Origin of the sequence: Streptomyces roseoviridis, assembly GCF_039535235.1 — a bacterium.
In the GTDB taxonomy this organism is placed as follows: domain Bacteria; phylum Actinomycetota; class Actinomycetes; order Streptomycetales; family Streptomycetaceae; genus Streptomyces; species Streptomyces roseoviridis.
This window is the reverse complement of record NZ_BAAAWU010000001.1, coordinates 5,859,922-5,950,000: the sequence shown is the minus strand read 5'-3', so window position 1 is coordinate 5,950,000 and position 90,079 is coordinate 5,859,922. Positions and strand designations below refer to the sequence as shown.

At 73.2% G+C, this 90,079-nt stretch carries 83 protein-coding genes and 1 riboswitch (2 of these 84 running past the window's edge); of the genes, 37 read left to right on the top strand and 46 right to left on the bottom strand.

Annotated features, from left to right (window positions below; translation table 11 throughout):
* A protein-coding gene (locus ABD954_RS26885; RefSeq protein WP_345489759.1) for a YbhB/YbcL family Raf kinase inhibitor-like protein crosses the window boundary here: on the top strand, positions 1–521 show its 3' portion. The gene continues 13 nt to the left of window position 1, outside the view; 521 of the gene's 534 nt are visible here — the last part of the coding sequence; its start codon lies beyond the left edge, outside the window; its stop codon occupies positions 519–521.
* A gap of 160 nt (positions 522–681) precedes the next feature.
* Positions 682–1,188 (top strand): HNH endonuclease, encoded by a 507-nt coding sequence (locus ABD954_RS26880; protein ID WP_345489757.1) that lies wholly within the window; start codon positions 682–684, stop codon positions 1,186–1,188.
* Positions 1,189–1,240: 52 nt separating this feature from the next.
* Here the strand turns inward: ABD954_RS26880 and ABD954_RS26875 are convergent, their stop codons facing one another.
* Positions 1,241–2,014 (bottom strand): sulfite exporter TauE/SafE family protein, encoded by a 774-nt coding sequence (locus ABD954_RS26875; RefSeq protein ID WP_345489755.1) that lies wholly within the window; start codon positions 2,012–2,014, stop codon positions 1,241–1,243.
* Between the two features lie 276 nt (positions 2,015–2,290).
* Between ABD954_RS26875 and ABD954_RS26870 the strand changes: the two genes are divergently transcribed.
* Positions 2,291–3,289: an IS481 family transposase gene (locus tag ABD954_RS26870; RefSeq protein ID WP_345489753.1), complete on the top strand. Its 999-nt coding sequence runs from the start codon at positions 2,291–2,293 to the stop codon at positions 3,287–3,289.
* Here ABD954_RS26870 and ABD954_RS26865 read toward each other — a convergent pair.
* From ABD954_RS26865 to ABD954_RS26855, 3 genes are all read right to left on the bottom strand, one after another.
* Complete coding sequence (locus ABD954_RS26865; RefSeq protein WP_345489751.1) at positions 3,286–4,236, bottom strand: SPFH domain-containing protein; 951 nt, start codon at positions 4,234–4,236, stop codon at positions 3,286–3,288. The genes ABD954_RS26870 and ABD954_RS26865 overlap by 4 nt on opposite strands.
* A gap of 183 nt (positions 4,237–4,419) precedes the next feature.
* Entirely contained in the window at positions 4,420–4,848 is a 429-nt protein-coding gene (locus tag ABD954_RS26860; RefSeq protein WP_345489749.1) for an NfeD family protein, read from the bottom strand.
* Positions 4,849–4,958: 110 nt separating this feature from the next.
* Entirely contained in the window at positions 4,959–5,756 is a 798-nt protein-coding gene (locus ABD954_RS26855) for an ABC transporter ATP-binding protein (RefSeq protein ID WP_345489748.1), read from the bottom strand.
* 154 nt (positions 5,757–5,910) lie between these two features.
* Here ABD954_RS26855 and ABD954_RS26850 point away from each other — a divergent pair, with 154 nt between their 5' ends.
* A complete protein-coding gene (locus ABD954_RS26850) occupies positions 5,911–6,702 on the top strand; it encodes a hypothetical protein (protein WP_345489746.1) in 792 nt (263 codons plus the stop codon).
* A 120-nt stretch (positions 6,703–6,822) separates the two neighbouring features.
* Here the strand turns inward: ABD954_RS26850 and ABD954_RS26845 are convergent, their stop codons facing one another.
* The 3 genes from ABD954_RS26845 to ABD954_RS26835 form a co-directional block, all read right to left on the bottom strand.
* Positions 6,823–7,068 (bottom strand): chaplin, encoded by a 246-nt coding sequence (locus ABD954_RS26845; RefSeq protein ID WP_345489744.1) that lies wholly within the window; start codon positions 7,066–7,068, stop codon positions 6,823–6,825.
* A gap of 129 nt (positions 7,069–7,197) precedes the next feature.
* Positions 7,198–7,848: a response regulator gene (locus tag ABD954_RS26840; protein ID WP_345489743.1), complete on the bottom strand. Its 651-nt coding sequence runs from the start codon at positions 7,846–7,848 to the stop codon at positions 7,198–7,200.
* On the bottom strand, positions 7,841–8,986 hold the full coding sequence (locus tag ABD954_RS26835) for a GAF domain-containing sensor histidine kinase (RefSeq protein WP_345489741.1): 1,146 nt from the start codon (positions 8,984–8,986) through the stop codon (positions 7,841–7,843). Before ABD954_RS26835 ends, ABD954_RS26840 begins: the two co-directional genes overlap by 8 nt.
* 520 nt (positions 8,987–9,506) lie before the next feature.
* Here ABD954_RS26835 and ABD954_RS26830 point away from each other — a divergent pair.
* On the top strand, positions 9,507–10,244 hold the full coding sequence (locus ABD954_RS26830) for a transglycosylase SLT domain-containing protein (protein WP_345489739.1): 738 nt from the start codon (positions 9,507–9,509) through the stop codon (positions 10,242–10,244).
* Positions 10,245–10,352: 108 nt separating this feature from the next.
* Here ABD954_RS26830 and ABD954_RS26825 read toward each other — a convergent pair whose 3' ends face one another.
* Positions 10,353–12,935 carry an ABC transporter ATP-binding protein/permease gene (locus ABD954_RS26825; RefSeq protein ID WP_425584070.1) on the bottom strand — a complete coding sequence of 861 codons (2,583 nt, stop codon included), beginning with the start codon at positions 12,933–12,935 and terminating at the stop codon, positions 10,353–10,355.
* 232 nt (positions 12,936–13,167) lie between these two features.
* Here ABD954_RS26825 and serB point away from each other — a divergent pair, with 232 nt between their 5' ends.
* On the top strand, positions 13,168–14,400 hold the full coding sequence (serB, locus tag ABD954_RS26820) for a phosphoserine phosphatase SerB (protein WP_345489735.1): 1,233 nt from the start codon (positions 13,168–13,170) through the stop codon (positions 14,398–14,400).
* 75 nt (positions 14,401–14,475) lie between these two features.
* Here the strand turns inward: serB and ABD954_RS26815 are convergent, their stop codons facing one another.
* The 4 genes from ABD954_RS26815 to ABD954_RS26800 form a co-directional block, all read right to left on the bottom strand.
* A complete protein-coding gene (locus ABD954_RS26815; RefSeq protein WP_345489733.1) occupies positions 14,476–14,997 on the bottom strand; it encodes a SixA phosphatase family protein in 522 nt (173 codons plus the stop codon).
* A 35-nt stretch (positions 14,998–15,032) separates the two neighbouring features.
* Positions 15,033–15,278, bottom strand: a complete 246-nt coding sequence (locus tag ABD954_RS26810; protein WP_345489731.1) for a hypothetical protein — start codon at positions 15,276–15,278, stop codon at positions 15,033–15,035.
* Positions 15,279–15,456: 178 nt separating this feature from the next.
* A complete protein-coding gene (locus ABD954_RS26805) occupies positions 15,457–15,573 on the bottom strand; it encodes an SGM_5486 family transporter-associated protein (protein WP_345489730.1) in 117 nt (38 codons plus the stop codon).
* Positions 15,574–15,590: 17 nt separating this feature from the next.
* Entirely contained in the window at positions 15,591–17,051 is a 1,461-nt protein-coding gene (locus ABD954_RS26800) for a CynX/NimT family MFS transporter (protein WP_345489728.1), read from the bottom strand.
* Positions 17,052–17,136: 85 nt separating this feature from the next.
* On the opposite strand from ABD954_RS26800, the gene ABD954_RS26795 reads away from it, so the two are divergent.
* Positions 17,137–17,835 (top strand): FadR/GntR family transcriptional regulator, encoded by a 699-nt coding sequence (locus ABD954_RS26795; protein ID WP_345489726.1) that lies wholly within the window; start codon positions 17,137–17,139, stop codon positions 17,833–17,835.
* 27 nt (positions 17,836–17,862) lie between these two features.
* Here the strand turns inward: ABD954_RS26795 and ABD954_RS26790 are convergent, their stop codons facing one another.
* The 3 genes from ABD954_RS26790 to fabG all read right to left on the bottom strand — a co-directional run bounded on the left by ABD954_RS26790 (position 17,863) and on the right by fabG (position 19,955).
* Complete coding sequence (locus tag ABD954_RS26790) at positions 17,863–18,255, bottom strand: hypothetical protein (RefSeq protein WP_345489725.1); 393 nt, start codon at positions 18,253–18,255, stop codon at positions 17,863–17,865.
* A 199-nt stretch (positions 18,256–18,454) separates the two neighbouring features.
* The gene (gene fabI, locus ABD954_RS26785) at positions 18,455–19,231 is read right to left on the bottom strand and encodes an enoyl-ACP reductase FabI (RefSeq protein WP_345489723.1); all 777 of its coding nucleotides are present in this window, start codon (positions 19,229–19,231) and stop codon (positions 18,455–18,457) included.
* A gap of 4 nt (positions 19,232–19,235) precedes the next feature.
* On the bottom strand, positions 19,236–19,955 hold the full coding sequence (gene fabG / locus ABD954_RS26780; RefSeq protein WP_345489721.1) for a 3-oxoacyl-[acyl-carrier-protein] reductase: 720 nt from the start codon (positions 19,953–19,955) through the stop codon (positions 19,236–19,238).
* A 185-nt stretch (positions 19,956–20,140) separates the two neighbouring features.
* On the opposite strand from fabG, the gene ABD954_RS26775 reads away from it, so the two are divergent.
* From ABD954_RS26775 to tyrS, 3 genes are all read left to right on the top strand, one after another.
* Positions 20,141–21,676, top strand: coding sequence for a TldD/PmbA family protein (locus ABD954_RS26775; RefSeq protein ID WP_345489719.1), 1,536 nt, complete (start codon positions 20,141–20,143; stop codon positions 21,674–21,676).
* An 82-nt stretch (positions 21,677–21,758) separates the two neighbouring features.
* Entirely contained in the window at positions 21,759–23,150 is a 1,392-nt protein-coding gene (locus ABD954_RS26770) for a metallopeptidase TldD-related protein (RefSeq protein ID WP_345489718.1), read from the top strand.
* Positions 23,151–23,213: 63 nt separating this feature from the next.
* Entirely contained in the window at positions 23,214–24,479 is a 1,266-nt protein-coding gene (gene tyrS, locus ABD954_RS26765; protein WP_345489716.1) for a tyrosine--tRNA ligase, read from the top strand.
* A gap of 85 nt (positions 24,480–24,564) precedes the next feature.
* Here the strand turns inward: tyrS and ABD954_RS26760 are convergent, their stop codons facing one another.
* On the bottom strand, positions 24,565–24,840 hold the full coding sequence (locus ABD954_RS26760; protein WP_345489714.1) for a GlsB/YeaQ/YmgE family stress response membrane protein: 276 nt from the start codon (positions 24,838–24,840) through the stop codon (positions 24,565–24,567).
* Positions 24,841–25,016: 176 nt separating this feature from the next.
* Between ABD954_RS26760 and ABD954_RS26755 the strand changes: the two genes are divergently transcribed.
* Together ABD954_RS26755 and ABD954_RS26750 are read left to right on the top strand one after the other, a co-directional pair.
* Complete coding sequence (locus ABD954_RS26755; RefSeq protein WP_345489712.1) at positions 25,017–25,373, top strand: DUF3099 domain-containing protein; 357 nt, start codon at positions 25,017–25,019, stop codon at positions 25,371–25,373.
* A gap of 169 nt (positions 25,374–25,542) precedes the next feature.
* Positions 25,543–25,800, top strand: a complete 258-nt coding sequence (locus ABD954_RS26750; protein ID WP_345489710.1) for a hypothetical protein — start codon at positions 25,543–25,545, stop codon at positions 25,798–25,800.
* Here the strand turns inward: ABD954_RS26750 and moaA are convergent.
* From moaA to ABD954_RS26735, 3 genes are all read right to left on the bottom strand, one after another.
* On the bottom strand, positions 25,783–26,772 hold the full coding sequence (gene moaA, locus ABD954_RS26745) for a GTP 3',8-cyclase MoaA (protein WP_345489708.1): 990 nt from the start codon (positions 26,770–26,772) through the stop codon (positions 25,783–25,785). The genes ABD954_RS26750 and moaA overlap by 18 nt on opposite strands.
* 150 nt (positions 26,773–26,922) lie before the next feature.
* Positions 26,923–28,548 (bottom strand): solute symporter family protein, encoded by a 1,626-nt coding sequence (locus tag ABD954_RS26740; RefSeq protein ID WP_345489706.1) that lies wholly within the window; start codon positions 28,546–28,548, stop codon positions 26,923–26,925.
* A complete protein-coding gene (locus ABD954_RS26735; RefSeq protein ID WP_345489705.1) occupies positions 28,545–28,928 on the bottom strand; it encodes a DUF485 domain-containing protein in 384 nt (127 codons plus the stop codon). Before ABD954_RS26735 ends, ABD954_RS26740 begins: the two co-directional genes overlap by 4 nt.
* A 271-nt stretch (positions 28,929–29,199) precedes the next feature.
* Here ABD954_RS26735 and ABD954_RS26730 point away from each other — a divergent pair, with 271 nt between their 5' ends.
* Entirely contained in the window at positions 29,200–30,738 is a 1,539-nt protein-coding gene (locus ABD954_RS26730) for a S8 family peptidase (RefSeq protein ID WP_345489703.1), read from the top strand.
* Positions 30,739–30,802: 64 nt separating this feature from the next.
* Positions 30,803–32,119 carry a CoA transferase gene (locus tag ABD954_RS26725; protein ID WP_345489701.1) on the top strand — a complete coding sequence of 439 codons (1,317 nt, stop codon included), beginning with the start codon at positions 30,803–30,805 and terminating at the stop codon, positions 32,117–32,119.
* On the opposite strand, the gene ABD954_RS26720 is transcribed toward ABD954_RS26725, so the two are convergent.
* From ABD954_RS26720 to ABD954_RS26710, 3 genes are read right to left on the bottom strand one after another with little or no spacing between them, the layout of a single operon-like run.
* Positions 32,109–33,152, bottom strand: coding sequence for a zinc-dependent alcohol dehydrogenase family protein (locus tag ABD954_RS26720; protein WP_345489699.1), 1,044 nt, complete (start codon positions 33,150–33,152; stop codon positions 32,109–32,111). The genes ABD954_RS26725 and ABD954_RS26720 overlap by 11 nt on opposite strands.
* A 12-nt stretch (positions 33,153–33,164) precedes the next feature.
* Positions 33,165–33,866 carry a lysoplasmalogenase gene (locus tag ABD954_RS26715; protein ID WP_345489697.1) on the bottom strand — a complete coding sequence of 234 codons (702 nt, stop codon included), beginning with the start codon at positions 33,864–33,866 and terminating at the stop codon, positions 33,165–33,167.
* Positions 33,863–34,750 (bottom strand): sterol desaturase family protein, encoded by an 888-nt coding sequence (locus ABD954_RS26710; RefSeq protein ID WP_345489695.1) that lies wholly within the window; start codon positions 34,748–34,750, stop codon positions 33,863–33,865. Before ABD954_RS26710 ends, ABD954_RS26715 begins: the two co-directional genes overlap by 4 nt.
* A 173-nt stretch (positions 34,751–34,923) precedes the next feature.
* Here ABD954_RS26710 and ABD954_RS26705 point away from each other — a divergent pair, with 173 nt between their 5' ends.
* Positions 34,924–37,938 carry an NACHT domain-containing protein gene (locus ABD954_RS26705; RefSeq protein ID WP_382745664.1) on the top strand — a complete coding sequence of 1,005 codons (3,015 nt, stop codon included), beginning with the start codon at positions 34,924–34,926 and terminating at the stop codon, positions 37,936–37,938.
* A 19-nt stretch (positions 37,939–37,957) separates the two neighbouring features.
* Here the strand turns inward: ABD954_RS26705 and ABD954_RS26700 are convergent, their stop codons facing one another.
* Entirely contained in the window at positions 37,958–38,671 is a 714-nt protein-coding gene (locus ABD954_RS26700; protein ID WP_345489691.1) for a VIT1/CCC1 transporter family protein, read from the bottom strand.
* A 349-nt stretch (positions 38,672–39,020) separates the two neighbouring features.
* On the opposite strand from ABD954_RS26700, the gene ABD954_RS26695 reads away from it, so the two are divergent.
* The 4 genes from ABD954_RS26695 to ABD954_RS26680 all read left to right on the top strand — a co-directional run bounded on the left by ABD954_RS26695 (position 39,021) and on the right by ABD954_RS26680 (position 43,043).
* On the top strand, positions 39,021–39,995 hold the full coding sequence (locus ABD954_RS26695; protein WP_345489689.1) for a DEDDh family exonuclease: 975 nt from the start codon (positions 39,021–39,023) through the stop codon (positions 39,993–39,995).
* Between the two features lie 53 nt (positions 39,996–40,048).
* Positions 40,049–40,282 carry a hypothetical protein gene (locus tag ABD954_RS26690; protein ID WP_078489738.1) on the top strand — a complete coding sequence of 78 codons (234 nt, stop codon included), beginning with the start codon at positions 40,049–40,051 and terminating at the stop codon, positions 40,280–40,282.
* A gap of 81 nt (positions 40,283–40,363) precedes the next feature.
* Positions 40,364–41,176, top strand: a complete 813-nt coding sequence (locus ABD954_RS26685) for an SURF1 family cytochrome oxidase biogenesis protein (protein ID WP_345489687.1) — start codon at positions 40,364–40,366, stop codon at positions 41,174–41,176.
* 64 nt (positions 41,177–41,240) lie between these two features.
* The gene (locus ABD954_RS26680) at positions 41,241–43,043 is read left to right on the top strand and encodes a glycoside hydrolase family 15 protein (RefSeq protein WP_345489686.1); all 1,803 of its coding nucleotides are present in this window, start codon (positions 41,241–41,243) and stop codon (positions 43,041–43,043) included.
* A 61-nt stretch (positions 43,044–43,104) separates the two neighbouring features.
* Here ABD954_RS26680 and ABD954_RS26675 read toward each other — a convergent pair whose 3' ends face one another.
* Together ABD954_RS26675 and ABD954_RS26670 are read right to left on the bottom strand one after the other, a co-directional pair.
* The gene (locus tag ABD954_RS26675; RefSeq protein WP_345489684.1) at positions 43,105–45,534 is read right to left on the bottom strand and encodes an LAETG motif-containing sortase-dependent surface protein; all 2,430 of its coding nucleotides are present in this window, start codon (positions 45,532–45,534) and stop codon (positions 43,105–43,107) included.
* A 170-nt stretch (positions 45,535–45,704) separates the two neighbouring features.
* Positions 45,705–46,433: a DUF6333 family protein gene (locus tag ABD954_RS26670; RefSeq protein WP_345489682.1), complete on the bottom strand. Its 729-nt coding sequence runs from the start codon at positions 46,431–46,433 to the stop codon at positions 45,705–45,707.
* A 59-nt stretch (positions 46,434–46,492) separates the two neighbouring features.
* Here ABD954_RS26670 and ABD954_RS26665 point away from each other — a divergent pair, with 59 nt between their 5' ends.
* Complete coding sequence (locus ABD954_RS26665; RefSeq protein WP_345489680.1) at positions 46,493–47,248, top strand: SDR family oxidoreductase; 756 nt, start codon at positions 46,493–46,495, stop codon at positions 47,246–47,248.
* A 3-nt stretch (positions 47,249–47,251) separates the two neighbouring features.
* Here ABD954_RS26665 and amaP read toward each other — a convergent pair whose 3' ends face one another.
* From amaP to ABD954_RS26640, 5 genes are read right to left on the bottom strand one after another with little or no spacing between them, the layout of a single operon-like run.
* Positions 47,252–47,839, bottom strand: coding sequence for an alkaline shock response membrane anchor protein AmaP (gene amaP, locus ABD954_RS26660; protein ID WP_345489678.1), 588 nt, complete (start codon positions 47,837–47,839; stop codon positions 47,252–47,254).
* A gap of 4 nt (positions 47,840–47,843) precedes the next feature.
* The gene (locus ABD954_RS26655; protein ID WP_345489676.1) at positions 47,844–48,452 is read right to left on the bottom strand and encodes a DUF6286 domain-containing protein; all 609 of its coding nucleotides are present in this window, start codon (positions 48,450–48,452) and stop codon (positions 47,844–47,846) included.
* Positions 48,449–48,805 carry an Asp23/Gls24 family envelope stress response protein gene (locus ABD954_RS26650; protein ID WP_382745686.1) on the bottom strand — a complete coding sequence of 119 codons (357 nt, stop codon included), beginning with the start codon at positions 48,803–48,805 and terminating at the stop codon, positions 48,449–48,451. The genes ABD954_RS26655 and ABD954_RS26650 overlap by 4 nt, the downstream gene beginning before the upstream one ends.
* A 9-nt stretch (positions 48,806–48,814) precedes the next feature.
* A complete protein-coding gene (locus ABD954_RS26645; RefSeq protein WP_345489674.1) occupies positions 48,815–49,006 on the bottom strand; it encodes a hypothetical protein in 192 nt (63 codons plus the stop codon).
* Between the two features lie 31 nt (positions 49,007–49,037).
* Positions 49,038–49,493, bottom strand: coding sequence for an Asp23/Gls24 family envelope stress response protein (locus ABD954_RS26640; RefSeq protein WP_345489672.1), 456 nt, complete (start codon positions 49,491–49,493; stop codon positions 49,038–49,040).
* Positions 49,494–49,586: 93 nt separating this feature from the next.
* Here ABD954_RS26640 and ABD954_RS26635 point away from each other — a divergent pair, with 93 nt between their 5' ends.
* Complete coding sequence (locus ABD954_RS26635; RefSeq protein WP_345489670.1) at positions 49,587–50,237, top strand: hypothetical protein; 651 nt, start codon at positions 49,587–49,589, stop codon at positions 50,235–50,237.
* A 62-nt stretch (positions 50,238–50,299) separates the two neighbouring features.
* On the opposite strand, the gene ABD954_RS26630 is transcribed toward ABD954_RS26635, so the two are convergent.
* From ABD954_RS26630 to ABD954_RS26620, 3 genes are all read right to left on the bottom strand, one after another.
* Positions 50,300–51,238 carry an enoyl-CoA hydratase/isomerase family protein gene (locus ABD954_RS26630; protein WP_382745667.1) on the bottom strand — a complete coding sequence of 313 codons (939 nt, stop codon included), beginning with the start codon at positions 51,236–51,238 and terminating at the stop codon, positions 50,300–50,302.
* A gap of 36 nt (positions 51,239–51,274) precedes the next feature.
* A complete protein-coding gene (locus ABD954_RS26625) occupies positions 51,275–51,496 on the bottom strand; it encodes a helix-turn-helix domain-containing protein (RefSeq protein ID WP_043439149.1) in 222 nt (73 codons plus the stop codon).
* A 341-nt stretch (positions 51,497–51,837) separates the two neighbouring features.
* Positions 51,838–53,436, bottom strand: a complete 1,599-nt coding sequence (locus ABD954_RS26620; protein WP_345489663.1) for an ABC-F family ATP-binding cassette domain-containing protein — start codon at positions 53,434–53,436, stop codon at positions 51,838–51,840.
* 290 nt (positions 53,437–53,726) lie between these two features.
* On the opposite strand from ABD954_RS26620, the gene ypfJ reads away from it, so the two are divergent.
* Positions 53,727–54,617, top strand: coding sequence for a KPN_02809 family neutral zinc metallopeptidase (gene ypfJ / locus ABD954_RS26615; RefSeq protein ID WP_345489661.1), 891 nt, complete (start codon positions 53,727–53,729; stop codon positions 54,615–54,617).
* Positions 54,618–54,696: 79 nt separating this feature from the next.
* The gene (locus ABD954_RS26610) at positions 54,697–55,098 is read left to right on the top strand and encodes a VOC family protein (RefSeq protein ID WP_345489659.1); all 402 of its coding nucleotides are present in this window, start codon (positions 54,697–54,699) and stop codon (positions 55,096–55,098) included.
* A 42-nt stretch (positions 55,099–55,140) separates the two neighbouring features.
* On the opposite strand, the gene ABD954_RS26605 is transcribed toward ABD954_RS26610, so the two are convergent.
* From ABD954_RS26605 to ABD954_RS26595, 3 genes are all read right to left on the bottom strand, one after another.
* Positions 55,141–59,118, bottom strand: coding sequence for a hypothetical protein (locus ABD954_RS26605; protein WP_345489657.1), 3,978 nt, complete (start codon positions 59,116–59,118; stop codon positions 55,141–55,143).
* A gap of 287 nt (positions 59,119–59,405) precedes the next feature.
* Entirely contained in the window at positions 59,406–60,788 is a 1,383-nt protein-coding gene (locus tag ABD954_RS26600) for a hypothetical protein (RefSeq protein WP_382745669.1), read from the bottom strand.
* 244 nt (positions 60,789–61,032) lie between these two features.
* Positions 61,033–62,160 carry an alpha/beta hydrolase gene (locus ABD954_RS26595; protein ID WP_345489653.1) on the bottom strand — a complete coding sequence of 376 codons (1,128 nt, stop codon included), beginning with the start codon at positions 62,158–62,160 and terminating at the stop codon, positions 61,033–61,035.
* Positions 62,161–62,496: 336 nt separating this feature from the next.
* Between ABD954_RS26595 and ABD954_RS26590 the strand changes: the two genes are divergently transcribed.
* From ABD954_RS26590 to ABD954_RS26560, 7 genes are all read left to right on the top strand, one after another.
* Entirely contained in the window at positions 62,497–63,759 is a 1,263-nt protein-coding gene (locus ABD954_RS26590) for an inorganic phosphate transporter (RefSeq protein ID WP_345489652.1), read from the top strand.
* A gap of 25 nt (positions 63,760–63,784) precedes the next feature.
* Positions 63,785–64,006, top strand: a complete 222-nt coding sequence (locus tag ABD954_RS26585) for a hypothetical protein (RefSeq protein ID WP_345489651.1) — start codon at positions 63,785–63,787, stop codon at positions 64,004–64,006.
* A 134-nt stretch (positions 64,007–64,140) separates the two neighbouring features.
* Positions 64,141–64,262: riboswitch (cobalamin riboswitch) on the top strand.
* Between the two features lie 31 nt (positions 64,263–64,293).
* Positions 64,294–65,268 (top strand): cobalamin biosynthesis protein, encoded by a 975-nt coding sequence (locus ABD954_RS26580; protein ID WP_345489649.1) that lies wholly within the window; start codon positions 64,294–64,296, stop codon positions 65,266–65,268.
* Positions 65,265–66,773: a cobyric acid synthase gene (locus tag ABD954_RS26575; protein ID WP_345489647.1), complete on the top strand. Its 1,509-nt coding sequence runs from the start codon at positions 65,265–65,267 to the stop codon at positions 66,771–66,773. The genes ABD954_RS26580 and ABD954_RS26575 overlap by 4 nt, the downstream gene beginning before the upstream one ends.
* A gap of 175 nt (positions 66,774–66,948) precedes the next feature.
* On the top strand, positions 66,949–69,036 hold the full coding sequence (locus ABD954_RS26570) for a putative cobaltochelatase (protein ID WP_345489645.1): 2,088 nt from the start codon (positions 66,949–66,951) through the stop codon (positions 69,034–69,036).
* On the top strand, positions 69,036–69,644 hold the full coding sequence (gene cobO, locus ABD954_RS26565) for a cob(I)yrinic acid a,c-diamide adenosyltransferase (RefSeq protein ID WP_345489643.1): 609 nt from the start codon (positions 69,036–69,038) through the stop codon (positions 69,642–69,644). The genes ABD954_RS26570 and cobO overlap by 1 nt, the downstream gene beginning before the upstream one ends.
* Positions 69,638–71,044, top strand: coding sequence for a cobyrinic acid a,c-diamide synthase CobB (locus tag ABD954_RS26560; RefSeq protein WP_345489641.1), 1,407 nt, complete (start codon positions 69,638–69,640; stop codon positions 71,042–71,044). The genes cobO and ABD954_RS26560 overlap by 7 nt, the downstream gene beginning before the upstream one ends.
* 2 nt (positions 71,045–71,046) lie before the next feature.
* Here the strand turns inward: ABD954_RS26560 and ABD954_RS26555 are convergent, their stop codons facing one another.
* Entirely contained in the window at positions 71,047–71,775 is a 729-nt protein-coding gene (locus ABD954_RS26555; protein WP_345489639.1) for a ZIP family metal transporter, read from the bottom strand.
* Between the two features lie 6 nt (positions 71,776–71,781).
* On the opposite strand from ABD954_RS26555, the gene cobC reads away from it, so the two are divergent.
* Positions 71,782–73,377, top strand: coding sequence for an Rv2231c family histidinol phosphate aminotransferase CobC (gene cobC, locus ABD954_RS26550; protein WP_345489637.1), 1,596 nt, complete (start codon positions 71,782–71,784; stop codon positions 73,375–73,377).
* Between the two features lie 160 nt (positions 73,378–73,537).
* Here the strand turns inward: cobC and ABD954_RS26545 are convergent, their stop codons facing one another.
* Together ABD954_RS26545 and ABD954_RS26540 are read right to left on the bottom strand one after the other, a co-directional pair.
* Positions 73,538–74,527 carry an SCO1860 family LAETG-anchored protein gene (locus ABD954_RS26545; RefSeq protein ID WP_345489635.1) on the bottom strand — a complete coding sequence of 330 codons (990 nt, stop codon included), beginning with the start codon at positions 74,525–74,527 and terminating at the stop codon, positions 73,538–73,540.
* Positions 74,528–74,810: 283 nt separating this feature from the next.
* Positions 74,811–75,575 carry a siderophore-interacting protein gene (locus ABD954_RS26540; protein WP_345489633.1) on the bottom strand — a complete coding sequence of 255 codons (765 nt, stop codon included), beginning with the start codon at positions 75,573–75,575 and terminating at the stop codon, positions 74,811–74,813.
* Positions 75,576–75,658: 83 nt separating this feature from the next.
* Between ABD954_RS26540 and ABD954_RS26535 the strand changes: the two genes are divergently transcribed.
* Both ABD954_RS26535 and ABD954_RS26530 read left to right on the top strand, forming a co-directional pair.
* The gene (locus tag ABD954_RS26535; RefSeq protein WP_345489631.1) at positions 75,659–77,971 is read left to right on the top strand and encodes a penicillin acylase family protein; all 2,313 of its coding nucleotides are present in this window, start codon (positions 75,659–75,661) and stop codon (positions 77,969–77,971) included.
* Positions 77,968–78,531: a GNAT family N-acetyltransferase gene (locus ABD954_RS26530; protein WP_345489629.1), complete on the top strand. Its 564-nt coding sequence runs from the start codon at positions 77,968–77,970 to the stop codon at positions 78,529–78,531. The genes ABD954_RS26535 and ABD954_RS26530 overlap by 4 nt, the downstream gene beginning before the upstream one ends.
* Positions 78,532–78,546: 15 nt before the next feature.
* Here ABD954_RS26530 and ABD954_RS26525 read toward each other — a convergent pair whose 3' ends face one another.
* Positions 78,547–79,641: an amidohydrolase family protein gene (locus ABD954_RS26525; RefSeq protein ID WP_345489627.1), complete on the bottom strand. Its 1,095-nt coding sequence runs from the start codon at positions 79,639–79,641 to the stop codon at positions 78,547–78,549.
* Between the two features lie 108 nt (positions 79,642–79,749).
* On the opposite strand from ABD954_RS26525, the gene ABD954_RS26520 reads away from it, so the two are divergent.
* Complete coding sequence (locus ABD954_RS26520) at positions 79,750–80,850, top strand: pyridoxal-phosphate-dependent aminotransferase family protein (RefSeq protein WP_345492478.1); 1,101 nt, start codon at positions 79,750–79,752, stop codon at positions 80,848–80,850.
* Positions 80,851–80,981: 131 nt separating this feature from the next.
* Here the strand turns inward: ABD954_RS26520 and ABD954_RS26515 are convergent, their stop codons facing one another.
* Complete coding sequence (locus ABD954_RS26515) at positions 80,982–82,049, bottom strand: alkene reductase (protein WP_345489625.1); 1,068 nt, start codon at positions 82,047–82,049, stop codon at positions 80,982–80,984.
* Positions 82,050–82,164: 115 nt separating this feature from the next.
* Here ABD954_RS26515 and ABD954_RS26510 point away from each other — a divergent pair, with 115 nt between their 5' ends.
* Positions 82,165–82,686, top strand: a complete 522-nt coding sequence (locus ABD954_RS26510; protein WP_345489623.1) for a MarR family winged helix-turn-helix transcriptional regulator — start codon at positions 82,165–82,167, stop codon at positions 82,684–82,686.
* A gap of 24 nt (positions 82,687–82,710) precedes the next feature.
* Here ABD954_RS26510 and ABD954_RS26505 read toward each other — a convergent pair whose 3' ends face one another.
* From ABD954_RS26505 to ABD954_RS26495, 3 genes are all read right to left on the bottom strand, one after another.
* A complete protein-coding gene (locus ABD954_RS26505; protein WP_345489621.1) occupies positions 82,711–83,784 on the bottom strand; it encodes an aminotransferase class V-fold PLP-dependent enzyme in 1,074 nt (357 codons plus the stop codon).
* A gap of 82 nt (positions 83,785–83,866) precedes the next feature.
* Positions 83,867–84,562 carry a DsbA family oxidoreductase gene (locus tag ABD954_RS26500; protein ID WP_345489619.1) on the bottom strand — a complete coding sequence of 232 codons (696 nt, stop codon included), beginning with the start codon at positions 84,560–84,562 and terminating at the stop codon, positions 83,867–83,869.
* A gap of 73 nt (positions 84,563–84,635) precedes the next feature.
* Positions 84,636–85,655, bottom strand: a complete 1,020-nt coding sequence (locus ABD954_RS26495) for a GlxA family transcriptional regulator (protein WP_345489617.1) — start codon at positions 85,653–85,655, stop codon at positions 84,636–84,638.
* A gap of 70 nt (positions 85,656–85,725) precedes the next feature.
* On the opposite strand from ABD954_RS26495, the gene ABD954_RS26490 reads away from it, so the two are divergent.
* On the top strand, positions 85,726–87,090 hold the full coding sequence (locus tag ABD954_RS26490; RefSeq protein WP_345489615.1) for an MFS transporter: 1,365 nt from the start codon (positions 85,726–85,728) through the stop codon (positions 87,088–87,090).
* Between the two features lie 12 nt (positions 87,091–87,102).
* On the opposite strand, the gene ABD954_RS26485 is transcribed toward ABD954_RS26490, so the two are convergent.
* Positions 87,103–88,038, bottom strand: a complete 936-nt coding sequence (locus tag ABD954_RS26485; protein ID WP_345489613.1) for an AraC family transcriptional regulator — start codon at positions 88,036–88,038, stop codon at positions 87,103–87,105.
* Positions 88,039–88,140: 102 nt separating this feature from the next.
* On the opposite strand from ABD954_RS26485, the gene ABD954_RS26480 reads away from it, so the two are divergent.
* The gene (locus ABD954_RS26480; RefSeq protein WP_345489611.1) at positions 88,141–89,139 is read left to right on the top strand and encodes a zinc-dependent alcohol dehydrogenase family protein; all 999 of its coding nucleotides are present in this window, start codon (positions 88,141–88,143) and stop codon (positions 89,137–89,139) included.
* A gap of 52 nt (positions 89,140–89,191) precedes the next feature.
* Here ABD954_RS26480 and ABD954_RS26475 read toward each other — a convergent pair whose 3' ends face one another.
* Positions 89,192–90,079 carry the 3' portion of an aldehyde dehydrogenase (NADP(+)) gene (locus ABD954_RS26475; RefSeq protein ID WP_345489609.1) on the bottom strand. 606 nt of this gene lie beyond the right edge of the window, so 888 of the gene's 1,494 nt are visible here — the last part of the coding sequence; the start codon falls outside the window, past its right edge; it ends in the stop codon at positions 89,192–89,194.

The following is a 90,079-nucleotide window of genomic DNA, read 5'->3' as shown; positions in this document are numbered from 1 at the left end:
AGAGGGCGCCGCTCCCGCACGACTTCCACCCGGCGGTGCCGTCGTTCACGGTGGTGAGCGAGGACGTCGAGCAGGGTGGGTTCCTGAAGGACGCTCAGGTGTACGCGGAGGGGAACACCTCGCCGCAGCTGCGCTGGGAGGGGTTCCCGGCGGAGACGAAGAGCTTCGCGGTGACCTGTTTCGATCCGGACGCGCCGACGGGGAGCGGGTTCTGGCACTGGGTGCTGTTCGACATCCCGGCGTCGGTGACGGAGCTGCCCGCGGGTGCGGGCTCGGGTTCGTTCGAGGGGCTGCCGGCGGGTGCCGTGCACGCCCGCAACGACTACGGGTCGAAGGACTTCGGCGGGGCGGCGCCGCCGAAGGGGGACGGTCCGCACCGGTACGTCTTCACGGTGTACGCGGTGGATCAGGAGAAGCTCGGTCCTGACGCCGACGCGTCGCCCGCCGCGGTGGGCTTCAACCTGCGTTTCCACACGCTGGGGCGTGCGCAGTTGGTGGCGGAGTACGAGCACCCCGCGTAAAGCTCAGCGTTCGTCCGTTGTTTGCCCGCTTCTGGTCTTGGAGAGATCAGAAGCGGGCATCTTTCTTTGCGCGGATATTGCGTTGTCCTACCCGGCGCGCCCGGCCAGAGTTGATCCAAGCCCGCCGCGGGGGTGGGCCGGCACACGGGAGGTGGGCACTATGCGGGACACGCTGGTTCTGAACGCGAGCTTCGAGCCGCTTTCGACGGTCACACTCAACCGTGCGGTGGTGCTTGTCCTGCAGGACAAGGCCGTCGTGGAGCAGGAACACCCCGGTCTGCGCGTGCGGGCGGCTGCTGTGGACATGCCGGTGCCCCGGGTGATCAGGCTCTGCAGGTACGTGCGGGTGCCGTTCCGAAGACAGGCGCCGTGGTCGAGGCGGGGTGTGCTGGTCAGGGACCAGCACCGGTGCGCGTACTGCGGGAGGCGTGCGACGACCGTGGACCACGTGGTGCCGCGGGCTCAGGGGGGCGGGGACAACTGGCTGAACACGGTGGCCTCGTGTGCGGAGGACAATCACCGTAAGGCGGACCGGACGCCGGAGCAGGCGGGGATGCCGTTGCTGCACCAGCCGTTCGTGCCGTCGCCGGCGGACGCGATGCTGTTGGCGCTGCGGGCCGCGGAGCGGTCGGAGCTGCCGGACTGGCTGGCCGGGCAGGCCGCGTAGGCAGGTGGTGCAGTCGTGTGGGCCCGCCCCGGGTAGGGGGCGGGCCCCGCCGTCATTTCAGGGTGAGCTGGAGGATGGCGACGACGCCGACGGCGATGATGACTCCGCGCAGGACGGTGGGGGGCAGGCGTCTGCCGACCTTGGCGCCGATCTGGCCGCCGATGGTGGAGCCGACGGCGATGAGGAGGACGGCGGTCCAGTCGAAGTCGGCGACGAAGAGGAAGAAGACGGCGGCGACGCCGTTGACGACGGCGCCGAGGATGTTCTTGACGGCGTTGATGCGCTGCAGGGTGTCGTGGAGCAGCAGGCCCATGAGGGAGATGTAGAGGACGCCTTGGGCGGCGCCGAAGTAGCCGCCGTAGACGCTGGCGAGGAAGAGGCCGACGAGGAGGGCGGCGCCGCCGTGGGGGTGGGCGGTCGTGCCGGTGGCCTCGCGGCGGCGCCGGACGGCGGCGGAGATGCGGGGCTGGAGCAGGACGAGGACCAGGGCGATGCCGATGAGGACGGGGACGATGGCGTCGAACGCCTCGGAGGGCAGGGCGAGCAGCAGGACGGCGCCGACGAGTCCGCCGAGGAGGGCGGCGCCGCCGAGGCGGAGGACGCGGGTGGTCTGGCCCTTGAGTTCGCTGCGGTAGCCGATGGCGCCGCTGATGGAGCCGGGGACGAGGCCGAGGGCGTTGGACACGTTCGCGGTGATCGGCGGGAGTCCGGTGGCGAGCAGGACCGGGAAGGTGATGAGTGTTCCCGATCCGACGATGGTGTTGATGGTGCCGGCCGCGGTGCCGGCCGCGAAGACCGCGAGCATTTCCCAGATGGACAAAGCCATCTCCTTATGGGTTCGGTGAGTCGCCTCCCCGCCCCGCCTGTCGGTCGGGGTCGAGGGGCTCGTCAACGATCATGCCCGAGATTACGTGTACGTGTCAGTCATCTTCTGCGGTCGAACGTGGCCGGAACCGGGCGGGAGGCCGGGGTGGCGCCGTCTAGTTGTTCTGTCCGGGGAGGTTGTGAACGGTGAGCCAGGTCTCGGCTGGGGAATCTTGAACGGGTGAGGGCCTTCCGGTTCGGTGTGGATTGCGACGTCTACACCAACAGAAAGGCCCTCGTGCCCCACCGTAATGCACCCCTGACCGAGACCGGACGGCTGCGCCTGGCCCGTTGCGTGGTCGAGGACGGCTGGACTCTTCGCCGGGCCGCCGAACGCTTCCAGGTCTCGCCCACCACCGCCCAGCGGTGGGCCGACCGCTACCGGCAGCTGGGCGAAGCCGGCATGCCCGACCGCTCCAGCCGCCCACGCACGAGCCCGAACCGCACTCCCACCCGCACCGAGCGACGGATCATCAAGGTCCGCCTGCTGCGCCGATGGGGACCGGCCCGCATCGCGCACTTCCTGCACCTGGTGCCCTCGACCGTGCACCGCGTCCTGACCCGCTACCGCCTGGCCCGTCTGTCCCATCTCGACCGTGCCACCGGCCGCGCGGTGCGCCGTTACGAACGCGACCGGCCCGGCGAACTCGTCCACGTCGACATCAAGAAGCTGGGCAACATCCCCGACGGCGGCGGACACAAGATCCACGGCAGGAGCCAGGGCGGCCGCAACAGCTCCGCGCACCGTGACCCCTCTCGACCCCGCACCCGCCACGGCCGCCCCAACCTCGGCTACAGCTATCTGCACACCGCCGTCGACGACCACTCCCGCCTCGCCTACAGCGAGATCCTCACCGACGAGAAGAAGGAGACCGCCGCCGGCTTCTGGCAGCGCGCCCATGCCTTCTTTCGCCAGGCCGGAATCACCGTCGAGCGGGTCCTGACCGACAACGGCTCCTGCTACCGCTCACACGACTGGCGCGACACCCTGGCCGCGGCCGGAATCGTCCACAAGCGCACCCGGCCCTACCGGCCACAGACCAACGGCAAGGTCGAACGCTTCAACCGCACCCTGCTGGAGGAATGGGCCTACGCCCGCCCCTACCGGTCAGAAGCCGAACGGCAGGCAGCGTTCCCGCAATGGCTGCACACCTACAATCACCACCGCGGACACACCGCGCTGAAAGGGCAACCACCCGCCAGCCGCGTCCCCAACCTCACAGGTCAATACATCTAGTCGACGGGGGGCTCTTCGCGGCGCTCGGGACCGCTGCCCGAGCCGTTGCCCTTGGTGTTGAAGCCGGGGACCCCGGGGGCGACGTTGCCGAAGGCGCCGGAGAGGCCCTTGAGGGCGTCGCCGATCTCGCTGGGCACGATCCAGAGCTTGTTGGCGTCGCCCTCGGCGATCTTCGGGAGCATCTGGAGGTACTGGTAGGAGAGCAGCTTCTGGTCGGGGTCGCCGGCGTGGATGGCCTCGAAGACCGTACGGACGGCCTGGGCCTCGCCCTCGGCCTTGAGGGCGGCGGCCTTGGCCTCGCCCTCGGCGCGCAGGATCGCGGACTGCTTCTCGCCCTCGGCGGTGAGGATCTGGGACTGGCGGATGCCCTCGGCGGTGAGGATGGCGGCGCGCTTGTCGCGGTCGGCGCGCATCTGCTTCTCCATCGAGTCCTGGATGGAGGTGGGCGGTTCGATGGCCTTGAGCTCGACGCGGTTGACGCGGATGCCCCACTTGCCGGTGGCCTCGTCGAGGACTCCGCGGAGGGCGGCGTTGATCTCCTCGCGGGAGGTGAGGGTCCGCTCCAGGTCCATGCCGCCGATGATGTTGCGCAGGGTGGTGACGGTGAGCTGCTCGATCGCCTGGATGTAGCTGGCGACCTCGTAGGTGGCGGCGCGGGCGTCGGTCACCTGGTAGTAGATGACGGTGTCGATGTTGACGACCAGGTTGTCCTGCGTGATGACCGGCTGGGGCGGGAAGGGGACGACCTGTTCGCGCAGGTCGATCCGGTTGCGGATGCGGTCGATGAACGGGACGACGATGTTCAGTCCGGCGTTGAGCGTGCGGGTGTAGCGGCCGAAGCGTTCCACGATGGCGGCGCTGGCCTGCGGGATGACCTGGATCGTCTTGATCAGGGCGATGAAGACAAGCACCACCAGAATGATCAGGACGATGATGACTGCTGACATCGTGTTCCCTGTGCCCTTCGCTGCCGGTTGTTCACCAGATGATGATCGTGATGATCGAGTCTCCCAGACGCGGGAGGGTCATGGGCGAGGTTCGGTCAGACGGTGATCGGTCCGGTGCCGGTCGTCGGCCCGTCGGGTGACGGCCGGTCACCTGGCGGGGCTGCTGGACCGGTTGACGGGCGGTCACATGACGACGGCGGTCGCCCCGTCGATGTCGACGACGTCGACCTGTTCGCCCGGTTCGAAGCTCTGACCGGAGTCGAGGGTGCGGGCGGACCAGATCTCGCCGGCCAGCTTGATGCGGCCGCCGTTGCCGTCGACCCGTTCCAGGACGACGGCTTGGCGGCCTCTCAGGGCGTCCACACCGGTGGCGTGTCCGGGGCGGCCGTCGCGGTGCCGGGCCGCGAGCGGGCGTACCACCGCGATGAGGGCCACGGAGACGACCGAGAAGACGACCACCTGGGCGACGACGCCGAAGCCGAGGGCGGCGGTCACGGCTCCGGCGACCGCGCCGACGGAGAGCATGCCGAGCTCGGGCATCGCGGTGAGGACGAGGGGAATGCCGAGCCCCACCGCGGCGATCAGCCACCAGATCCACGCATCGATGTCCACGTGGTCATGGTAGGGCGGCGGGGCATTCCGGGACAGGGTGCCGGAGGGCGGAGGAAGGCGGAGGAGTGCGGACGGGGGCGCGGTGCTGTGCGGTCACGACGCCCCGGCCGTCACTTCAGCGGCAGGCCCTGCGCGGTGTAGCGGTCGCCGCGGTGCTCGACGACGAGCGGCAGGCCGAAGCAGTGGGAGAGGTTGCGGGAGGTGAGCTCGGTCTCCATGGGGCCGGCGGCGAGCACCTTGCCCTGACGGATCATCAGGACGTGGGTGAAGCCGGGGGCGATCTCCTCGACGTGGTGGGTGACCATGATCATGGAGGGCGCGTAGGGGTCGCGGGCGAGCCGGCCGAGGCGGCGGACCAGGTCCTCGCGGCCGCCGAGGTCGAGTCCGGCGGCGGGCTCGTCGAGGAGGAGCAGCTCGGGGTCGGTCATCATCGCGCGGGCGATGAGGGTGCGCTTGCGCTCGCCCTCGGAGAGGGTGCCGAACCTGCGGTCCAGGTAGTCGGTCATGCCGAGGCGGTCGAGGAAGGCCTTGGCGCGCTCCTCGTCGACCGGGTCGTAGTCCTCGTGCCAGGTGGCGGTCATGCCGTAGGCGGCGGTGAGGACGGTCTGGAGGACGGTCTGGCCCTTGGGGAGCTTCTCCGCCATGGCGATGCCGGCCATGCCGATGCGGGGGCGGAGGTCGAAGACGTCGGTGCCGACGCCGCCGAGGCGCTCGCCGAGGACGGTCGCCGTTCCCTTGGTGGGGAAGAGGTAGCTGGAGGCGATGTTGAGGAGGGTGGTCTTGCCCGCGCCGTTGGGGCCGAGGATGACCCAGCGCTCGCCCTCCTTGACCGACCACGAGACCTCGTCCACCAGAGCCCGTCCGTCGCGGACCACGGATACGTCCACCAGCTCCAGTACATCGCTCATGAGCGCGTTGTCTCCCCTTGCGGTCGAGTCGTGTCGTCGCCTTGCGCCTGTGGGCGCGGCGTCCAGGGAAAACCTACGCCACCGGCGGGGCGGGCCGGTCCTTAGGGCTTGCTTTGCGCCTTCGGGGCCCGTACGAGTCCCTACGCTGGGGGGCATGCTTTCGGAACCACGCTCAGGACGTCTGGCCGCCTGGGGCAATGCCCTGCTGGCCGGGGCGGTGTCGCCGGACGATGCGGCGCTCGCGATTGTCGGGGAGGACGCGGTGCACCGCGTGGAGGGGCTGCCGGGCGAGGCGGGGCCGGTGGGCCTGACGCTGGCGCTCGGGCGGCTGCGGCGGCTCGGGGTGACCGGGTGGCGGGTGGCGCTGCCCGCGCCGGGGCATCCGCTGGGGCTGAGCGGTCCGCCGGAGTTCAACGCGCGGGCGCTCGAGGCGGAGGAGGCGGTGGTGGGCTTCGGCGCGCCGTACGGGCTGGTGCCGGAGGTGACGGAGGCGGGGCCGGCGGGTGATGTGCACGTGGAGGTCGTCTGGCACGTCCTGACCGTGCGGGAGGCGCCGCCGGCGGACGTGCCGTCGCTCGGGGAGGCGGAGCGGGAGCTGGCGGAGGCGCTGCGGGAGGCGACCACGGTGCTGACCCGCCTCGACGTGGCGGCCTCCGGTCCGGCGGCGGAGGCGGCGCGCGACGCCTACCGCGCGCGTGCCGAGCCCGGCCGCGAGGTCCTGGCCCCCGGCTATCCCCCGCGCGCGGTCCGTGTCCTGGAGCTGGCCCAGCGCGTCGGCCTGCTCGTCGACCTGGCGTACGACCACGGTCACGGCGGCGCGGTGAGTGCCTCGGAGATGGCGGCGCGGGGCGCGGCGCTGCGGCCGGTGGAGCGGGTGGCGCGGCGGGCGCAGGTCGCGGCGTACAACGCGTACGTGGAGGAGAGGGAGCGGGAGGGCGGCCGCTAGGCGGGCGGTGCGGGCGGCCCGCCGGTGTCCCGTTCCGGGTGCGGACCGGGAGGCGTGCGTCGGGGGGATGGGGAACCGGCCCCTGGGGGATCGTCCAGGGGCCGGTGGTTCAGCGGGGCGTCAGTGGTTGACGGCGCCGTTGCCGAAGGCCGGGTTGAGCAGGCCGATCACGTTGACCGTGTTGCCGGAGACGTTCACGGGGACGTGGACCGGGACCTGCACCAGGTTGCCCGAGGCGACGCCCGGGGAGTGGAGGGCCTGGCCGTGGGCGTGCGCGCCGCCGTGGGCGGAGGCGACGCCCGCGCCGGCGGCGACGATGCCACCGGCGACCATGGTGAGGGCAGCGGCCTTCTTGAGGTTGTTCACTTCGGGATCCTCCTGGTCATCGCTGCGGCCGGTCCGCCGCAGCACGCCATGGAGAACTCCGGCACCCCCGGTTCGTTACGCCGAACGGGGGACGTCCACCCGACAGTATGAAAATGGGAACGGCCGTGCCTACGAGGTGAGGCCGTGCCGTACGGCCCAGAGCGCGGCCTGGGTCCGGTCCGCGAGGTCCAGCTTCATGAGGATGTTGGAGACGTGCGTCTTCACCGTCTTCTCGGACAGGACGAGCGCCCGGGCGATCTCCCGGTTCGAGCGGCCGTCGGCGATCAGGCCGAGGACCTCCCGCTCCCGCTCGGTCAGCGAGGAGCCGCGGCCCGTGCCGCCGCCCTGGCCCTGGTCCTCCTGGCTGAGGAGCGCGTCGGCCACCTCGGGCTGGAGCAGGACGTGGCCGGCGTGGACGGAGCGGATGGCGCCGGCGAGGGCGTCGGGGTCGATGTCCTTGTAGACGTAGCCGGACGCGCCGGCGCGCAGCGCGGGGACGACCGTGCGCTGCTCGGTGAAGCTGGTGACGATCAGGACGCGGGCGGGGTTGGCGAGCTCCCGCAGCCGGCGCAGCGCCTCGATGCCGTCGGTGCCGGGCATCTTCACGTCCATGAGGACGACGTCGGGCCGCAGCTCCTCGGCGGCGGCGACGCCCTCGGCGCCGTCGGAGGCCTCCCCCACGACCTCTATGTCGTCCTGGACCTCCAGGAAGGTGCGCAGGCCGCGGCGGACGACCTGGTGGTCGTCGACGAGCAGGACACGGATGGTCTTGTCAGCCACCGGGGACCTCCATCTCGATCGTGGTGCCCCGGCCTGGGGCCGATGTGACGGTGAGCGTGCCGCCGACTCCGGCGGCGCGGTCGCGCATGGAGACCAGGCCGAGGTGGCGGCCGGCGGTGCGGACCGTGGCGGGGTCGAAGCCCCGGCCGTCGTCGGTGACGGTGAGCCGTGCTCCCGGGCCGTTGCGGCGGAGGGAGACGGAGACGAGGGCCGCGTCGGAGTGGCGCAGCGCGTTGTGCAGGGCCTCCTGGGCGACGCGGAGCATGGCCTCCTCGTGGGCGGCGGGCAGTGCGCGGACGCCGGTGCTCTCGAAGGTGACCCGGGCGGTGTGGGCGCGGTCGAGGACCTGGACCTGGGTGCGCAGGGTATGGACCAGGCCGTCCTCGTCGAGGGCGGCGGGGCGCAGCTCGACGACGGCGGCGCGCAGCTCGTCGGCGGCCTCGGCGGCGAGCTCGGCGACCTGCTGGAGCTCGCCCTTGGCGCGGGCGGGGTCGCGGTCGACGAGGGCGGCGGCGGCCTGGGCGGTGAGCCGGAGGGAGAACAGTTTCTGGCTGACGGCGTCGTGCAGCTCGTGGGCGAGGCGGGAGCGCTCCTCGGCGATGGTGAGCTCGCGGCTGCGCTCGTAGAGCCGGGCGTTGGTGAGGGCGATGGCGGCGTGCTGGGCGAGGAGGGTCAGGAGCTCCTCGTCCTCGGCGGTGAAGCCGCAGCCGCCGGACGGGGTGGGGCAGCGCTTGTTGGCGAGGAAGAGGGCGGCGAGGATCTCGTCCCCGTCGCGGACCGGCAGGCCCAGGAAGTCGGACAGCTCGGGGTGGGCGTCGGGCCAGCCTCCGAAGCGGGGGTCCTTGCGGACGTCGTCGAGGCGCTCGGGCTCGGCCTTGTGGAGCATGGCGGCGAGGATGCCGTGCTGGCGGGGCAGGGGGCCGATGGCGTGCCACTGCTCGTCGCTGACGCCGTCGACGACGAACTGGGCGAAGCCGCCGTGGTCGTCGGGGACGCCGAGCGCCGCGTACTCGGCGTCGAGCAGGTCGCGGGCCGAGGCGACGATCGTCTGGAGGACGTCGCGCACCTCCATCTGGCGGTTCATCGCCAGCAGGGCGCTGCTCACGGCGGCCAGGCCGGAGCTCGGTCGGTGGCTCATGCGCTCACCGTACCGGCGGGGTGTGACGGTCCGTATCCGCCCGGGGACGGCCGTCGCCTAGGTCCAGCGGCGTAGGCCGCGTCCACGGGCGAGCCCCGCCGGACCGGTGCCGGCGGCGGCCGGGGTCGCTCGGCGGGACCTCGGGCGGGGCCGGGGACGACCTCGGCAGGAGGCCGGGCGGGGCCCTCTCCTCCCTGAGGAGGAGGCGCCTCACTGTGTGCATTGCAGGCGCAACAAGCGGTGAGGTTGTTACGTGACCGATGTGAGCCCGCGCATAGGACCCACATCACTTACGAATCCCCCTAGTGGACGGGTAAAGGCGAGATCAGCGCTGCCGCACCTGGTCCCGGAGCCCCCGGCGGCCGCCCCGGCGGGCCCCCTGATCCACTACCGGGGATCGTACGTCACACCTTTGCCACAGGTTTTTGCTGCCGCTAAGAATTGCGTCCGTCGCCGCCGAGCAAGGCGCAGCGCCGCCCGGCCTGAGCGACCCCCCAGCGATTCGAAGAGGTAGTCCTGCATGTCTGCGAACACCCCTGGCCACAGTCGTGGTCTGAAGAAGACCCACAAGGCCACGATCGCCGGCGTCGCCGCTCTGAGCGCCGCGGCGCTCGGCTTCTCTCTCATCCCTGGCAACGCTTCCGCCGAGGTCGAGCCCCAGGCCCTCGCGAACACCCAGCAGGTCGCGTGGTCCTACGACGCGAACAGCCCGCAGGCCAAGGCCATGGCCGCCAGCCTGAACGAGCAGACCTCCGCCTTCGCCCTCAAGGCGAAGCAGGAGGCCGCCGCCAAGGCCAAGGCCGCCGCCGAGGCGCAGAAGAAGGCCGCGGCGGCCGCCAAGGCCGCCGCCGCGAAGAAGCAGGCCGAGGCCGCGGCCAAGAAGCGCGCCGCCGAGAAGGCCGCCGCGAGCCGTGCCGCCGCCCGCACCCCCGTCTTCGCGAACAACCTCGACGGCTGGATCCGCGAGGCGCTGCACATCATGAAGAAGCACAACATCCCCGGCACCTACGAGGGCATCCACCGCAACATCATGCGGGAGTCCAGCGGCAACCCCCGTGCCATCAACAACTGGGACATCAACGCCATCAACGGCGTCCCCTCGAAGGGCCTGCTCCAGGTCATCTACCCGACCTTCAAGGCGTACCACGTCCCGGGCACCAAGTTCGACCAGTACGACCCGGTCGCCAACATCGTCGCCGCCTGCAACTACGCGGCCGACCGCTACGGCTCCATGGACAACGTCAACAGCGCGTACTGAGCCGACGGCCGGGACACGCTGGACATGCCGAAGGGCGGCACCCCGTGCGGGGTGCCGCCCTTGGCGTGCGTACGGACCGGCTGGCCGGGCGTACGGACCCGGTCCGCGCTACTTGCGCATGACCTCCGGCTCGTGGCGGCGCAGCAGCCGCGCCACGAGGACGCAGCAGACGGTGGCCATGAGCAGCTGGATGCCGAGGTCCATGCTCCACTGCGCGACCGAGTGCTCCCACAGCGGGTCGGTGTTGCCCGGGTTCTTGTGGTCCCACGGCGGCATCAGGCGACCGAGGTCGAGCGTGGTGCCGGCGCCGGCGATGCCCCAGCGCGACGGCATGAGCCAGGCGAACTGCTCCAGGCCGGGCGAGCCGTAGACCTGGAAGAGGATGCCGGTGAAGACGACCTGGATGATCGCGAACATGACCAGGAGCGGCATGGTCTTCTCGGCGGTCTTCACCAGCGAGGAGATGACCAGGCCGACCATCATCGAGGTCAGGCCGAGGCCGATGACCTGGATGCACAGCTCGACGGCCGGCGGCATGAACAGGCCCTCCGCCGGCAGCTCGCGGGTGGAGAAGCCGATGCCGCAGATGATCACGCCCTGGAAGGCGGTGATCAGGCCGAGGACGATGACCTTGGACATCAGGTACGCGGAACGGGACAGGCCGGTGGCGCGTTCCCGCTCGTAGATGACCCGTTCCTTGATCAGTTCTCGTACGGAGTTGGCCGCGCCCGAGAAGCACATGCCGACCGCGAGGATCAGCATGATCGTGCCGGCGTCGCCGTTGTAGCGGGACGGCGGCGTGGGCTTGCCGAGGCCGAAGTCGGCGGGGATGACCACCGAGACCGCACCGAGGACGGCGGGCAGGATCACCATGAGGGCGATGAAGCCGACGTCGGAGGCGATCACCGACACGTAGCGGCGGATCAGGGTCCACAGCTGCGAGCCCCAGCCCTGCGGCTTGGGCGGGCGGGCCAGCGCCTGCTGGGCCTGCTGCGGCAGCTGGACCGGCTGGGCGGCGACGGCGTCGATCTCGGCCGCGTACATCTGGTAGTGCTGCGAGCCCTTCCAGCGGCCCGCCCAGTCGTAGTCGCGGTAGTTCTCGAACGCGGAGAAGACGTCGGCCCAGGTGGAGTAGCCGAAGAAGTTCAGCGCCTCGTCCGGCGGGCCGAAGTACGCCACCGAACCGCCGGGCGCCATCACGAGCAGCTTGTCGCACAGGCCCAGCTCGGCCACCGAGTGGGTGACCACGAGGACCGTGCGGCCGTCGTCGGCGAGGCCGCGCAGCAGCTGCATGACGTCGCGGTCCATGCCCGGGTCGAGACCGGAGGTCGGCTCGTCCAGGAAGATCAGCGACGGCTTGGTCAGCAGCTCCAGGGCGACGGAGACGCGCTTGCGCTGGCCACCGGAGAGGGAGGTGACCTTCTTCTCCTTGTGGATGTCGAGCTTGAGCTCGCGCAGCACCTCGCCGATCCGGGCCTCGCGCTCGGCCTCGGCGGTGTCGCCGGGGAAGCGGAGCTTGGCCGCGTAGCGCAGCGCCTTCTGGACGGTCAGCTCCTTGTGCAGGATGTCGTCCTGCGGGACCAGACCGATGCGCTGGCGCAGCTCGGCGAACTGCTTGTAGAGGCTGCGGTTGTCGTACAGGACGTCGCCCTGGTCGGCGGGCCGGTAGCCGGTGAGCGCCTTGAGCAGGGTCGACTTTCCGGAGCCGGAGGGGCCGATGACGCCGATCAGCGACTTCTCCGGGACGCCGAAGGTGACGTCCTTGAGGATCTGCTTGCCGCCGTCGACGGTCACCGTGAGGTGGCGGGCCGAGAAGGAGACCTCGCCGGTGTCGACGAACTCCTCGAGCTGGTTGCCGACGATCCGGAAGGTGGAGTGACCCACGCCGACGATGTCGTTGGGGCCGAGGAGGACGGTGCCGCCCTTGGGGATCGGCTGACCGTTGACGTACGTGCCGTTGTGCGAGCCGAGGTCGCGGATCTCGAAGCGGCCGTCGGGCGTCGCGTGGAACTCGGCGTGGTTGCGCGAGACCTGCAGGTCGGAGACGACGAGCTCGTTCTCGAGCGCGCGGCCGATGCGCATGACGCGGCCGAGGTTGAGCTGGTGGAACGTGGTCGGGCTGCGGTCGCCGTGCATCGGCGTCGCGCCCTGCGGGCCGGCCTGCTGGTGCGGGACCTTCGACGCGTAGACCTCCTGCGGGGTCTGCGGCGGGGCCTGGTGCTGCTGCTGCGGGGCGGCCTGCGGTGCCTGGTGCGGCTGCTGCTGCCAGCCCTGCTGCTGCGGCGGGGCCTGGTGGGTGGCCCAGTCGGCCGGCGCGGCCTGGTGCGGCGCGGCCTGGTGGGCCGGCTGCTGCACGGGCTGCTGGGCCTGCTGCGGGACCGCCTGCTGGGCCGGGGCCCCGGCGGCGGCGAGGTTCAGCCGCGGCCCGTCGGTGGCGTTGCCCAGGTGGACGGCCGAGCCGGGGCCGATCTCCACCTGGTGGACGCGCTGGCCCTGTACGAACGTGCCGTTGGTGGAGCCGTGGTCCTCGATGACCCAACTCCGGCCGCCCCAGCTGATGGTGGCGTGCCGCCACGAGACCCTGGCGTCGTCGATCACCAGGTCGCCCTGGGGGTCGCGGCCGAGGGTGTACGACCTGGACGGATCGAGGGTCCAGGTCCTTCCATTCAATTCCAGTACGAGTTCTGGCACTCCATGCCCCACTACTTGTCCCCCGATGCACCCCCGTCGTCGGGAGCCCAGGGATGGTGAACATCCTGGGGAACTATTTCAGGCCCCGGCCCGTATCCGAAAGTCGGGCCGCGTGAAGAGCTTGCGTACGTGCACAGGCCGGGCCTTTCGGGCGAGTCCGGGGCCGTGCGGGTGTCCGTCAGGCGGGACGGGGGGCCGGGTGGCACCCGGTGCCCGATACGGTGGAAGGACCATGAGCGCATCGCAGACATCGGACGTCCCCGCCTCGGACGTGCCCACTCTTCTCGTCAAGATCTTCGGGAAGGACCGTCCCGGGATCACCGCCGGACTCTTCGACACCCTCGCCGCCTATTCCGTCGACGTCGTGGACATCGAGCAGGTCGTGTCGCGCGGCCGCCTCGTGCTGTGCGCGCTCGTCACCGAGCCGACCGTCGCCAGCCAGGGTGAGCTGCGGGCGACCGTGCACAGCTGGGCGGAGTCCATGAAGCTCCAGGCCGAGATCATCTCGGGCACCGGCGACAACCGTCCGCGCGGCGAGGGACGCTCGCACGTCACCGTGCTCGGGCACCCGCTGACCGCCGAGCAGACGGCGGCCATAGCGGCCAGGATCGCCGGGAGCGGCGGCAACATCGACCGCATCTTCCGGCTCGCCAAGTATCCGGTGACGGCCGTCGAATTCGCCGTCTCGGGCTGTGCGACGGAGGCGCTGCGCACCGCGCTCGCCACCGAGGCGCACTCGATCGGCGTCGACGTGGCCGTGGTCTCCGCCGGGCTGCACCGGCGGGCCCAGCGGCTCGTCGTGATGGACGTCGACTCCACCCTGATCCAGGACGAGGTCATCGAGCTGTTCGCGGCCCACGCGGGCTGCGAGGACAAGGTCGCCGAGGTGACGGCGGCGGCGATGCGCGGCGAGCTGGACTTCGAGCAGTCCCTGCACGCGCGGGTGGAGCTGCTGGCCGGACTCGACGCGTCCGTGGTGGACAAGGTCCGCGAGGAGGTGCGGCTGACGCCGGGTGCGCGCACCCTGATCCGTACGCTCAAGCGGCTCGGCTACCAGGTGGGTGTCGTCTCCGGCGGATTCACGCAGGTCACGGACGACCTGAAGGAGAAGCTGGGGCTGGACTTCGCCCAGGCGAACACCCTGGAGATCGTCGACGGCAGGCTCACCGGCCGGGTGACCGGGGAGATCGTGGACCGGGCGGGCAAGGCGCGACTGCTGCGCCGCTTCGCCGCCGAGGCCGGGGTGCCGCTGGCGCAGACGGTGGCGATCGGTGACGGCGCCAACGACCTGGACATGCTGAACGCGGCCGGCCTCGGGGTGGCGTTCAACGCCAAGCCGGTGGTGCGCGAGGCGGCGCACACGGCGGTCAACGTGCCGTTCCTGGACACCGTGCTCTACCTCCTCGGGATCACCCGCGAGGAGGTCGAGGCCGCGGACGGCGGCGCGGAGGACCTGCTGCACTGAGGCACGCGTGCGCCTCGCGGCGCGCGTACGGGAAGGGCCCGGCCGTCACCTGACGGCCGGGCCCTTCGCCGTCGCTCAGGAGTGCGGGGCCCAGAAGTCGACGAGGGTGGCGTCCATGCCGTGCTCGACGGACTTCCAGGTGCCGTCGAAGGTGAGGACGGCGAAGGCGGCGGTGGGGAAGCCGCCGCGGTTCATGCGGGCGAGGGCGTCGCCCTCGGAGGCGCCGGCGAGGGCGTCGGCCAGCGCGTGCATCCCGGGGTTGTGGCCGACCAGCAGGAGGTTCGCCACGGTGTCGGGGGTCTCGTTGACCAGGGCGATGAGCTCGCCGAGCGATGCCTCGTACAGCCGCTCCTCGTACACCGTCCTGGGGCGCTCGGGCAGCTGGGCGGCGGCGAGCTTCCAGGTCTCCCGCGTCCGTACGGCGGTGGAGACGAGGGCCAGGTCGAAGCCGATGCCGCTGTCGGCGAGCTTGCGGCCCGCGGCGGGGGCGTCCTGGCGACCGCGATCGGCGAGCGGGCGCTCGTGGTCTGAGGTCTGGGGCCAGTCCGCCTTGGCGTGTCGGAGGAGCACGATCCTTCGGGGTGTGTCGACGCTCATGCACCACAGCTTCGCATGAATCGGCCCTGCTCGACTCAGAGAGGAAGGGTTTGCTGGATCCGTGCCAGGAGGCCCCCGATTCCGGGGTCGGCGCCCGCCGCGTGGGCGTGGCCCGGGTCCGTGACGAGGACGAAGAGGGCGGCGAAGGCGAGGACGGGGAGGGCCAGCGCCCACCAGGGCAGCCGGGTGTCGACGCCGGCCGGGGCGGCGCGGACGTCGCTTCGGGCACCGGTGTGGTTTCGCGCCGTCGTGCCTCGCGCCGTCATGGCTCGCGCCGTCATGGCCGCCTCCGTGGATGGGATCCGTCCGGGACGGGATCCACCTGCGCCGGGATCCCTCCGCTCGCTGCTTCGGTCCCACCGTACGGAGTGCTCGGGCCCCGGCCCATCAGGTGATCCACCCACTTCACCCTGACGCCCGCCCCCTAGGGGACGGGGGGACAGCCCTACCCCCGGCGGTTCAGGGAGAGGCGAGGGAGGCGATGACGGCGATGACGACCGTGATGCCGATCATCGTGCCGAAGACGATGAGCAGCTTCTTCTGGCCGTTCGGGGGGTTCGGTTCGAGTACGGGCATGGGAACAGTCTCGCATCTCAGCATTCGTCCTCGACCGTCCGGTCCCGGCCCGCGAGGCTGCCGACGATCATCTGCGGGATCATCAGGCCGCCCATGAGGGCGATGGGCAGGCCCCAGCCGCCGCTGTGCTGGTAGAGGACGCCGACGAGCAGCGGTCCGGGGATGGAGAGGAGGTAGCCGACGCTCTGGGCGAAGGCGGAGAGCCGTACGACGCCGGCGCCGGTGCGCGAGCGCATCCCGATCATGGTGAGGGCGAGCGGGAAGGCGCAGTTGGAGACGCCCAGGAGCAGAGCCCAGGCCCAGGCGCCGGCGGCGGGCGCGAAGTACAGACCGGTGTAGCCGCCGAGGCCGCACAGGCCGAGGGCGACGACGATGGGGCCCTGGTTCCGCATCCGGGAGGCGAGCCCGGGGATGACGAAGGCGAGCGGCACGCCCATCACCATGGTGACGGCGAGCAGCACGCCCGCGGTGGAGGCGGGGACGCCGGCGTCGCGGAAGATCTGCGGCATCCAGCCCATGGTGATGTAGGCGCCGGTGGCCTGGAGGCCGAAGAAGGCGGCGAGGGCCCAGGCGGTGCGGCTGCGGGTGATGCGCGGCGCAGCGGCGGCCGGGGTGGCGGTACCGGCGGCACCCGCGCGCGCGGCCGGGGCAGCGGCGCCCGCGCGCACGACGGGAGCGGTGGCGCCCGCGCGCGCTGCGGGGATCACGGCACCCGCGCGCGTGGCGCCGTCCTCGTCGCCGGCTTCCCGGCCCGGCTCCCGGCCGGCAGCGGCGTCCGTGTCCTGGCCCGCGCTTCGGCCCACGGCGGTGTCCGTGCCCCGGTCTCGCCCGCGGTCGCGCAGCAGCGGCAGCCAGGGCAGGACGGCGAGGGCGGCCAGGGCCGCCCAGATGCCGAGGCCGAGCCGCCAGCCGCCGCCCAGGGCCGCGGTCATCGGCACGGTGGCGGCGGCGGCCAGGGAGGTGCCGAGGGCGAGGGCCATGGAGTAGAGGCCGGTCATGCTGCCGACGCGGTCGGGGAAGTACTTCTTGACGAGGACCGGCATGAGGACGTTGCTGAGCGCGATGCCCATGAGGGCGAGCGCGCTGGCGGCGAGGAAGCCCGCGGTGCCGCCGGCGAGGGGGCGCAGCAGCAGGCCCGCGAGGATCAGAGCCATGCCGGCGCAGACCACGGCCGCGGGGCCGAAGCGCCGGGCGAGGCGCGGGGCGGCGATGCCGAAGACGGCGAAGCAGAGCGGCGGTACGGAGGTGAGGACGCCGGCCACGGTGCCGCTCATGTGGAGGTCGGCGCTGACCTCTTCGAGCAGGGCGCCGAGGCTGGTGATGGCCGGGCGCAGGTTGAGGGCGGCCAGGACGAGGCCGACGACGACGAGCCGGACGACCCAGCGGGCGGGGCCGGCCGGTGCGGGAGAATCGGCGGCGCCCCGGTCGGTGCGGGCCGTCCGGAGGGCGGGTGCGAGGGTCTGCGGCTCGTCGGGCATGGGGCCCATCATAGAATCATGGGATGATTGGTTGTCCAATTTCGAACCAATCTCCGACCCTCCCCTACGGAACGGCAGGTGCAGCATGGCGCTCGGCCATCCCCGGCGTACCGGGCTCTCCGATCAGGTGATCGCCGAGCTGCGGAACCAGATCACCTCCGGCGAGTGGCCGGTGGGGTCGCGGATCCCGACGGAGCCGGAGCTCGTCGAGCAGCTGGGCGTGGCCCGCAACACGGTGCGGGAGGCGGTCCGCGCGCTCGCGCACAACGGGCTGCTGGACATCCGGCAGGGCTCGGGCACCTATGTGGTGGCGACGAGCGAGCTGGCCGGGGTGATGCACCGCAGGTTCGCCGGCTCCGATCCGCGGCACGTCGCGGAGCTGCGCTCCACGCTGGAGTCCTCGGCGGCCCGGCTCGCGGCGCGGCGGCGCACGGACCGGGACCTCAAGCAGCTGGACGCGATGCTCCTGAAGCGCGAGGAGGCGTGGGCCTCGGGCGACGCGGAGGAGTTCGTGACGGCGGACGCGGCCTTCCACCACTGTGTGGTGGTGGCCTCGCACAACGAGGTGCTGACGGAGCTGTACGCGGACCTCGGGCACGTGCTGCGCGAGTGGCTGCGGGAGGACGTGGGGCGGGAGCTGCGGCCGGAGAACCACATGGACCACGCGCGTCTGGTGGAGGCGATCCGCGCGGGCGACGCGGAGCGGGCGGCGGCGGAGGCGGCGAGCTATCCGTTCCAGTGCCTGAGGGACCCGGGGCGGGACACCGGGCCGCCTACGGCCTGACGTGACGCGGGACGGGCCCCGTCGGCCCTACCCGCGCCCCGCCGGCTCGTGGGTGATCCAGGCCGAGCCGACCTCCTTCCAGCAGCGGCCGGTCACCCGGGCGTAGTCGGCCGGGGCGACGGCGACGGGGGCGCTGTCGGTGTCGAGGTCCCACCAGCGGGCGCATTCGACGTGCAGCCGGACCCGGTCGGTGTCGGGATAGGGGTTGCGGCAGTACGCCGTGACGTGGGAGCCCTCGACGACGATGCCGCAGGAGGCGCCGAAGTTCTCGCGCTCGCCGGCGGCGGCCGCCGTGACGGCCCCGGCGTCGGAGCCGTCCACCGGGGCGGGAACGGCCCGCACCTCGGCCGCGACGGCGGTGCCGGTGAGGAGGGCGGCGGCCGTGGCGAAGGCGACGGTCCCGCGGTGCAGCACGCGCATGCCCGTACCTCCTCCCCGAGCGGTAGCCGGAACGTCACGCCCTGAACATCGTGCTCTGACCCAGTCTGGGCCGGTTCGCCCCAGTTTTCGACTCGGGCCCCGGGTTGCGGAAACGCGGAGTACCCGAAACGCGAAGGGGCCGGGTGCCGCCCCCCACAGGCGGACACCCGGCCCCTTCACACGTACGGCCGCTCCGGCGTCAGGCGCCGATCGCGTGCAGACCGCCGTCGACGTGGACGATCTCGCCGGTGGTCTTCGGGAACCAGTCGGAGAGCAGCGCCACGATCGCGCGGCCCGCCGGTTCCGGGTCGGACAGGTCCCACTCCAGCGGGGAGCGGCTGTCCCAGACGCTCGCCAGCTCGCTGAAGCCCGGGATGGACTTGGCGGCCATCGAGCCGAGCGGGCCGGCCGAGACCAGGTTGCAGCGGATGTTCTGCTTGCCGAGGTCGCGCGCCATGTAGCGGTTCGTGGCCTCCAGGGCGGCCTTGGCCGGGCCCATCCAGTCGTACTGCGGCCAGGCGAACTTCGCGTCGAAGGTGAGACCGACGACCGAGCCGCCCTCGCTCATCAGCGGCAGCAGCGCCATGGTCAGGGACTTCAGGGAGAAGGCCGAGACGTGCATGGCGGTGGCGACCGACTCGAACGGCGTGTTCAGGAAGTTGCCGCCGAGCGCGTCCTGCGGGGCGAAGCCGATGGAGTGCACGACGCCGTCGAGACGGTCGCCGAGGTACTCGCGGACCTGGCCCTCCAGGCGGGCGAGGTGCTCGTCGTTGGAGACGTCGAGCTCCAGGACCTTGACCTTGTCGGGCTGCGGCAGCTTCTTGGCGATGCGCTCGGTCAGCGTCGGCCGCGGCCACGCGGTGAGGATGATCTCCGCGCCCTGCTCCTGGGCCAGCTTCGCGGCGTGGAAGGCGATGGAGGACTCCATCAGCACACCGGTGATCAGGATGCGCTTGCCCTCGAGAATTCCGCTCATGTGATCAGTGACCCATGCCCAATCCGCCGTCAACCGGGATGACGGCTCCAGTGATGTACGAGGCGTCGTCCGAGGCGAGGAACTTCACCGTGGCGGCGATCTCCTCGGGCTGCGCGTAGCGGCCCAGCGGCACCTGGGAGACGATGCCGGCGCGCTGCTCGTCGGTGAGCACCGCGGTCATGTCGGTGGCGACGAACCCGGGCGCGACGACGTTGAAGGTGATGTTGCGCGAGCCGAGCTCACGGGCGAGGGACCGCGCGAAACCGACCAGTCCGGCCTTCGAGGCGGCGTAGTTCGCCTGGCCCGCCGAGCCGAGCAGACCGACGACCGAGGAGATCAGCACGACCCGGCCCTTCTTGGCGCGCAGCATGCCGCGGTTGGCACGCTTGACGACCCGGAAGGTGCCGGTGAGGTTGGTGTCGAGGACGGACGTGAAGTCCTCCTCGGACATGCGCATCAGGAGCTGGTCCTTCGTCACGCCGGCGTTGGCCACGAGGACCTCCACCGGACCGTGCTTCTCCTCGATCTCCTTGTACGCCTGCTCCACCTGCTCGGTGTCGGTGATGTCGCACTTGACGGCCAGGCACCCCAGATCGGCCAGCGCGGCCGGCGGCTCGCCGGACCGGTACGTGAACGCGACCTTGTCGCCCGCCTCGGCGAACGCGCGGGCGATGGCGAGGCCGATGCCCCGGTTTCCTCCGGTGACGAGAACCGAGCGGCTCAACGGATCACCCTTTCGATAGCGGTCTGGTATGCCGAAAACCTATCGGTCCGTTCCGCGATACGGAGAATCGGGCCCTGACAGTGGCGTACTGGTGTCACTGTCGGGTCCCTACAGAAAGCTCTGGGCATCGCGGCCGAAAGCACGACATGATCGGGGCGACCGGTCTCACACGACAGGAGACAGCTGTGCAATCTGGGACCCCCCATTCCCTCGACGAAGCCTTCACCCAGCTTCCGTTGCGGGCGCTCGCCGACGCGGCGCTCGCCCGCGCGCGGGCGCTCGGCGCCGAGCACGCCGACTTCCGCCTGGAGCGGGTGCGCAGCGCCTCGTGGCGGCTGCGCGACGCCAAGCCGTCCGGCTCCTCGGACATCACGGACCTCGGCTACGCGGTGCGGGTGGTGCACGGCGGTGCGTGGGGATTCGCCTCCGGGGTGGACCTCACCATGGACGGGGCCGCCCGGGTCGCCTCCCAGGCGGTGGCCATGGCCAAGCTGTCCGCGAAGGTGATCGCGGCGGCCGGCTCCGACGAGCGCGTGGAGCTCGCCGACGAGCCGGTGCACGCGGACAAGGTGTGGATCTCCTCGTACGAGATCGATCCGTTCACCGTCTCCCCCGAGGAGAAGAGCGGGCTGCTCGCCGAGTGGAGCGCGCGGCTGCTGCGCGCGGACGGGGTGGCGCACGTGGACGCCTCCCTGCTCACCGTCTTCGAGAACAAGTTCTACGCGGACACGGCCGGCACCGTCACCACCCAGCAGCGGGTCCGGCTGCACCCGCAGCTGACGGCCGTCGCCGTGGACGCCTCGACGGGTGAGTTCGACTCGATGCGGACGATCGCGCCGCCGGTCGGGCGCGGCTGGGAGTACCTCACCGGCACCGGCTGGGACTGGGACGGGGAGCTGGAGGAGATCCCGGAGCTGCTCGCCGAGAAGATGCGGGCGCCGAGCGTCGAGGCCGGGCGCTACGACCTGGTCGTCGACCCCTCGAACCTGTGGCTGACGATCCACGAGTCGATCGGCCACGCCACCGAGCTGGACCGGGCGCTCGGCTACGAGGCGGCGTACGCGGGCACCTCGTTCGCCACCTTCGACCAGCTGGGCAAGCTGGCCTACGGCTCCTCGATCATGAACGTGACGGGTGACCGGACCGCCGAGCACGGGCTCGCGACCGTCGGCTACGACGACGAGGGCGTCGAGGCGCAGTCCTGGGACCTGGTGAAGGACGGCACGCTCGTCGGCTACCAGCTGGACCGGCGGATCGCGAAGCTGACCGGCCTCGGCCGCTCCAACGGCTGCGCCTTCGCCGACTCCCCCGGCCACGTGCCCGTGCAGCGGATGGCGAACGTGTCGCTCCAGCCGGATCCCGGCGGTCTGTCCACGGAGGACCTGATCGGGGGCGTGGAGCGGGGCATCTACGTGGTCGGTGACCGCTCCTGGTCCATCGACATGCAGCGCTACAACTTCCAGTTCACCGGCCAGCGCTTCTTCCGCATCGAGAACGGCCGCCTGGCCGGCCAGCTGCGGGACGTCGCGTACCAGGCGACGACGACGGACTTCTGGGGCTCCATGGAGCAGGTCGGCGGGCCCCAGACGTACGTCCTGGGCGGTGCGTTCAACTGCGGCAAGGCCCAGCCGGGCCAGGTCGCCGCGGTCTCGCACGGCTGCCCGTCCGCCCTGTTCCGGGGTGTCAACATTCTGAACACGACGCAGGAGGCCGGTCGATGAGCGCGCGCCACGAGTTTCGCCGGGGGTCCGGGGGTTGTCCCCCGGGTAAGCACAGCCTGAACACGACGCAGGAGGCCGGTCGATGAGCCGCGTCAGCAAGCCGTACGAGATCGTCGAGCGGGCGCTTGAGCTGTCCCGCGCGGACGGGTGTGTCGTGATCGCGGACGAGGAGTCGTCGGCGAACCTGCGCTGGGCGGGCAACGCGCTCACGACGAACGGCGTCACCCGGGGCCGCACGCTCACGGTGATCGCCACCGTGGACGGTGCCGAGGGCACCGCCTCCGGTGTCGTCTCCCGCTCCGCCGTGACCGTCGACGACCTGGAGCCGCTGGTCCGGGCCGCCGAGGAGGCCGCGCGGGCGGCCGGCCCCGCGGAGGACGCCCAGCCGCTGGTCGAGGGCGTGCCGGCCTCCCCCGACTTCACCGACGCCCCGGCCGAGACCTCCTCCGCCGTCTTCGACGCCTTCGCGCCCGCGCTCGGCGAGGCCTTCGCACGGGCCGGGGCAGGCGGCCGGGAGCTGTACGGCTTCGCCCACCACCAGCTGACGTCGACCTACCTGGGCACCTCCACGGGGCTGCGGCTGCGCCACGACCAGCCGAACGGCACCCTGGAGCTCAACGCCAAGTCGCCGGACCGCACCCGCAGCGCGTGGGCCGGTCGCTCGACGCGGGACTTCAAGGACGTCGACCCGACCGCGCTGGACGCGGAGCTCGCCACCCGGCTCGGCTGGGCGGAGCGGCGGATCGAGCTGCCGGCCGGGCGGTACGAGACGCTGCTGCCGCCGACCGCCGTGGCCGACCTGCTGATCTACCAGCTGTGGTCCTCGGTGGCCCGGGACGCGGTGGAGGGCCGCACGGTCTTCTCCAAGCCCGGCGGCGGCACCCGGATCGGCGAGACGCTCTCGCCGCTGCCGCTGACCCTGCGCAGCGACCCGAACGAGCCGGGCCTGGAGTCGGCCCCGTTCGTGATCGCCCACTCCTCCGGCGACGACTCCTCGGCCTTCGACAACGGTCTGCCGGTTCCCCCCGTGGACTGGGTACGGGACGGACGGCTGGAGCACCTGATCACCACCCGGCACTCCGCGGCGCTCACTCGTCTGCCCATGGCTCCCGGAGCGGGGAACCTGATCCTGGACGCCGGCGGCGAGCGGTCCCTGGAGGAGATGGTCGCCGCCACCGAGCGCGGTCTGCTGCTGACCTGCCTCTGGTACATCCGCGAGGTCGACCCGGCGACGCTGCTGCTCACCGGGCTCACCCGGGACGGCGTCTACCTCGTGGAGAACGGCGAGGTGGTCGGCGAGGTGAACAACTTCCGCTTCAACGAGTCGCCGGTCGACCTGCTGTCGCGGGCCACCGAGGCGGGCCGGACGGAGAAGACGCTGCCGCGCGAGTGGAGCGACTGGTTCACCCGGGCCGCGATGCCCGCCCTGCGGGTGCCGGACTTCAACATGAGCTCGGTCAGCAAGGGGGTCTGACCCCCATAGACTGAGTGTCGCAACACGATGCAGCATCCACCCATAGCCGAGGAGACGGACGACGTGACGGACATCGTCGACGAGCTGAAGTGGCGCGGGCTCTTCGCCCAGTCCACCGACGAAGAGGCCCTGCGCAAGGCGCTCGCGGACGGTCCGGTCACGTTCTATTGCGGCTACGACCCGACCGCCGCCTCGCTGCACGTCGGCCACCTGGTCCAGGTACTCACCATGCGTCGGCTCCAGCAGGCCGGGCACCGGCCGCTGGCGCTGGTCGGCGGGGCCACCGGCCAGATCGGTGACCCGCGGCCGACCGCCGAGCGCACCCTGAACGACCCGGAGACGGTCGCCAACTGGGTGAACCGGCTGCGGTCGCAGATCGAGCCGTTCCTGTCCTTCGAGGGCGAGAACGCCGCGGTGATGGTGAACAACCTGGACTGGACCGCCGGCATGTCGGCGATCGAGTTCCTGCGGGACATCGGCAAGCACTTCCGGGTCAACAAGATGTTGACCAAGGACTCCGTCGCCCGGCGCCTGGAGTCCGAGCAGGGCATCAGCTACACCGAGTTCAGCTACCAGCTGCTGCAGGGCATGGACTTCCTGGAGCTGTACCGCCGCTACGGCTGCACGCTGCAGCAGGGCGGCTCCGACCAGTGGGGCAACCTGGTGGCGGGCCTGGACCTGATCCACAAGCTGGAGCCGGAGGCGCAGGTCCACGCGATGGCGACGCCGCTGATGGTGAAGGCCGACGGCACCAAGTTCGGCAAGACCGAGAGCGGCGCCGTCTGGCTGGACCCGGAGATGACCACGCCGTACGCGTTCTACCAGTTCTGGCTGAACGTGGACGACCGCGACATCTCCACCTACATGCGGATCCTGTCCTTCAGGTCCCGCGCGGAGCTGGAGGAGCTGGAGAAGCTGACGGCCGAGCGGCCCCAGGCCCGTACGGCGCAGCGGGCGCTGGCCGAGGAGCTGACCACGCTGGTCCACGGCGCCGAGCAGTGCCAGGCGGTCATGAACGCCTCCAAGGCGCTGTTCGGCCAGGGCGAGCTGGGCGACCTGGACGCGGCGACGCTGGCCGCGGCCCTGTCCGAGCTGCCGCACGCACGCGTGACGGAGCTGGGCCAGGTCGTGGACCTCTTCGCCGAGGTCGGTCTCGCGCCGAGCAAGTCGGCGGCCCGCCGCACGGTGAAGGAGGGCGGCGCCTACGTCAACAACGTCAAGGTGACGGCCGAGGACGCCGAGGTGTCGGCGGACGAGCTGCTGCACGGACGCTGGCTGGTGCTGCGCCGGGGCAAGAAGAACCTGGCGGCGATCGAGGTCGCCGGCTAGGTTCCCGGAATCAGGCGGAGGCCCGGGACGCGCGCGTGTGCGCCGTACCGGGCCTCCGGCGTGACCGCGGGGCGGGTGCCCGGGGTCAGGTCCGCTGCCTGTTGCCCCTGATCGAGGCCCACAGCATGTCGCCGACGCCCACCACGGCGACGGCGCCGATGAGCTGGAGCAGATGACGGGTCCAGTCGATGCCCTTGGTGTCGTTCACCCCGATCCAGGTCGCGACCGCGTTGCCGAGCACACTGCCCAGAATGCCGAACACGGTCGTCAGCCACAGCGGGATCTGCTGCTTGCCCGGAAGGATCGCCTTCGCGATCAGACCCAGGACCAGGCCCACGATGATCGCCCACAACCAACTCATCTTTGCCTCCTTGTCGCGCGTCGCACGTCTGCCCAGTCTCGATCGGGCGGCCGTACGGCGCACCTCGGGCGGCTCCGTACGAGCCCCCGGGCTCGTCGGTCGGCGGCAGCGGGCGTACCGTGGAAACAGGTCCGGACCGGGGAGGCTCCGGCATGGCTCGTGGGCGGTGGAATGTGATGCGGAAGCGTGGCGGAACCGAGGTCTTCCGGATCACCGGTGCCCGGCAGGGGCTCGCCGACGACGTCCGGGGGCGCCAGCGGCGGTACGTGGTGTCGATGTCGGTGCGCACGCTGGCCGTGATCGCCGCGGCATCGCTGTGGAACGTCCAGCGGCCCGTGGCGGTGGTGGCACTGGTGCTCGGCGCCGTGCTCCCGTACATCGCGGTGGTGATCGCCAACGCCGGCCGGGAGAGCGCGCCGTCCCTTCCCTCCACCTTCGTCCCCGCTCCGGTGCGGCCGGCGCTCGAACGCGGGGCGGAAGCCGTGGCGGAACCGACGTACGGCGCCTACGGTCGGACCGATCACGTTCGGTGAGCGCGAAGCTCAAGAAATGCTCAGATCAATCATGAAGTTCCGGTGCACCGCACCCCATGCGCCGTGACATACTGCCTACGCGCTCCGCATCCCCCGTCGGAGCGACGGACCGATGCCGGGCAGCTCCCCCCGTGGCTGCTCGGCATCGCCCTTGCTGGACAATGATCAGGTGATCCAGGGTCCAGTGAGCGAAGCGAAGCCGATCTGTTCCGCCAAGGGGTGCCGGGCCGACGCCGTGTGGGTGCTCGCCTGGAACAACCCCAAGCTGCACACGCCGGAGCGGCGCAAGACGTGGCTCGCGTGCGAGGAGCACCGCGAGCACCTCTCCCAGTTCCTGGGCGTACGGGGTTTCCTGAAGGACGTCGTCCTGCTGGGCGACTGGGAATCCGGGAGCGAGGGCTCCGCGGGCTCAGCCGCCGATCGCTGACATCGGGCGGTCGGGCTGGAGGAAGCTCGGGTCGTCGAGGCCGGAGCCGGCCTTCTTGCCCCACATGGCCTTCTTCCAGAGGTCGGCGATCGCCGCGTCCGGTGCGTCCGAGCGGAGCGCCGCCCGCAGGTCGGTCTCCTCGGTGGCGAAGAGGCAGGTGCGGACCTGGCCGTCGGCGGTGAGCCGGGTCCGGTCGCAGGCCCGGCAGAAGGGGCGGGTGACGGAGGCGATGACGCCGACCGTGTGCGGGCCGCCGTCGACGACCCAGCGCTCGGCGGGGGCCGAGCCGCGCTCGTCGGCGTCCTCGGGGGTGAGCGTGAAGCGGGTGCGCAGGGACTGCAGGATGTCTCCGGCGGTGATCATGCCGTCGCGCTTCCAGCCGTGCTGGGCGTCCAGCGGCATCTGCTCGATGAAGCGGAGCTCGTAGTCGTTCTCGATCGCCCAGGCCAGCAGGTCGGGGGCCTCGTCCTCGTTGAGCCCGGGCATCAGGACGGCGTTGACCTTGACCGGGGTGAGGCCGGCCGCGCGGGCGGCGGCCATGCCGTCGAGGACGTCCTGGTGGCGGTCGCGGCGGGTGAGGGCCTTGAAGACCTCGGGGCGCAGGGTGTCGAGGGAGACGTTGACCCGGTCGAGTCCGGCCGCCTTCAGGGCCTCGGCGGTGCGCTTGAGGCCGATGCCGTTGGTCGTCAGGGACATCCGGGGGCGGGGCTCCAGGGCGGCGCAGCGCTCGACGATGCCGACGAGGCCGGGGCGCAGCAGCGGCTCGCCGCCGGTGAAGCGGACCTCGGTGACGCCGAGCTCGGTGACCGCGATGCGTATCAGCCGGACGATCTCGTCGTCGGTGAGCAGGTCGGGCTTGGCCAGCCACTGCAGGCCCTCTTCCGGCATGCAGTACGTGCAGCGCAGATTGCACCGGTCCGTCAGGGAGACCCGCAGGTCGGTGGCCACACGGCCGTAGGTGTCGATGAGCACTGGGCCCCCTCCCCTTCTTCCGGTTCGCTTGTCTTCGAGCCTACGCGAGCCCTCGGACATCGGGCATGGGCCGATTGTCACAGGGACCGGGACGGCCGCGTCGTAGAACCATACGACGCGGCCGTCGGCCCGCGGCGGAACGTATACGACTCAGTGCGCTCCGACGCCGGTGAGGGACTTGACCTCCAGCTCCGCGTACTTGCCCTTGTCCGGCTCCTCCTTGGAGAGGACGGAGCCGAGCCACCCGAGGAGGAAGCCGAGCGGGATGGAGACCAGGCCCGGGTTCTCCAGCGGGAACCAGTAGAAGTCGACGCTCTTGAACATGGAGGTCGGCTTGCCGGAGACGACCGGCGAGAACAGCACGAGGACGACCGCGGAGACCAGACCGCCGTAGATCGACCAGAGCGCCCCCTGGGTGGTGAACCGCTTCCAGAAGAGGCTGTAGAGGATGGTCGGCAGGTTGGCGGAGGCGGCGACGGCGAAGGCGAGGGCGACCAGGCCGGCGACGTTGAGGTCGCGGGCGAGGGCGCCGAGGGCGATGGAGACGACGCCGATGAGGACGGTGGCCCAGCGGGCGGCCCGCACCTCCTCCTTCTCGGTGGCCTTTCCGCGCCGGATGACGTTGGCGTAGATGTCGTGCGCGAAGGACGAGGACGAGGCCAGGGTGAGGCCGGCGACCACGGCGAGGATGGTGGCGAAGGCGACGGCGGAGATGACGGCGAGCAGGATGGCGCCGCCGGTGGAGTCCGCGCCGCCGCCGATCTCCAGGGCGGCGAGCGGGGCCGCGGTGTTGCCGGCCTTGTTGGAGGCGATGATGTCGCTGTTCTTGAGCAGGGCGGCGGCGCCGAAGCCGAGGACGATCGTCATCAGGTAGAAGGCGCCGATGATGCCGATGGCCCAGTTCACGGACTTGCGGGCGGCCTTGGCGGTCGGCACCGTGTAGAAGCGGATGAGGATGTGCGGCAGTCCGGCGGTGCCGAGGACGAGCGCGATGCCGAGCGACAGGAAGTCGAGCTTGGAGGTGCCGCTGACGCCGTACTTGAGGCCGGGCTCCAGGAACGCCTGGCCCTTGCCGCTGTTGGAGGCGGCGGCGCCCAGCAGCTGGGAGAGGTTGAAGTCGAACTTCAGCAGGATGAGGAAGGTGATCAGGAGCGTGCCCGCGATGAGCAGGACGGCCTTGACCATCTGCACCCAGGTGGTGCCCTTCATGCCGCCGATCGTCACGTACACGATCATCAGGACGCCGACGAGGGCCACGATGGCGACCTTGCCGCCGTCGCTGGTGATGCCGAGCAGCAGCGAGACCAGGACGCCGGCGCCGGCCATCTGGGCGAGCAGGTAGAAGATCGACACGACGATGGTGGAGGTGCCGGCGGCGGTGCGGACGGGCCGCTGGCGCATGCGGTAGGCGAGGACGTCGCCCATGGTGAAGCGGCCGGAGTTGCGCAGCGGTTCGGCGACCAGGAGCAGGGCGACCAGCCAGGCGACGAGGAAGCCGATGGAGTAGAGGAAGCCGTCGTAGCCGAAGAGGGCGATGGCGCCGGCGATGCCGAGGAAGGACGCGGCGGACATGTAGTCGCCGGAGATGGCCAGGCCGTTCTGGAAGCCGGTGAACTGCCGCCCGCCGGCGTAGAAGTCGGCGGCGCTCTTGGTCTGGCGGCCGGCCCAGACGGTGATGGCGAGGGTGGCGACGACGAAGGCCGCGAAGAGGGTGATGATCAGCGGCCGGTGCTCGCTGGTGGCGTTGCCGGCGGCGAGGAGAAGGGTGTCGCTCATGCGTCGGCCTCCGTACGGGACTCCATGCGCTCCTTGATGGCCTCGGCCTTGGGGTCGAGGCGGTCGGCGGCGTGCCGCGAGTAGAGCCAGGCGATGAGGAAGGTGGTCGCGAACTGGCCGAGCCCGAGGACGAGGGCCACGTTGACGTTGCCGAAGAGCTTGGTGCCCATGAAGCCGCCCGCGTAGTTGGAGAGCAGCACGTACAGCAGGTACCAGGCGATGAAGGCGATCGTCAGGGGGAAGGCGAAGGAGCGGTAGGTGCGGCGGAGCTCGCCGAACTCGGCGCTCTGCTGCACCTGGACGAACTCCTCCGTCGTGGGCTGTGCGGGGGCGGCGTTTTCCGTGCCGCTTTCGGGCGGCGGAGGTGCGTCGGTAGCCACAGATTCTCCTCGTGACGCGGGTGCGGTGGGCAGGGACAAGGGGGTTTCTCCGAGGGTGGGAGGCGGGGGTCCGGGCGGAGCCCCTCCCCTGCTCAACGGCACGGAGCGGGCCGCGAAGTGGTTCACGCCGATGTTTTTTCTTCCCCGGATCTCCATGAAGTCGGCTCATCCCATTGATGACCGGGGAAGATCGGCGATAGCTTCACTCGTCATGCACCTGTCCATGCGCAATCGGCGCCTGGACAGTACATACGGATGATGTGGAGAACCCATGGCTCATCTGGGATCGAGGCGCGGCCGAGTACTCGCTCTGCCGGCCGGTCTCGCGCTCACGGCCTCGCTCGGCTTCCTGCCCTCGGGGGCGGCTTCCGCGGCGGAGCTGAGCGACGTCCCGACGGCAGCCGTCGCCACGAACGGCCCGAAGCTGTCGTACGTCGTCAACGTCGACCACGGCCGCTGGACGGCCGCGTCGGTGAAGAAGGCGATAGCCGCCGCCGGCGGCGAGGTGGTCGTGGCCTACGACCAGATCGGCGTGATCGTCGTCCACTCGCAGAACCCGCAGTTCGCGCAGACGATCCGCCAGGCGCGGGGCGTGGTGTCGGCCGGCGCGACCCGTACGGCCCCGCTGTCCGCCGCGACCGACACCTCGGTCGGCGAGGACGCGCAGGCGCTCACCGCGGCCGAGGCCAGGGCCGCCGCGGCCGCCGCCACGGGCGAGCAGGACGCGCTGGAGCCGCTGCAGTGGGACCTGCCGGCCATCAAGGCCGACCAGGCCCACCGCAAGACCCTCGGCAGCAAGCGCGTGACCGTCGGCGTCATCGACACCGGCGTGGACGACACCCACCCGGACCTGGCGCCGAACTTCGACGCCGCCGCCTCCGCCAACTGCGTGAGCGGCAAGGCCGACACGACCCCCGGGTCGTGGCGTCCGGGCGCGGGCGAGAGCGACCACGGCACCCACGTGGCGGGCACCATCGGCGCCGCCAAGAACGGCACCGGCATCACCGGTGTCGCGCCGGGCGTGAAGCTCGCCGGCATCAAGGTGTCGACGCCGGAGGGCTTCTTCTACACGGAGGCCGTGGTCTGCGGCTTCGTGTGGGCGGCCGAGAACGGCATCGACATCACGAACAACAGCTACTACACCGACCCGTGGATGTTCGCCTGCAAGAACGACGAGGACCAGAAGGCCCTCCTCGAGGCGGTCACCCGGGCGACCCGGTACGCGGAGAAGAAGGGCACGGTCAACGTGGCCGCGGCCGGCAACTCCAAGTTCGACCTGGCGGCCGACTCCATCCTGGACAAGAGCAGCCCGAACGACAGCACCCCGGTCGACCGGGACATCGACCCGAAGATCTGCCTCGACTACCCGGCGATGCTGCCGGGCGTGGTGACGGTGTCCTCGACCGGCGCCAAGGACCTGAAGGCGTCGTACTCCAACTACGGTCTCGGCGTCATCGACGTCGCCGCGCCGGGCGGTGACCGCACCGAGTACCAGACCCCGGACGCCCCGGCGGTCAACGGCCGCATCCTGTCGACCACGGTCAACGGCGGCTTCAACTACAAGGCCGGCACGTCGATGGCGGCGCCGCACGCGGCGGGCGTCCTCGCGCTGCTGAAGTCGACGCACCCGCACGCGAGCCCGGCCGCGCTGAAGGCCCTGCTCTCCGCGCAGGCCGACGACCGCGCCTGCACCAACCCCTACGACATCGACGGCAACGGCACCGTCGACGCGGTGTGCGAGGGCGACGTGAACAAGAACGGCTTCTACGGGGCCGGTCTCGTGGACGCGCTGGACGCCGTCCGCAAGTAACGGCGTCCGCTCGCAGGTGAACCGCCCGTGGCACCGAGTGCCACGGGCGGTTCATAGTTCTCCCATGGACACCACGGTGCGAACGGGTACGGAGTTGCTGTGGTCGGCCCTGGGCGGCGATCCCGCCCTGGTCGACCGGGTGGAGTACGGGGGGCCTTCGGGACTGCTGGGGGCGCGTCTTCCGGTGATGGACCTGGCCCGGGCGACGGTCGCCGTCTGCTCCCTCGCTGCGGTCGAGCGGGCCGGGCTGCCGGGGCGGGTGCGGGTGGGCGACGGGGCGGTGGCGACGGCCTTCGTGAGCGAGCGTCATCTGCGGGTGGACGGGCGGGCGCCGGTGAGCTTCGCGCCGCTGTCGCGGTTCTGGCGGGCGTCGGACGGCTGGGTCCGCACGCACGCCAACTACCCCCACCACCAGGCGGCGCTGCTCGCCGCTCTCGGCGTCCGCGCCGGCTCCGCCGACGCCGTGGACGCGGTGGCGGCGGCGATCGCCGGACGACGGGCCGTCGAGATCGAGAGCGCGGTGTACGCGGCCGGGGGCCTGGCCGTCGCCCTGCGCGGCCCCGACCAGTGGGCGGCGCACGAGCAGGGCCGCGAGGTGGCGGCCCGGCCGCTGCTGACCCGGGAGCGGCTGGACGAGGCCGCGCCGCGCCGCCGGTCCGGCGGCCCGCTGCGGGTCCTCGACCTGACGCGGGTCATCGCGGGGCCGGTCGCGACGCGGACGCTCGCGCTGCTCGGTGCCGACGTGCTGCGGATCGACCCGCCGGGCAGTCCGGAGCTGCCGGACCAGCACGCGGACGCGGACATCGGCAAGCGGACCGCCGCCCTGGACCTGGACCGGCCCTCGGACCGGCGGACCTTCGACGAACTCCTCGACGCCGCCGACGTGCTGGTGACCGGCTACCGCCCGGGCGCGCTGGACCGTTTCGGCCTCGACCGGCCCGGTCTGGTGACCGCCCGGCTCTCGGCCTGGGGCGACTACGGGCCGTGGGGCGGACGGCGCGGCTTCGACAGCCTGGTGCAGGTGGCGACCGGGATCGCCGTGACCGAGGGGTCCGAGGAGCGGCCGGGAGTGCTGCCGGCCCAGGCCCTGGACCACGGCACGGGCTATCTGCTGGCGGCGGCGGTGCTGCGCTCGCTGACCGAGCGGGACCGGGACGGCGGCAGCCGGCTCGTGCGGCTGGCGCTCGCCCAGACGGGCCACTTCCTCGCGCACGCGCTTCCCCGCCACGAGCCGGAGCGGTACCTGGCGGAGAGGGACGGCCCGCTGGGCCGGCTGCGGTACGCGCTGTCGCCGGTGGCGTACGAGGGCGGTCCGGCCGACTGGTCGCGCCCGCCGGGCGTGGCGGGGGCCGACGAACCGGTGTGGGGCGTCAGGGCTTGACGAGGACCTTGAGGGCGGTGCGCTCGTCCATGGCCCGGTAGCCGCCGGGGACGCCTTCGAGGCCGACGGTCAGGTCGAAGACCGGGGACGGGTCGATGGTGCCGTCGAGGATGTCCGGGAGGAGCTCGGGGATGTAGGCGCGGACGGGCGCGACGCCGCCGCGCAGGGCGATGTTGCGGTCGAACATGACGGAGAGGTCGAGGCCGGTGCCGCTGCCGTGCGGGACGCCGACGTAGCCGATGGAGCCGCCGTCGCGGGTGACGGCGACGGCGGTGCGCATGGACTGCTCGGTGCCGACGGCCTCGATGACGGCGTGGGCGCCGTGGCCTCCGGTGAGTTCGCGCACGGCCGCCTCGGCGGCCTCGCCGCGCTCGGCGACCACGTCGGTGGCGCCGAAGGCGCGGGCGATGTCGGTGCGGGCGGTGTGCCGGCCGAGGGCGATGATCCGCTCGGCCCCGAGCCTGCGCGCGGCGAGGACGCCGCAGAGGCCGACGGCGCCGTCACCGACGACGGCGACGGTGGAGCCCTTGCGGACGCCCGCGCCGAGGGCGGCGTGGTGGCCGGTGCCCAGGACGTCGGAGAGGGCCAGGAGCGCGGTCAGCAGGTGGTCGTCGGAGGCGGCGTCGGCGGGCAGCTTCACCAGGGTGCCGTCGGCGAAGGGGACGCGGACGGCCTCGCCCTGGCCGCCGTCGGAACCGGCCGAGCCCCAGAAACCGCCGTTGGGGCAGGAGGTCTGGAGGCCCTCGGCGCAGTAGTCGCAGGTGCCGTCGGACCAGACGAAGGGGGCGACGACGAGGTCGCCGGGCTTCAGGCCGCGCACGTCGGCGCCGGCTTCCTCGACGATCCCGAGGAACTCGTGTCCGATGCGCTGGCCCGGGGTACGGGCGGACTCGCCGCGGTAGGCCCACAGGTCGCTGCCGCAGATGCAGGCGCGGACCACGCGGACGACGGCGTCCGTGGCGTCCCGCACCACGGCGTCGGGCACGTCTTCCACGCGCATGTCGAAGGGGGCGTGGATGGTGGTGGCGCGCATGGGTCCTCGCTGTCAGACGGTCGTACGGCGTTCACCGTACCCCGTGCGCAGGGCGCCCTCGGTCAGCAGGAACTGCGCCGCGATGTAGGTGAGCATGACCCAGAGGTCGGGGACGGGCGGCTGCGGCCAGTCGGCGACACCGGTGGCGATGAGGGTGTCGGACAGCAGGAACAGCGCGCCGCCCGCGCCGGCGAGGAGGCCGAGGGAGCTCGCCCGGTAGGCCATCGCGGTGAGCAGCAGGGAGTAGCCGGCGACCGGGACGCGCAGTTCGGCCGGCAGGTCGGGCCAGAGGGCGGTCACGGTGCCGGCGAGGGCGGCGGCGTAGAGCGCGCCGAGAGCCGGGGAGGTCCGGCGCCGGCCGAAGAGGACCAGGTAGCAGACGTGTCCGGCGGCGAAGGAGCCCATGCCGACGAGGAAGGCCCAGTCCGCGTCGAGGAGGAGGAAGACGTCGCCGCCCCAGCCGAAGAGCAGCGCGACGGTGAGGAGCCTCGGGCCGCCGCGGGCGACCGCGTACGCGGCGAGCAGCGGCATCAGGAGGGGCTTGGCGATCCGGTGGCCGAGCTCGGCGCCGGCGAGCAGGGAGACCAGGTCGACGGCGGCGGCCAGGAGGAAGGCGCCGAGGAGGAGGCGTGCGGCGCGGGAGGCGCGCGGGCCACGGGGGTCCTCGGCGGCGGGGGCGGTCGCGGGCGCCGGGGCGCGGTCGGGCCGGCTCATGCGGCGGGCTCGGGTGCGGTGCCGCCCTGGGTGCCGCCGGCCTTGGGCTGCTCGGGGCCCGGCTGCCAGCCGGGCCCGCGGAACAGCCGCCCGCCGCGCTCGCGCCAGCTGCGCGCGGCCTTCAGGTCGCGGGCGATGGCGGCGTACTCGTGGGTGGCGACCCGCAGCGGGTTGTAGGTCTCGATGTTCTTGGTGAGGCCGTAGACGGGTTTGTCGGTCTCGGGCACGAAGGAGCCGAACATCCGGTCCCAGACGATGAGGATGCCGCCGAAGTTGCGGTCCAGGTAGCCGCCCTGGGAGGCGTGGTGGACGCGGTGGTGCGAGGGGGTGTTGAGGACGAACTCGAAGGGCCGAGGCAGCTTCCCGACCCGCTCGGTGTGGATCCAGAACTGGTAGACGAGGTTGACCGAGTAGCAGAACGCCACGGCGGCCGGGTGCACCCCGAGCGCGATCATCGGCAGGTAGAACGGCCACGAGGTGAGGCTGGTCCAGGGCTGTCGCAACGCGGTGGTGAGGTTGAACTTCCGGCTGCTGTGGTGCACGACGTGACAGGCCCACAGGATCCGGACGACGTGGTGCCCGCGGTGCTGCCAGTAGTAGCAGAAGTCCTGGGCGAGCAGCATGAGCGGGATCGTCCACCACAGCACGGGCACCCGCAGTGGCGTCAGCTCGTAGACGGCGGTGTAGATCGCGACGACCGGGATCTTCCACAGCGCGTCGAAGACGAGACTCCCCAGCCCCATCCCGATGCTGGTGGCGGCGTCCTTCGTCTCGTACCCGGCGGCGTCCTCGTCCGGGTGGATCCGGTAGCTGACCATCTCCAGGACGGTGAGCAGGACGAACGCCGGTATGGACCAGAGCACGACATCGGGCAGGTTCGGCATGCGGACGACGGTAGGCGCGAGGGGCGGGCGCGGCTAGACGTCGTTACCGACAAGTATGCGAGACGGCTTGTCAGCAAGCTTTGGCACCTTCCGACAAGACGTGGCGGCGTACGATCGCGGGGCGCATCGAGGGTGGGGGAGGAACTGGCTTGCAGGGTCTGGAAGTTGCGCTTGTGCGCCTCGCAGGGACAGTGCTGGGGTCCGTCGTGCGGTCCGTCGCCACGCCGAGGAAGGGAGCGGGCCTCGTCCCCTCCCCCGTCCGACCGCTTCTTCCCCGGCCCGCAGGACCGGACCGTCTGGCCAAGGTCCTCGGCGGACGGCTCGTGGAGCGGTACGGGACGCTGCCCGAGCACGAACGGCTGGCGGCTGTCGACGGGGTACGGGACGCCTTCGCGGCGGCGGGCCCGATCGACGCGGACCGGTTGTTCGCCGCCGGCCTCGATCCGGCGCGGCTGCAGGGCGAGCTGCGTTCCCCCGACCCCGGCCTCTCCGGCAGGACCCTGGATCTCTACGACGAGCTGCTCGAACTGTGCTGCGCCCACCTGGTGGAGCAGCACACCGCCGATCCGTCCTTCCCGGCCCGGGCTGCCGTGGAACAGCTGCGGACGGCGGACCGCACCCGGGACGCGGTGGAGTCCCTGGCCTCGGACCGGCCACGGCCGGAGGCGGAGGCCCTCGCCTTCGAGGAGCGGTACGCGCGGTACGTGGCGGCGACGCACGGCCGGCTTGAACTCTTCGGTCTGACGCTGGGGCGCTCGGCGCGCGAGTGGCCGCTGGACACGGCGTACATCAGCCTGGCGGTGAGCGGGGACGCGGGACCGGAGGCAGCCGCCCACGGCTTCGCGCGCACGGGGCCGGTCGCGGTCACCACGGAAGTGGCGCTCACCACCACCGACCGGTTGCTGCTGCGTGGCCCCGCCGGATCCGGGAAGAGCACGCTGGTGCAGTGGCTGGCCCTGAACGCCGCCCGCCGCTCCTTCTCCGGCGAGCTCACCGACTGGAACCGCTGTGTGCCGTTCGTGCTGCGGCTGCGCGCCTTCACCTCGTCGGACACGCTGCCCGTGCCCGAGGACTTCCTCAGGGCGACCGGGGTACCGCTGAGCGCTCCGAGCGGCTGGGCCGAGGAGCTCCTCACGAGCGGTCGCGCCCTGGTCCTCGTCGACGGGGTGGACGAGGTGCCCGTACGGCTCCGGCAGCGGACCGAGACCTGGCTGAAGGGACTGGTGACGGCCTTCCCCCGGGCCCGGTACGTGGTCACGACCCGCCCGTCGGCGGTCCCCGAGGAGTGGCTGTCCCGGCAGGGTTTCGTCCCGCACACCCTGCTGCCGATGGACCGGGACGGCATCCGCGCCTTCCTGGCGCACTGGCATGCCGCCGCCCGGCTCGACGACCCGGACGACGAGGCGCTCGCCGCCTACGAGACCTCGCTGCGCCAGGCCGTCGCCGCCCGCCGGGACCTCGGTCGGCTCGCCACCAACCCGCTGATGTGCGCGCTGCTGTGCGCCCTGAACCGCGACCGGCGGATGCAGCTCCCGCGCGCGCGGAAGGAGCTGTACGACGCCGCCCTCGACATGCTGCTCGTGCGCCGGGACACGGAGCGCGAAATCTGCGGTGTCGAGGGGGTCGACCTGACCCGCGAGGAGCAGACGGCCCTGCTCCAGCGGCTCGCGTACTGGCTGATCCGCAACGGACAGGTCGAGACCGACCGCGGCGAGGCGGAGGAGATGGTCGCGGAGTGGCTGACCGCCATGCCGCAGGTCAAGGAGGCGCCCGAGCAGGTCTTCACCCACCTGCTGATCCGCAGCGGACTGCTGCGCGAACCGGCGCAGGGCTCGGTGGGCTTCGTGCACCGCACGTTCCAGGACTACCTGGGCGCGAAGGCGGCGGTCGAGGCCCGCGACTTCGGCGTCCTCGTGAAGAACGCCCACGACGACACCTGGGACGACGTGGTGCAGATGGCCGTGGGCCACGCGCGCGTGGAGGAGCGGGTCCGCCTCCTGAAGGGACTGCTGCGCCGCGCGGACCGGGCGCCGAGGCTGCGTGACCGCCTGGTGCTGCTGGCGGCGGCGTGTCTGGAGCACGCGCCGGAGTTGGATCCGGAGGTCCGGAGGGAGGTCGGGGAGCGGACCAGGGTGCTCGTGCCGCCGCGATCGTTCCGGCAGGCGGAGGAGCTGGCCAAGGTGGGGGAGCTCGTCCTGCCGCTGCTGCCGGGCCCCGACGGGCTGTCGGAGCAGGAAGCCGAGGCCGTGGTGCGGACGGCGGCCGTCGTCGGCGGCGACGCCGCCCTGCAGGTGGTCGCGCGGTTCCGAGGTGACCGGCGGAGCACCGTGGGCTTCCAGCTCGGTGCCTCCTGGTCCTCGTTCGACCCGGTGGAATACCTGGAGGCCGTCCTCAGCGACCCCGCCGCCGCCGAGTACCACCTCTCCGTGCGGAACGCCGAGCAGCTCGCGCTGCTGCCCCGGCTGCCCGCCTTCCGTGAGCTCACCCTCTGGGGCGACCACGGTCTTCCGGAGCCTGTACTGCGGCACGACGCGCTCACCTATCTCCACCTCGGCGAGAACGACCGGCTGCACGACCTGGCCCCGCTGCGCCGCCTTCCCCGTTTGCGGACTCTGAGCCTCAGCCGTTGCCGCCCGCTCGGCGACCTCTCGTCGCTGGCCGGGCTGCCGTTGACCAGCCTGCATCTCTACGATCCGCCGGACGGCACCGCGCTGTCCACGCTGTCCTACCTCCCGGATCTACGACACCTGACGGTGAACTACCTGCCCCCGGAAGGGGCGGCGGGGGACCTTCCCTTCGGCCCGGCGCTCACCGGTCTCGGTCTGTTCCACCACGCGAGCACGGTCCGGCTCGACGGCATCGAGAACTGGCCGGAGCTGAACTGGCTCTCCGTGTCGGGCGCGGCCCAGTGGGCCCAGCTGCAACAGATGTCCCTGGGCTCACCCCTGCGGACCCTGCAGATCCTCGGCGTCGACGACCTCGACCTCTCAGGGGTGCTGCCGCACCAGGGGCTGAGGGAACTCTGGATCGGTCGGTGCCCGGGCGTGCGGGGCCTGGAGGCCCTCGCCGAACTGCCCGAGCTCGCCCTCGTGCGGTTCTCGTTCTGCGGCCTGCCGGGCGGGCGCCCTCCCGGCATCCCGGAGCGGATCCAGGTCAAGGTCCACGAAGAGGACATCACCTACCTCTGATCCCCTCCCCCCTCCCCCGTCACACCCCCGCCGCCCCCAGCAGCGTCCCCGCCCCGTACGTCACCGCCATCGCCAGCGCGCCGCCCGCCGTGTTGCGCAGGACGGCTCGGGTCGGTGGGGCGGCGCCCAGGCGGGCGGAGGACCAGCCGGTGAGGGCGAGGGCGGCGAGGACGGAGGCGACCGTGATCCAGAGGCGGTGGGCGGCCGGGGGCAGCACGATCGCGAGCAGGGGGAGCAGGGCGCCCGCGGTGAAGGCGAGGAAGCTGGCGCCGGCGGCGTGCCATGGGTTGGTCAGGTCGTCGGGGTCGATGCCCAGCTCCACGCGCGCGTGGGCGCGCAGGGCGTCGCGTGCGGTGAGCTGTTCGGCGGCCTCGCGGGCGACGTCCGGGGTGAGGCCGCGGGCGGCCAGGAGCTCGGTGAGTTCGGCGAGTTCGGCCTCGGGCCGCTCGCGCAGGTCACGGCGCTCCTGGGCGAGGGCGGCCTTCTCCGAGTCACGCTGGGTGGACACCGAGACGTACTCCCCCGCCGCCATGGACATCGAGCCGGCGAGCAGGCCCGCGAGGCCGGCGGTGAGCAGGGTGGAGCGGGACTCGGTGGCGCCGGCGACGCCGACGACCAGGCCCGCGGTGGACACGATTCCGTCGTTGGCTCCGAGCACGGCGGCCCGGAGCCAGTTGAGCCGGGTGCCCAGGCCGCCGCCGTGGGCCTCGTCGTGTGCGGGGGCTTCAGTCACTCCAGGAGGTTCGCATCCGGTGTCCCACCGGACAGGGAACGACCCGCCCGGGGTCGACGGCCGGACTGGTCGCGCGTCGGCGACGTGGGGGCGGGCGGCAATCGCGGCCCCAGGTGCGCGGGGGGAGTTGGGGATCGGTCCGGTGGCGCGCGGCGCACCGGGCCTGCGCCGCGCGCCGCGCGGACGGCTGCGCTGGTCGCGGGGGCTCGCGAACCGGGCCTGCCGGAACGCGCGTTGCCGCTCGCCGGGCGCGCCCCGCTCCGTGGGGCCGGACCTCGGCGCGGCGGCCGGATCCGGCCGCCGGGGGGAGACCGGTGGACCGGGATGTCGGTGGCGGCCCGTATTCTCAGTGACCATGCTCGACGACCGTACGACAGCAGCGACGTGGCCGGCCGCCTACCCACAGGGGTACGCGGTCGTCGACGTGGAGACCACCGGCCTCGCCCGCGACGACCGGATAGTGTCGGCTGCCGTCTACCGGCTCGACGCGCAGGGGAACGTCGAGGACCACTGGTACACCCTCGTCAATCCCGAACGCGATCCGGGACCGGTGTGGATCCACGGGCTCACCAGTGACGTCCTGGAGGGCGCGCCGCTGTTCCCCGAGATCGCCGACGAGTTCGCGGCGCGGCTCGACGGGCGGGTGCTGGTCGCGCACAACGCGATGTTCGACTGGCAGATGATCGCCCGGGAGTACGCGCGGGCGAAGAGCACCGCGCCCGTGCGGCAGCGGCTGTGCACCATCGCGCTGTCCAAGGAACTGTCGTTGCCGCTGCCCAACCACAAGCTGGAGTCGCTGGCCGCGCACTTCGGCGTGGTGCAGCAGCGGGCGCACCACGCGCTCGACGACGCCCGGGTCCTGGCGGAGGCGTTCCGCCCGAGTCTGCACGCGGCCGCCGAGCGGAACGTGCGACTGCCGCTGCTGGAGTGCCGGCCGCTGACGGAGTGGGTGCCGGGGCCGGAGCGGCCGCGGATCGGCCATCAGGCCGCGTACCAGGCGAACAGCTGGCGGCCCTCGCGCAAGCGGCCGGCGTGCCCGTATCCCAACCCGGGCCGTTATGAATCAGACAAACCACTCAAGCAGGGCATGCGGGTGGCGTTCTCCGGCGACACCTCCGTCGACCGCGAGCTCCTGGAGGACCGCACGGTCGAGGCCGGGCTGCACGTGGCGAGCAGTGTGTCGCGGCTCACCAGCCTGCTCGTCACCAACGACCCGGACGCGGCCACCTCCAAGACGGTCAAGGCGAAGGCGTACGGCACCCCGATCGTCGACGAGGCCGCGTACGCCCAACTGCTGCGGGATGTGACCCCGGCAGACGGGTGACGGCCGGGCGCGCCGCCCGCCCTTCGCCCGCGCGTGGCCGCACCCTGTGGCGCATGGCACGTTGTGAGGTCTGCGGAAACGATTACGGCATGTCCTTCGAGGTGCACGCGCAGGGCGCGGTGCACGTCTTCGACTGCTTCGCCTGCGCCATCCACCGCATGGCGCCCATCTGCGAGCACTGCCGGGTCCAGATCATCGGGCAGGGCGTCGAGGTGGAGGGCAGCTGGTACTGCGGCGGCCACTGCGCGAGGGCGGAGGGGAAGGTGGGCATCGTCGACAAGGTGTGACGAAACGATCCTCTGGCCGGTCGCCCCGGCGACCGGAACCCCCGTGCGTGCACCCCGCGACACCGGATGTACCGTCGTGGGGTGTACCGCTTCCTGTTGTCCCGGCAGTGGGTGATCCTCACCCTCGTGGCCCTCGCCCTCATCCCCGTGATGATCGAGCTGGGCTTCTGGCAGTTCCACCGGCACGAACGCCGGGTCGCCCAGAACGCCCTGATCGCGGACAACCTCGCGGCGAAGCCCGTCCCGGTCGAGGAGCTCACCTCCCCCGGGCACACCGTCGCGCGCGCCGACTACTGGCGTCACGTCACCGCCACCGGGACCTTCGACACCGCGCACGAGGTCGTGGTGCGGCGCCGGGTCTCGGCCGACGAGCGGGTCGGCGTGCACGTGCTCACCCCGCTCGTCCTGAAGGACGGCAAGGTCGTCCTCGTCAACCGCGGCTGGATCCCGGCGGCGGGCAACCAGCGCGACTACCCCGAGGTGCCCCCCGCGCCCAAGGGCGAGGTCACCGTCACCGGACGCCTCATGGCCGACGAGACGACCGGCGCCAGCGGCATCAAGGACCTCAAGGGCCTGCCGGACCGTCAGGTGATGCTGGTCAACAGCGCCCAGCAGGCCGCGCTGCTCGGCCGTACCGTCCTCGGCGGCTACATCCAGCAGACCGCGCCCGAACCGGCCGGCGGCTCCCCCGAGCTGATCCCCGTCCCCGACCACGACTCGATCGGCGCGCACATGGCGTACGCCGTCCAGTGGTGGCTGTTCGCCGCGGGCGTCCCGATCGGCTGGGTGGTCCTGGCCCGGCGCGAGAAGCGGGACCGGGAGACGGCGGCCCGCGAGGCGGAAGAGGCGGAAGAGGCGGGCGGGACCCCGGAGCCGGCCACCGCCTCCGTGTGAGGGGTCCGTCACCCCCACCCCCCGAACTGATTGACCACCGCCGCTGGCGGGAACAGCCCAAAGCGTGACGCAACGTATCGACGACTACGCCCTGATCGGGGATCTCCAGACCGCCGCCCTCGTCGGCCGAGACGGGTCGATCGACTGGCTGTGTCTGCCCCGCTTCGACTCCGCCGCCTGCTTCGCCTCCCTCCTCGGCGACGAGGACAACGGCCACTGGCGGATCGCCCCCAAGGGCGCCACCACGTGCACGAGCCGCCGCTACGCCGAGGACACCCTCGTCCTGGAGACCTTCTGGGAGACGCGGACCGGCACCGTCAAGGTCGTCGACTTCATGCCGCAGCGCGACAAGGCGCCCGACGTCGTCCGGATCGTGGAGGGCGTCAGCGGGACCGTGGAGATGAGCGCGGTGCTGCGGCTGCGCTTCGACTACGGCTCGGTCGTGCCGTGGGTGCGCCGCTGCGACGGCCACCGGGTCGCCGTCGCCGGACCGGACTCCGTGTGGCTGCGCAGCGAGCCACCGGTGAAGACCTGGGGCCAGCAGTTCGGCACCTGGTCGTCCTTCAGCGTCAGCGCCGGCGAGCAGGTCGCGTTCGTCCTCACCTGGCACCCCTCCCACGAGCCGCGCCCCGCCCTCGTCGACCCCTTCGAGGCCCTGGAGCACTCGCTCGCCGACTGGCGCGCATGGGCGGGCCGCTGCACCTACCGGGGACCCTACCGGGACGCGGTGGTGCGCTCCCTGATCACCCTCAAGGCCCTCATCTACGCCCCCACCGGCGGCATCGTCGCCGCGCCCACCACCTCCCTGCCCGAGGAGCTCGGCGGGGTGCGCAACTGGGACTACCGGGCCTGCTGGCTGCGCGACTCCTCCCTCACCCTGGGCGCGCTGCTGTCGGCCGGGTACGTCGAGGAGGCGGCCGCCTGGCGCGACTGGCTGCTGCGCGCGGTGGCCGGCGACCCGGCCGACCTGCAGATCATGTACGGGCCGGCCGGGGAGCGCCGACTGCCCGAGACGACGCTGCCGTGGCTGCGCGGCTACGCCGACTCGGCGCCGGTGCGGATCGGGAACGCGGCCGTGGAGCAGCTCCAGATCGACGTGTACGGCGAGGTGATGGACTCGCTGTACCGGGCGCGGGAGGCCGGGATCCCGCCGGAGCGGCACGCCTGGAACCTCCAGCTGAGCCTGCTGGGCTTCCTGGAGTCGACCTGGCGCGAGCCCGACGAGGGGCTGTGGGAGGTGCGCGGTCCGCGTCGCCACTTCGTGCACTCCAAGGTGATGGCGTGGGCGGCGGCCGACCGGGCGGTGCGCACCCTGGAGGAGGACCCCTCGCTGCCGGGGGACCCGGCGCGCTGGCGTGCGATGCGGGACGAGATCCACGCGGAGGTGTGCGAGAAGGGTTACGACCCGGTGCGCAACACCTTCACGCAGGCGTACGGATCGCTGGAGCTGGACGCGGCGACGCTGCTGATCCCCCGGATCGGGTTCCTGCCGCCCGAGGACCCGCGCGTGCTCGGCACGGTGGAGGCGGTGCGCAGGGAGCTGATGGACGGCGGCTTCGTGCGCCGGTATTCGACGGCGGGCGCCTCGGTGGACGGTCTTCCGGGCGAGGAGGGCACGTTCCTGGTGTGCTCGTTCTGGCTGGCGGACGCGCTGCTGCTGACGGGCCGGCCGGAGGAGGCGCGGGAGCTGTTCGAGCGGCTGGCGGGGCTGTGCAGCGATCTGGGGCTGCTCGCCGAGGAGTACGACCCGGCGTCGGGGCGGCAGCTGGGGAACTTCCCGCAGGCCTTCAGCCACATCGGTCTGGTGGGCACCGCGCTCGCGCTGGCCGAGGCGGACGACGAGCGGGGCCCCGCCCTCACCGAGTGAGAGCGGGGCCCCGCGAGCGTACGGCCGGTTCGGCCGGTGGCCGGTCAGCCGGGGTGGCGGATCAGCCGGTGGTGGAGCGGCGACGGCGCATCCACCAGACCAGGCCCGCGCCGGCGGCGATCACCGCGGCGGCCACGCCGGCGATGGTGCCGACGGGCGTGTCGGATCCGGTGTCGGCGAGGTCGCCGCCGGGGCGTCCCGGGCTCTGGCTGGGCGCCGGCGTCTGGCTCTGCGACGGCCGGTCCGTCGGGGTGGGTTCCCCGGTCGGCTTCGGTGTCGTGGGCGTCGGCGTGGGGGTGGGCGTCGGCGTCGGGGTGCCGCCGCTGGTGTCGCCGGAGGAGTCACCGCCGATGTAGAGGATGTCGGTGTCCCGGTAGGAGGTGTCGTCCGCCTGCATCGAGGTCCGCGTGGTGGTGTCGAGCGTGCGGTTCTCGGTGTCGAAGCGGACCTTGGTGATGTTCTTCTTGGGCTGCCGGGAGAAGTCGACGCCGCCGACGATGTACACCCTGACGCCGTGGTCGGTGTCGATGTCGTAGGTGAACTCGCCCTCGATGTAGATCTTCCGGTAGCGCTGGAAGAGCTCGTCCTTGTCCCACTTCTCGTTCGGGGCGCGCAGCGGCCACTTGCTCACGTCACCGCTGTTGATGATCGGGCGGAAGTCGCTCTCCTTCTTCGCGTCCTGCTGCCGGATCCACTCGGCGGCCACCCGGGAGGTGTAGACGCGGCGCAGGTCGGCGTACTGCGGAGCGGTGTTGATCATCTTCTCGACCTCGGGCACGATCATCGAGTCGACGACCTTCTGCGCGGCCTTGATCTCCTCGGGGCCGGGGTCGCAGATCGGCTCGCCCGGTCCCTGGGTGACGGTCTTCTGCGCGGTGGACTTCAGCGCCAGCGGGGCGTCCAGGATGTAGATGCCGCCGTCCTGCTCGCGGACCTGGGCGGGCTTGGGCTCGATCCAGTTGCGCAGGCCCGGCATGCACGGGTTGCCGTTCTCCTTGGGCAGTGCCGCCCAGTACCGCTTGCCGAGGTCCGTCTTGGGGTCCATGGCCTTGTAGAAGTCGTGCTTCATCCGCAGGTCCGCCTCGAGCAGCACCCGGCCGGCGTCGGTGGAGGCGAACTTGGCGTCCATGACGCGGTGGGGCTCGTCCGGGTTCAGGTTGACCCAGAACTTGTCCGGCGTGAGCGCCAGCCAGGTGAAGAGGGCGTCGGAGGCGAGCTGCATCGACGCCTGGCCGCCGAAGCCCGGGTTCTCGTCCGGGTCGGGCATCATGTCGGCCTTCATCGAGTACTGCATGCCCTTGCCCTTGGCGAGGCCGCCGACGTAGCGCAGTTCGAGGGTGGTGAAGTCCACGCCGCCCGGGCCGCCGCGCGGCAGGGTGCCGCGGGTGTCGAGCCGGCGGGCCTCGGCCTGGATCTGCTTCGCCTCGTTCGCGGTGCGGCCGGAGCCGTTGATCCGGTCGTTGAGCGGACCGCGGGTGCCGCAGCTGCTCGCGGCCGCGAGCCGGGGCTGTCCGGCCGGGCCGCCCTGGCAGCCGGGGGCGAACCAGGTGTCGTAACGGGAGTAGCCGCGGATGGGCTTGGTCTGCGGGATGGCGTTGTACTGCCGCTGGAAGCCGCGGACCTGGTTCTTCTTGCCCGGGCGCATCTGCTCGACGTCACGGTTGAAGTCGTCGATCAGCTTGCGCTGCTTGGCGTCGAAGTTCTTGGCGCCGGAGTAGCGGAAGGTGTGGTCGGGCATCGACCGGGCGATGACGCGGTCGTTGCCGAGCTGCTTCTTGGTGAGGGTGCTGTTCGACTTGAACTCGTTGAATTCCTTGGTGCGCTGGTTGTACGCGTCGAACTTGCGCGTCGCGATCTTCTTGCCGTTCTCGTCGAAGATCTCGACGTAGACCTCGCACAGCCAGTCGGGGCCGATCAGCCGGAAGTCCCGGACGAGCCGCGCTTCGAAGGCGGCTCCCTTGTTGAGGTTGATCTCGTTGCGGATGTACGTCTTGTCGAACCAGCGCTCGAAGCTCTGCGAGCGCTGCTTCTCCAGGTAGCGGGCGTAGATCTCCATCGCCTTGTCGGCGGGATCGTTGGTCTTCGCCGCCTGCTCTTTCCACGCCTCGACGTTCTTCTTCGGGTCCCCGGGGACCTTGGAGAGCGCCTTGGTCTTCTCGGCGGCCGTCGGGGCCTTGAGCCCGTCGAAGGCCTTGCCGGGCAGCGGGTAGTTGAAGTTCTTGGGGTCGCCGCCCCACTTGTCGAAGTTGGTGCCGGGCGCCGTGGGGAAGCCGGAGTTGACCGGCGTCGTGCCGTACGCCTTGCCCAGGTGCTTGGTGTCGCAGCGCTTGCCCGTGCCGGGCTTCAGCCTCGCCGTGGTGGGCACGGCGGCACTGTCCTCGACCGGCACACCGGGCAGTCCGGTGAGGGTGACGGCCCCGGCGAGGCCGAGCGCGGCCGCGAACCGCGCGACCAGCCGCCATCGCCGGGGTGTGCGTATCGCCCTGTTCAAGTGTCGAGCCTTCCCTCGTGGTGGGGGCCGTGAGGGGGATGAGGGGCGGCGCGTGAAGCCCCCGTGACATGACGCCGCCCCGGATTTTCACCCTAGCCCCCGGCACTGACAGAGATGGCAGGGTCATGCCTACGACGGCGTGTCAATTCGGCGAAGATCAGGGCGGGTTGTCACACATCCGGAAGGAAGAGCTCCTCCATGCGCCGCGTGTAGGAGGCGGTGTGCCGGACCCGGAAGGCGCTCACGCGCGGCTGCGGCAGCGCCCACGGATCGGCGTCCCCCAGGGCCAGGGAGACGAGGTCGGCCCACTCCACCTCCTCGGGCTCCGCGTCCAGGTCGAGGTCGGCGTCCTCCAGCATCTCCTCCGTGATCCCGAGCGCGGCGGTGACCTCGTACGGATCGCCGGTCAGTTCCCACGGATCCGAGCCGGGCCAGCCGGAGGCGTGGAACAGGGTGCCGTCGGGCAGCCACACGAGGTCCTCGGTGTGGGAGTCGCCCGGGTCGAAGGAGACCCGGCCGAAGATCCTGGCGTCGGGGAACCGCTCGCGCAGTTTCCGCGCCTCGTACAGCAGCGGCTCGTCGTTGCCGTCGTCGGCGAGCGCGAGGTCGCTGATGCCGAGGACGTGCCCCCACGCCCCGGCCAGGACCACGTCGAGGTCGGCCCGTTCGGCCGGATACGGCGGGGCCTCGATCGCCCCCCGGGGCTCCAGCTCCTCCAGCACCTCCTCCACCGTGCCGAAGGCGAGCGCCAACTCCCGCGCGCGTGCGGGATCATTGGCCGGGAAGCCGCCCGAGTCCACGGTGAACGGGGGCAGCAGGATCGTGAGGTCGCACCGGCCGAGCGCGCCGTGCACCATGCGGTCCGGCGGCGAGGTCCAGTGGTCGGTGAGGTCAGTCATGCCGCACACCGTACGGGTGTCCGAGGCCCGTCCGCGGGACGGCGACCTAGAATCGGGCCATGGATCTTGGGCTGAAGGACCGTGTGTACGTCGTGACCGGCGCGACCCGAGGGCTCGGCCGGGCTTCCGCCGAGGCGCTGCTCGCGGAGGGCGCGAAGGTGCTGCTCACCGGGCGCGAGGAGGAGACGGTCGCGCGGGCGGCGGCCGCGCTCGGACCCGACGCGGCCGGCGTGGCCGCCGACAACGCCGACCCGGGGGCCCCGGCCCGGCTGATCGCTCAGGCGCGGAGCCGGTTCGGCGGCTTCGACGGCATCCTCATCAGCGTGGGCGGCCCGGCGCCGGGCTTCGGCGCCGACAACACCGACGAGCAGTGGGCGAGCGCCTTCGACACGGTGTTCCTGGGCGCGGTGCGCCTGGCCCGCGCGGCGGCGGAGGCGCTGCCGGAGGGCGGGGTCATCGGCTTCGTGCTGTCCGGCTCGGTGCACGAGCCGATCCCGGGTCTGACCATCTCCAACGGGCTGCGCCCCGGTCTGGCCGGTTTCGCCAAGTCCCTGGCGAACGACCTGGGGCCGCGCGGGATCCGGGTGGTGGGTCTGCTGCCGTCGCGGATCGACACCGACCGGGTGCGCTCGCTGGACGCCATGTCCGGGGACGCCGACGCGGCCCGTGCGGCGAACGAGGCGGCGATTCCGCTGCGCCGCTACGGCACCCCGGAGGAGTTCGGCCGCACGGCCGCGTTCCTGCTCTCGCCCGCCGCCTCTTATCTCACCGGTGTGATGCTCCCGGTGGACGGCGGTGCCCGCAGCGGCTTCTGAGGCTCAGGCCACCCGCCGGGCCCGGTGCTTCACGGCCCGCAGCCGGGCCTCGGTGGGCAGGGCTTCGAGGCCCGCCGAGGTACGGGCGTTGCCGAGGGCCTTGTCGGAGAGGGCGGCCAGGGCGTCGCCCGGGGAGGCGTACGGCTCCAGGAGCAGGGCGACCCGGGTGCGGGGCGCGGCGCGGTTGCCGGTGAGCGCGACCCGGGCCCTGGCCACGCCGTCCTGGGCGAGCGCATCGGCCTCCAGGACCGCCTCCAGGGCCCGGCCGCGCACCACTGCCTCCTCGCCGTCGCCGCTGTCGACGAGCACCTCGCGGAGCCGGGCCCGCCGGAACTGGGCGATCAGCCACCACAGGGTGAGCAGCACGACGAGGCCGAGCAGGGCGATGACCGCCGGCCACCACCAGCCCTCGCCGCGCCAGTGCTGCCGCTCGGAGCGGCTGAGCAGCACGTCGCCGGGGCCGGACCACGGCCACCAGGACGGGACGGACAGGCCGAGGCCGGCGGCGAGCACGGCTCCGCCGACGACGAGGAGCAGCAGGCCGACGAGGGCCAGCACGATCCTGTTGACGCGCCGCAGTACGCGGGTCATCCCGTCACCCCTTCCTGGGCGGCCTGGACACCCGTACCGTCAGGACCGGCGGGTGGGCGAGGCCGAGTTCGTCGATGCCGCCGGCGAGGACGGTCTCCAGGTCGCGGCGCACGTCGTCGAGTTCCCGGAAGTGGGAGACGGCCCGCGCGGTGGCCTTGGACCGCCCCACCCTGACGCGGACGGACTGGACGCCGGACACCTCCATGGCGCGGTCGCGCAGGGCCAGCGCGGCGGCCTCCCGGTCGAGTCCGGCGCGGACGTCGGGGTGCTCGTGGCGCATGGGCAGGACGGTCCGCAGACCGGGGGTGAGCGCGAGGAGCAGCAGCCAGACGCCGAGGAGCACGGCGAGGGCCGCTGCGGCCAGCGCCCAGGCGTTGTCGGTGGTGCGGGTCGCGAGGTCCTCGGCGAGCGAGCGGCGCCAGGCCATGGCGCCGCGGTCCGCGCGGACGGCGGCGATGTCGTACAGCAGCAGCCCCGCTCCGCCGAGGACGAGGGCGGCGAGGATCGCCGCGGGGATCCGCCGGACGGCCCAGAACCGGCGCCCGGCGCCCCTCGGTGGTGCCTCGTGCTCGTCCTCGTTCAGCACGGGTACGGTCTCGGTCGCGCCGCTCATGCCAGTCGCCCCCGTTTCCTCTGGTGCGCGGTGTGCGCCGAGTGCAGGCGTTCCACGTGCACCGCGACCTCGTGGACTTCGATGCCGGCGAGTTCCTCGACCCGGCGGCGGACCCGCCCGCGCACGGCGCCGCACTGGCGGCCGATGTCGGACGGGTAGTCGAGTTCGAGGCTCACCGAGACCCGGGCGGCGTCACGGTGGACGACCACCGAGGCGTGCGGGGCGGAGCCCTCCGCGGGGACGGCGTCCAGCGCCTCGCGGGCCGCCTGGGCGGCGATCTTCGCGACGACCCGGTCGGCGATCGTGGTCGCTCCCCGGGCGGCGGCCCCCACCCGGTCCTTCACCAGCTCCACCACCCCGGGTCACCGCCGCCGTTCGCCGCGCTCGCGACCCCGGAAGAGGTCGCCGGGTTCCAGGTCGCCGTCCAGGAACCGACCGGCGACGAAGCCGATCGCTCCCAAGGCCGCGACCAGGACGAACGCGCCGAAGCCGCCGAAATACCCGGCGAAGCCGAGCGCCATGCCGGCCACCAGGCCGATCACCGCCATGCTCATGCTGAGCCCTTTCCGTTCGTCACGTCGCCTGCTACTGGAGCCGGCTCTCCGGCTCTTCTTCCTCTTCGTCCGGGAGCTTGACGTCGCTGACCGCGATGTTGACCTCGACGACCTCCAGGCCGGTCATGCGCTCGACCGCGGCGATGACGTTCTCTCGCACGGCGCCCGCGACATCGGAGATGGAGACGCCGTAGTCGACGACGATCTCCAGGTCGAGCGCGGTCTGCACCTCGCCGACCTCGGCCTTGACGCCCCGGGTCACGCCGGATTTGCCGCCGCCACCGCCGGGGACGCGGTCCCGGACGGCGCCCAGGGTGCGGGAGATCCCGCTGCCCATGGCGTGGACGCCGACGACGTCGCGGGCGGCCAGGCCGGCGATCTTCTCGACGACGCCGTCGGCGATCGTGGTCCGGCCCCGGGAGGCGGGATCTCCGCCGCCCCGCTTGGTGACCGGGTTCTGCTGGTCGGAGTGCACGCTGTCAGCCATCGTCACTCGTCCCTTCCGTGAAGGTTCAGCCTTATTCGCCCACATTAAGGGCGCTTGCCCGAGTTCGCGTCGGGGATGCGGCAGGCTGGTGCAATGACGACGGCTGAGGTGTGGCGCACGACGGACCGGCTGCTGCCGCTGGGGGAAGCGGCGGACGGGGCGTGGATCGCCGAACAGGCAGTACGGACGCTGCTGACGACGGCAGCGCACGGCGTACGCGGAGTGGTCCCGGACCGCCCGCGCTTCCGGCTCGCGGACTCCTCCGCGGAGCCTGTCTTCCCCGTCCCCCCGGGCGGGCTCCCACCCGGCGGACTCCGCGTGTCCCTGGACTTCGCGGCGGTGACGGGCCGGCCGCTCCCCCAGCTCGCGAGCCGGCTGCGGGCCGCGCTCCTCGACGCGGCGGAGGGCACCCTGGGCCTCGCGGTGGCCGAGGTGAACCTGCGGATCACGGACCTGCTGGACGCGGCGCCGGATTCCCCGCCGGCCCCTCCGCCACCCGGGCGAACCTCCCCACCGGCCCCCGACGACCCGGCCGCCCTGGCGGCCCTCGGCGCCCCGGGGGTGGCCGCCCTGACCGACGCCTTCGGCGCGCCCGTCGTCCGCACGCCGGCGGGCATCCGCGTCGAGGTCGCGGTCACGGGCGGACACCACCCCCTCACGGTCACCCGGGCGGTCCGCACGGCCGTCGCGGCAGCGGCGCCTGGAGCGGCGACGGTCACGGTGGTGGTGTCGGAACTGCGGTGACCACCGCGGTGATCGGCCGGCCCGTACGCGCGCGAGCGGGCCGGCTCCTCCCTGGGCGGGTCTCAGTCCCCGAGCCCCGCCAGGTCGCGCAGACGGCGTGCCTGCGCGGCCCGCTCGGCGACGCGCTGGTCCTCGTAGGAGCGGCCGGAGGCGCCCTGGAGCAGGGCCTTGGTCTCGATGACGGCGGAGCGCGGCGCGGCGAGCAGGGCGGCGCTGAGGTCGCGTACGGCGCTGTCGAGTTCGGCGGCGGGCACGGCGAGGTTGGCGAGGCCGATGCGCTCGGCCTCGTCGGCGTGGACGAAGCGTCCGGTGGCGCAGATCTCGAGCGCGCGGGCGTAGCCCACGAGGGAGACCAGCGGGTGGGTGCCGGTGAGGTCCGGCACGAGGCCCAGGCTGGTCTCGCGCATGGCGAACTGCACGTCGTCGGCGACGACCCGCAGGTCGCAGGCGAGGGCCAGCTGGAAGCCGGCGCCGATGGCGTGGCCCTGGACGGCGGCGATCGACACGATGTCGCTGCGGCGCCACCAGGTGAAGGCGTCCTGGTACTCGGCGATGACGGCGTCGAGGTCCTCGTCGGATCCCCGGGCCATGTCGAGGAAGGACGGCTCTCCGTCGAAGCCCTCGGGCGTGAACGCCTGTCGGTCGAGGCCCGCGGAGAAGGACTTGCCCTCGCCGCGCAGGACCACGATCCGCACGCTGCCCGGCAGTGACCGTCCGGCTTCCGTCAACGCCCGCCACAGAGCGGGAGACTGGGCGTTGCGCTTCGCCGGGTTGGTCAGGGTCACCGTGGCAACGGCGTCCTCGACGGTGAGCCGTACACCGTCCTTGTCGATGACGAGCTCTCCGAGCTGTCCGTGCTCTTCGCGCTCTTCGTGCTTGTCGTGCTCAGAGTCGTGGAGCGAAGTCATGGGGCGCCTCCGGTTCCGGTGCAGCACTGCATCCGATGCTAAGTGACTGCACAGTAACCACCCGGTCGGCCTCACGGCCGACCGGGTGGCCACCGAGAGACCCGGTGGCCCGATCGAGCCGCCCCGATGTCAGGCCGAGGGCGCCTTCTTGCCCCGTGTCGCTCCGCCGCGTCCGCGCAGCGTGACTCCGGACTCGCTGAGCATCCGGTGGACGAATCCGTAGGAGCGGCCGGTTTCCTCGGCCAGCGCCCGGATGCTCGCACCGGAGTCGTACTTCTTCTTCAGGTCTGCCGCGAGCTTGTCGCGCGCGGCGCCGGTCACCCGGCTGCCCTTCTTCAGAGTCTCGGCCACCCGTGCCTCCTCATGGGAAGTGCGCTCTGGACTTCTCATGATCACCCCTCCCGGACGTCCTGGCCACCCATTCGACAAGGTCCGTGCCATTCGCTTGGCGTGAGCGGCCGCCGCCGCCACGACCGGAATTGATCATTCCGCCTGTCGCCGCGCCGCCGCCGACGTCCACCGGAACGGGAACCCCCAGGTCAGCGCCGCGCCGCGGAAACCGGAGCGGCGCGGCCCCTGACGGAAGGATTCCGCAGGGGCCGCGCCGGAGGTACCAGACGCACTCACTCAGATGAAGGATCACCCATGAGCCGAATGATCCAGCCCGGCATGATCCATCCGGGCGGGCAGGGTCAGGCCAGGGCCACCAGGTCCGCGTAGTCCGCGCCCCACAGGTCCTCCACACCGTCCGGCAGCAGGATGATCCGCTCCGGGTCGAGCGCCTCGACGGCCCCCTCGTCGTGGGTGACGAGCACGACCGCGCCCTTGTAGGTGCGCAGCGCGCCGAGGATCTCCTCGCGGCTGGCCGGGTCCAGGTTGTTGGTGGGCTCGTCGAGGAGGAGGACGTTCGCGGAGGAGACGACCAGCGTCGCCAGCGCGAGCCGGGTCTTCTCGCCGCCGGAGAGCACCCCGGCCGGCTTGTCGACGTCGTCGCCGGAGAACAGGAAGGAGCCGAGCACCTTGCGGACCTCGACGAGATCGAGGTCGGGTGCGGCCGAGCGCATGTTCTCCAGGACCGTGCGCTCGGGGTCGAGGGTCTCGTGCTCCTGGGCGTAGTAGCCGAGCTTGAGGCCGTGACCGGGGGTGACGGTGCCGGTGTCCGGCTGCTCGACGCCGCCGAGGAGCCGGAGCAGGGTGGTCTTGCCGGCACCGTTGAGGCCGAGGATGACGACCCGGGAGCCCTTGTCGATGGCCAGGTTCACATCGGTGAAGATCTCGAGGGAACCGTAGGACTTGGACAGGCCCTCCGCCGTGAGCGGGGTCTTGCCGCAGGGCGCGGGGTCCGGGAAGCGCAGCTTGGCGACCTTGTCGGAGACCCGCACGGCCTCCAGGCCGGAGAGCAGTCGCTCGGCCCGCTTGGCCATGTTCTGCGCGGCGACGGTCTTGGTGGCCTTGGCGCGCATCTTGTCGGCCTGGGAGTTGAGGGCGGCGGCCTTCTTCTCGGCGTTCTGCCGCTCGCGCTTGCGGCGCTTCTCGTCGGCCTCGCGCTGCTGCTGGTAGAGCTTCCAGCCCATGTTGTAGACGTCGATCGCGGCGCGGTTGGCGTCCAGGTAGAAGACCTTGTTGACGACGGTCTCGACCAGGTCGACGTCGTGGGAGATCACGATGAAGCCGCCGCGGTAGGACTTGAGGTAGTCGCGCAGCCAGACGATGGAGTCGGCGTCGAGGTGGTTGGTGGGCTCGTCCAGGAGCAGGGTGTCGGCGTCCGAGAAGAGGATCCGGGCCAGCTCGATGCGGCGGCGCTGACCGCCGGAGAGGGTGTGCAGCGGCTGGGCGAGGACCCGGTCGGGCAGCCCCAGGGCGGCGGCGATGGTGGAGGCCTCGGCCTCGGCCGCGTACCCGCCCTTGGTGAGGAACTCGGTCTCCTGGCGCTCGTACTGCTTGAGGGCCTTCTCCCGGGTGGCGCCGCTGCCGGTGGCGATGCGCTCCTCGTTCTGCCGCATCTTGCGGATGAGGACGTCGAGGCCGCGGGCGGACAGGATGCGGTCGCGGGCGAGGACGTCGAGGTCGCCGGTGCGCGGGTCCTGCGGGAGGTAGCCGACCTCGCCGGAGCGGGTGATGGTGCCGCCGGCGGGCTGGCCCTCGCCCGCGAGGCACTTGGTGAGGGTGGTCTTGCCCGCTCCGTTGCGGCCGACGAGGCCGATGCGGTCGCCCTTGGCGACGCGGAAGGAAGCGGACTCGATGAGGACGCGGGCGCCGGCGCGCAGCTCGATGCCGGAAGCGGTGATCACGGACAGACTCCAGGGCGGTGGGAAACGGCGGAAGGACGGCTGGACGGGGCTTCGACGCCGCTAATGCACGGGGAGAATGGCCATGCGGCCAGTCTAACGGCCCCCTGCAACTGCTTTTGGGCCACAGATCTCCGGCAGGGCGATCGGGGCGTTTCCCACCCCTTCCGGAACGTCCGCCGTGAAGCCCCGCACGGGCCCCTCCGCACGCCGAGGCGGCCGCCGGTGCCCGCAAAAGGGGTGGAAGCGCCCGGACTCCCCGATACTCGGCAGAAACGCGGAGGGCGGTGGACATGCAGTTCGACGACGACGCCAACCTGGACACCTCGGAGGTCAAGGACGTCCGGGGCAGCCGCATCCCGGGCGGCAGAGCCACCGTCGGAGGCGGGATCGCCGGCGTCATCGCCCTGATCCTGGGCCTGCTGTTCGGTGTCGGCCCCGAGCAGCTCGGCCTGTCCTCCGACGGCGAGGATCCGGTCGCGACCTCCTCCTCGGCCGCCCGGGTGGAGCAGACCTGCCGGAAGGGCTCGGACGCGAACACCCGCGAGGACTGCCGGATCGTGGCCGTCGTCAACAGCGTGCAGGACTTCTGGCGGGCGGAGTACCAGCGGCGCGGCGGGCGGTACGGGGACGCCCCGACCGTGATGTTCAGCGGGCGGGTCGCCACCGCCTGCGGCACGGCGACCTCGGCGGTCGGCCCGTTCTACTGCCCCGGCGACCGGCAGGTCTACCTCGACCTGGACTTCTTCGAGGAGCTGCGCACCCGGTTCGGCGCGACCGGCGGACCCTTCGCGCAGGCGTACGTGGTGGCGCACGAGTACGGCCACCACGTGCAGAACCTGACGGGGACGCTGGCCCGCGCCCAGGACGGCCGCAGCGGCGCGGCCTCGGGCGCCGTCCGGGTGGAGCTGCAGGCCGACTGCTACGCGGGCGTGTGGGCCCGGCACGCCACCACCACACCGGACGACAGGACCGGGCGTCCGCTGCTCACGCGGCTCACGGACGACGACATCCGCGACGGCCTGGACGCGGCGGGCGCCGTGGGCGACGACCGGATCCAGGAGCGCTTCCAGGGCCGCGTGACGCCGGAGAACTGGACGCACGGCTCCGCGGCGCAGCGGCAGCAGTGGTTCCGCACGGGCTACACCACGGGCGACATGGCGCGCTGCGACACCTTCGGGTGACGGCGTGCGGGGTCGGCGGCGGCTGCCGGACGGAGACCCGGAACCGAGATCCGGGTCACATCGAGAGGAAGTGATCAGGATGGCTGAGGCACCCGACATCTGTCCGACGCTGACGTACGACGACGCCAAGGGCGCGATCAGACTGCTCACGGAGGCGTTCGGATTCACCGCGGACGCCGTGTACGAGGGCGAGGACGGCCGCGTGGTGCACGCCGAGCTGTCCTACGGGAACGGGACGGTGATGCTCGGCAGCAAGGGCACGGGCAGCGAGTTCGACAAGCTGATGGCGGGCGCAGGCCCGGTCGGCGTCTTCGTCCACGTGACCGACGTGGACGAGCACCACGCCCGTGCCGTGGCGCACGGCGTCGAGATCGTGATGCCGCCGACCGACCAGGATTACGGCTCGCGGGACTACATGGCCCGCGACGCCGAGGGCAACGTCTGGAGCTTCGGGACGTACACCCCCGGCGCGGCGGGATAGGGACCGGCCGGTCGTCGGGACCGGCCGGTCCACCGGTCGGGATCAGCCGGCGTAGTAGCCGTTCAGATCGGCGATCACCTGCGTCGACCCCGAGTGGTTGACGAAGCTGACCCGGCCGTCCACGACGGGCACGACGACCAGGTTGGAGATGGTCTCACCCTTGGTGAAGTTGAGGTTCGAGACCCCCGGCAGCGGTCGCCCGTGCGGGTGGACGCGCAGGAAGCCGCCGCTGGTGGGGCCGGTGACGGTCACGTTCAGGACGACCGCCTTGACGTCCCCGGCGGGGACGCCGTGCACACCTCCGACCTGGATGCTGACGACCCCGCCGGGCCCGACCTCACCGGCCCGCGCCCCGAGACCGGCGCGGGTGTCGAGCAGCCGGGTCGGCACGGTGGAGGTGAAGGGCGTTCCGGTGCCGGAGAAGTAGCCGGTCACGTCCGCGAGCAGGTCGACCGTGCCCGCGCTGTTGCGCAGGACGACCGTGCCGTTCACCACCGGGACGACCACGAGGTTGGGCAGCGTCCGGCCGGCCGTGTAGTTGATGTTCGACACGGCGGGCAGGGGGCGGCCGTCGGGGTGGACGGTGATGAAGCCGGTGCCGGTCGGGGCGACGGCGGTGACGTTCATGACGACCGCCGTCACACCGGTGGCCGGGACGCCGTGCACCCCGGCGACCTTCAGCTTCACCGTGCCGCCGGCACCCACCCGCGCCTTCGGCGCGCCGAGACCCGCACGCGTGTCCAGGAACCGCGTCGGCTCGACGGACGTCATCGCGGACCCCCGGTCCGGCGCCGTCGTGTAATAGCCGGCGACGTCCGCGATCAGGTCCACGGCTCCCGAGCTGTTGTACAGGTTCACCGAGCCGTTGCGGACGGCCACGGTCACCAGGTTGGAGAGGGTGCGCGGAGCGGTGTAGTTGAGGCTGGACGCCGCCGGCCTGGGCTCGCCGTCGGGGTAGGCGGTGACGAAGCCGGTGCCGGTCGGGGCGACGGCGGTGACGTTCATGACGACCGCCGTCACACCGGTGGCCGGGACGCCGTGCACCCCGGCGACCTTCAGCTTCACCGTCCCACCGGCTCCCACCCGCGCCCTGGGCGCACCGAGACCCGACCGGGTGTCCAGGAACCGCGTCGGCTCGAACGGTACGAGCCGGCCGGGGGTGGCCGTGGCCGGGGCGGTGACGGTGTACGCCTGGCGCAGCTGGGTGGAGCCGTCGACCACCAGGTCGTAGGTGCCCGGGGGCAGGTCACGCGCGCCCAGCAGCACCGTGAGGGCGGTTCCGTCGGCGTTGACCGACACGGTCGGGTTCATCGGGGAGTCGTTGGACGCGCTGTCGTTGCGCAGCGAGATCTCGGTGCCGAGCGTCAGGCCCCTGCCGTACAGCACCACCTGGCCGGCCGTGCCGGCGGGACCGCTGGTGCTGCTCAGCCGGGTCACCTCGGCCGGCTGCGGCCAGGGGGAGCAGCCCTGGTCGCAGACGCCCTGCAGCGAGTACTCCAGCGGGGCGACCGCGGTGCCCGGGCGCAGCAGGAAGACGTAACGGCCGGCGGACGCGTGCGCGGTGGTGAGGCAGCGGAAGCGGAACTGTCCGTAGGTGCCGCTGCACTGGTACGAGTAGTCGGTGGTGCCGTCGAAGGAGGTGTCGGTGAGCAGGGTCGTCCAGGCCGTCTCGGTGCCGGTGGCGCTGTCCGTGCCGACCACCTCGAACGCCTGGTTCGGCTTCATGTCGATGACCGCGCAGTAGGCCGTCCGTCCGGCCTCGGTGAAGGTGCCGCTGCGCAGCGGGAATCCGGCCGGGGACAGCGTGTCGGCCGTGCACTGCGGGGCCCAGCCGGCCGAGGTGGCCATCCGCCAGGTGTCCAGGCGGACCGGGATCGCGGTGCCGTTGTAGCCGGAGGCCAGGGCGAAGACGACGTACGAGGTGGAGCCGGTGACCCGGCAGGTGGCGCCGGGGTTCAGGCACCGGATCGTGCCCTTGGCGTCGGTGACGCCCAGCATCGCGCCGGTCTTCCACGCGGCGCCGGGGGTCCGCACGGAGAACAGCATCTTGTCGGTGGCCGCCGCGGTGACGCGCAGGCAGGTGCTGTCCAGGGCGGAGGTGAACGTGTCGCCGGTCGACGCCCCGCCGACGGTCAGCGACGCGGGGGCCGCGCACGTGGCCGTCGCCGAGACGTCCCGCCGGACCAGGCGGTAGGTGTCGGGCGTGTAGCCGCGCGCCGACAGCAGCGCCGTGTACGGGGTGCCGCTGGTGAAGGCGCACACCGCGGTGGAGGTGGCCCCGGTGCCGCAGACCTTGTTGCCGGCGCTGTCGTGGACGAGCACCGAGGCGTTGGCCTGGTTGCTGTCGTTGGCGTAGTCGAGCATCTCGGCGGTGGAGTGCGCGGCGGCCGGGACCGACAGGCAGGCGGTGCGCTGCCCCTGCGGGTCGGTCCTCACCTCGGCGCCCCAGGTGGCGCCGAACGCGGACTGTGCCCACGGGGTGCAGCCCGCGGCCTCGCCGGTGCGCTGGACGACGAGCCGGTAGGTGCCGCTCGCGGGGCCCGAGAGGACGGCGTGGAAGGGGGCGGCGCCGGTCAGCTTGCAGACCGTCGGGGCGTTCTCGTTGGCGCACTGGGGCACGCCCTCGGCGTCGAACACCTTCACGTCCGGGTGAGCGTCGTCGGAGGTGGCCCGGTCGACGAGGTAGAGCCCGCGGCCGGAGGCTGTGGGCAGGCTGCGGCACAGGCTCTGTCCGGCGCCGGTGAAGGTCCCGGTCGCGGGCCCGGAGGCGAAGCCGTCGTCGCGGGTCGCGGTGCACCCCTCCGTGCCGCTGGTGGCGTGGAAGCGGATGCCGTACGGGCCGGTGCCGGTGTTCGCCCCGTCCCGCGCCCAGGTGTAGTCGCCGGTCGCGAGTTCGCAGGGCTTGTCAGGGGCGGCGGCGCAGACGGGCGTGCCATCGGCCTTGAAGAGGCGGCCGGTGACGCCCTCGCCGACCGGGGCGTGGACGTACGGTCCGGCGGCCGGGACGTGCAGGAGACGGCAGCGGGCGGTGGAGGTGGCGTCCGGCACCGTGCCGTAGGTCTGGGGCTCGACGGCGGGGCAGCCGGCCGGGCGGGAGAGTCGGGCGAAGGACAGCGCGTAGTCGTGGGCCCGGCCCGCGTCCTCGTTCACCAGGACGCGGTAGGGCGCGGTGCCCGTGAGGGCGCAGTCGAGGTCGCCGGAGGCGCGGGAGTGGGTCGTGCACACCTCGGCGCCGGTGGCGTCGTGGACGGAGACGAGGACCCAGTACGGGGAGACGTGGGCGCGCAGGACGTCGCCGGCGGCCAGGGGCAGGGCATAGCAGTGGCCGGCCGCGCCGGCGGCGAGGGAGCCGGTGAACTCCTCGGGCGCACCGAGCGTGGTGCTCGACTCGGCGACGGCGGTGCAGGCCGGGGTGCCGAGCAGCCCGGTCCAGGACACGGAGAACCCGCCGCCGTAGCCCCAGGCGTCACGGACGCGCAAGGTGTGGGCGCCCTCGGCGACGGTCGGACAGCGCAGTTCGCCATATCCGCCGTCGAGGCGTTCGCAGGCGACGGCGCTGCCGCCGGGGGCGGTGAGCGTGGCCTCCAGCGTCTGCCCGCGGGCGGCGATGAGCTGCACGTACAGGACGTCGGGCGAGCGGCCGGCGTCGAGCGTGAACTCCGTCGAGGCTCCCGCCGGGAGGTCGGCGCAGGTGTGGACGGTGTCCGGTGCGAGGGCGCCGGCACAGGTGTCGGTCTCGGCGGCGGCGGTGAGCGCCGCGATCTCGCGGGCCGCCTCGGCGGACGGGGACGCGGGGCCCTGCTTCTTCGCGGGGGCCTGCGGGGCCCGGGGCGCGCCTTGCGGTGCCGCGGGCGAGGCGGTGGTGGCCGCCGCGGGTGCGGTGACGGCGGCGGCCGTGGCGGCGCCGCCGATCAGGGAGGCGAGGACGGTGAGGACCAGGGCGACAAGCGCGAGCGGCGTACGGCCGCGGCTGTCTGCTCTCCTGGTCCGCCGCCGTCTGCCCGTGGGCAGAGGTGACATGCGGATTCCCCCCAAGGAATGCGTGGGCCCTGCCCCTGTGGGCGGCACAGGGAGGCTCAGGGCGACGGCATTCTATTCGGGAGTCGATCACTCGTTCCCGCGAGTTTCGCGGAGGTGAGCCCTGCGGACCGGGCAGGGCGGCCCGCAGGGGGCGGACCCGCGGCCGCCGGTTCACCGGGCGGGCCCGCGGGCGGAGGCACCCGGGATGGGCCCGCGGGCGGGGGCACCGGGGCGGACCCGCGCCGGTGACGCCCCGGCGCTCAGGCCCCGCCCGTGACGCCCCGGGCTCAGGACCCGCCCGTGTGCACCTGGAAGGCCGCCCTGCGGACCGCCTTCGCCAGGGCGGGGTCGGGGTGGGCGGCCGCGAGGGCGACCAGGACCTGGACGGTGCGGGGGTGGCCGACGGCCCGGACCTCGTCGAGCAGGGCGGGGACGGTGCCCTGGACGGCGGAGTCGAGGTGCCGCACGAGCAGGGCGCTCTCGCCGTGGTCGGCGACGGCCGCCGCGGTGTCCACCCAGAGCCAGGTGGCCTCCTCGCGGGTGAGCACCTCGGGTGCCTCGTCCGGGTCGGCTCCCTCGTACTCGGCGAGCCACAGCAGGGCGTAGGGGCGCAGCGAGGGTTCCGCGAGGGCGGCCCTGACCTCGGGCTCGGCCGGGGCGCCGACCACGCGCAGGGCCTCGAAGGCGAGGCCGCGCAGCAGGGCGTCCTCGCCGCGGGCGACGGCGATCAGCTCGGCCACGGCACCGGCGAGGGTGCGGGCGGCGAGCCAGGCGCGGTACTCGTCGCGGGCCGGGCCCGGGCTGAGCCGGGCGCAGCCGCGGAGCATGTCCTCGGCGGACTGCTCGATGTTGCCGGCCGGACTCTGCGCGGCGACGCAGATCTGCTCCAGCTTGACCCACACCGCCCAGTTGCCGAGCGGGGTGAGGGTGGCATGGCTGCCGTCGGGGCCCTCGCCGAGCGTGAGGGCGCCGACGGCGGCGAGGCCCTCCAGGGCCCAGTCGAGCAGGGCGGGCAGGCCCTCGGCCGCGGGCGGCGGCTCGACCGCGGCGCCGGGGGCCGGCACCTCGCAGCGCTCCTCGCGGAGTTCGTCGACGCGCTGGCGCAGCAGGTCGAGGAGGCCGGACACGGCGACGGGCCCGGCGGAGAGCTGGAGCAGGGAGAGGACCTGGGGCACGGCCTCGACGACCTCGGCGACGGCGCCGGGGGCCACGTCCTCGGGGGCGGGGTGGGCCAGCGACCAGGCGTCGAAGAGGGCGACCCAGCCGCGCAGGACGGCGGAGTCGTCCCGGTCCCAGGCCTGCAGCCGCCAGCCGGGCCGGGCGGTGTCACCGTGCAGCTCGACGAGCCCGGCGAGCCGGGCCCGGTCCCAGCCGGCCCTGACCTGACCGGGGGTCAGGCCCAGCGCGGCGGCGGCCCGTTCCCCGTCCGGGGGAGCCGTCTCGGCCTGCCGCTCGACGGCGGCCCACCGGGCGATCCGCACGGCGTCGGCCAGCACGGCCCTCGCCTGCCGGGCCAGCTCCGCCCTGGGTGGCGTCCCCTCGGGCGGCCGGGGCGCCGGGCGGGTGCGCCGGTTCGTCACGGCCCTTCGCGCGGTGGCGAGGGACCGCGGACGGACGAGTCGGAGTCTGGAGTTGCGCGCCAATGGTTCATCGGGCTTTCGAGACGTCACGGGGGCAGTCTTCCCGCTGACGGCCCGAAAGCCCAATCGGAATCCGCAACGCCGCGGCGGCGCCCCCGCCTTCCGCCGCCCGGGCCCGGGCAGCGCCGGGCGGCGGCCCGGCCGGGGTCCTCCTCCGAGCGGCGTCCGGCGCGTCCGGGGCGGGCCCGCCCGCGCCCGGTCCGGCCGCCCGGACCGGGCCGGGGCGGGGAACCGGAGAGGGGCCGCACGGCACGGCGGGCCGCCGGGAGCGGCCTCAGACCAGGGGCGTCAGGAAGCGCCGCAGGGCCTCCTCGTAGCGCACCGGGTCCGCGTTCCACATGGCCGCGTGGGGGGCCTCGGGGACGGTGGCGAGGGTGACGAGGTCGGGGCGGAGCCGGGCCAGGCGGCGGCTCGCGTCCCAGGGGGCGATGGTGTCGTCGGGGCCGTGGAGGAGCAGGGTCGGCACGCGCAGGGCGTGGGGGTCGGCGGCCTCCTGGAGGCGGTCGCCGCGAAGGCCGGTCCTGCCCTGGGCGGCGCGCACGGCGAGCGGGAGGAGGAGGCCGGGGACGCGGCGGGCCGAGGCCAGGTTGCGCAGGGTGGCCTCCCAGTCGAGGACCGGGGAGTCGAGGACCAGGCCGCGGATCCGGTCGCGCACCCCGGAGCTCGCGGCGGCGTGCAGGGCCATGGCCGCGCCGGTGCCCCAGCCGTGCAGGACGACGTTCGCGGCGCCGCGGCGGACGGCGTAGCGGACGGCGGCGTCGACGTCGCGCCATTCGGAGTCGCCGAGGTGGCCGAGCCCGTCGGGCGCGGCCGGCGCGCCCGGGTCGCCCCGGTAGGCGGGGACGAGGACGGGGATCTGCCGGCGGTGGAAGAAGGGGAGCAGGTTGAGCGGGTGCTCCCGGGTGGTGCCGAGGCCGTGCAGGGCGATCACCCAGGTGGAGCGGGGGCCGGGCACGACCCAGGCGGGCAGGGTGCCGAGCTCGCCGGGGATCTCGGCCTCCTCGTAGGGCAGGCCGAGGGCGGTCCCGGGGGTGCCGCAGTGCAGCTGCGGGGTGAGGCGGAGCCGGTCGCCGGGGGCGAGGGCGCCGAGCTCGACCCGTTCGAGCCGGCGCACCACCGTGTCGGCGGTGTGCGGGACCCGGTCGAGGACGGGGCCGACGACGGCGTGCACGCCCCGGGCCTCGATGCCGTACGTGCCCGGCCGCAGCGACGCGAGGCTGCGGGTGAGGGTGATCCGGCCGGGCCCCGTGACGTGCACGGTGAGTCTGGGGTCGCCGGGGAGGGGGCGTCCGGACGGCACCCCGAGGGCGGCGTCGCTGGCGTACCGGCCGACCGCCACCGCGGCCGCGCCGAGACCGATCACTGTGGTGACGGCCGCTGCCGTCGCTGTAGCCGGGCGCACGCTCCCAGTGTCCGCAGCGGGGCCCCGCGCTGCCACCGGGCGGCTCTTTCGAGTGACCTGGATCACTCGCGGGGGTCCTCCGTGGGGCTGAAGCGGTCCACTGGGCGATACGGGGCGGGAGCGGCGGCAGGGGCCGCCGGGGGCTGGATGCCGCCACCGCACGGATTACCCGGGGTCGCAGGGCGACCGCATCGTGGACAGGGGTGCCCCCGAGCCGCTAAACGGAATCCGCCGACCCCGGTTCGGGACACCGTGCTGCCGGGCCCAGTTCACCTTCCGTTCACTCAGGTTGCCTACGTTCGACGAGCCACTGACGTCAAACGATTGCCTGGGTAAATGGAACACATCACGCTGCTGCTCGCGATTGTGGTCGTGACAGCTCTCGTGTTCGATTTCACGAACGGTTTCCACGACACCGCCAACGCGATGGCGACGACCATCTCGACCGGCGCACTCAAGCCCAAGACGGCGGTGGCCATGTCCGCCGTGCTGAACCTGGTCGGCGCGTTCCTCTCGGTGGAGGTCGCCAACACGATCTCCAAGGGTCTGGTCGACGAATCAGGCATCCAGCCCGAAGTGATCCTCGCCGCGCTCGTCGGCGCGATCCTGTGGAACCTGCTGACCTGGCTGGTCGGACTGCCCTCCAGCTCCTCCCACGCCCTGATGGGCGGCCTCATCGGCGCGACCGTCGCCTCGATCGGCCTCAGCGGCGTCAACGGCGGCGTCGTCGTCACCAAGGTGCTCCTCCCCGCGCTCGCCGCCCCGCTGGTCGCCGGCCTGGCCGCGATGTTCGCCGCCCGGCTGACGTACCGCCTCGACCGCAACGCGGACGCCAAGACCACCGCGAAGGGCTACCGGGCCGGCCAGATCGCCTCCGCCGGTCTCGTCTCCCTCGCCCACGGCACCAACGACGCGCAGAAGACCATGGGCATCATCACCCTCGCCCTGGTCGCCGGCGGCACCCTCGCGCCCGGCTCCAACCCGCCGGTCTGGGTCATCGTCTCCGCCGGTGTGGCGATCGCGCTGGGCACCTACCTCGGCGGCTGGCGCATCATCCGCACCATGGGCAAGGGCCTGACCGACCTCCAGCCGCAGCAGGGCTTCGCCGCCCAGACCAGCGCGGCCACGGTCATCCTGGCCTCCTCGAACCTGGGCTTCTCCCTCTCCACCACCCACTCCTGCTCCGGCGCCGTCATGGGCGCGGGCCTGGGCCGCAAGGGCGGCGTGGTGCGCTGGTCGACGGCCACCCGGATGTTCGTCGCCTGGGGCCTGACCCTGCCGGCCGCCGGCCTGGTCGGCGCGGGCGCCGAGTACGTCGCCCGCCAGGGCGACTGGGGCGTCTACACGGTCGCGGGCTTCCTGGTCGCCTCCTGCCTCGCGATCTGGCTGGTCTCCCGCCGCCAGGTGGTCGACCACACCAACGTCAACGAGGTCGAGACCGAGGCCGAGCCCGCGGGCGTCGTCACCACCGCCATCGCGGCGGTCACCCCGCCGCCGGCCGGCTCCGTCGCCGCCGTCACGGACGAGGACCTGAAGGCCACCATCCCCGCGCCCGGCACGGCGGACCCGACCGCTCCCCCGGCCCCGGCCGCGGTCTGAGCAAGAGGAACAGGAAAGCAACCGCATGAAGATCGACTGGGCAGCTCTCGGCTCCGTCTTCGGAGTCAGCCTCGTGGCGACCGTCGCCCTCGTGGGCCTGTTCACGCTCGGCATCGTCGGCCTCTCCAAGCAGGAGCAGGCCACGGCGAACGGCGGCTCCGCCGCCCTGGCCCGCACCGGCGCCTACGCCTGCTTCGCGCTGTGCGCGGCGGCCGTGGCGTACGGCATCTATCTGATCGTCGCCTGACCCGGCGACCGTGACGGCCGGGCGGCCCGCACCATCGGTGCGGGCCGCCCGGCCGCTCGTGTCTGTGGTGCTTCGCACAGTGACCCGGCGCAGGTCAAGGGCGAGTTGACGGCCGTTCGCGGGGCGTGGTGGACTGCCGAGGCCATTACGGCGGCAAAGGAGAGGAAGCCCGGTGCGATTCCGGCGCGGTCCCGCCACTGTGACCGGCCCCGAGGGGCCGGGAGTCAGGAACTCTCGCCGCCGTCACGTCGACCCAGGGCGCGGACCCTGAGTGAGGACACAGCGCCATGCCCGGCCGCGGCCCCAGAGTTCCCGGCACCACCCGTGTCTACGCCTACGGAGCGGCCGTCGGCCTCGCCGTCGATCTGCTCCTCGGCGACCCCCGCCGCGGCCACCCCGTCGCCGCCTTCGGCCGGGCGGCGGCCGCGGTCGAGAAGCGCCTCCACGGCGACCACCGGGGCCGGGGCGCCCTGCACACCGCCGTCTGCGTCGGCACCACCGTGGCCCTCGGCGCCCTCGCCGCCCGTACGGTACGGGGCAGCCGCGCCGCCTCCGTCGCCCTGACCGCCGCCTCCGTGTGGGCCGTCGTCGGCGGTACGACACTGGGCCGCGAGGCCCGCGCGATCGGCGGGGCGCTCGCGGCCGGCGACCTTGAGGTGGCGCGCGAGCGGCTGCCCCACCTGTGCGGCCGTGACCCCCAGTCCCTGGACGGGCCCGCGATGGCCCGCGCGGTCGTCGAGTCGGTCGCCGAGAACACCTCGGACGCCGTCGTGGGCGCCCTCTTCTGGGGCGCGGTCGCGGGCGTGCCCGGCCTGCTGGGCTTCCGGGCGGTCAACACCCTCGACGCGATGGTCGGTCACAAGTCCCCCCGCTACCGGCGCTTCGGCTGGGCCTCGGCCCGCCTCGACGACCTCGCCGGCTGGCCCGGCGCCCGGCTCACCGCCGTACTCGCCACCCTGGCGGGCGGAAACCCCCGGGGCGCGCTGCGCGCCTGGCGGGCCGACGCCGGGAAGCACCCGAGCCCCAACGCGGGCCCGGTGGAGGCGTCCTTCGCGGGAGCGCTCGGCGTACGGCTCGGCGGGACCCTCTCGTACGGCGGACGGGTCGAGCACCGGCCCGTGCTGGGCGGGGAGGGGCGGGCCGTCGAGGTGGCCGACATCGACCGGGCGGTCCGGCTGTCCCGCCGGGTGACCTGGCTGACCCTGGCCGCCTGTGCGGGCGGCCGGATCCTGACGAACGCGGTGAAGCGGAGGTACGCATGAGGGGCGGGGGGCTGCTCGTCGCCGGGACCACGTCCGACGCGGGCAAGAGCGTCGTCACGGCCGGCATCTGCCGGTGGCTGGTCCGGCAGGGCATCAAGGTGGCGCCGTTCAAGGGGCAGAACATGTCCCTGAACTCCTTCGTGACGAGGGAGGGCGCGGAGATCGGGCGGGCGCAGGCCATGCAGGCGCAGGCCGCCCGCGTCGAGCCGACCGCCCTGATGAACCCGGTGCTGCTCAAGCCCGGCAGCGACCGCTCCAGCCAGGTCGTGCTCATGGGGAAGCCGGTCGGCGAGCTGAGTGCCCGCGGCTACCACGGCGGCCGGCAGAAGGAGCTGTTCGAGCCCGTCCTCGCGTGCCTGGAGGAGCTGCGGCACACGTACGACGCGGTGATCTGCGAGGGCGCGGGCAGCCCGGCCGAGATCAACCTGCGGCGCACCGACATCGTCAACATGGGCATCGCCCGGGCCGCGCGGCTGCCCGTCGTGGTCGTCGGCGACATCGACCGGGGCGGGGTCTTCGCCCAGTTCTTCGGGACGACGGCCCTCCTCGCGCCGGAGGACCAGGCGCTGGTCGCCGGGTATCTGGTGAACAAGTTCCGGGGCGACGTCACGCTGCTCGAACCGGGCCTCGACATGCTGTACGACCTCACCGGACGCCGCACCCTCGGTGTCCTGCCGTACGCGCACGGGCTCGGCATCGACGAGGAGGACGGCCTGCGCGTCTCGCTGCGGGGCGCGGTGCGCGAGTCCGTGGTGGCGCCGCCGCTCGGCGCGGACGTGCTGCGGGTCGCCGTGTGCGCCGTGCCGCTGATGTCCAACTTCACCGACGTGGACGCGCTCGCCGCCGAACCGGGGGTCGTGGTGCGGTTCGTCGACCGGCCCGAGGAGCTGGTCGACGCCGACCTGGTCGTCGTGCCCGGCACCCGGGGCACCGTGAAGGCGCTGGCCTGGCTGCGCGAACGCGGCCTCGCGGACGCGCTGGCCCGCCGGGCCGCCGAGGGCCGTCCCGTGCTCGGCGTCTGCGGCGGCTTCCAGGCGCTCGGCGAGCGCATCGACGACGAGGTCGAGTCGAAGGCGGGCACGGTCGACGGGCTCGGCCTGCTGCCCGTACGCGTGCGGTTCGCGCCCGAGAAGACGCTGGCCCGGCCGGTCGGCGAGGCGCTCGGCGAGCGCGTCGAGGGCTACGAGATCCACCACGGCGTCGCCGACGTCGTGGGCGGCGAGCCGTTCCTCGACGGCTGCCGCGTCGGCGCGGTGTGGGGCACCCACTGGCACGGCTCCCTGGAGAGCGACGGCTTCCGCCGGGCGTTCCTGCGCGAGGTCGCCGCCGCCGCGGGGCGCCGCTTCGTCCCGGCCCCCGACACCTCCTTCGGCGCCCTGCGCGAGGAACAGCTCGACCGCCTCGGCGACCTGATCGAGGAGCACGCCGACACCGGAGCGCTGATGCGGCTGATCGAGAAGGGCGCGCCGGAGGGGCTGCCGTTCGTGCCGCCCGGGGCGCCGTGAGGGCCGCCGGCACGGCCGTCCCCGCCGGTGCGGGCGACCGGCCGGAACTCCGCCCGTGGCCGGGCTGACGGCGAGGCCGTCCCCGCGTCCGCGGGGAGCACCGCACCACGACGGCCCGGCAGGGCCGCACAGACACTTCCGATCGCAGCAGTTCCCTCGAAAGGGGTATCGGCTCATGGCCTCCGTTCCCTATCCGTTCACCGCCGTCGTCGGCATGGACGACATGCGGCTGAGCCTGCTGCTCAACGCCGTCTCGCCGAACATCGGCGGCGTGCTCGTGCGGGGTGAGAAGGGCACGGCCAAGTCGACGATCGTGCGGGGCCTGACGGCCCTCCTGCCCGCCATGGGCGTCGTCGCGGACTGCCGCTTCTCGTGCGCCCCGGAGGCGCCCGATCCGGAGTGCCCCGACGGGCCGCACGAGCCCGCGCCGGGCGTCTCGCGCCCGACACGCCTGGTCGAACTGCCCGTCGGCGCCTCCGAGGACCGTCTCGTCGGCGCCCTCGACATCGAGAAGGCGCTCGCCGAGGGCGTGAAGGCGTTCGAGCCGGGCCTGCTCGCGCAGGCGCACCGGGGCATCCTGTACGTCGACGAGGTCAACCTGCTGCACGACCACCTCGTCGACCTCCTCCTGGACGCCGCCGCCATGGGCGCCTCCCACGTCGAGCGCGAAGGCGTCTCCGTACGGCACGCGGCCCGCTTCCTGCTGGTCGGCACCATGAACCCGGAGGAGGGCGAGCTGCGGCCGCAGCTGCTCGACCGGTTCGGTCTGACCGTGGAGGTGGCCGCCTCCCGCGAGCCGGAGCAGCGGGTGGAGGTGGTGCGGCGCCGGCTCGCGTTCGAGGACGACCCGGCCGCCTTCGCCGCCCGCTGGGCCGGCGAGGAGGCGGCGCTGCGCGAACGGATCGTCGCCGCGCGGGAGTTGCTGCCGCGGGTGGTGCTCGGGGACGCGGCGCTGCTGCAGATCGCGGCGACCTGCGCCGCGTTCGAGGTGGACGGCATGCGCGCCGACATCGTGATGGCGCGGACCGCGACCGCGCTCGCCGCGTGGGCCGGGCGCACCGAGGTGACCTCGGAGGACGTGCGGCAGGCGGCCCTGCTGGCCCTGCCCCACCGTCGTCGGCGCTCGCCCTTCGACGCTCCGGGCCTGGACGAGGACAAGCTCGACGAGACGCTGGAGCGGTTCAAGGGCGAGGAGCCGGACGAGGACCCGGAGCCGGACGGCCCGGGTGGCGGAGGGCCCGACGGCGGTGGCGGTGGCGGGATCCCGCCGCAGGGCGAGGGGCCGGCGGACGGGAGCGACGGTGCGGGGCGCGAGGAGTCCTCGCTGCCCGAGCAGTCCCCGGCGTCCGAGGAGGCTGCGGCGTCCGAGGAGGCTCCGGCGTCCGCGCCGCGGGGTGGCGGCCCGGGGGCCGGTGAGCGCGCCGCGGTCGCGGCCGGTGAGCCGTTCCGTACGAAGATGCTGAGCGTTCCCGGCCTCGGCGAGGGCGCCGCCGGACGCCGCTCGCGGGCCAGGACCGCGCACGGCAGGACGACGGGCTCCACCCGGCCCCGGGGCGCGCTGACCAAGCTGCATCTGGCGGCGACGGTCCAGGCCGCCGCCCCGCATCAGAAGGCGCGCGGCCGGTCCGGGCCGGGTCTCGTGGTGCGCCGGGACGACCTGCGGCAGGCGACCCGGGAGGGCCGGGAGGGCAATCTGGTCCTGTTCGTCGTGGACGCCTCGGGTTCGATGGCGGCGCGGCAGCGGATGAGCGCGGTCAAGGGGGCGGTGCTCTCGCTGCTGCTCGACGCGTACCAGCGGCGCGACAAGGTCGGTCTGGTCACCTTCCGCGGCCGGGACGCGGAGGTCGCGCTGCCGCCGACCTCGTCCGTGGACGCGGCCGCCGCCCGCCTGGAGAAGCTGCCGACGGGCGGGCGGACCCCGCTGTCGGCGGGCCTGCTGAGGGCCCATGAGGTGCTGCGCGTGGAGCGGCTGCGGGATCCCTCGCGGCGCCCGCTGCTCGTGGTGGTGACCGACGGGCGGGCGACCGGTGGCGCCGGGGATCCGGTGGCGCTCGCGGCGCGTGCCGCGCGGCTGCACGCCGCCGAGGGCACGGCCGCGGTGGTCGTGGACTGCGAGTCGGGGCCGGTGCGGCTCGGACTCGCCGGGAACCTGGCCCGTGATCTGGGCGGGACGGCCGTGACGCTGGACGAGCTGCGCGCCGACTCGATCGCCGGGCTCGTCAGGAACGTACAAGGCAACAGCTCTACGAGGAGGGCCGCATAGTGCCGCAGGGACAGCCGACCGTCGTTCCGGACGACGGACTGACCACCCGCCAGCGTCGTAACCGGGCGCTGGTGATGGTGCACACGGGCGTCGGGAAGGGGAAGTCGACGGCCGCCTTCGGCATGGCGCTGCGCGCCTGGAACCAGGGCTGGCCGATCGGGGTGTTCCAGTTCGTCAAGTCCGCCAAGTGGCGGGTCGGCGAGGAGAACGCGCTCAAGGCGCTCGGTGAGACGGGCAAGGGCGGCACGGTCGTCTGGAACAAGATGGGCGAGGGCTGGTCCTGGATCCAGCGCGAGGTCGCCGAGGGCGAGCAGACGCACGAGGACAAGGCGCGCGAGGGCTGGGAGCAGGTCAAGCGGGACCTCGCCGAGGAGCGGTACAAGTTCTACGTCCTCGACGAGTTCGCGTACCTGCTGCACTGGGGGTGGATCGACACCGCCGAGGTGGTGGAGGTGCTGAGGAACCGTCCGGGGCAGCAGCACGTCGTCATCACCGGCCGCAACGCCCCTCAGGAGCTGATGGACTTCGCGGACCTGGTGACCGACATGTCGAAGGTGAAGCACCCGATGGACGCGGGTCAGAAGGGCCAGCGGGGCATCGAGTGGTAGCACGTCTCGTCATCGCCGCGCCGTCCTCCGGTGCGGGCAAGACCACGGTCGCGACGGGCCTGATGGCCGCGTTCGCGGGCCGTGGTCTGGCGGTCTCCCCGCACAAGGTGGGTCCGGACTACATCGACCCGGGCTATCACGCGCTGGCGACGGGCCGGCCGGGCCGCAACCTGGACGCGTACATGTGCGGTACGGAGCTGGTCGCGCCGCTGTTCGCGCACGGGGCGCGGGGCTGTGACCTGGCGGTCGTCGAGGGTGTGATGGGCCTGTACGACGGCGCCGCCGGCCAGGGGGAGCTGGCTTCCACCGCGCAGGTGGCGAAGCTGCTGCGGGCGCCGGTGGTGCTGGTCGTGGACGCCTCGTCGCAGTCGCGTTCGGTGGCGGCGCTGGTGCACGGCTTCGCCTCGTGGGACCCGCAGGTGCGGCTCGGCGGGGTGATCCTCAACAAGGTCGCCACCGACCGGCACGAGGCGCTGTTGCGGGAGGCCCTGGAGGAGTCGGGCGTGCCGGTCCTGGGCGTGCTGCGGCGGGCGCCGGCCGTGGCGACGCCGTCGCGGCACCTGGGTCTGGTGCCGGTGGCGGAGCGGCAGGCGCAGGCGGTCGAGGCGGTGGCGGCGCAGGCGGAGCAGGTGCGGGCCGGGTGCGACCTGGACGCGCTGCTGGCGCTCGCGCGGAGCGCGCCGGAGCTGTCCGGCGCGCCGTGGTCGGCCGTCGACGCGGTGCGGACGCCGGAGCCGTCCGGCGCGCCGCGGCCGGCCGCCGGGGAGGTGCCGACGCCGGTCCGGGGGGCGCCGCGGATCGCCGTCGCCGGGGGCGCGGCGTTCACGTTCTCGTACGCCGAGCACGCGGAGCTGCTGTCGGCGGCCGGGGCGGAGGTCGTCACCTTCGATCCGCTGCGGGACGAGGCCCTGCCCGAGGGGACGAGCGGCCTCGTCATCGGGGGCGGTTTCCCCGAGGTGTACGGGGAGGAGCTGTCGGCCAACGAGCCGCTGCGCGAGGCCGTGGCGGGGCTCGCCGCGGCGGGGGCGCCGGTCGCGGCGGAGTGTGCGGGGCTGCTGTATCTCGCGCGGTCGCTGGACGGGCGGCCGATGTGCGGGGTGCTGGACGCGGACGCGCGGATGTCGGAGCGGCTGACGCTGGGCTACCGGGACGCGGTGGCGGTGAGCGACAGCGTGCTGGCGGCGTCCGGGACGCGGATGCGGGGGCACGAGTTCCACCGGACGGTGATCGAGCCGGGTGCGGGCGAGCGGGCGGCCTGGGGGCTGCGGCAGCCGGAGCGCCGGGTGGAGGGCTTCGTGCGGGGCGGGGTGCACGCGAGTTATGTGCACACGCACTGGGCGGGGGCCCCGCGGGCTGCGGTGCGGTTCGTGGCGCACTGCGCGGGCGGGCCGGTCGCGTGAGCTCAGCCGCCGGACAGGCCCACCACGAGCCAGATGAAGGCCACGCCCGCCACCGTGCACAGCAGGGTGGTGCGGGCGGGGTGTTCGTGGTGGGCCTCGGGGAGGATCTCGGCGGCCGCGAGGTAGAGCAGGGCGCCGCCGAAGAAGCCGAGATAGCAGCCGAGCAGTTCCTCCGGAAGGGTGAACAGCAAGGTGGAGGCGGCGCCGGCGATCGGGGCGAGCGCGTCGGCGACGAGCATGGCGACGGCCCTGCGGCGGGCGTTCCCGTACAGGCTGGTGATCGTGTACGTGTTGAAGCCGTCGGCGAAGTCGTGGGTGATGACGGCGAGGGCGACGGTGGCGCCCATGCCGCCGCCGACCTGGAAGGCGGCGCCGAGGGCGATGCCGTCCATGAGGCTGTGCAGCACCATGGCCGCGGCGGCGGTGAGTCCGACCTGCGGCACCCTGTCTCCGGCCTCCGCCCCGTGCGCGGCCTGGCGGACGGCGAGCAGGCGTTCCACCACATGGGCGAAGAGGAAGCCGCCGGCGAAGAGCAGCAGGGCCTCGGGGACGCCGAAGACGGGGGTGTGCGCGGCCTCCAGGGCCTCGGGCAGCAGGTCGAGTCCGACGACGCCGAGCATGAGGCCGCCGGCGAGGCCGAGGACCAGGTGGCGGCGGTCGGTGACGCGCTGGGCCGTCCAGCCGCCGAACAGCGTCATGAGGAACGCGCCGAGCGCGACGACTACAGCCATGGGGCTTTGCTATCGGATCGAGGCGCCCGCGCGCACCTCGGCTCGGCGGTGGTGGTCGGGGTCGGCGCCCGGTCGGGGGTCGCGGCCCGGGAGGTGCTCGGTCTGGTCGGGGCGGCCCTGCGGGAGGCGGGGCTGACCGGCGGGGACGTGGCGGCCCTGGCGACGCTGGACGTGCGCGCGGCGGAGCCGGGGATCGTCGCGGCGGCGGAGCGGCTCGGGGTGCCGGTGCGGGCCTTCGGGAGCGAGGAGCTGGCGGGGGTGGCCGTGCCGCACCCCTCGGCCGCCGCGCTGGCGGCGACGGGCACGGGTTCGGTGGCGGAGGCGGCGGCGCTGCGGGGGGCGGGGCCGGGGGCGGAGCTGGTGGTGCCGAAGCGGAAGACGCGGCACGCCACTTGCGCTATCGCCCGTTCCGTACCGTTTTGCCCGAACGAAGTTGCGTACGCCACACGGTTGTTGCCCTCGACCCACGGGTACATCGCTGGCAAGCTCGCCTCTCCCCCCACGTGCACCATCCCCATCCCCACCCCCCACACGACGGCGGCCATGGACATTCCTACATCTGCTGACGCGCACGATCTGAGACACCACGGCGACGCCGAGGTGCGGGACGAGAAGCTGATCGACCTCGCGGTCAACGTGCGGACGAACACGCCGCCGGAGTGGCTGCGGGCCCGCATCGCCGATTCGCTCACCGGCCTGGCGGCCTATCCGGACGGCCGGGCGGCGCGGGCGGCCGTGGCCGAGCGGCACGACCTGCCGGCCCGGCGGGTGCTGCTCACGGCGGGTGCGGCGGAGGCGTTCGTGCTGCTGGCGCGGGCGCTTCCGGCGCGGCGGCCGGTGGTGGTGCATCCGCAGTTCACCGAGCCGGAGGCCGCGCTGCGGGACGCCGGTCACGAGGTGGAGCGGGTGCTGCTGCGCGAGGAGGACGGCTTCCGGCTGGATCCGGCGGCGGTTCCCGAGGACGCGGATCTGGTGGTGATCGGCAATCCGACGAACCCGACGTCGGTGCTGCATCCGGCCGCCCGGATCGCCTCCCTGGCCCGTCCGGGGCGGACGCTGGTGGTCGACGAGGCGTTCATGGACGCGGTCCCCGGTGAGCGGGAGTCGCTGGCCTCGCGGACGGACGTGCCGGGTCTGGTGGTCCTGCGCAGCCTGACGAAGACCTGGGGTCTCGCGGGGCTGCGGATCGGCTACGTGCTGGCCGAGCCGGAGACGGTGGAGGCGCTGGAGCGCGTACAGCCGCTGTGGCCGGTGTCGACTCCGGCGCTGGTGGCGGCGGAGGCGTGCATGTCGCGGACGGCGCTCGCCGAGGCGGAGGAGGCGGCGCACCGGATCGGGGTGGAGCGGGCGCATCTGCTGGCGGGGCTCGCGGAGTTCGACGAGGTGCGGGCGGTCACGGCGGCGGAGGGTCCGTTCGTGCTGGTCCGCATCGAGGGCGCGGACGCGGTACGGGACCGGCTGAGGGCGCTCGGCTTCGCGGCCCGGCGCGGCGACACCTTCCCCGGGCTCGACCGGAACTGGCTGCGGCTCGCGGTGCGGGACCGGGTGACGACGAACCGCTTCCTCCAGGCCCTGGACCAGGCGCTGTTGCTGCTGGGCTGAGCCGGGCACGGACACGCACGCTGTGCCGGGCCGGGCAGGACACGCACGCTGTGCCGGACCGGGCAGCACACGCACGCCGCGCCGGGCCGGGCAGGACACGCGCGGGGGTGGTGCCGGGCCGGCACCACCCCCTTCGCCCCCTTCTTCCCCCTCGGGCCGGTCAGCCGCGGGCGCGTGCCCGGCCGCGGGCCAGGACGAGCGCGCCGCCGCCCACGCCGAGCAGCAGGACCGCGCCGCCGGCGAGGTACGGGGTCAGCGAGCTGCCGCCGGTCTCGGCGAGGTTCTGGGTGGGGGTGCTGCCGCCGTTCTGGGTCTGCACGCCGGTGTCACGGCTGGGCTGGGCGGACGGCTCCTTCGTGGGCGGCTCGGAGGGCTGCTGCGAGGGGCGCTCGCTCGGGCGGGTGCCGGCCGGGGTGACGCAGGTGGCCTCGGCGAGGGTGACCTTGCCCTTGACCTCGGCGACGTTGAGTTCGAGCGGGTTGACCGCCACGGTCAGTTCGAGAGCCGTGGCGGCGGCGGTGCGGGAGGTGGTGGAGGTGCGGGAGAGGTCGAGGACGACCTCTCCGACACCGGGGACGGCCACCTTGGTCCGGCCGCCGGTGGACAGGGTGGTGGTCTTGCCGAGGACGGTGACGTGGCCGAGGAGGTTGGACGCGGCGACGGGGCGCTTGCCGGCCTCGCAGACCGCCTCGGAGGTGACCTTCTCCAGCTCGATCAGCGACAGCAGCGGCAGGCCGGGGACGTGGACGCGGGCCTTGACGAGGTTGACGTGCCCCTTGGCCGTGTCGCCCTCGACGGTCGCCTCGGCGGTGGCGACGTCCGCCTTCAGGATGTCGACGGGCTGCCCGCCCTCGGCCCCCCGCACCTTCACGCTGAGCGCGGTCTTCTCGGCGCTGGCGGGGGCCTCGACCTCGTTGAGGGAGGCGCGCACCGGCACGCTGACGGCCTTGTTCAGGAGGTCGACGTCGAGGCCGGTGCGCAGCACGACGGCGGTGGCGCGGCCTTCGCCGCCCTTGCCTCCGCCGTTCCCGGTGCCGCCCGTGGCGTGGGCGGCCGGGGCCGCGAGGACCAGGGGTCCGACGGCGAGCGCGGCGACGGTGGCCGCGGCGGCGGTGCGGCGTGCGGGCAGGCGGAAGGTGTTGCTGTTCACAGTGGTGGAACCCCCACGGGAGACATGGCGTCGCCGGCCGCTCGCCACGGGGACTGTGGGTCGGTGCGGCGTCGGCGACTCGAGACACCGGAATCTTTACGCACTGTGGGTGAACTGGCGGCCACCTGGCGTGACTTCACTCCAAAGGGTGGTTTCCGTGTTCGTATTCGATTCTTTCGGCACAGGCGTTCCCGCCTGCCCCGTGCGTCACGGGTGCGGAGGCTCCCGGGCGCGCACGCGGCAGGAGTGGGAACGACGCGGGCCGGGCGGGAGTAACGGTTCGTCAACCGGCGGCACGGCTCGCCGCGCCGTCCCGGGCGGGCCGCCAGTAGCCGAGCGCGTGCACGCGGTCCTTGGGGAGGGCGAGTTCCTTGCGGACGTACGCGGCGAGGGTGCGGGTGGTGGCGGTGTCGCAGGCGATCCAGACGTACGGGTCGGGGCTCGCGGCCACGAGCGCGGGCAGCTCCTGCCGGACCCGGGCGACCAGGGCCGCGCCGGCGTCCCGGCGGGGCACCCGGCGGACCTCGTGCAGCTCGCCGTCCAGGCGCAGCGGCAGCTGCGCGTCGGAGGCGTGGGCGGTCTCGAACCAGAGGGTGGCGGGAGTGCCGGGGAAGGCGTCGAGCAGGGAGTTGACCGCGGGCAACGAGGCGGCGTCGCCGACGAGGAGGAGACGGCCGGGCGCCGGGTCGGGCGCGGTGAAGCCGGTGCCCTGGAGGGTGGCGTCGAGGGTGTCGCCGGGGGCGCAGGTGCGCGCCCAGCGGCTGGCGACGCCGTCGTGGAGGGCGAACTCCAGGGCGAAGGTGCCGGTCCCGGGGTCCGGGTCGACGAGGGTGTAGGCGCGCTGGTGCGGCTTGCCGTCGTGGTCGAACCAGAGGCGCACCCACATGGTGGGGTGGACGTCGGCGGCGGCGAGCAGTCCGCCGTCGGTGAACCGCACCCGGCGGTAGTGCTCGGTGACCTGCTCCGCCCCCGTCACCGTGAACGTGAAGTCCCTGCCGCGCAGCAGCTTGAGGACGACGCCCTCCCAGCCGTGGCCCGTACGACCCACCCTGCTCTCCTCCCCCTGGGGTCCTGTAGATTAATTTAGGCCAGCCTAACCTAAGAACAACGAGCGGATCGGGGTCGTACGCAGTGAGCATCGAGGTCTTCCGGGACGCCTTCGGCGTCCCGCATCTGCGCGCCGCCGACGGCCTCGAACTGGCCCGCGCCCAGGGCCTCGTGACCGCCCGGGACCGCGCCTGGCAGCTGGAGGTCGAGCGGCACCGGGCGCAGGGCACGACGGCCGCCTTCCTCGGGGCGGCGGAGACCGGCTGGGACACCTTCGCCCGGCAGGCCAGGCTGGCCGACACCGCGCGCCGCTGCCACGACCGGCTCGACCCGGAGACGGCGGCGTGGGTGCGGGCGTACGCGGACGGGGTCAACGAGGGCCTGGCCGACGGGGCCCGGCGGGCGCCCGAGTTCGCCGCGACCGGTCTGGAGCCGGGCCGCTGGGAGCCGTGGACGCCGCTCGCGGTGTGGCTGTCCACCCACATCCTCTTCGCCGGCTTCCCCACCAAGCTGTGGCGGGACCGGGTCGCGCGGACGCTCGGCGAGGAGTGGACGGAGCTCTTCGCCACGGACGGGCCCGGCACGGCCGGCTCCAACGGCTGGATCGTCTCCGGCGCGCGGACCGCGAGCGGCGCGGCGATCGTCGCGGGCGACCCGCACCGCTTCATCGAGGCGCCCGGCGTCTACCAGCAGATCCGCCTGTCCTGCCCCGAGTACGACGTCGTCGGCCTCGCGGTCCCCGGCGTGCCCGGCCTCGCCCACTTCGGCCACACCGGCCGGGTCGCCTGGGCCATCACCAACGCGATGGCCGACTACCAGGACCTCTACCGCGAACGCCTCCGCCGCCTGCCCGACGGCCGGGTCGAGGCCCTCGGCCCGGACGGCTGGGAACCGGCCGCCGCGCACACGGAGACGGTCCACGTGAAGGAGCGGACCGCTCCGGTCGCGATCGAGGTGATCGAGACCGCCCGCGGGCCCGTGATCATCGGCGCGGAGGCCCCGGCGACCGGCGACCGGGGCGGCGCCCCGGACGGCGAGGGGCGCGGGGACGTCGACGGGGGCCGCCTCCCGGACGGCAACGGGCGCGGCGAGGGGCCTGGCGACGACGACGGGCCCGGCGACGGGCGCGGGGACGCTTCGGGGGCCGTGGGCACCGGGGCGGACGCACCGCCGGCCGCCGGCGCCGTCGGGGACACCGAGGGCGTCCAGGGCATCGAGGGCGCCGAGGGCTTCCAGGGCGTCGAATGGGAGGCCGTCAGCCTGCGCTGTCCGCCCCGGGTCACCGGCGAGCTCGGCTTCTCCGTGCTGCCGGCGCTGCTGCGGGCCCGCCGCGTCGACGACGTGGACCGGGCGCTCGACCGCTGGGTCGAGCCGGTGAACGTCGTGCAGGCGGCCGATGTCGACGGCGGCCTGCTGCACCGGGTCGCCGGACACGTGCCCGTACGCGACCGGTCCAACCAGCTGCGGGTCGTACCGGCGTGGGAGCCGGACCACGCGTGGCAGCCGGGGGGCAGCGAGATGCCCCGGGCCGAGGTGGACGGCTACGCCGTGATGGCCAACGCGCGCGGGATCGCCGCGCCGCTGGGCGTCGAGTTCGCGCCGCCGCACCGGGCCCGGCGGATCGCCGCGCTGCTCGACGCCTCCGCGTCCTGGACGCCGGCCGCGACGGCCGCCGTCCACACCGACACCGACAACCCCTCCGCCCGCCCGCTGCTCGACGCGGTGCGCAGGACCGAGGACGGCGGCCTCTCCCCCGCCGGCCGCGCGGTGCGCGAGCGGCTGCTCGGCTGGGACCGGCGGATGGCGGCCGACAGCACCGACGCCGGGCTCTACGCGGCGGTGCGCGGGGCCGTCGTCCGGCGCCTCGCCGGGCACGAGGTCTTCGCGGAGCTGCGCGAACCGGCCCCGTACCCCGCCCTGTTCCTGCCCTGGCTCGCGCTCGGCCCCCGGGTCGCGTTCGCCCTGGAGACGCTGCTCGTCTCCGGTCCCGTGCCGCCCGAGGACGTGGCGCGGATCGTCCGGGAGGCGCTGGAGGAGACCGGTGCGGAGGTCGCGGCCGGCCGCACCCCGCCCGCGTGGGGCGTGACCCACCGGCTGGCGCCCTGGCAGGCCCTCCCGGACGAGGACGACGCGCAGTGGCCGGGGCTCGCGGGCGACCACGACTGCGTGCTGTCGACCTCCAGCGTGCCCGGGTTCACCGACCGCAGCGCCCGCGCCTCGGCCGCCCGCTACGTCTGGGACCTCGCCGACCGCGACCGCAGCCTGTGGGTCGTGCCGTTCGGCGCCTCCGGGGTGGCCGGCGACCCGCACCACCGCGATCAGCTCCCCCTGTGGCTGCGGGGCGAGCTCGCCCCCGTCACCACCGACTGGAACCACCTCACCAAGGAATCCGCATGAGCAGAACCGAGCACGTCCAGACCGTCGAGGGCTTCGGCACCGTCCGGATCGACCGCGTCGACCCCGAGCGCGACGCGCCGCTCCTCCACGCGTGGGTGAACGAGGAGCGCGCCCGCTTCTGGGGCATGCACGGCACCACCGTCGAGCAGGTGCGGGAGATCTACGCGCACCTCGACTCGCTCACCACCCACCACGGATTCCTGGTGCACCGCGACGACGTGCCGGTCGCGCTCTTCCAGACGTACGACCCCGAGGCCGACCGGGTCTCGGAGTGCTACGAGGTGCGGCCGGGTGACATCGGCGTGCACCTGTTCGTCGGGCCGTCGGTCGCGCCGGAGCGGGGCTTCACCGAGGGCCTGCTGACGGCCCTGATCGACTTCGCGCTGACCGGCCGCAGCCGGATCGTGGGCGAGCCGGACGCCGCCAACGAGAAGGCCATCGCCCGGCTCGTGCGGGCCGGCTTCGAGCTGGGCCCGGAGGTCGTGCTGCCGGAGGTGGACCTGCCGGAGGTCTTCATCCCGGAGAAGAAGGCGCGTCTGGCCTTCTTCACCCGGTCCTGACCCGCGCCGCGGCCGTCAGCCGATCACCCGGCCGTTGACGATCACGCGGCGGGGCGCCGCGAGGACCCGGACGTCCGCGCGCGGGTCCTCGCCGTAGACCACGAGGTCGGCCGGGGCGCCCTCCTCCAGGGCGGGACGGCCCAGCCAGGAGCGGGCGCGCCAGGTGGTGGCGGAGAGCGCGTCCAGGGGCGGGATGCCGGCCTTGGTGAGCTCCTCGACCTCGGCGGCCACCAGGCCGTGCGGGAGGGAGCCGCCCGCGTCGGTGCCGACGAAGACCGGGATGCCGGCGTCCCAGGCGGCGCGGACCGTGTCGTAACGGCGGGCGTGCAGCCGGCGCATGTGGGCCGACCAGCGCGGGAACTTCTCCTCCCCGCCGTCCGCGAGGTGCGGGAAGGTCGCGATGTTGACCAGGGTGGGCACGATGGCGACGCCGCGCTCGGCGAAGAGCGGGATGGTGTCCTCGGTGAGGCCGGTGGCGTGCTCGACGCAGTCGATGCCGGCCTCGACCAGGTCGCGCAGCGAGTCCTCGGCGAAGCAGTGCGCGGTGACGCGGGCGCCGAGCCGGTGGGCCTCGGCGATGGCCGCCTCGACCTCGGCCCGGGGCCAGGACGGGGCCAGGTCGCCGAGGCCGCGGTCGATCCAGTCGCCGACCAGCTTGACCCAGCCGTCGCCGCGCCGCGCCTCCCGCCCCACGTAGGCGACGAGCTCGTCGGGCTCGATCTCGTGGGCGTAGTTGCGGATGTAGCGGCGGGTGCGGGCGATGTGCCGGCCGGCCCGGATGATCTTCGGCAGGTCCTCGCGGTCGTCGATCCAGCGGGTGTCGGAGGGCGAGCCGGCGTCACGGATGAGCAGGGTGCCGGCGTCGCGGTCGGTCAGGGCCTGCTTCTCGGCCGTGACCTCGTCGACGGGGCCGTGCTTGTCGAGGCCGACGTGGCAGTGGGCGTCGACCAGGCCGGGCAGCGCCCAGCCCTCGACGGTCAGGGCCTCGCCGGCGAGCCCGGCCGGCCGCTCGAACGTGATCCTCCCGTCGACGCACCACAGTTCGTCCCGTACGTCCTCCGGGCCGACGAGCACCCGCCCCTTCACCTGCAGCACCGTGTGATCGCTCATACCGGCACTCTACGAGGGTGCCCCGTTACGCTGACCCGGAGCTCCACCCGTAGCTCTCCGCTCCGCCCGTACCTCTGTATGCGATTCGAAGAAGGCACCACCGTGACCGTGACACATCCGCTTCTGGACCTGGCCCCGCTGACCGCCGCGCAGTTCGCGTCGATCGAGCGCCGGGTCGCCGCGCTGCTCCGCACGGAGCAGGACGTGGTGATCACCCAGGGCGAGGCGCTGCTGCCTCTGGAGGGCTGCATCCGCAGCGGGGCGCGGCCGGGCTCGACGGCGCTGAACGTCGTCACGGGGCCGTACGGGCAGACCTTCGGCAACTGGCTGCGGGACTGCGGTGCGACGGTGGTGGACCTGGAGGTGCCGTTCCACACGGCGGTGACCGCCGAGCAGGTGGCGCGGGCCTTCGAGGAGCACCCGGAGATCGGTTTCGTGTCGCTGGTGCACGCGGAGGCGGCGACCGGGAACACCAATCCGGTCGCGGAGATCGGCGAGGTGGTGCGGGCGCACGACGCGCTGTTCTACCTGGACGCGGTGGCGTCGATCGGCGCCGAGCCGGTGCTGCCGGACGCGTGGGGCGTCGACATGTGCATCATCGGAGCGCAGAAGGCGATGGGCGGTCCCGCGGGCGTCTCGGCGGTGTCGGTGAGCGAGCGGGCCTGGGAGCGGTTCGCCGCGAACCCGGCCGCGCCGCGGCGCTCGTACCTCTCCCTCCTGGACTGGAAGGAGCGGTGGATCGACGGTGGCCGCAAGGCGCTGCTGCACGCCCCGGCGCAGCTGGAGATGCTGGCCCTGGAGGCGTGTCTGGAGCGGATCGAGGCGGAGGGCCTGGACGCGCTGATGGCCCGGCACGCCTCGGCCGCTTCGGCGACGCGCGCGGGCGCGCTCGCGCTCGGCGGCGGCCTGGAGCCGTACGTCCACGAGGCGAGGGACGCGGCACCGGTCGCGACGACGCTGCGGACCCCGGCCGGGGTGGACGCCTCGGAGCTGGTGGCGAAGGCGCTGGCCGCGGACCCGTCGCTGCCGCTGATCGCGGGCGGCGGGTCGCTGGCGAAGGAGATGATCCGGGTGAACCACTACGGGGTGGACGCGACCCGGGGTGCGGTGCAGTCCTCGCTGGCGGCGCTGGGCGCGGCGCTGGCGGAGACGGGACGCGCGGTGGACCTGGAGGGCGCGCGCCGGGCGGTCACGGCGGCCTGGGCGTAGCCCGTACTGGCCGGTGGCCGCCCGTTGTCGCGGCGGCGGCCTCGGCGTGGCCCGTACGAACTCGTGGCCGCCCGCCGTGACGAAGGCGGCCTCGGTGTGACCCGTGGGCCCGTGGCCGCCCGCCGTCGCGGCTACAGCGTCGGGTAGTCGGTGTAGCCGCGGTGGTCGCCGCCGAAGAAGGTGGCCGGGTCGGGGGTGTTGTACGGGCCGCCGGCCCTCAGGCGGGCGGGCAGGTCGGGGTTGGCGAGGAACAGCGCGCCGAACGCGATGAGGTCGGCGGTGCCGTCCTCGATCAGGGCCAGGGAGTCGGGGCCGGTCGGTCCCTCGGTGGCCGGGTTGAGGACGAGCGCGCCGGAGAACCGCTTGCGCAGGGCGAGGGTGAGTTCGCGCAGTGCGGGTCGGGTCTCGGTGACGTGGAGGTAGGCCGGGCCGAGGGGTTCGAGGGCGTCCACCAGGCGGGTGTAGGTCTCCTCGGTGTCGGTCTCGGTGATGTCGTTGTACGGGTTGGCCGGGGAGAGCCGGATCGCGGTGCGCTCGGGGCCGATCTCCTCGGCGACGGCGCGGACGACCTCGACGGCGAAGCGGATCCGGTTCTCGACCGGGCCGCCCCACTCGTCGGTGCGCAGGTTGGAGCCGGTGGCGAGGAACTGGTGGACCAGGTAGCCGTTGGCGCCGTGGATCTCGACGCCGTCGAAGCCGGCCTCGACGGCGTTGCGGGCGGCGGCGGCGAAGTCGGCGACGGTCTCGCGCACCTGGTCGCCGGTGAGTTCGCGCGGGGCGACGAAGTCGATGAGGCCGGTGCCGGCGAAGAGCTGTCCGGCGGGGGTGACGGCGGAGGGGGCGACCGGGTGGAGGCCGTCGCCGAGGACCTGGGGGTGGCTGATCCGGCCGGCGTGCATCAGCTGGGCGAAGATCTTTCCGCCGCGCTGGTGGACGGCGCCGGTGACCTCGCGCCAGGCGGCGATCTGCTCCCTGGTGTGCAGGCCGGGGGTCTGGGGGTAGCCCTGGCCGACGGCGCTGGGCTGGATGCCCTCGCTGACGATGAGGCCCGCGGAGGCCCGCTGGGCGTAGTACTCCGCGGTGAGCGGGGTGGGGACGCGGCGCTCGCCGTCGGCCCGGCTGCGGGTCATGGGAGCCATGGCGATGCGGTTGGCGAGGTGGGTGCCGGCGAGGTCGAGGGGGTCGAAGGCGGTGGTCATGGCGGTTCCCTCACATTTTATGTGGTCGGCCAACCATCTCCGTGCAGGCCACTGTAACGCATTGCTTGGCCGACCAAGATAATGTGGTGGGAGAGACCTCCCGAGGAGCGCAGAGATGTCCGAGAACGACCCCGCCTGTACCGCCACGGCGGACTGCCTGCCGTCCGCCGCCCGCGGCGGCCCGCTGAGCTACGCCCTGTCCCGGGTGGCCCGGCTGCACCGGATCGCGGCCGGCCGGCACCTGCGGGAGCTGGGCCTCTATCCGGGGCAGGAGTTCTTGATGATGGCGCTGTGGGACTGCGGCCCGGTGCGCCAGTCCGCCCTCATCCAGGCGCTGGGGCTCGATCCGTCGACGGTCACCAAGATGCTCCAGCGCCTGGAGCAGTGCGGCCATGTCCGCCGCCGCCCCGATCCGGCCGACCGGCGGGCCGTGCTGGTCGAGGCGACGGAGGAGGGCGAGGCCCTGCGGGCCCGCGTCGAGGCGGTGTGGTCACGCCTGGAGGAGGACTCCCTGGCCGGATTGGACCCGGCCGAACGCGACGTCCTCACCCGCCTGCTCGCCCGCCTGGAGGAGAACCTCTGCCACGAGGCGGGCGACGGGGCCGGCGCCTGCCCGCCGCCGACCGACGGCGCGTAGCGCACGGACGGCTCGGCCCGGCGCTCAGCCCGCCAGGACCTCGAGGGCGCGGTCGACGTCCGCCGCGGAGTTGTAGAGGTGGAAGGAGGCCCGCAGGTTGCCGGCGCGGGCCGAGAGCAGCACGCCGGCCCCGCGCAGGGCGGCACTGCGGTCGCCGAGGCCCGGGACGCCGACCACCGTCGAGTCGTCCTGCACCGGCGGGTGGCCGAGCGCCGCGACACCGGCCCGGAAGCGGGCGGCGAGGGCCTTGTTGTGCGCCTCGATGCGCTCGATGCCGACCTCCTCCAGGAGGGCGAGCGAGCGCGCGGCGCCGTGATACGACAGGAAGGCGGGCGGCTCGTCGAACCGGCGCGCGGAACGGGCCAGTTCGCGCACCGGACCGTAGCTGTTGACCCACAGCTGCTCACCGGTGACCCAGCCGGCGTGGATGGGCAGCAGGGTGTCCTGCGCCTCTTCGGTGACGGTGAGGAAGGACGCGCCGCGCGGGCAGAGCAGGTACTTGTAGCCGCCGGAGACGGTGTAGTCCCACTCCCCCGCGTACAGCGGGAGCCAGCCCGCGGACTGGGTGGCGTCGAGCAGGGTGCGGGCGCCGTGCGCCGCGGCGGCGGCGCGGATCGCGGCGAAGTCGGCCGTGCGGCCGTCCGCCGACTGCACGGCGGAGAAGGCGACGAGCGCGGTCTCCGGCCGGACGGACTCGGCGAGCCGCTCCAGCGGCACGAAACGGGTCTTCAGGTCGCCGCGGACGGTGAAGGGGGTGATGACGGAGGAGAAGTCGCCCTCGGGGAACAGGATCTCGGCCCCGGCCCGCATCGACTGCGCCACCATGCCGACGTGGACGGACACCGAGCTGCCGACGGCGACCCGGTCGGGAGTGACGTGGGCGAGCCGGGCGAAGGCGGACCGGGCCTCGTCGACGACGTCGAAGCTGCCCGCGCCGTCGGGACGCCCGGCGGCGGTCTCCTCGGCGAGGAGGGTGACGGCCTCGATGGTGCGGCGGGGCAGCAGCCCACAGGCGGAGGTGTTGAGGTAGGTCTGCCGGGGCGCGAACTCGGCGCCGCCGAGGGGCTCCAGGGTTTCCGTGGCTTCCAGAGATTCCATGGTCACAGCCTGGATCCCCCGCGACTCCAAGTCAATTGCCTAAATTCGCGGGAGATATCCAAGATTCGCTTATATCGGCAGCTCAGCAGGTGCTGCCGTCGATGTCGCAGGCGGCGGCGTCCCCGCCGACCGGCTGGAGGGTACGGCCCTGCCACGCCTGCTCCAGGGCCTGGGTGAAGACCTCGGCGGGCTGGCCGCCGGAGACGCCGTACTTCCGGTCGAGGACGAAGAACGGCACCCCGTTGGCGCCCAGCTCGGCCGCCTCGCGCTCATCGGCCCGTACGGCGTCGGCGTACGCGGACTCGTCGGCGAGCACCGCGCGGACCTCGGCCTCCTCCAGCCCCGCCTCGACGCCGAGGGCCACCAGCGTCTCGGCGTCGAAGACCGAGCGCTCCTCGGCGAAGTTGGCCCGGTAGGCCAGGTCGAGCAGCTCGTTCTGCCGGCCGCGGTCCTTGGCCAGGTGCAGCAGGCGGTGGATGTCGAAGGTGTTGCCGTGGTCGCGTCCGTCGCTGCGATACCCCAGGCCCTCGGAGCGGGCGTTGGCGGCCACATGGGCCTCCATGGCCCGGGCCTCGTCGAGGGTGCGCCCGTACTTCTTCGCCAGCATCTCCAGGACCGGGGCGGTGTCGCCCTTGGGCCGGTGCGGGTCGAGCTCGAAGGAGCGGTGCACGACCTCGACCTCGTCACGATGGGCGAAGGCCGCGAGCCCCTTCTCGAAGCGGGCCTTGCCGATGTAGCACCAGGGGCAGGCGATGTCGCTCCAGATCTCGACGCGCATGGGGGCTCTTCTCTCCTCGACGGGGACGGCGGACGGGCTGTTTCCGTGGCGGGAACGCCTCCGCCCGCCGGGTTCATTCCGCCACGGGGCCCGGTGTGAGCCGCCCGACACCGGCACCCGCCCCCGCCCCGGCCCCGGCCCCCGCCAAGCGGTTGAACGAGGCCCGGTACGCGCTCGGGGTGAGGCCCGTTCTGCGCAGGAGGTGGCGGCGGAGGGAGTCGGCGCTGCCGAGGCCGGACTCGTGGGCGAGGCGGTCCATCGGGAGGGCGGTGGTCTCCAGGAGTTCCTTGGCCCGCTCGATGCGCTGGTGCAGCAGCCACTGGAGGGGGCTGACGCCGGTCTCGGCGAGGAAGCGGCGGGACAGGGTGCGGACGGAGACCCCGGCGTGCCGGGCCAGGTCGGTGAGGGTGAGGGGTTCGTCGAGGCGTTCCATGGCCCACGCGCGCGTACCGGCGAAGGAGACGCCGCGTTCGGGCGGCAGCGGGGTCTGGGTGAACTGGGTCTGTCCTCCGGGCCGTACCGGTGCCACGAGCGCGAGCCGGGCCACGGTGTTGGCGACGGCGGCGCCGTGGTCGGTGCGGATCACGTGCAGGCACAGGTCGATGCCGGCGGCGTAGCCCGAGGAGGTCAGCAGCGGTCCGTCCTGTACGAAGAGGACGTCGTCCTGGAGGTCGACTCCCGGGTGGCGTTCGGCGAGGAGCTCGCGGTAGGCCCAGTAGGTGGTGGCGCTGCGGCCGTCGAGGAGTCCGGCGGCGGCGAGCGCGAAGGAGCCGGTGCAGATGGAGGCGATCCGCTTGCCGTCGGCGGCGGCCCGGCGCAGCACGTCGAGGACGCGCGGATCGGGGTCGGTGTACGAGCCGCTGCCGGCGAGGACCACGGTGTCGGCGGCGGCGACGGCGTCCAGGGAGTGCGGCACGTGCAGGTCGAGGCCGCCGGTGGTGGCGACGGGGCCGGGGTCGGGCGTGCAGATGACGGTCTCGTAGCCGGGGCGGCCGTCGACCTCGACCTTGCCGAAGAGCATCTCCGGAATGGCGAGGTTGAACATGGAGACGGGCGGGGCGGCGACGACGGCGACGCGCCGGGGCGGGGTCATGGCCAGAACCTCCGGGGATATGGCATTCCGGCCACTACTGTACGGCCGCGGTGATCACCAGGCTGGACGCATGAGCACAACAGACCTCCTCCGCCCGCCCCTTGGTTCCGCCGTCGCACCGGAGCGCCGGCCGGGCACCGCACTCGCCGCCGCCATGCTGGGCTTCGCCCTCATCACCCTCGACACGTCGGTGGTGAACGTGGCCCTGCCCGCGATCGGCACCGATCTGCGGGCCGGGATGACCGGACTGTCATGGGTGGTCGACGCGTACACCCTGCCCTTCGCCGCGCTGCTGCTGTCCAGCGGCGCGCTCGCCGACCGGACCGGGGCGAGCCGTGCGTACGCCTTCGGGGTCGTCGTCTTCACGCTGGCCTCGGTCGCCTGCGGTCTGGCGCCGGGCCTGCCGTCGATGCTCGCGGCCCGTGCGGTGCAGGGCGCCGCGGCCGCGGTGATGCTGCCGGCCTCGCTGGCGCTGGTGCGGGAGGCGTACGGCGATCCGGTGCGGCGGGCCCGCGCGGTGTCGCTGTGGGCGGCGGGCGGCACGGTGGCGGTGGCCCTCGGTCCGGTCGCGGGCGGGGCCCTGACCACGGCGTGGAGCTGGCGCGGGATCTTCTTCGTCAACCTGCCGCTCGGGCTGCTGGCGCTCGCGCTGCTCACCCGGGTGGCCCGCTCGCCGCGGCGGCCCGCGCCGCTGGACCTGCCGGGCCAGCTGACCGCCGTGGTGGCGCTCACCGCGCTGACGTTCGCGGCGATCGAGCACGGCCCGCGGGCGTGGTGGGCGCTCGGGGTGGCGGCGGTCTCCTTCGCCGCGTTCCTGGTGATCGAGGCGCGTCGGCGGCATCCGATGGTGCCGCTGGACCTGTTCCGCAGCACCACGGTGGTCGTGGCGGTGACGGCGGGCGCGGCCAACACGGTCGCCTTCTACGGCATGGTCTTCGTCTTCGGCCTGTTCTTCCAGCAGGTGCTCGGTCTGTCGGCGCTCGGCGCGGGCCTGATGTTCCTGCCGATGACGGGGCTGCTCGCGGGGGTGAACGTGCTGTCGGCGAAGGTGGCGGCGCGGTACGGGGCCCGGTTGCCGATCGTCGTCGGCCAGGTCGTCGCGGTGGCCGGGCTGCTCGCCCTGCTCACCGTGGACGCGGGCACGGCGCGGCCGGTGCAGGCGCTGCTGCTCGTGCCGCTGGCGCTGGGCTGCGGCTTCTCCCTGCCGCCGCTGATCGCCGCCATGCTGGAGGCGGTTCCGGCGGAGCGCGCGGGCACGGCGGCCGGTCTGCTGAACGCGATCCGGCAGACGGCCGGGGCGCTGGCCGTGGCGGTCTTCGGCTCGCTCGCGGCCGACGGGGTGGCGGCGGCGCTGCGCGACGCGCTGCTGATCAGCGCGGGACTGCTCGCCCTGACCGCCCTGGGCTCGCTGCGACTCCCCCGCCACCGCGCCTAGGACGAAGGGTCTTCAGGACGCCTTGCGGTACTGGCCCGGCGCCATCCCGTACTCCCGTTTGAACGCCTTGGCGAAGGCGAACTCGGAGGAGTAGCCGGAGCGCCGGGCCACGGTGCGCAGGGGCAGGTCGTCGGTGCGCAGCAGCCGGCCGGCGGTCGTCATGCGCCACCAGGTGAGGTAGGCGAGCGGCGGGCGGCCCACCAGGGTGGTGAAGCGGCGGGCGAAGGCGGCGCGGGAGAGGCCGCCGAGCGCGCCCAGCTCCTCCACCGTCCAGGGGCGGGCCGGGTCGTCGTGGAGGGCGCACAGGGCGGTGGCGACGGCCGGGTCGCTGAGCGCCCCGGACCAGCCGGTGGAGCAGTCGGCGCGTTCGGTGAGCCACCAGGTGCGCAGCAGGTAGAGCAGCAGGGTGTCGAGGAGGGCGGGCACGATCGCGTCGGATCCGGGCTGGGGTTCGGCGAGTTCGGCGCCGAGCATCTCGACGGCGGCGCGCAGCCGGGGGTGGGCGCCGACCCGGGCGGGGATGTGGACGTACGGGGGGAGCCCGGTCAGCAGCGGGTGGGCGCGGTCCCGGCTCAACTGGTAGGCGCCGCACAGGAGCAGGGTCTCCTCGGCGTCGACGGGTCCGCGGTCGGGCGGGGTGGGCCAGCTGCCGTCGGGGGCGGGGAGCACGTCGACGAGCGGGGTGTCGGGGCGGTCGGCGAGGCCGTGGCCGGTGCCGTGGGCGAGCAGCACGACGTCGCCGGGGCCGAGCCGGACGGGTGCGCCGGTGCCGTCGGGGGCGCGGGGGTCGGGCGGCGGCAGCAGCCAGGCGGTGCCCTGGAGGACGACGTGGAAGCCGGCGCCCTTGCTGGGCGGGAAGCGGAAGCCCCAGGGTGCGAACCGGACCGTGCGGGAGGAGTGGGGGCGGCCGGTGCGCATGGCGGCGATGGCATCGCTCAGTACGTCCATGCCCGGCACCGTACCGTTCCCGTCGGGGAGCGAGACGATCGGACAGGAAGGGAAGTCGGGGGGACATGGATCGTCTCGACGGCGGTGCCTAGCGTCAGGGACATGGGAAACGACACGAAGACCACGGCGGTTCTGTTTCACCAGCTCGGCGGACCGGAGGTGCTGAGCGTGGAGGAGATCGCGCTTCCGGCACCGGGGCCCAGCGAGCTGAGGATGCGGGTGGAGGCGATCGGCCTCAACCGGGCGGAAGCGCTGTTCCGTTCGGGTGCGTACTACTACCCGGCCACGCTGCCCGGTTCGCGGCTCGGCTACGAGGCGGCGGGCCTGGTGGAGGAGGTCGGCGAGGGTGTCACGGCGTACGCGCCGGGCGACGCCGTGCTGGCGGCGGCCAACTTCGACTTCGGGGTGCACGGGGTGTACGCGGAGCGGGTGGTGCTGCGGGAGGAGTACGTGGTGCCGCGCCCGGCGGGGGTGGACGCGGTGGCCGGGGCGGCGGCCTGGCTGGCGTACTCCACGGCGTACGGCGGCATGGTGGAGGCGGGCGGGCTGCGGCCCGGTGGCCACGTGGTGATCACGGGGGCGTCGAGCGGCGTCGGCACGGCCGCGATCCAGACGGCGCTGCGGATCGGCGCGGTGCCGGTCGCCGCGACCCGCGAGCGGGCGAAGCGCGAGCGGCTGCTCGCCCTGGGCGCGCCGCACGTGGTCGTCACCGACGAGGAGGACCTGGTCGGGGCGGTGCGCGGGATCACCGGGGGACGGGGCGCCGATGTCGTCTTCGACGCGGTCGGCGGCCCCGGCTTCGCACGGCTGGGCGGGGCGCTGCGCCCGGAGGGCACGGCGGTGCTGTACGGCTGGCTGGACCGGCGGCCGGCCGAGGTGCCGCTGCAGTGGCCGCTGACCGTGCGCGGTTACGCCAACGGCGCGGTGGTGCGCACGGCCGAGGGCCGCGCCCGGATGGCCGGGTTCATCGGCTCGGGGCTGCGCGACGGCTCGCTGGCGCCGGTGGTCGCGGAGACCTTCGAGGGTCTGGGCTCGATGGCCGACGCCCACCGGCTGATGGAGTCCCACGCGCACATCGGGAAGATCGTGGTGCGGGTGTAGGTACGGGCCGCGGGCCGGAGCGGTGCTCCGGCCCGGGGCGCGCAGCACGGTGTCAGGAGCGCGGGACGCCCAGCGGGTTGTCGTCCCGCAGCTCCGGCGGGAGCAGGTGCTGGGGGGTGGACTGGTAGGTGATCGGGCGCAGCCAGCGCTCGATGGCGGTGCCGCCGACCGACGTGAAGGGGGTGGTGGTGGCCGGGTAGGGCCCGCCGTGGTGCTGGGCGTCGGCCACGGCCACGCCGGTGGGCCAGCCGTTGACGAGGAGCCGGCCGGCCAGCGGGGCGAGTTCGGCGAGGAGGGAGGCGGCCTCGGGGTCGCCGTCGGCGGTGTGGAGGGTGGCGGTGAGGTTGCCGGGGACGAGGGCGAGGACGGCGCTGATCTCCTCGCGGGAGGCGTAGCGGGCGACCAGGGTGACCGGCCCGAAGGTCTCCTGGAGGAGGGTGTGCCGGCCGCCTCGGAGCAGGTTGGCGGCGTCGGTGAGCAGATAGCCCGGCACGACGGTGTGCGGCCCGCCGGGTCCGGGGTGGACGGGGGCCTCGACGCCGTCCTCCTGGGCGTCCTCGTAGGTGGCGGTGAGGAAGTGGCCCCGCATCCTCTGAGCGAGCATCACGCCCGGTTCGGCGTCCTCGAGCGCGGCCGTCAGTGCGGCCGTGAAGCGTTCGCCCGCCGCGCCCGCCGGGGCGAGGACGAATCCGGGCTTGGTGCAGAACTGGCCCTGGCCGAGCGTCATGGAGGCGGCGAGTCCGGCGGCGAGCTCTTCCGCGCGTTCCCCGGCGGCGGCCTCGGTGATGACCACCGGGTTGAGCGAGCCGAGTTCGCCGTGGAAGGGGATGGGTACGGGGCGGGCGGCGGCCGCGTCGAACAGGGCGCGGCCGCCGTTCACCGAGCCGGTGAAGCCGGCGGCGGCGACCAGCGGGTGGCGGATGAGCTCCGTGCCGGCGTC

Excerpts from the sequence above, each read along its gene's own strand:
- ABD954_RS26880 (WP_345489757.1), top strand. The coding sequence starts at position 682 with ATGCGGGACACGCTGGTTCTGAACGCGAGCTTCGAGCCGCTTTCGACG.
- ABD954_RS26875 (WP_345489755.1), bottom strand. The coding sequence starts at position 2,014 with ATGGCTTTGTCCATCTGGGAAATGCTCGCGGTCTTCGCGGCCGGCACC.
- ABD954_RS26865 (WP_345489751.1), bottom strand. The coding sequence starts at position 4,236 with ATGTCAGCAGTCATCATCGTCCTGATCATTCTGGTGGTGCTTGTCTTC.
- ABD954_RS26855 (WP_345489748.1), bottom strand. The coding sequence starts at position 5,756 with ATGAGCGATGTACTGGAGCTGGTGGACGTATCCGTGGTCCGCGACGGA.
- ABD954_RS26850 (WP_345489746.1), top strand. The coding sequence starts at position 5,911 with ATGCTTTCGGAACCACGCTCAGGACGTCTGGCCGCCTGGGGCAATGCC.
- ABD954_RS26835 (WP_345489741.1), bottom strand. The coding sequence starts at position 8,986 with ATGAGCCACCGACCGAGCTCCGGCCTGGCCGCCGTGAGCAGCGCCCTG.
- ABD954_RS26830 (WP_345489739.1), top strand. The coding sequence starts at position 9,507 with ATGTCTGCGAACACCCCTGGCCACAGTCGTGGTCTGAAGAAGACCCAC.
- serB (WP_345489735.1), top strand. The coding sequence starts at position 13,168 with ATGAGCGCATCGCAGACATCGGACGTCCCCGCCTCGGACGTGCCCACT.
- ABD954_RS26815 (WP_345489733.1), bottom strand. The coding sequence starts at position 14,997 with ATGAGCGTCGACACACCCCGAAGGATCGTGCTCCTCCGACACGCCAAG.
- ABD954_RS26810 (WP_345489731.1), bottom strand. The coding sequence starts at position 15,278 with ATGACGGCGCGAGCCATGACGGCGCGAGGCACGACGGCGCGAAACCAC.
- ABD954_RS26805 (WP_345489730.1), bottom strand. The coding sequence starts at position 15,573 with ATGCCCGTACTCGAACCGAACCCCCCGAACGGCCAGAAGAAGCTGCTC.
- ABD954_RS26800 (WP_345489728.1), bottom strand. The coding sequence starts at position 17,051 with ATGCCCGACGAGCCGCAGACCCTCGCACCCGCCCTCCGGACGGCCCGC.
- ABD954_RS26795 (WP_345489726.1), top strand. The coding sequence starts at position 17,137 with ATGGCGCTCGGCCATCCCCGGCGTACCGGGCTCTCCGATCAGGTGATC.
- ABD954_RS26790 (WP_345489725.1), bottom strand. The coding sequence starts at position 18,255 with ATGCGCGTGCTGCACCGCGGGACCGTCGCCTTCGCCACGGCCGCCGCC.
- fabI (WP_345489723.1), bottom strand. The coding sequence starts at position 19,231 with ATGAGCGGAATTCTCGAGGGCAAGCGCATCCTGATCACCGGTGTGCTG.
- ABD954_RS26770 (WP_345489718.1), top strand. The coding sequence starts at position 21,759 with ATGAGCCGCGTCAGCAAGCCGTACGAGATCGTCGAGCGGGCGCTTGAG.
- ABD954_RS26760 (WP_345489714.1), bottom strand. The coding sequence starts at position 24,840 with ATGAGTTGGTTGTGGGCGATCATCGTGGGCCTGGTCCTGGGTCTGATC.
- ABD954_RS26755 (WP_345489712.1), top strand. The coding sequence starts at position 25,017 with ATGCGGAAGCGTGGCGGAACCGAGGTCTTCCGGATCACCGGTGCCCGG.
- ABD954_RS26740 (WP_345489706.1), bottom strand. The coding sequence starts at position 28,548 with ATGAGCGACACCCTTCTCCTCGCCGCCGGCAACGCCACCAGCGAGCAC.
- ABD954_RS26730 (WP_345489703.1), top strand. The coding sequence starts at position 29,200 with ATGGCTCATCTGGGATCGAGGCGCGGCCGAGTACTCGCTCTGCCGGCC.
- ABD954_RS26725 (WP_345489701.1), top strand. The coding sequence starts at position 30,803 with ATGGACACCACGGTGCGAACGGGTACGGAGTTGCTGTGGTCGGCCCTG.
- ABD954_RS26720 (WP_345489699.1), bottom strand. The coding sequence starts at position 33,152 with ATGCGCGCCACCACCATCCACGCCCCCTTCGACATGCGCGTGGAAGAC.
- ABD954_RS26715 (WP_345489697.1), bottom strand. The coding sequence starts at position 33,866 with ATGAGCCGGCCCGACCGCGCCCCGGCGCCCGCGACCGCCCCCGCCGCC.
- ABD954_RS26710 (WP_345489695.1), bottom strand. The coding sequence starts at position 34,750 with ATGCCGAACCTGCCCGATGTCGTGCTCTGGTCCATACCGGCGTTCGTC.
- ABD954_RS26690 (WP_078489738.1), top strand. The coding sequence starts at position 40,049 with ATGGCACGTTGTGAGGTCTGCGGAAACGATTACGGCATGTCCTTCGAG.
- ABD954_RS26670 (WP_345489682.1), bottom strand. The coding sequence starts at position 46,433 with ATGACTGACCTCACCGACCACTGGACCTCGCCGCCGGACCGCATGGTG.
- ABD954_RS26665 (WP_345489680.1), top strand. The coding sequence starts at position 46,493 with ATGGATCTTGGGCTGAAGGACCGTGTGTACGTCGTGACCGGCGCGACC.
- amaP (WP_345489678.1), bottom strand. The coding sequence starts at position 47,839 with ATGACCCGCGTACTGCGGCGCGTCAACAGGATCGTGCTGGCCCTCGTC.
- ABD954_RS26655 (WP_345489676.1), bottom strand. The coding sequence starts at position 48,452 with ATGAGCGGCGCGACCGAGACCGTACCCGTGCTGAACGAGGACGAGCAC.
- ABD954_RS26645 (WP_345489674.1), bottom strand. The coding sequence starts at position 49,006 with ATGAGCATGGCGGTGATCGGCCTGGTGGCCGGCATGGCGCTCGGCTTC.
- ABD954_RS26640 (WP_345489672.1), bottom strand. The coding sequence starts at position 49,493 with ATGGCTGACAGCGTGCACTCCGACCAGCAGAACCCGGTCACCAAGCGG.
- ABD954_RS26635 (WP_345489670.1), top strand. The coding sequence starts at position 49,587 with ATGACGACGGCTGAGGTGTGGCGCACGACGGACCGGCTGCTGCCGCTG.
- ypfJ (WP_345489661.1), top strand. The coding sequence starts at position 53,727 with ATGCAGTTCGACGACGACGCCAACCTGGACACCTCGGAGGTCAAGGAC.
- ABD954_RS26610 (WP_345489659.1), top strand. The coding sequence starts at position 54,697 with ATGGCTGAGGCACCCGACATCTGTCCGACGCTGACGTACGACGACGCC.
- ABD954_RS26605 (WP_345489657.1), bottom strand. The coding sequence starts at position 59,118 with ATGTCACCTCTGCCCACGGGCAGACGGCGGCGGACCAGGAGAGCAGAC.
- ABD954_RS26590 (WP_345489652.1), top strand. The coding sequence starts at position 62,497 with ATGGAACACATCACGCTGCTGCTCGCGATTGTGGTCGTGACAGCTCTC.
- ABD954_RS26585 (WP_345489651.1), top strand. The coding sequence starts at position 63,785 with ATGAAGATCGACTGGGCAGCTCTCGGCTCCGTCTTCGGAGTCAGCCTC.
- ABD954_RS26580 (WP_345489649.1), top strand. The coding sequence starts at position 64,294 with ATGCCCGGCCGCGGCCCCAGAGTTCCCGGCACCACCCGTGTCTACGCC.
- ABD954_RS26575 (WP_345489647.1), top strand. The coding sequence starts at position 65,265 with ATGAGGGGCGGGGGGCTGCTCGTCGCCGGGACCACGTCCGACGCGGGC.
- ABD954_RS26570 (WP_345489645.1), top strand. The coding sequence starts at position 66,949 with ATGGCCTCCGTTCCCTATCCGTTCACCGCCGTCGTCGGCATGGACGAC.
- ABD954_RS26555 (WP_345489639.1), bottom strand. The coding sequence starts at position 71,775 with ATGGCTGTAGTCGTCGCGCTCGGCGCGTTCCTCATGACGCTGTTCGGC.
- ABD954_RS26530 (WP_345489629.1), top strand. The coding sequence starts at position 77,968 with ATGAGCAGAACCGAGCACGTCCAGACCGTCGAGGGCTTCGGCACCGTC.
- ABD954_RS26525 (WP_345489627.1), bottom strand. The coding sequence starts at position 79,641 with ATGAGCGATCACACGGTGCTGCAGGTGAAGGGGCGGGTGCTCGTCGGC.
- ABD954_RS26515 (WP_345489625.1), bottom strand. The coding sequence starts at position 82,049 with ATGACCACCGCCTTCGACCCCCTCGACCTCGCCGGCACCCACCTCGCC.
- ABD954_RS26510 (WP_345489623.1), top strand. The coding sequence starts at position 82,165 with ATGTCCGAGAACGACCCCGCCTGTACCGCCACGGCGGACTGCCTGCCG.
- ABD954_RS26505 (WP_345489621.1), bottom strand. The coding sequence starts at position 83,784 with ATGGAATCTCTGGAAGCCACGGAAACCCTGGAGCCCCTCGGCGGCGCC.
- ABD954_RS26500 (WP_345489619.1), bottom strand. The coding sequence starts at position 84,562 with ATGCGCGTCGAGATCTGGAGCGACATCGCCTGCCCCTGGTGCTACATC.
- ABD954_RS26495 (WP_345489617.1), bottom strand. The coding sequence starts at position 85,655 with ATGACCCCGCCCCGGCGCGTCGCCGTCGTCGCCGCCCCGCCCGTCTCC.
- ABD954_RS26490 (WP_345489615.1), top strand. The coding sequence starts at position 85,726 with ATGAGCACAACAGACCTCCTCCGCCCGCCCCTTGGTTCCGCCGTCGCA.
- ABD954_RS26485 (WP_345489613.1), bottom strand. The coding sequence starts at position 88,038 with ATGGACGTACTGAGCGATGCCATCGCCGCCATGCGCACCGGCCGCCCC.
- ABD954_RS26480 (WP_345489611.1), top strand. The coding sequence starts at position 88,141 with ATGGGAAACGACACGAAGACCACGGCGGTTCTGTTTCACCAGCTCGGC.